The following is a 113026-nucleotide window of genomic DNA, read 5'->3' on the forward strand; positions in this document are numbered from 1 at the left end:
CGATTTAACTCACTTGTGGCTCGATGAATTTGTTCAGCATATCGTTGCGCTGACTGACTCGCTTCACCTTCTTCTGTTTTTGCACGATTATAGGCTTGTTGAAGTTCCCTAATTTTTTCTTTTTGCTTATCTACCGTACGAGTGAGAACATCAATTTTCGCTCGTGTCTGTTCAGTTGCATGAGAAAAACCGCCCATGCCTGTTGTAATAGACTGAAATTCAGCCTGTAGGGATTGTAAAGAATGATTTAATTTATCCATCCCTTTTTGTTCAGCTTGCTTATTTACTTGCTTTAATTCATTTTCAAATCTATTTAAATCAGCAACAGCTTTATTAACTTGTGAAGCGTATCGCTGAGTTGCTGCATCATTCTCACCTAATTTAGCCTTATTTTGATCATATGCTTGCCGTAACGCTTTAACTTTCTCTTTTTGCGCGTCAATGAGCCTACTTAGAGTATCCATTTTCGCTTGTGTTTGTTGACTAGCACTAGCGAAACCACCCATACCTGTACTTACAGATTTCAATTCATTCTGTAATGTCCTTACCGCACGTCCTGAATTTGCTATACCTTGACGGAAATTCACATTATCAAGGGAAAGCTTAACTACTAAATGATTCATTTCATTTGCCAATGTCTCACCCCCTCGTTAGATAATGTTTTCAGCTGGAACTTCTATTTCATTTGAATTTTGATTTTCACTATTTGAATTACCTTGTTCACGATGCTTTCGATTTATCCTTAAATAATGCCAAATATCCATTTCGTTATCGATATGATGATGTTTATATCCTTGACGTAATAAAGAGAGGTAGAGCTCGTCCATAAACTCACTGAACGGTATCCCTCCCCCCTCTACGCGTTTGGGTTTTCTTCTTCTCCAGTTCCAGGTGTACCACTAGCCGCTTCCACAGTTTCATTGATAACAGTGTTAATTACCTCTGAAGTTGTCGATAAAAACTTACGAGCATCCACACCGTCCCAATATTGATCTAATGTAAATTGTTCATCGAAAACATTCACTACAAATTGAACCATTTTATCCATATCCTCTGGACCAGGATTATTTGGAATATCAGCAAGCTCAGGTGCTTGACGGATTAAACGAGCTGGAATGAACCCCGGTAAATGAAAAGTTTTCTTTTCCTTATTGATTCGTAATGTTAGTTTCATAGTTTATTCCTCCTACTTGCCTGTTGGTGGTGTTACGGCTTTTTCATATACCTTACTAAACCAATTATCTCCTACAACTTTTGTAAACGTAGGTTCATCGGCATCAGCTGTAAATTTTGGTCTATCATCAAAATCACGCTCAATGAATGATCCTTTCAGTTTTGTTGTTTGGAAGTTCGGTTTGTCTTTTTTCGTTTCAGCTTCTTCTTCCTCTTGTGAAAGTTTTCCTTTAAGTAACCAAACATAACGATACTTACCGTTAGCCTTTAAAAAACGGTATCCAATCGCTACATATGGTTTTTCCCCCTCTCGTTTCTCGTCTAATACACCATCCTTAACTTCTGGATATCCTTCAATATCTGCTTTCGTGGATAGTGAAAGTCCTCGAACTTCAATTTCAACCTCGACTTCACCGTCAGACTCAGCGATTTCTGATTTCTTGTTATCGCTCCACATAATCTCAGAAGCTACCTTTTTAGATGTTTTAACCTTTACTGCACCTTCCAATTTCTTTACCGTTGCATACGCAACACCTGTTATATCATCTTTTGTTAATTTTGCATAAACAAGACTATCGACACCAACAGTCGAACTAATTGTAATAACCTCTCCAGCCATCTATAACTCCACTCCTTTCGCGAATCGCATCGCGTAATGAAAAATTTGTGTATCCTCTTCATATAGATCAGCAACCGCATAACGCGAGAAACCAATACTTTTCATAATTGCATTCACTTTTTGATGAATTGCTGTTGTACTGACCTTTGACCAAATATCGATTTGAAATGTGATTTCACTTTCACCTTCCTCATTATCCGCAAATCCACTTGGCCTATTGTCTAATTCGAAGAATGTAATACGTGGAAATTCTTCTGCATGCTTGGCTTTACGATAATAGACTCGCTTTCCCCCTAACAAAGAAACAAGCTCCTGATTATTTTCAAGAGCTTGCAAAATTTCAGGGCGTAGATTTATCATAAATTCAGCCTCATTTCGTTCTTCAAAATGTCTGTCATAGCACGAACCGCAGCTTCTTTTGAAGAATTAAATCCTGGTTCTATAAATGGTTGAGCTGGCATTTTAGATGTTCCCCATTCTACGAACTTCCCATAGAAATATGGAGAACGATCCGCTTTGTCTATTCCAATCTTAATAGTTTTTATGCCGCCTTCCATTTTCGCTTTTGTAACTCGTATATTATCAGCCAAATGTTGTCCTGTACGCCACGATTCGCTTTTCGTTGATTTTTTAGGGCTATCACTCCTTGGAGCTATTTCTGAAATAGCTTTTCGAATCAGTTCCCCACCCGCTGCAAGGGCTTTATCTTCAATCTTTTCTCCACGTAGACCCATTTGCTCTAATTCAGAAATGAGACGGTCAAATCCTAAAAAATCAACACCATTACCCATTCATACCACCACGCTTCCACATAATTGATAACATGTGTCTTTCAGTTGAAATCACTGAAACAATGTCATAAATCGTGTTCTTATACTTAATTTTCATATCAGCATTCACATCAGCACGGAATCGGATTTCTGTTTCACCCTGTACTTCACTGTTGGCTGAGGCTGCTTCAAAGTACTTTCTTCCCTTTAAAAAAATGAAAGAACCCCATACAGCGAAAGAATCTTTATAACCATCTATTGGCTCACCATCCGGGCTCTTTGCATCTTCATCTTTTATTTGAAATACAAGACGTTTATCTAAATCACCCGGATTCATTTGAATCACCACCGCAATATTGCAATTGAACTAATATTGACTGCAAACTGAATGCTAATTGTTCAGCTTTTCCAACCACTTCACGGTTTTCATACCAATGAGAAATTAAGATACGAGCCGCTAGTTTAGCAAGCTCACTCTTTACATCTACAGTTTTACCTGTTGCATTCTTAATATATATTTCAGCTGCTGTTATAAAGGATGAAATGAGGGAGTCCTCCTCATCGCCATCCACACGAAGATACTCTTTAGCTTCCTCTAATTTCAGTACCAAGAAGGACACCTCCTATATCATTAAGCTCCTGTTTTCGCCACAACTGTAATTTGCCCATACACAACCGCTTCTGCATCCCATAATGTAACGTCTTCACGTTCAATTGCTCGGAATTCAGTTGTATTGCTTCTCCAAGCGTTTCCGCCTTCTTTCGTCATATCGATAGATAATTGTTGTCTATCCCATAACACAACTGCTTCTTTCAAATCACCAACGATAAATGGTGCTTTACCATCTTTATCTGTAGCAATTGTTTTGTTTGATAAGACAATTACTGGCTTACCAGCGAAAAGTTTTCGCGTTGGATTTGTTGGGTCTGGTTGAAGTAGCGGACGACCATTTTTATCCTCTAATTGATCTAAGTAGTTAAATCCATCTTGGTTTGTGATAATATTTGCTACTACTGCAAAAGCTGGATCTAAAGTTACATTCAATGTTTTCTTTAGTCCGTTATAGTCCTTTAAATCAACTTTTGTAAGCTTATTAATCTCTTGTAAAATCAAATAATTTCGAGTCGCAATTGATTTCTTCGCAATCCAACTACGTAAATAATTTTCTAAAGCTTGATCTGTATCACTTAATAAATCATTTGGTACTGGTAAGAAACCTGCATAATCATCAATTGCGTAAGGTATACGGTCAAATTTCGGAGAAGTAATCTCTTGCATTGCATTTGGATTTCCATACTCAGATAGTGGTGCAAATGGTGTAGATGCTGCACGTTTTTCTAATGTACGAGATCCTTTGTTTGTTGAAACAGGTTGTACATTTACATATTGTTCTAAGCTATCTGTTGTTTGTTTTAACTGATTAATTGTAGTTGTGATATCTTCTGGAACAATGTATCCACCATCTTCACCTTTATTCTCAGATAGTGCTGCCTTATATTCTTGCATGATGATTGCTTCTTCAGAGCTTAAACTTTGACCACGAATAGCTTTCATAAATACTTCTTTGTACGATGAATCTTCATTTTTAACTGGTGCTGGAGGTAAAGCCCCTGTTTGTGAATTTACAGGTTCAGGAACTTCAATGCCCTTCATAGCCAAATAATTATCGAATTCATTTTTTGCATCTTTTAATTCTTCAATTTTAGCTCTTGCATCTTCTACTTTCCCGCTATTGTTTAACTCTTCAGCCTTAGCTTTTAAATCAGCAACCCTCTGACGTAATTCTTGTTCCTGTTTATCCATTCGGTATTTCCTCCTTGTTTTGGCACAAAAAATAGACCTATATTTCTAAAAGGTCTAGTGCATTTTGTATTTTTAATTGTTCATTATTATCCTTCTTTGGAATAGAAGGAGCCTTTGCTACTACTTTATTAGGTGTTTTTTGATATTTATCAAAATAATCACTCATACATGCTGCGACTTCTTTTGCTTCCACAACTTCGATGTTGAAGTATTTTTCAGCTTGTTCACCACTTAACCAGGTCTCAGCATCTACTAATTGTTGAATTTCTTCAATTCCAATGCCTTCTTTTAAGTTTTCCTTGTATACATTCATGATTCCAGACTCAATGTTATCCAAATCTTCTGCTGCCTTTCGGAAATCAATTGCATTTCCAGCTGCATAGGTCCAAGGCCTATGAATCATTAAAAATGCGTTAGAAGGGACAACAACACGATCACCAGCTAGGGCGATTACAGAAGCGATGGAAGCTGCAACACCATCCACATAAACAGTTTTTTGGGCTTTATTGCGCTTTAACATATTATAAATAGCTAAGCCAGCGAATACTGAACCCCCACCGCTATTTACATAGATGTTCAGGTTACTTTTATCATCCAATTGCCCCAAAATGTTTTTTACATCATCGGGCATAATGTCAGAGTCATCCCATTTCCAACCTGTATTATTTATGATGTCACCATAGATAAATAGGTCCGTTGAAGAATCCGTTTGATTTTTAATAGTAAACACGTCTTTAATTGCCCTCACCTCTTTTCAGCGACGAACCTCCACTAGCTTTCGCTAATTGGTATTCATCTGCAATTTCAATAGATACATGATTTAAATCGACTCGGCTCTTATCACCTAATTCACCAATACCATCCATATCTTCAAGTTCTAAAACTTTATTAATAGAAAATACACCTCTATCTAACATAATGTTATAGAACTCCGCTCTAGATTTCTGGTCCGCTCGTAAAAGACTGGTTAAGTTAAACTTGAGATAATATCGTTTTTGTTCACCAAAAGAAAAGACTTTATAAGAAAATTCCTCTTCATACTGAATGAGAATCGGGCTAAGTGTATTTTGAATAAAATCCAGTGCTTGTTGTTCAATATTGGAGAATGTCGCACGATCTAATTCATTAATCATGTGCAAGGGAATGTTAAAAATATTTGCGATTTCACCTTTATCAAATTTCATACCTTCAATAAACTGGGCATCTTTTAACGGCATACCCACTTTTTCAAATTCGAGACCTGCATCTAATATCGCAATACGCTGCGCATTACTCAGACCTGTATTGGCTTCTTCCCACGCATCACGAAGCTTGTCTTTTGCCTCTTTATTCAGGGGTTGCGCTGTTTTTAGCAACCCACTATGGGTCGCACCTTTCCTATAGAATTTCCCCTTGAACTTTTGCGCTGCCTGTGAGCTTCCAATCGATTCTCTTGCGACTTGAATCGGTGGTTTCCCCTTCAGACCATCAGTCGATAATGTCGTGAGATGAATGACATCATCAGCTGCTAGTTTCACAGGTGTCCCATCTGGTAAACTCGTGAAATACCACAGTTGATTTGTTTTCACATCGATAACGGGGTTTGTGACAGCTGGATTCAACACCCACAATTCTTTTGGTCTTCCATCCACTCCCCAGTGGATGTTGATATACGCATTGCCCCACGTGTTCCGATGCGTTTCAATTAAATGTTTAAATTTAAACGGACTTTGGTACGGATTCGGACGCCTTTCCAGCACAAATGAGACTTGATGCGCCTTATCCCGTTCTCTTCCCTTCGCTGTCTTTTTAAACGTTTGAAACGGAAGCATCGCAACACTATTCGCTAAAATGTTCACGCACCGGTATACCGTTGGTACACCTAACGAAGATTCTACGGTAACCCGTTCTCCGCTCGTTGCTTCATAACTAAATAAACTCCGAAACCAAGGTGCTGGATTTCTTAGATCGGTCGTATCCTGATTGCGAAACAAATTCCGGAATATCATATTTTCACCTCCCCTCTATTTCCTCGCGATCACCACCCCGATCAGTATAAGAATGATTCCCAGCAGATACCATCCGTAAATTGGATGAATAAAAAAAGTCGTCCCAACAATAATGGACAACCCCGAAATCAATAGAATATCTTCTAAAATACTGATGAAAAATAATAAAAAGCGCATGTCATTCCTCCTAAAACGAGAAATCTTGACTTAAAATATAGGAATTTAAGTCCACTTCACCAGAATTGAGCATACAGCGAACGTGTGAGTTGATGACAGCCGCAATTGGATCAATCCTTTCGGTTGCCTTTGACTTGTCCAACATGATGTTTTCGTTCGCATCCTGTTTTGTTATCGCGTTACTAGTGGCCCAATTTAATACAGGATTGTTATTGTGGATGACTTTCTTTAGATACACTTGTTCTCTAAAATCTTTTGTAGGACCTGATAGAGTTGCCATCCCTTGGCGTATTTCTATCATCGTATACCCTTCCGCTTCCATGTCTTGCATGAATTGCGTTGCATTCCAAGGATCCGCACATATTTCTTTAATCTTAAACTTATGATCTTTTTCCATATTTCTAATATGTGTTTTGATAAATTCATAATCAACTACCGCACCAGGTGTTGTCGTAATCCATTTTTGTTGTACCCACAAATCATATGGCACTTTATCCGTTTGTCTCTTTTCAGCTAACGTATCTTCCGGCATAAAACTATGACTTAACACGATATATTTATCATCCTTTTTAAACTCGAATGAAATACTGGTTAAATCAATTTTGGCTGATAAATCGACACCTACAGTACATTCCAACCCTTTTAATTCGGATAATTCCACCGTTTCCTTGCAATCTTTCCATTTTTGCATGTCCATGTACCCATTTTCTTTCCTATCCACCCAACGATTCATGTTTTTCGTCAGGAAATTCCGCATTTTTTCTGGAACATCTAATGCTGATTGCAATTCTCCTTTTAAGAAAGATTGCCCTTCTTCATAACTACATAAAATGGGATTCGCTTTCTCCCAGACTTCAGGATTCGTAATTTCATCATCCTTATCTAATTCATTGACCATCACAAAATATTCTTCATTTTCAATATCAATATTCGGGTCTAAAATCTTAGAAACATATTGATATTCCACACGGTAACAAGGTTGGCTCAAGTTGAAACCAGCTGTTGTAATAATCATCATGAGTGGATTCGGACGAGCACCTGAACCTGACACCAGAACATCATAAATTTCAGAAGTAGGATGGGCATGGTATTCATCAATAATACCGCACTGAACATTCAATCCATCACCAGATTTACCAGCATCTTTTGAAAGTGCGGAAATAAAAGAATTTGTCTTTAAGTGTTCAATTTTCCCATAAGCAATATTAAATTTATCTTTTAGATCGTCACACCCATTCATTTGGGCCTTAATCTCATTCCAAACAATTTTACTTTGCTCTGTTTTTGTGGCACCAACATATACTTCAGACATATTCTCACCAAAGGCCATTGCTTCATATGAACCGACGCACGCTAAAGATTGTGACTTTGCATTTTTGCGACCTACTTGCCAATAAGCTTTTTTAAATCGACGTAATCCCGTATTTCTATGAACCCATCCATAAATATTGCTAAACACAAAAATTTGTATCGAATGTGGTTCCATTCTCTGACCTGCTAACTTTCCTTTTGTATGTTTAAAAAGAGACATCCACTTTAGGAAACGAAGTGCTTTTTCTTCCTTAAAAACATATGGAAAATCTTCAGATCCTTCACGCTCAATATCTCTTACAAATCGTTTACAAGCTTGTTTATGCTTCTGACAAGCAACGACTTCATCATTTCGTACATCCTCACAGTAGTCCAACATCCATTGTCTGATCATGTTATACGCCAAACTCCTTTTCTACAGTTGTTTGCGCCCCTTTTTTCGCACGCGGCATCACAATTCTCGCCCTTGCGCTTGGAGTAAATCCGAAATCTACACCTATCGCCTTCATTTGTTCATGGAGTTGCTTTTTCTTGGTTAAGAGTGGATGAGGGACTTTATTTGTTTCCGCTGCTTTGTTGGTGTATTCCACAAGTAATCCCTCTTCTTGGATAATCTTCGTGCATGCCATATAGTCCGCATACGCATCACAATACAGTGCTAATGCATTCACATCTATATTTGTCATCACTTCTAATTCTAGTAACTCCCCTGCAATTCGTCTAAATTCTTTCTTCGCAACTGCATCTAACCATGTTGGTGATTTAACCTTGTCGCTTTTGGCTTTCCATCGCTTTTCAGATTCTAAGCGTTTCTTGATTTCTTCTCTTGTTAATCGATTCGTATTCCCTTCTAAAATATGCAGATGAATCGGCTTCGCTTTCCGTCCCATTTTCCCCATCTCCTCCTTTCATTCTGTTTTACCAAATAAAACGAATTTTTTACGCAGAAAGCTTGTCACCGGTCTCAAGAGGTGCCCTGACCACCCCTCGAAGGTGGGGTATCCTTCCGTATCTCTTCTCCACATCAACGCTTGTAGACCTTCTCATCTTCTTTTGTTTTCTTGTTATGGCAAGCATGGCAAAGCGTTTGTAAATTAGATGCTTCTAATCGTTTCGACCAATCAACACGAATAGGAATGATATGATCGACTACATCACCTATCTGAATGATGTCTTTGCTTCTACACTGAACACATAAGCCATGATCTCTACGATAAATAAGTCCACGCATACCCTTCCACAGTCTTGAGTTGTAGAATGAACGTGAGCTTTTGTTTCGAATATGTTTGTCGTAATATCTTACGATTTCTTTTTCTTTTTCTAAATGTTTAGCACAATACTTATCTCTTGTTAGTTCGTTGCAACCTAACGACTTACAGGGTTTGAATGGTTTACTTGGCATCGGAATCGCTATCCTTATTCGACTCTTCAATAACCCAAGTTCGTTTTGGATAAGTAACTGGTGGTAAAGGAACATGCTTAGTGGTTTTAATTATCGTATAATCCTTCCCAAGTTCATCTAACGCACCCATAACACGTAACAATTCTTCTTTATCTTCAATACGTTTCTTATACATTACCGTCGCACTCCTTTACTTAGTTACTCCCATCCTCTTCCTTACCCGTTTCATTTCATCCTCAATAGCAAGATTCTTTTTATTAATCCGTTCATGACACTTCGCTATATCAGTTTGATGCTTACGAATTTTATCGTTCACATATGCAGCAACATGTTCATGATTGCAATGAGGGCATGTGAAGTAACACTTCTCAATACGATTAGGAATCTTTACGACTTGTGGTTGCATATCGTATTCTTTATTGCAGTTAGAACAGTAGACTTGCATTATTCTCACTCCTATTCTTTCTTGAATAAACAATGATTGTATTTATCGTTTTCTAATAACTCTTCCATTGAAGTCCGTTCAAGATATCCTACAGAATAAAGCATGTGTTCCTGACCATACAGTTTATAATACTTGAAGTGATTGATATCTAACTTAGCTTGTTTGTATGCTTCTTCATGAGGTTTTAGGTATTTGTTATATGATGTTTCATCCACGGTAAGAAGACCCAGCGCATCAATCTTCTTTTGCAAATTGTTCTCCATCTATCCTCATTCCTTTCGAAAGAATATTCTGATTATCTATTCACAAATAAATACAAGTTGTTATAATGAAAGTACATTTCCACCGGAAGAAACTTGAAAGCCAACAAGTTTCTTCCGTTTTTTTATGTCTAAGCCTTCAGAAATTCATCCATTGTTTTATCGAGCAAACTAACCATCGCTTCTCTTTTTTGCTTTGGTGTGGTGTTATCTTCCATCTCATTAAATAATGGAATAGCACTTTCTAATTTCTGTTTATCGATACGCTCATTTACAAGGTCTTGTCCTAACATTGAAAAGAATGTAGCAATTACAACCGCTTGTTCTTGTTTAGTTAGTTTCATTTATTCTGGCTCCTTTGATATCAGTTACAGTCATCTTGATACCATCCGTTTTATGTTCAACTACAGATTTCGCTATAACTTTCCCGTCTAATGAAACCCCAACTTTACAATCCATTCCAATTGATTTTCTATCATTAATCTTTGTAATTAATTCAGATCGTTTAACTACTTGTTTAATTTCAGTTACATCCACTTTCTTGGATAACTTTTTTTCTAAATCGCTAACATATTTCCTTAATGTATCTACAGTTTCACTCAAATGATTAATTGCTCCTTTCATTACCATTTTCTCCGTATACATTTGTTTTGTTGTTGATTCTAAGGTTTCAAGTCTATGCTTTATAACATCTATATCTTCCATCCTTCATCCTCCTCCAAAATAAAAACTTCTATTTAAACGCTTTCATTACCATTTTTTTCCTGCGATTTAATTTGTAGGACTACCTTCTTTTTTGTCGAATTTATAGAATATAAGAAGGTGATAACATGAAATTAAATCAAGATTGTATTCGTTCTGTTCTTTTAGAACTTGAAGAAAAATTAAACCTAGGTCAACACATTCATCTTCATCAATTAAAAGAATTTAATACTTTTAACAAATACGGCGAAAACGAATCTATATACGCCATTTTAAAACTTATAGAAGCTGGATACATAAACGGATCTCACCAGTTTGATGGAGATGAAATTTATGCTCTAGGAATAGGATCGATTACTTTTTCAGGACATGAACTCCTAGATACTATTAGAGACTCCAAAGTTTGGGCTAAAACAAAAGAACTTACTAAAAAGTTGTCTAGTGTTCCTTTAAGTGTAATCTCAGCAACAGCTGTAAAAGTTACAACTGGTTTTATAGGATTACCTTAACGATGTTCACCATTTAAGTACCCATGTTCACTTAGAAACCGTTCAAATTCTTCTAAAAACACCTTGTACTTATTTGGCGAATAATCATTACTCATAAAAGTCAGTTCGAGATTGAGCTGACTTTTTGCTTCGGTTCCTGCAGTCGGATTGTCAATCGAATACCCTTTCACCCAAACTGCTGTATTTGTATCCACTTTTTCTGTCCAAACCGGCCTATGGTATGCCGTCATATAAACCATCCTCCTCCAAAATAAAAAAAGCAGCTATTCAGCTAATTAATCAATCACAACTTGACGAACTATCAAATGAACTTCCTGAATCATACGATGGATGCGACGAACATGAAGATGAATGACTACTACTATCATAGCCATCATAATCTAAACTAGAGTTGATTGCACTTGATGTTGTCGTATGGTGAATCAACCAATCATTTGTTGTACCATCGCTATTTCTGTTTCCATATTCTTGCTTCAATTTCTTATTGTGTTCCTTCTTTTTCTTTCTTTTGAAAAACATATCTCTTCGCCTCCTCATAAAATAGGAAAAGCACCCATTATGGATGCTTTTTCAAAATTCCCTATATAGTTCGACTCGATCTACGCGCTCGTACAGAAGTTACTTGTTATACAGAAACGATATGTTCTGGATTCATTACAATATCATCAAAACGTATCAACCCTACCCTAAAACTTCCATCTGGAGCAATCACTTTATCTAAAAAACTCTCCAACTTCATATGTAAGATATGCGTTTTTCCATTTACCAAGCTCACATGTGTGGCAAATATTTTTTCCATACGATCACCATCCTCTCCCTATTGATATTGTGTTCCAACAGATATTATCACTACTTGCTATAAATAAACAAGACCACGATACCATCTAGAACCGTGGTCGTATATATAATTCCCCTTGGTCTTTTCGTCCTATCGCGGGTTCCTACCGCCCATGCCCGTTCTTCGGTAACGTTTTGATAATGGGGCCCACTCACATCACTTCACATGATGGTGGATACGCTATCCCCACGGCCTTCTGTCTTCCAAACAGTTGCTGTAGAAATATCGTACCTCCGATTCCACATAAAAAAGGTACCCGATTTAGTGCCCCAAACAGTACCCCAAAAGTTCCATTATTTTTTATATCATCTCTAATGCAGTTGCAAAATTCAAAATTCCTGACTTTCGTTTCCGATAAAACTTGCCTCTCTTCATCCCTAATACTGTATAAATATAATCATCGTTTAACTCTGTCGCACTCATATACTTCATTTCCAATATTCGTTGTTCGTCTTGATCTAACGCATGTTCAAACGCACGATGTAATTGTCTATACTTCAGTTCATGGATATCTATTTTTCGTAATTCCGGAAATAAGAGTTCTGCACCTATCTCCATTCGTTCTCGCTGATTCTGAAACCGAACACGTAACACCTTATATTTTTTCAGTTCTTCTATCACAAAAGGACGGATTTCTTTCTCATCAACATAGGTAAAAAAAGATAATTGATTCATGTGTCATCCTCCTGCATAAAATCTTATTTTTCTTGCACGCTGTAACTAAGCCTTGGCGCGGCTTTCTTCCTTAATTGAATTGTTAACTAAACGCTTCTAGTCCTTGGAACGGAAAAACAGCTAGTTTTGGCTAGCTGTTTTTTATTTTGCATACATTTGCTTTATTAGGTTATACTACACATACATTATTATTTCTTTTCTTGTTAACTTGTCAGCTACCTTAGGAACTCTTACAAAAGAGTTCCTCTTTTTGTTACAATCCCTACCCCTAATTTAAACATCCTATTCTTCTTTTTAACACGTTATTTCTCATCCAATACCTATGACATTCAAAAAAGATTCTAAAGCGAATTTACCCAGTTCTATGAGGTCGTTTTTCTGCAGTATAAAATTTAAACCGCCTCCTTATCCATTTCAGGAATAATTCCACGTTTCGTTAACATGTCATGGATAAACAACCTACCTTTTTGTGTCCAGCGTGTATTCATCTTTATAGATTTACTTCCATCCGAATGTTTGACATCAATTGTCTGCGATTTGGTATAACCTTTATTCTGATGTTTCACATATAACAACCATTGATGATTTACTTTATACTGTACTTTTTCATCTTTTAGAATTTTATTTAATCGAACTGCAGATAATCCATAATCAGCTGCAATTTGTGAGACTGTCACCGTATCTTTTGACTGAAGAATTTGATCGAGGTATGTAATCTTAGATGCGTTCTCTGCGACTTGTTGTGTTAACATGAGATTCTTTTGCTCGGCCACTTGCCTTGCCTGTTGCTCATGTTTGAGTTGAGACGCCAAACCGATGAGTAAATCTGGGTCTTGTAGTAAGGCGTTTATCGTAGGTGGTGTCATGTAAACCCCGTGTTTTCGAATGCTGGGGAGTACTTCTTCAAACACCCATTTTTCAAATTGTTCTGCTTGTGGGAGTTTGGATTTCACAATTAATCTATATAAATTTCCTTCGTTAATGAACTTCTTCTCTTGTGCTCTTCCTAGTGAATCGATGACTGGGCAAATCGCCCACCCATCCTCTTTTGTATGTTGCTTCACGGCTTTATGCGGATCTGAATATCCAAGTACTTTCGCCACATCTGTTGCCGGAAAATACTCTTTTCCATCCTGAATGAAGACCTCTAAATTACCGAACATGTTATGTGAAAATGTTTGCATTTGCGTCATTTCTCATTTCCCCTTTTCTATACAATTTTTGAATGAAACAATCTTCATTTATCCTTTATTTTTTTACAAAGGTACTTAATTTAAAATAACCACCGAACGATTCACCCAGTCATATTCATGTCGCTAGCCCCTGCTCTTTTCCAAACTCATTCGCTCTTTTCTGAATTCGTTTCAATATTCTACCGACTTGCACCTGACATCTCCCCACTCTCCTCCCAATTTCTTGCTGCGTTTTATGTTTCGAATGCATATCCCACACGATCAATTCTGGGTGCTCAAGTGTTTGGTAAAATGATTGAAGGACCATATGATTCTCCACTTCTCCCACCTCATTTATTGCTTGTGTATCTTCCAGTATGTCTTCTAACAGAATTTCTTCATTACCACCACTCGCTGATGTATACATGACATCCTGTAAAGACTTTGTATTGGGTTGATATTGTAATGCCTCTTTCACTTCTGGAAGAGGCACACCCAGTTGTTTACAAAGCGTCTCTGTATCTTCCTCCATCAATCCTTGGCTCATCATTTTCCCTCTCAGTTGATATAAAGCTCTTGGCACCTTTATCTTGTGACTATTCATCATAAGCTTTCCAACTTCTCCGTGAGTTTTCGGTATCGCATACGTGGAGAACTGATAACCCAGATTAGGATTAAAATCCCTTCTCGCTTTTATGAGACCCATCATCCCGCACTGCACCAAATCCTCCATCTCCAAACCTGTATTTCCTTTTATGATATCTAACTTTCCTGTATATCTCTTCCAGATAAAGTGATGCACCAAATTTTCATATTTACTCATAAATTCCTCATCTGACATCGCTCTCACATCTTCAATTGCTTTCGCCATTTCCGCTTCCTCTTTTCCGTTTCTTCGATTTCTTTGGTGCCCGATTTGGCCCTTCCCATAATCCTTTCTTTCTCCATTTATTTTTCAATTTACTCACGTAAGATGGACTTCGCTCAAAAATGAGACTGATTTCTTTGTCTGGGATTCCTTGCCCATTGAGTTTTCTTACATGCACTGGCGTCAATCCATCCGGCATATTTCCAGGTCTCCCTGCACGCTGTCTCGGCTCTGTATCAAAATACCTACCCAACTGGCGTAACTCCTGACCAGTTGGGCAATTGGTACATATGTTGATACTGAAACTCGCCTCATCTGAACGGTTGTAATAACACCGTCTACATTTCTGTTCGATGATATCGCCAATCTGATAGGTAAGCTGGATTCGTTCTTCTTTGTTGAGTTTCATATCATTCACCTACAATACGGCTTTTAATGCCATTCCGAGTGCTTGCGCTCTTGCTTGTAATTCCAAGCGATGTTTCCGTTCCATTTCTGCTGTTTCTTCTGCCGTGCTGCTTCTGATTTGTACTTTACGTAATTCAGCTTCCAGTTCCCATTTCTTCTCGCTCAACTGGTTGCGTTCATTAAGTAAAGTTGTATATTCTTCCTTACGATTTTGAAATTGTTCTTTTAACTTTTCAAGTTCCGCTTTTAATTCTGTTTGATGCATTCCATTATCTCTTTCTTCAGAACGTTCATTTTCCTCCCTAATAACTTTTGCACCCTCGACCAATGGTTTTATACTCTTTTTCGTTCCCGACCTCTTAACGCGATTCCTAATGCCCTCTTTTTTCTCTCGTCGTTTTGCGACGTTGTGATACAGTGTACTTTCACTCACACCAAGACGATCTGCAATTTTTGCCCAAGATAATTTCTGTTCCCGTAACTTCTCCGCCTTCTCACATAATACATCCCAATTTCTCTCTTCAGCCATCTGCTCTGCCATGGTTTCATTTCTCCCTTCCAGTAAAGTGTCGCCTAATTGTTTCAATTTCTTCCCAATCCTACAGTTATCCGCACACCAGGAAGTCTTGCGATTCCCTGACTTCCTGTATACCGGTACTTTTTCACATCCCCCGCAGTTCTCATCTTGTAGATCTAATACTTGAATCCGAACGGATTTCTTATCAAGCTTCATCGAAATGCTTGTCCTCATCCGCTATTTCGAACTCTTCCGAGACTTGATTCTCAGTTTCCTGATTCCCTTCTTGTTGCACTTCAAGGGCTTCCTCCGGTTTCTCTTCCCCCTTTGTCTCCTCTGTTGGTTCTGGCTGCTGTTCTTTCCACTCATTCCACTTGATAGCTAATAGCGCGATACGCTTACGATATTCATCGATTACTTCGATAATTTGTCCTGAGGACATGCTCAGTTCATTTGCCAATTTCAAGTACGATTCACCCTCTAGACGACGTTTCACCATATCCGGAAGTTTATTCGGCATGCCCTCGAAGTTTGGGGCTAACCCACTAATGATAAAAGCATCGATAATCTCCCGGTCCGCTTGTTCTTTTTCTTCACGAGTCTGAATCTTTTCTTCCGACATATCTAGATCCGCTTCTATTTGCTCAAATGTTGGTTTTACCTCTTGTACAATTCCTTTCTCATCGACTTCGTACTGCGTAACCGGTTCATTTGTTTTCGCATTAATTGTGATATTAAAGTTGACTTGCATAGACTCTAGCGAAACAAACACTTTCGCATCAATCATTTCAGACAGAGAATCCAACTTCCCCTGTAGCGAAGAATCTGTTACTTCTAGCACGATTTCCTTCTTCCCGTCTGGTTTTAAGTTCACTTTCTTTAACACTGGTTTGAATTCGATATATGACATTACAATCAGCTCCCTTTATTTTACTTGGTTTCGCTTTTTCACTTTCTTCTCCGCTCGTTGCAACTTGTTGTATTCATCCAATGTGATAAATCCGCCGTATTTCTTCACATACTTCAGCAAAATCAGCTGTAAGTGCGGGTATTTATATTCAAATAACTTTCTTTTCACGTTGAATGTTTCGGTAATCATACCTTTTATGTCTATAACCTCTACCTCGCCATTGGGCAAATACACCAAGAAGTCCGCTATGTATGTAATCGCTTGAAATCTCTTGTTATGTTTCTTGAATGCTGGTTGTAACTTAAATACGGGCTGCCGTTCAAATCCTTGTATTTCGCCTCTTGCATTACGAATTTTCAAATTTTCGTAATAATTCGCTTCGGCTTTTGAATCGAAAACATGACCGTCCAAATCAACTTTTTTGTTTTTGTATTTACTCAATTCCGCTCACACTTTCTCCCGATAATCTTCGCCTTCAACAGCAACCATATAATCTTTACTCATACCCTTTAACCGGCTATTTGCTGCAAAACCTACCTTTTCACCTAATGTCTCATCATCTTCGTTCGAACTATACAAAATCGGAAAATTATGGCGATATCGATAATCAATGATCTGGTAGTACAAATTTTCTTTTGCTTCTGACCATTTGGATTTTCCTAAGTCATCCCACACTAGAACTTCTACTTGCTTTGCGGAATGTAATAAGCGATTAAATTCTTTTTTATCATCATTCATCATCTTTGCTGCAATGAGGTCATCCACGAACGTCCCGTCCGAAATCAGTAATACGCTATATCCTTGCTTCATGAGATATTTTGCTGCAGCCACTTGCAAATGTGTTTTTCCAAGACCAAAACTGTTATGTTCCCGCTTTGCCTGTGCTCGTTTAGATGGTTCTAACTGTTTAATGCGGAGCTCACCAAACGTTGCGATAAAGCCTAAGCTATTTTGTTTCGTTCCCTTGATTTCTTCAAAATTACGCAAATATTTTACGATGGTTTCATACAACACTTTTTGGTTTTCTGTCTTTTGTTTGTAAGAGTCAAATCTCGCTTGCGCAAACTCTTCTGGGATCATTGCGTTTTTCAACCTTCGTTCTATCACTCGTTGCATTTTACATGAACAATCCTTCTGCACAGATACTTTCATTCCAAATTCATTGACTTCCTCGTAAAACAGCACTTCTGTATCCTGGCATTTTGAGCACCTATACTCGTTTGATGTAACTTGGCATATTTCGTTCTCGGCTTGCAACTTCTTCCTCATAGCTTCTGCCCGCTTGATAATTTCCGCCATTGCGTCTCCGATGCGCTGCATGTTCCCCACCGCCTTTTTGATTTTTATACGCTTCATCCAGTTGCATTACATCCGACATTGTTTTGACATTGCTTTTCTGCCAATTGGATAAAATACCACTAATATATTTCCAACGCTTTACATTTTGATCAATCGCTCGATCCACAGCTTCTAACACCATTTCGCTTCCTAGCGCATCGCAAAACTCTCCCAAATCATGCAAGGCTGTTTCACTTAGCGGAATATTGTTCTGCAGTACGTACTGATAACTCTTCTGAAATGCTTCATCAATCAAGGGGTGCTTATCTACATCATCATCTTTAGTTAGATTCGTACTTGGTATATTAGTACTTAGTAAATCATTAGTATTTAGTAGTCCCCCTTTTTCCACTGTGTGGTTTTCCATACGTGTGGTTTCCCACTCGATGGTTTTACCACTAGGTGGATTTTCCAGGGGGTGGTTTTCGGTATCTATGGTTGGGACTTCATACACCACTGTTTCCCAATGTGAGATTTTCCCCGTTTCGGTATTTTGAACGGGATAACGCTTCAAGTAACCCGCTTCCTTCAGCTCTTTTACAATACTTGCAGTTATTTTTTCGCTATCTTTGGTATGTTCACTCAGTTCGGAGACATGGAACGTCCAATCATCTGGCAAAGAAAGCATATAAGCAAGCAATCCTCTGGCTCTCCAACTGAGATTAGAATCATGTAAAGGTATATTGTGTATGATTGAATAATTTGTATCTTTAGCTACTCGAAATATTCCCATCCCTTTTTTACCCCCTCCTGCAAACCGCAATGTACGATTGATTTTCTAAAATAACTTTTTCTATGTGATAGTTTGGATACCCAGTCTGTATATATCTTGCAATAGAACGCTTTAGTTCTTCTTTAGATTGTGCTCTCTCCCATAATTTACGGGAGAGGAGCACCTTTGATTTACTCATCCTTCAATCGGGAATTCTTGTTGTCCGGCCTCTTCTGTTGTTGACTGTTCTATATCAATTGGATCCACTTCAATAAACTCCGGCTCTTCCGTAATATCTTTTCGCACCACTTCGTCTTGCTGCGCTTGTGTTTGTACTTCAATGCTAATCGGTAAATATTTAAACATGTAACGAACCACTGTTTTTTTCGCCATTTCTTCATAGTCGCTACTCCAAGGGCTATAGCTAGAATTAGCGGATGCAGAACGTTCTCGGCGTTTCTCAATTTCACTTTTCGGCATAAACTCCATTTGATACCCACCATCTTTAAAATGAGCAACTGCATACGCTCCAATAAACGCGCCACGATCCCCATGTGACGGCTTATGCTCCAATTTTGGATGCAACCCCAACTCATATTCGAATTCGTCATTTTCATGTACAGCATGGGCATAAATACTTTGAATATGACCAGACCGTCTTGCGAGGTCAATCATCCCCTTATAACCAATGATAAATGTTGCTTCACGCTTATACGGTAAGATGTAACAGTGTCCTAGTAATCCTGGCTCCAATCCTAGCTGTACGGCTTGCATGACAGCCCCCATAAGAGAAGGAACCGCGCATTCGAGAAGCTTTGGATTTGTACGAATTGTTGTTAAGGCAATGCGACTCATACGGTTCATATCCATATGTTTCGGTAATACTTCCGCCATTCTGGGTGCCATTTTCTTCATGTAAGCTTCTACGGTTTGTTCCGGTGTAACTGGCGCACTTTCTTTTCGATTTGTTAACTGGTTTTTCAACTTTTCATTTGTAGCCATATTTAACCCACTCCTTATTTTTTATTTCACTAAAAACTTTCTTGATATAGTTTCATTTGCATATTCTTTATATAAATCAGGATGTTCTGTTTTAAATCGTTTGCTATCAAAACGATTACTTGTATAAGACTTCCAATGAATGGTATAATTCTCCGTTGTCCCTTTCTCATGAGAGCCTAGTTTCGCTTTCAGCTTGTTCTCATACTCTGCCTTTTGTTCTTGTAGTACCTTCATTTCTCTATCTACTTGGTCTCTCGCTTCAATGAGTAGCTCTTCTTGCTTTTCTAGACTGATAGAACTATCCTCAATAGATTCTGGATACATTTGCTTCAGTAGCTGCGTAGATGCCTCTGAACCATCGAACATAGGCGGTTCATCCTTTTCAACGTGACCCAGCCAAAAATCTCGTTCCATATTGATGAGATATTGAATAATGTCCTCATCACGTTCAATCTTCTTATAGACAAACTTATTACCACCAATTAATACGGCAATCCACCATGCTTCATAGCCTGTCACAGCCATATAGTGCTGACACTGAAGAAGGTAAGCGACCGGTATTTCTTCACCTTCCCAGTCCTTTTTCAAGTATTCTGAAGCTGTTTTACATTCAAGACCCACTCGTTCTCCTACAATGAGCCTGTCCACGTTTGCTAGCATCCAAGGATTCTCTGGGTGCTGTAGAATAGCATTTCGACGCTGTACCTTTAAACCTGTTCGTTTGACAAATTCCTGGGCAACTACTTCTTCTAATACATTCCCAAAATAAGCGGCTTCACTTTGTATATCTTCTGGCTCGATGGCTTGTGTTTTCTCAAGAAACACCTGTACTTGCGACTTCCATTTACTTAAGCCAGCGATGGCTGCCACATCTGAACCACCTAGTCCTTGCTTACGTGCTTCTAACCATGCCTTACGATCCATATGTAATGTATTTACCAACACTTTCGCCTGCATGTTCCTTTCACTCACCTTCTGTGTTATACTGACTTCGCCTTAAATTTTATTGAGAACTCATTCCCGTGAGTTCTTTTTTTATTCTCCTGCCACAAACCGTGTGCCATGTCGTTCTAGAAATTTCCCATTGCATTCCTCGCAAATGAAGTTTCCTTCAAATTCGTAATATGTCATACCAAAATACAATTCACCATCACAATCGCTACAATAGTACTCGAAATCTTCTCGCGGGGAATCGTGTGGGTTTCCTGTAACGTTTGGGTTTTCTAACATACAAATCACCTCCTCCAACACATGTAGGATTTTTCTCCTTTTTGTCGAAGGTAGTAGACAGAAGGAGGTGCTAATGTGAATACATCCAAAATCATTACTTACGATTTAGTAAGTCCAGGAAGAGATTATGAAAGTTTAATTAAAGAAATTAAAAATTATCAGAGTTGGGATCAAATAACAGAGTCAACTTGGTTCATTTCAACTCCCGACTCTTGTTCTGCAGTCATGGATAATTTATCCAAACACTTAGATTCTAATGATCGGATATTTGTAGCTACACTCTCAAAGAACGCCGTATGGAAAAATATTAATTGGAACAATGAATTCTTAGTAAAAAAACATTTAACTATTTCTTATTAAGATTTCCGCAGGTCCTGTTGCATTAATTCCTCTCGTCTCATTGACGTTTAAGGAAAATTTCTCATTCTCATGAACCTGCAGCAAAATACTTTTTCCCTCTTCTAGCATATTTTTTAGGGAAGAGGGGTTTTCTTGTGGACTATTTTCTTCAATATTCTCAGGTACAGATGCTCCCGCTATTAACTTTTGTTCAAGCGATTCTACACGTTTGTTCAATTCCCTTAGTGCCTCTTTCATGTTATCCATCTCACTCATCCACCTTTTCATTTTGTTTTCCACACACTAATTATGGCTAGGCTTGCTCTAGCTGTTGCATAATTATCGCTCCTCCCTGATGCATATGCTTGTCTTTTATTCGTAGGATTTAAAATTTTTGTACAATTCAGATGTTGCTGTAACAATACTTGAAAGCTTGTCTAATTCGTTAACAGAAACTTGATCCTTCATAACATCAATTAATTCTGTTAACCCTAAAATCGTTTTCTCTACAGCCTCTGTTACCGCAGGGGCTGTTACTTGATTCTCTTGATTATTCTTCATTTTCATTCTCCTTTTCCATTTCCAATTTGATATCATTCACACATCCATCCCAAACGCCTTCCTCTAGGTATTCACTATGCTGTTTTAAAAACTCATGGCATTCCTTATGGAGATAATAATCATAAAACTCATATTCAGATTTTCCTTTATTTTGAATCGCATCAGAGCCACAAGGTATGTTTTTCAAACACCCTAAACATGTTTGATCCTTATGAATTTTCAAGCTTTTGCACGCATGAAATTCTGACATTACCATCATCCTTTTGCTCATTAATTTGCCAGCGTAATATAATGCACCCTCTCCACAACATCTGCGTTCACACCGATACTTTTCAAGCGGTGAACAATCCCACGAATACGTGCACGTTCCTCATCATGCTTTTCTTTGGCACGGTAGAGTGCCGCCAATTCCCTTCGGGCTAATCGAGCTTCTTTAATCCAGATACAAAACTGATAGGGATCATTCTTTTTTAGTGCTTCAACTTGCTTCTTTTCACAATACTGTAAGAATTCATCGAGTATTTGTTTCTTTTGCAAGTCTTTTGTTAGAACTGGTTTAGTCATGATGGTTTCTCCTCTTCTTTACATGCAATAGCAATCATTTGGACACATTTACCAGTGTTTTTCATAACTAATTCGTGTTATGTTACAAATTAATAAAATACTTTGACACCCAATCAATCTGTATTTTATTGATTTACGTTGACACCACCATTCTTATTACCCATAACCATTTGGTGTCAGAGAGCCCTTTTATAGGGCTTTTTCTTTTCCACACACCTATGCACTCGGAATGGCTCGTATTGAGTTTGCATCGCGATGAATCAAATGTAGTCTTCCATCTGCTTTCTTATAAATCAACCAATTATCTGAATTTAAGTTATACGAGTTAATATGTATCTTCGCTCTTCGTTGGCTTCTTACCGTTTTGCATCCCGCATTCCCTCCCTCTATTTCTCAAACAGCTCGTCCACTGTTGTTTTGAAATATGTCGCTAGTTTTTGTGCTTCTTTTAGGGTGAAGTCACTTTTACGGTGTTCCTTAGCAAAATATGTTCTCGGTGCAATATGAATCAAATTTGCTGCTTTCTCTTGTGTCATGCGTTGCTCTTTTCTGGCAATGTATAAGTTTTTGTGCATGGTATCGCTCCTTTATTAATGTTTCATAAATCACACCAATTCCCTTAGGGAATTAAAATTCTAAAAAATAAATTACTAATCGAATAAATTAGCAATATCTTTCTTAAAAACACAAGCTATGCGGGAAGCAAGATTATAATAAATTTTTTTTTGATACTTATCATTATTAATAATTTTATAGCAGTAACTATTCGAAATCCCTAAAATTCTAGCCAATTCTTGATACGTATACCCTGAATCTTTAAATGCTTGTTTTAACTGCGTGATTTCTCTATTAGAAGCATTCATGTTAGAACCCCTTTCTATATTTGTATAAAAAGAATTTCATTCCCTCAGGGAAAATTAAAGTTGTTTCCATAAATATTTTCAAAAGGTTGTTTTTCCCTAGAGGAAATATTATAATGAATTAAAATAAAACTATTTATGAGGTGATTATATGGAATTAAAAGAACGGATTCGTTTCCTAAGAAAAGAACGTAATCTAAAACAAGACGAACTCGGAAAAGCTATAGGTGTAAATGCTGCTAGTGTATCAAAATTTGAGACTGGTTTAAAATCACCTTCTCGCGAAACCCTTCAACGCATGGCAGATTTTTTTAACGTTTCTGCTGATTATTTACTGGGAAGGTCAGATGATCGCCAATTAAACCAGATGCTTAATACAAAATACAACGCTTTAAAAATACGACTTGACCAACTACCTCAGGAACATCAAGAAATTTTATTACAAAATATGTTAACAATGATGGAAAGTTTCAAAAAAATATCTAATTATAAAAAGGAATAAAACGCTCATACAAACTTCTCATCTTCCACTAATTTAATCGATTCAAACATGCAATCAATATACTCATCTATTTGTTGTTCATTATTTGTAATCTCGTCTAGAAATTTGATGAATTCTCTCAAAATTTCATATTTAGTCATTAACATGCTCACCTCAAAAAGAATTATTATGTTAATAATAACATTTCCTTTAGAGAACGTTATTAAAGTATCTAAACTTGTATTTTTTTATTTTTAGATACTAAAAAAGGAACGAGATAAACTCATTCCTTCATAGCGGTATTTCAACCACCTGGTTTAATTGTATCTTGTGCTTGAACTTTATTATAAATCGGCTGTTTGAGGTTTTCCTGATTTATTCCCCACACTCCACTCACCATTGTGAATACCATTGATGCCATAAATACCATATGAACTAATTTCTTCATCACTCAACACTTCCTTTCCTACATCCCCATTAATCTGAATCATTGTTTCTATCAATTCATATTCTTCTCCGCGAGCATATAACTCTTTAGCTGTCAAACTGGCAAACAAATAATTTGACTGAGAAAGAAATTTCGTAAAGATATTATGTAAATCTCTATGTTGCTGACTTGCTACTCCTATAAAGTATACCAAAAAGTCTCCTTCTCTCCCATCATATAATACTTCTTTCAGCTTAGAAATATTCTCAATGCACGGATTGTTTTGAAATTCAATTAGATCTAAATCTGAATCATTTTCCAATTTCACACCAAAATAAACCTTGGCTAAATCCAAATTATACCGGGATTCGGTTTGTAACTCTATGTCATTTATAGTTTTCATTAAATCATAGCTCGTCTGAAAATATTGTAAGCTTTTTGTTTGATCTTTGGCTAAATGAGACATACCCAAAATATAGTACGCATCAGAAATTGTTTTTTTACTAACGTTTGCTTCTATGATTGCTTTCGCAAATTTCTCAGCGTAACCTAAACAATTGTAATGTAAATATACTGGTGCGAAAACTTCAATAACCCTATATACATAACATGCTTTAATATAGAATTTCCTTTCGCTCTCTATGGCTATTACCTGGTTCTCAATTTCTTGTGCCAATTCTAACATTACATGATATTTCTTTAAATGAAAATAATTATAACATTTCATGATATCAACCAAAATGCTCAAAACTTTATCCTTTGGTTGTCCTACTTTATTTAATTCATCGATAATTTTTGTCCCATGTAGTTCACTAGTAATATATCTGTACAAAATATTGTAAAAAACTGCATATTCCCGTACCGTTCCATTATCTTCTTTATATTTTAAAATTAACTGCTTTAACAACTCCACATTTCTCGTTAAGGCTGCATATTCAAAACTCTGCTTAATCGCCTCCGCTGTATCCAACTGTAAACACCAATCCGCCATCGTTTCTGCTGGGCTTTTCTCAGAATCATTTAGTACATATGATAACTTCACCAAATGACAAAAACTAATTGCTCCCTGATTTTTAAATTTTGACATATACTGTAAAGGAACACCGATTTTTTCCGCCACAATTGTTAAAGTTAAGTCCTCTTTGTCTTCAATCAAATCACATATTTTTTGATGAAAGCGCATAAAAATATTTCCTCCCCCCTAAAACATAAAAATCCACCATCCTATTTTCTCAACCCAGAAACTGCACTACGAATGATGAATGTCTGTTAAACTAAGGAGGAACTCGTATGATGCAAGTGTTTGTCCTAAGGTAGCTAGGATGAACGGTGTTAGCGGTTTTGTCACGATCACCTCTAACACACGCTCTGCGAGTTTTTATGTTTAGTTTTTTATTATTCTGCAAATTAATTTTGTAGCCATTTCGACACGATTATATCACGAGTAGTTATTCCCGAACACCCATTCTAAATATTTCTCAAGTTCAAATGCGATAAAATACACGAAATTTATTGAATAATCGTTTATCTTTATATTTTATTTGAATTGGTTGATTACAAGACCATCCGATTTTATAGTTTTTTACCCAGCCAATCTGAAATCTACAAAAAAGGTTTCTCAAAAATTATTGTAAATTGTATGCTATATCTTTATACAAGTATGGAACTTCCCCATACAGGATAGTATGTTACGAAAATTACAGTGGTTCAAGTCAAAGAGAGACGTTCAATTTATATTGAGCGTCTTTTCTTTTGGTAACAAACAAGTTATAATCTACTCAATAAATTGAATTATCAATCTTTATATACGCAGGAGGGATTCCCGATGGTGGTCTACAAAGATAAAGAACGAGGAACATATTTTTTCGTTGTCAGAGTACGTCAGTTTGATGGTACTCAAAAACAAGTAAAACGTCGTGGATTTAAGACTAAAAAGGAAGCACGTGAAGCCGAAGCGAAAATGTTAGTTGAAAAAGAAACAAACTCGAACTTAACATTTGCTCAAGTTGCTGATAGCTATTTTGATTGGTATTCGCAAAGACGCAAACCAACATCTATAAGCATAATTAAAAATGTTATTTATAATCATCTACAAAAAGAATTTGGCAGAATGAAAATTGATAAAATAACTGCTAAACACATAATGAATTATCAAAATCAAATTATAAATAAGTACTCTGCGGACTCTCTAAAAAAAATTCATACTGTGCTCTCTTCTATATTCAATTTTGCAATAAAATTCCATGGTTTAACTAGTAATCCAGCACGTATTGCAGGGAATTTTGAAAAAGAATCGAATAAAAGGATAAACTTTTGGGAATTTGAAGAATTCCAACAGTTTATTGAAGTTGTTGACACCCCTTTGTACAAAACGTTCTTCTCCACACTATATTATAGCGGGGCTAGAAAAGGCGAATTATTAGCTTTAACTTGGGAAGATGTTAATTTTGAGGAAAAAACAATTAACATTAATAAAACAGATTATAATAGGCAGATTACACAACCAAAAACCAAGGCTTCTAATAGAATTATTATGTTGCCTTCCCTTGTTATAGACTTATTGAAAAAATTAAAAGAACATGCTACATTAACAGCACCAGTAAAAGATGATTATGTCGTTTTTGGAGAGTTTCGCAGCAGTATTTCTACAAGCACACTACAATTAAATTATAAAAAATATATAAAGATAGCCCAAGTTAAAAACATTGTGCTTCATGAATTCCGACATTCTCATGCATCCTATCTAATTAATAAAGGCGTAAGCCCTCTTATGGTAGCCCAACGCCTTGGTCATTCAGATGTAGCAACGACTCTGAACACTTACAGTCATTTGTACCCGTCAAAGCAAGCAGAAGTAGTTGCGTTTATGGAGGATGATTTGGCAAAAAAGTTACCAAATCGTTACCAAGATAGTCCCAAACCTTAATATACATGACTTTGCATACACTTCTTCCATATATACAGCCATCACATATAAAGTAATAACTGCAATAACTGTTAATCCGATAAACAATTGCAATCTATAGTTCTCAAATAGTAATCCGCCAAATATTGCTCCAATCGCAATTGATAAGTTAATAGCCCAGTAGTTAATACTGTACATCACTTTTCGATTTTCAGGTGTACTCACATCTATCAACATCGCTTCCGTCGCTGGATTCATAAGTCCAGATCCTAAACTATTCGCTAACATAAACACAAATGTTAGCCACGGTGAATCTACATAATCTGAGTTTGCAATTCCCATACAAGCAATGGAAACGACTTGTATACTTTGGCCGATAATCATTACTTTTTTACGACCGAGCCGATCTCCAACATACCCACCATATAAACCGATAATTAATGCAGCTAGCACATTGATGAGTAATAAAGCACCAGCAATCGCACTACCTAATTTTATTGAAAAGTAAATTGCCATAAATGGAAAAATCATTGTGGATACAGTGCGTGTTAAAAACGAAGTTATAATTCTAATTTTTATATTTCGGTGCATACTCCAAAATCCCATTGTTTCCCCCTCCTTATGCTTATTCATTTTACTTTGAAAAAGAGGAAGAAAAAGGTTAGAATATTCTAAAGAGTTTCCCCTTTTATCAAACATTAACGGGCAGTAAGACCCCCACCTCAAAATTCAGCGAAAGCAAAGAAGTTAGGCGGGGATCAACTGCCCGTAAAAGCCCGATTGGTGAAGGCTAATAATCAGTGGGGGATGCCCCACTGATTAAAGTTTCACTTTATTATAGAAGGAAGTGTACATATGAAAATTATGGACTATTACATTAGACTAAGGCTACATGCACAAGATCAACAACATATACGAAATAGCTTACAAGAATTAGCGGATGTTTTATATTGCAGTACGAAAAACGTAAAAATTTTATTAAAGAAAATGAGCGAGGAACAATTCATTAAGTGGACGCCGGGGCGTGGCCGCGGAAATAAAACAGAAATTGTATTTGTACATAATTTCCTAGAAGCAATTGAATCCTATACGGATGAACTGTTAGCGCAAGAAAAGTTAAAGGATGTTTTTCTTCTTTTAAAGGAACCCCTACCCCTTGCACTTCAAAAAAAGATAGAAAATAAACTACATCATCATTTTGGATACAAACCTTCAAATGATATGTATGACATATTGAAGATCCCTATATCAAGAAAGATATTACCATTGGATCCCGCTTTTACGGCTGTAACAACAGAGGGGCATCTTATTAACCAAATTTTTGATACATTAGTCATTTATAACGATATTACAGAAAAAATGGAACCACACATTGCACATACGTGGGAATTAAGCGAAGACGGGCTTACGTGGACGTTTCATTTACGAAAAGATATATATTTTCATAACGAAACTGTTCTAACTTCTAAAGATGTACAATTTTCATTTGAAAGATTGCAGCAAGCTCAATCTCCTTACGCATGGTTAACACAGGAAATTGTTCAAATTGAAACACCATCACCACTGCAAATACGATTTCATTTAGCAAAACCTAACGTTTTTTTCTTACGTTATGTGAGTTCCATGCAACTCGCAATTTTACCGCATGATGCAGTTATTCAAAATCATCACTACATAGGTACTGGACCTTTTAAACTTACTCATTACTCTGAAGATAATATCGTACTCGAAGCGTTCACCCATTATTTTAAAGAGCGTGCGTTATTAGACCGTATTGAATTTTGGGGTATTCCTGATCATTTGCAAATAGATGCTGATTATGAACTACCAAATGAAGAGGAAAATGAAAGGCATGATATACAAATAGAAGAAATAGGTTGTATTTATGCTAGCTTCAACTTTACAAAACCTGGTCCTCATCACGACATTCACTTTCGAAAAGCTTGGAGAGAACTATATGACGTTGAAACGATACTTCGTAACATAGAGGGCAGACGAACAATTGCTGCATCAAGCTTTTTTCCTGAAAGAAGCCGCCAAGTTCCTAACAGGTCCTACTCTTTAGAAAAAGCGAAAGATTATTTAAAAAAGAGCACCTATAATGGCGAAACGATACATATTTATTTCTTCGCATTTAAAGATAGTGCAAATGATGCACATTTCCTAAAAGAACGCTGCGAACAATTAGGAGTACACGTAGAACTTCACCCATTTCTCGTTTCAGATTATATGGATCGTTCTATTGATAAACATGCGGATATTATTTTCATGGGGGAAGTATTTGCTACCGATCATGAAATTGCATTTTTAAATGTATTTAAAAATAAAAGTTGCTTCGTAAATCGATTCATGGACCCACACTATGCAAAACAAATTAATTGTTTACTTGATACCTTTTTATTAGAAGACAATAAAGAAAAACGGTATAAGCTCATGTATGAGATTGAAGAGTTTTTACAAGCTGAAAACATCATTTTATTTAACTATCACGTTTTAAAAAGAAAAACATACCCTTCTTCTTTAAAAAACGTAACAATTGATTCATTCGGTTGGGCGAATTTTGCGAAGTTATGGATACAGCCATCCCCGCATTAAATACGGGGATGACTGTAATTATTGAATGACTTCTTCTAAATGGTTCTTCAAGTTCTCTAAATAATTCTCAACAGTAGGATTTTTCACCACATCATAACAAGCAAAACTCTTTAACGGACTCATGCCAAGAAACTTCTGCACACGATGTAAATGACTAAGTGCTGATTCTAAACTTTCTCCTTCAAAGAACTTCGTCTTATCTCCAAATGCTTTTTCAGGTGCGTTCCAAGTTGTAGAGAACATATACTGCTTCTCTTTTAATAAACCACCTGTTCCATATTCATCTGCACCTTTAAAGAACAAACCGTATTCATACACTTCATCCATATATGTTTTAAATAATCCCGGTACACTAAACCAGTAAATAGGTGTTTGATAAATTACAACATCAGCCCATAAAAACCTCTCTTGTTCGTCCTTAATACTATAGCCATCTTGAATCGTTGTTGTTTTCACATGATGATTCTCGCTTAATACAGTTACCATATAATCTACTAACGTTCTATTTAATCGTCCTTCTTTCGTACCATATTTTTCATGTCCATTTATAATCAATATATTTCCCATCACTTTTCTCTCCCCTATATGATCTACTCTTCAGCTATTAACCCAAGTTGTTGTTTCAGCGTAAGATTATCTTCTAAATGCCAATCTTCCGTTACCTTTCCGTCTTTCACATGCAAAATATCAATTGCAAAAAAATTGATTTTCTTATCATTATGAGTTCCTGTAAAAGAAAGACGAGCTGTTACTTTATCACCAACCACTAATAAATCTTCAATCTCGCAATGTATATTTGGAACTACTTTACGAAAGTTTTGCGCCGCAAGCTTTAATCCTTCAGTGCCTTGTGGTCGACCTTTCGGCAGTGTGTTATCGAAAAAATTTTCAGTAACCGTCTGCGGAATAAGCTCCTCTTTACCTGTATCCCAAAATGCATAAAAACGCTGAGCTGCATGCACGATTTCTGTCGCTTCCTTTTTACTTAATGAAGAATCAATTGTCATTGCTTTTGGCTTCGGCATTTCCTTTACTAACTGAATTTCAGTTTTTTGCTCACCACTACATGCTACAAGCACAATACAAATGACAAAAAAACTAAGAAACATAAACAACTTTTTCATACCTATGGAAATCACCTCCTTTTCATACAAACCCTTTGTATTTCTTATTGCTATTATATATGCACTAACTTCCCTTAAGGAAGTAGTGATATTTTTTTCATATAGTTACCAAAAGTATAGTTTTGTGATACTATAAAGCAAATTCATTCAAAAAATTTTTATGGAGGCTAGTTCCATGAACAATATAGATCCGGTTGTATTAACGAAAGGCTTACCTGGAATCCCATGTCCTATCGCTAAAACGCTTGACGTAATTAGTACAAAATGGACATTTTTAATTATTCGGGACCTTCTTATCGAAGGAACGTTACGATTTAGTGATTTACAAAAATCAATGGACGGGATTAGTCCGAAAACATTATCGCTTCGACTAAAAGAATTAGAAGCACAAGGGATTATAACGAGAAAAGTATATCCAGAAGTTCCGCCTCGTGTAGAGTACACATTAACGGATAAAGGAAAGCAATTAGAGGGGATATTTATTGAATTAAAGCGGTTTGGATTAAGTTTATAAATGAAAAGCCCCTTACCATAAAAATAGTAAGAGGCTTTTCGTTATTCACTACATTACTTCGCAAAACTTTGAGCTAGCTGTTTCTCTCTCCACATAAATGTAATGCCGAGACCAACGATTAAAACAACACCTGAAAATGCATATGGATAATTAATGTTTATATCAAATAATATTCCGCCCATCGCTGGTCCTGCGATATTTCCTAAACTCGTATACGTTGAGTTCATACCAGCAACGAATCCTTGCTCTTTTCCAGCTGCTTTTGATAAAAACGTCGTTAAAGCTGGACGAAGTAAATCAAATGCTAAGAAAATAAAACAAGTAACGAGAAGTACAATCCAATAATTAAAGACTACAGTTGAGACGAATGCTAATACAGCACCTACAATTAAACATATTTGAATTAATACTTTCTCACCGAACATGTCAACCAATTTGCCAAACATAAATACTTGCACAACTACCCCAAAGATGGAGCTAATCGTAATAATTGCAGCAATATCTTTCGGTGTAAAACCAAATTTATGATCAGAAAACAAACTAAAAACAGTTTCATATGCTGATAAACCGAATGCGAGTACAAATACAATAATAAATGCGATTGCATACATTGGATTTAATGATTTCTTTAAATCTCCGATAAAGCTTGATTCCTTCGTATTAGCAGAAATCTCTGCAAGCTCTTCTTTCGTTAACGGCTCTTTCAAAATAAATATAGAAATCACGCATGCGACAAAAGCAATCACTGCTGCCACAAAGAACGGCACACGTATACCGTATTCTGCAATAAACCCGCCGATTCCAGGCCCTATAATAAATCCGGTACTAATAGCCGCTGAAAGATATCCCATCGCCTTTGGACGTTCTTGAATAGAAGTAATATCAGCAACATATGCCGTAACACCCGGCATAATAAACGCGGCGCTAATTCCGCCTAACACCCTCGCTGCATAAAGCATCCACACATCTGTACCTAATCCAAAAAGAAGCTCTGAAACACCAAAAATAAATAATCCAATGATTATCATTTTCTTCCTACCGTAAATGTCGACCCAACGACCCGTAATAGGTGAAGTAATAAGCTGAGCCATTGCAAACACTGCAACGAGATAACCCATCGTCTTTCCTGTTAAATTCATATCGTTCATAAAGGATGGCATAACCGGAATGATTAATCCAATCCCTAAAAAAGCGATAAATATATTACTCAAAAGAATGATCAATACCATCTTTTGTTCTTTTATCGGTTTCTTCAATTTTTAACACCTCTTCCCGTAGTTCCTCTCAAAAATAATGCCCAAGAAGCTTTTTCTTTATCCTGCTATTTGTGGGCTCATACTGAGTAAAGATGTCCCCACTCATTAGAATTTCACTCTATCCTTCCACACATACATACACACAGGGTGAATGACTATCATTCAGTTTCCCGCAGAAATGAACCTACCTTTTCAGACAGGTTCATCTTACTACTTCTTTATATGTAGTGCATGTGTTAAAAAATCTAGTACTTCTGCCTTTTGTAGCTCGACTTGCTCATCATCTTTATGATCATATAAATAAACTTGTTCCGCTGCTGATTCAACAAGAGCGATAAATAACTTCGCTGTTCGCTCAGCGTGAACCGAATCACGAATTTCACCTGATTCTTTTGCCTCACTTAAAAAGTCACTTAGCCATATATAAAGAGGCTCATATACAGCTTCCCATTCTTTTATATGTTCAGTTGATGCAAGGCCCGCATACATTAATGCTTGTATTTCACGATATTCAGCTATAAAGGTAAATACTGCATCTATTACTTGCTCAACTTTACTTGAAAAAGGTGAATCGTTCTGTACTTTTTCTTTCACTGCAAGTATCATCTTCTCAACCATCACTTCTGCTATTGCAGGCATAACAGATAACTTAGAAGGAAAATATAAATAGAAAGTTCCTTGTGCAATGCCAGCCAATTTCACGATATCAGAAATCTTCGTTTTTTCAACGCCCTTTTCCTGAAACACTTCAATAGCTGCATAGACAATTTTTTCTTTTTTATTCATCATCTAAACCCTTTCACACGCGTATTGAATGACTGTCACTCATTTTATAAAATAACTAGCTGTACTGTCAATCATCGTGCACTTTTCATAATAAAAATCTCCCAACAAATCGTTAGGAGATTTAACTTTAATATCCTTTTCTTATGAAAGAGCCTTTAATCCCGTAACTCCACATACGATAAGAGCTACACTAATCAAACGTGCCTTACTTTTCGATTCACCAAACAGAAACATATTTAATAAAACAGCTCCTGCTGTTCCAATGCCAATCCAAACCGCATAAGCTACACTTACTTGTAAGAACAAGAAAGATGTGTATAAGAATGCAAAGGAAGTTGCAAATCCACCTATATAAATCGCTCCATTTGCTAACGTCTTATCTTTACTATACATTTTAAGGCCTATCACACCGACTATTTCACTAATTGCAGCACAAAGTACGAAAAACCAACCCATTTTTAAGCAGCTCCTTTCACAATTTCTTCCGCGGTTTCTTCTTTATTATCAGCCAGTTTTAAACCGATAACGCCCGCTACAACCATTACGATAAAGAATAGTTTTCCTACACTGAAACTGCCGCCGAAAAGGAATACATCCATTAGGAAAGTACCTACCGTACCAGCTCCGGCAAACACAGCATATACAGTCCCTGTTGCAAGATGTTCGCACGCTTTCGATAGGAAGTAAAAATCAACAGCGATAACTCCTACAATAATGCCCCAATGCCACCAAGTATGAGCTGTATTAAAACCAAACACCCAAAAAATTTCAAAGATACATGTTAATATGACATATAACCAAGCTTTATTTTTCATATCTCTCACCTTCTATTATCCACTGACTGACCGTCAGTCATTTTTAATTTAAAAAATATAATCTCACTCTAACTACTATTTAAAAAACCAATATCATCCTCATTTATCCTTATATTTGTTCCGTTATTAAGCTAACTACATATAAAAGTTGCTTATCTACACCCTTTCATAGAAAAAATGACTGAATGTCATTCATAAATATTCTACATGACCAATTGATAAAGTGTCAACACCCGGATTCTATTAACCAAAAAATATTTTAAATTTCTTAAATCCACATGTATATTTCTTAATAATCTGTCAATAATGGTAGTAACATAATATTTTCTCCATTCCCCCCTTGGAGATCCCTTTGAATCGAGCAGTTGCTTTTAGCTAACTGCTCTTTTTTAATTTATCTGCACATTATAATTAAATACTCATAGATAAATTCCAAAACAAAGACCTGTACTCCCTTTTCAACATGCAACAAAGAACGAAATATTTTGTACGCTATTTACTTTTCAACGAGTCTTTGTATGCAATAATTTTATTTTCGAGCATCTTCTCTGTAACTTCTAAATTTTCTCTTTGAATCTGAATAGATTTCCTATGATCTTCTAAGAGCTGTAAACGAGCTTCGGTTGTATGCTCCCCTTCTAAATATAATCTAGCATATTCTCTTATTTTCGCTATCGGCATTTGTGTTTGTTTTAATTTCATTACAAACTGCAACCACTTTATATGTGACTCTTCATACAATCTATTCCCATTTGCATCGCGATTTGCAATTAATATGTTCTCCTTTTCATAATAACGTAATGTATGTGTGCTCACTCCTAATAATTTAGCTACCTCGCTAATTGTGTACATAACCATTCTCCCTCCGCACGCCATTTACTCTCATATATTTTACTGCCTTATCCAAATTATAAAAAACATTTGACTTAGAGTATACTCTAACAAATACAATCTAACCATGATAAATTAATTTGAATTTAGGAGGCTTTTATATGAAATATACTGTTATTACTGGTGCTAGTTCAGGAATTGGCTATGAATCCGCTTTAGCCTTTGCATCTCGCGGAAAAAATTTAATACTTGTAGCTCGAAGACAAGAAGAATTAGACGGATTAAAATTAAAAATTAACGAAATGCATCCAGAGTTGGATGTTGTCATTCGAAGAACTGATTTATCCGTCACTGAAAATGTTTATAAACTTTATGAAAGCCTACAAACTTTTCAAATTGAAACGTGGATTAACAACGCAGGTTTTGGTAATTTCGCCTCAATTGCTGAACAAAATTTAAACAAGATAGAAACGATGTTGCATGTAAATATAGAAGCACTAACAATACTATCTTCCCTTTTCGTTCGAGATTATTCAATGACCGAAGGAACACAGCTTATTAACGTTTCATCAGGCGGTGGATACACGATTGTTGCCAATGCTGTTACGTATTGCGCTACGAAATTTTATGTAAGTGCATTTACAGAAGGACTATCTCACGAACTGAAAGAACAAGGTGCAAAATTACAAGCAAAAGTTTTAGCTCCTGGTGCAACTGAAACAGAATTTGCGAAACGTTCATTTAATATTGATGAATTCCAATACGATAATGTTGTACCAAAATTCCACACTGCAAAACAAATGGCACAATTTATGCTCGACCTTTATGATAGTGATAAAGTTGTAGGGCTTGTCGATGGTTCTACGTATAACTATGAACTTAGAGATCCACTTTATAATTTTGCCGTGAGACAAACGAATTCAAATTCTTAACAACATCTCATTTCTGATCAAAATATAGATACCCACTATTTCTTAAATAATAGTGGGCCTTTTTTCTCTCTAAAAATTTCACCCCACATACCGTATCATCGCCACCTCATCACAATAATCAACTTTTGGACAATGTCTACAATCAATCCACACTTTTTCTGGCAATGCTTCTCTATTCATAAAATCAAACCCGCACTTTTGAAAAAATTCTGTTTCATATGTTAAAGAAATTACCCTGTTCACTTTTATCTTCGCCGCCTCATTCATTACATGATTCACTAACTTACGCCCTATCCCTTTTCCTGCATATGTATGCGAAACTACTAACGATCGTACTTCTGCGATATCCTCTCCTAACACATGCAAACCAGCAACTCCAACGACTTCCTCCCCTTCTTTCATAACATATAAACATTGTAAATATTGATAGAGAGACAAAAGAGAACGCGGCAAAACAACTCCTTCTTTTGCATACATTTCAATGAGATTATAAATTTCTTTCACATCACTTGTAACCGCATTAAAGATTTTCATATTATATCCCCTTGCCCCCAGCATTAATATTTATAACAATGAATGAATTTTAATTCATAATTTTATATAATAATACATCTCTCTTTTCTCTCCGTCAATCACTTTTCTGAATTTTATATATAAAAAAAACCAAGCAACTTAATTGATGCTCGGTTCCTCATTTCGTATCGGCAATACCGTCGAATATTTAATTTCACGAAGTGCTAAACTCGTTTGTATCCTTGTAATACCAAGCTTATTCAGCTTTCTAATAAAATGCTCCAGTTCCTTACGATCACGATTTGCAACCTTCAATAAATAATCATACTCTCCTGTTAAACAATGACATTCTAACACTTCTGGCATAGATTCTAATTCTCGTTCTAACACTTCAAGCTTTTCATACTGATGAATATTCGTACTCATAAAAATGAAACATAATAAATCAAATCCAAGCTTTTCTTGATTTAAAATTGCTACTTGCTTATCAATAAAACCTTCCCCATCTAACCTTTTTATTCGTGCATGCATCGCAGCTGGTGATAAATTAACGCGGCGTGCTAGTTCTGCATTACTTACTTGTGACTCCTTCTGCAATATATCTAAAATTTGTACATCTAAATCATCTAACACTTTAATAACAGATGACTCCATCAAAATTCCCCCTTTTTTCTTACCGACGATTATTCGAAGAAACATCTCATAACTTATATAAAACTGAATGTTTTTCTGTAAATAAGATTTCTAACGAAACATTTTATCGAGTTTTTACCATTATACAAAAGAATATATTAGATAATAAAGAAAAATGCTAAAATTATTTACAGTTCATTCTTATTTCAACAAAGGGGTTTTTAGTATGCCTTATTTTTACGTCTTTTTACTATTATTAACAAGCTTATTATGGGGAGGAAATTTCGTCGTTGGGAAATCACTCGTCGATCATGCATCTCCGATGACACTGACAAGTTTAAGATGGCTAATTGCGATCATTTGTTTATTACCAATGGTATGGTTTAAAGAGAAGAAAATCATTCCACCACGCTCTGCAATACTTCCGTTAATACTTATGGGAATTTCAGGAGTCGTTCTTTTTAACATTTTTCAATTTTTAGCACTAGAAAAAACATCCGCAACGAATGTAGGTCTTATTTCTACATTGAACGCTATTTCAATTGCATTATTTTCTGTGCTATTTCTAAAAGAAAAAGTAAATACACTTCAAATTCTTTCTATGATTCTTTCATTTTTCGGGGTTATGCTCGTCCTTTTAAAAGGAAATTTTGCTCTTTTATTTTCACTACATTTTAATAGCGGAGATTTATGGATGATTGCGGCTGTTTGTATTTGGGGAATCTATTCTGTTTGTAGTAAATGGGCTACAAAAACAACTACACCACTCATGGCAACATTATATTCTGGTATTTTCGGCGTTATTTTATTACTACCATTTAACATAGGAAGCTTCACTGTTTCCAATATCAACTCTTCCTTCATAACATCACTTTTATATACAGGACTCATTTCAACAGTACTTTGTATGGTGTTTTGGAATATTGGTGTACAGAAATTAGGCGCTGCTACATCGGGGATTTTTCTAAATTTCAATCCAATTTTCACAGCTATTTTAGCATTTATTTTCCTTGGAGAAGAATTAACATGGATTCAAATTTTCGGGACAATTATCGTCGTTACAGGGTGCTATTTATTCTCTCATTTTAAAACTGTTTCTCCTCAGACGACTAGAGCTTTAGTACGAAAGCATTCTTAATGAAAAAGCATCGCCACCAGAGTGGCGATGTTTTTATTTACCTTTCATTTCTTTCACATACTGTTTTTCTTCTTCTGGCGATAAACGTTCTGTTGCCTTTCCGGTATCACCACCTTGAATTTCCCACAAAAAGTTATGCTCCTCAACCGTCTGTGAAAAATCCCCTTTCTCCCAGCGCTCTAAAGTAGAAAGTAGCTTTGATTTATATTTAAAATTAGTACTGCTTTCTACTGCGTTCTTCGCACTACGAATTTCCTTATTTGTCATTTCAATAAATCCCCATTTTTCAGAGGATTTCACTTTTTGATGTACCATCCTATGCATTGTAGAAATAATTTCATCTTCACTAGCTTGTTGCTTTTCTTCCTTTGCTTTCTTCCCTTGTTGCCCCATTACATTTTGTGCTTTCAGACTCTTCTCCTCTTCTTCTATATAATTAAGAAGTTTCGTAACACCGAATACAGCTCCTATCGCAATTACAATCATTGTAATTGTCCCTATAATCCATTTTTTCATATTATGTATTCCCCATTCCCCTAATAATCACATAAACAAATGGAATCGCCTGCGCACAGCCGATTCCATTTGTTTCCTTATTTCATTTTAAACCTTCATCGCTTCTCGTACAATGTAACTGTCCACATATTGCTTAAATTTCACGATTTTTCCATTTTCAAGCTGCCATACATGAACAAATTCCGCCTCAAATGATTTTCCCGTCTCTTTATAAACTCCTGAGTAAACACCTTCAGCAATAATTACATCTTTTCCGCTTACTTCATGGTACGTATTTACACTCGCTTTATAATTATCCCACTCTGACCCTAAACGACTAAATACATTTTCCATTATAGCCTCTACACCTATATACGTTCCGCCGTACGGGAAACCTTCTGCCTCTGTCCATTCCACTTTTTCAGAAAATGCTTCTGCTAAATGTTTTGCATTCGAAGAAGCTGATCCTTCATACGTGCTTTGAATAATTTCTAAATTTGATTTAGGCATGGTACTTCCTCCCCCGTTTATTTATTCTTTACACAAGATGTAACAACTATAGTTACATCTTGTGTAAAAAAATATTCTAATTAATTTTATTCTTAACTTAGTTATTGTAACAGTTATAGTTACACCAACTCTTTAAGTCAACAATTTATAAATAAATTTACTTCGCTTTCATTACTTTCTCTTTTACGAAGCGATCTACATATCCTTCTGCTTTTACGACGAATAAATACGCACCCATTGCTAATAATGCAAGATCTAATTCATATCCCGGATTCTTTCCATCTCCTAATAAACCTGCTGCTCCATTTACCTTTACGATAGCTCCAGCTAAAATAAGAGCGAATAACAATCCTACATATCTTACGCCTAAACCGATAATTAATAATATACCACCTACTAATTCAACTGTCGCTACGCCATATGCAAGACCACCTGGTAAACCGATGCTTGTAAACCATCCTGCTACGTTATCTATACCTGATTGAAACTTTGCTAAACCGTGTGCAAAGAACGTAACTCCTAACACGATACGAATAATTAAATTCCCAATATATTGATTCATTTTGAACTCTCCTTTTTTGTTTTGTTATGGTGAACATTTATTCACAAGACAAAACAATACTGTATTTCTTTTCATTCGTCAAATGCTTTTTTTAAAGAAAACAAAAAACATTATCCGTTTTACGAATAATGTCTTTTATAAAATAGCGCTAATTCAAGCTTTTACTCTATCACACAGAAAAAGTTGAAACATTTTTCCAGCGCCAATATAAGGCAGTAAAGACACGTCCTCTTCCACAACCATTCCCACAACATTCACTTTCTCATCTACAGGTAAATCATGTATGGCAACTTGCATCTCCCCTGCATATCTACCGTACAATTCATTATCAATTGTAATACTGCCTTTCTTTCTTACAATTGTATGCATCGGCTGTAACACCACTCTATTTCCTTCCCTTGATTCTACAGAACGAATTACATCACGAGCCGGATCTAACCTATTTGTATGCACTTGCTCTACCACTTTTAATACTTCACTTGCATTTATAAATGACTCATATCGCACTGGAATAATCCCACCACTCGCACTCGAGATTTCTTGTACACTCTCTAGGCTCCCGCTTATATCTCCAATTAGCACTTTATCAACATCGCACTCTTGCACAAGCTCTAAATATGCTTCAAGCGGGCGCATATAGCGGTGCTTTTCTAAAGTTGGTAAACCTTCATATAACGGACCGCGTTTTTCACCATCTCCCGGAATAAACGCCATCGTTTTTATTCCGCACTCATGTAAATATTTATTTTGTTTTTGCAAGAATGATTTGGCTAGTCCTGTTTCTGGACGCGGATAAAAATTATGCCACGCTTCTACTCGATCTACTCGTATATTTTCCGCAAGTAACTCTTTCCAAAATGATTCTGTAATCGTACTCGCGTTTAACGCTACCTTCATCTTATGAGATACACGTGCGATTTCTTTTGGCGTAATACCGTAATCCATTCGTAAACCAGTAATGCCAAATTCTAATAACTCTTCCACATTTTCATACGTCATCCCTAAATGGTTTAACGATTTTGGAGAGACATCAACCATTAATTCCATTTCATTTTCGAGAGCTTGTTTCCCAAGTATTTGAATTAACTCCTTATACGTATTCGGATCATCTTCTGGAATGTGAAGAGATGTAAAAATAGATGAAAATCCGTTTTCTTTCGCTAGTTTTAACCATGCTTCTTGTTTCTCTACTCGCTCTTTTGAAAGATAAATTGAAACTCCTATCATATGAATCTCTCCTTCTATTAATATAAAAAAAAGAGAAAGGAATCCCTTTCTCTATATGTTTTCTGCCATTTCTTCTTTAAAGCCGAAGAAGTACGTAAAGATGAATCCGAACGTATATGCAACTACTAATCCAAGGAAATATAATAAATATTTATTATCAGCAATTAACGGAATTAATGATAATCCTGATACACCTATTCCGAGTGAAGCCGTTTTCATAACAGCTTGGAATGCACCACCGACAGCCGCTCCTAAACAAGCAGTAATAAACGGTTTCCCAAGTGGCAATGTAACCCCGTATAATAGCGGTTCGCCAATTCCTAAAAATCCTACTGGTAATCCACCTTTAATCACATTACGAAGGCGTTTATTTTTTGTTTTCACATAAATCGCAATTGCTGCTCCTACTTGCCCAGCGCCAGCCATTGCGAGTACTGGTAATAAAGGCGTTACGTGCGTTTGATTAATAAATTCCATATGAATCGGTGTTAAACCGTGATGTAATCCGACCATTACGAGAGGTAAAAATGTTCCGGCAAGCACAGCTCCAGCAAATGCCCCACCAACATTTAAAATTGCGTTAATACCGCTCGTAATACCATCAGATAAGAACCCCGCTGCTGGCTGAATCGCTAACATCGTTACTATACTTACAGCTAATACAGTAATAAGCGGTGTTACAATAATATCAACTGCATTCGGCACTGCTTTTCGTACTTTTTTCTCAACTACAACCATAAGCCATGCTGCAAAAATAACTGCAAATAATCCGCCCCGTCCGGGTACGAGCGCTTCACCAAATAATTTTACATTCGCCATCGCTGGGTTGAAAATTAAAATACCTGCAATTGCCCCAAGAACTGGTGTCCCGCCAAATTCTTTCGCTGTATTCCAACCGACTAAAATTCCTAAGAATGTAAAGATACCGCCGCCAATAAGTAGTAGCATTTGTAGCCATGTTGCATTCGGATCAGCACCTGCGTTTTTCGCAAAGTTAGCAACCCCATTTATAATTCCTGACGCAACAAGCCCCGGAATTAACGGAATGAAAATACTTCCTATTTTTCTTAAAAAGTTTTTCATTGGTGTATTGTTTTTCTTCTTAATCCCTGACTTTATCTCCCGGCCGATATCTTCAAGGTGATGATCTGCCACTTCACCAATTCGTAATCCTGTTAAAACTTCCATTTCAGCTGCTACTTTATTTACTGTCCCTGGTCCAACAACAACTTGAAGCGTCTCATCTTCAATAACGCCCATAACGCCTTCAACCTTTTTCAAAAGGTCCATGTTCACTTTACTTTCATCATGAAGCGTTAATCGCAGCCTCGTCATACAATGAGCAATGCCACGAATATTTTTTACTCCCCCAAGTTGCTCCGTAATCTCACTTGCCATTCTCACTTCTTTCTTCATAACAGATTTCCCCTCCCTATATGTTATAGTGCCTTCTTCACAAATCCTTTCGCTTCTTTTAATTTCTCCAGTGCTTCCCCATACTCACACTGTAGCAATACCATAACAATCGCAGCTTTCACATTACGATCTGCTTTCTCATAACACTCTGTAGCTACTTCATAACTAGCGCCTGTCGCTTCAACAATAATTCGTTTTGAGCGTTCTACCAATTTTTCATTTGTAGATTGAACATCTACCATTAAGTTTTTATATACTTTCCCTACACCAATCATAGACGCTGTAGAAATCATATTGAGTACTAATTTTTGCGCTGTGCCAGCCTTCAACCGTGTTGAGCCTGTTAATATTTCTGCGCCTGTTTCCACTTCCACATTTAGTTTTGCATATTTACTTATTTCAGCATTTTTATTACAAGAGATACTAGCTGTACTCGCTCCCACGCTGCCTGCGTACTTCAAGCCGCCAATTACATAAGGAGTTCTGCCACTTGCTGCAATTCCGATAACTGTATCTTTCTCATTTAATCCAATACTTTTTAAATCTTCTTCTGCTAACTCTTCACGATCTTCGGCACCTTCCACTGCCTTGGTAAACGCTTTCAATCCACCTGCTATAAATCCTTGCACCATTTTATCATCTGTTCCAAATGTCGGTGGACATTCAACCGCATCTAAAATGCCTAAACGGCCACTCGTACCAGCCCCAATATAAATTAAACGGCCTTCTTCTTCAAAAGACTTAGTAACAATTTGTACAACCTTTTCAATTTCTTCTATTTCATTTTCAACTGCTAACGCAACAGTTCGATCTTCTTCATTCATACTTTGTAACACTTCTTTTATACTCATCTCATCTAGATTCATCGTTTTCTCATTACGGTGTTCTGTCGATAAATTCTCTAACATATTGCCACCCTCTTCGAAATTATATTTCACACTTTTATTATAACTTTAAGAAACTAAAAATCAATAACTATTTCTTATTTTATGAAATAAAATTTCACAACATGACATATTTGTGTCAAAGATAATAAAAAAGATGAGTCTCCCCATCTTTTCTTCTACTTCAATTTCCGTAACCGTAATGCTTCTTCTCTCGTCTCCATAAATTGATCTAATACTTTATTACCAATTCGATTGAAAGTAATCACATATAAAGCATCAATCATATTCAGTTGCGTCATTCTCGAAGCAATACTCGCAATGCGATGGTCTTGCTCTACATCTGGCATACAAAGGCGAATATCTGCCGCTTTATATAAAGGAGATGATTGATCTAGCTTTGTAATCGCAATAACTGTAGCTCCTCGTTTCTTCGCATATTGCGCCATTTCGAGCACATCTTTCGTCCGCCCAGAAGTTGAAATCGCCACAAATATATCTCCCTCTTTTAAATTCGTGACGAGTGGCAACATCATATGAAAATCAGATAGCATCATCGCTGTAAATCCGAGCCGCGTAAATTTATACGCTCCGTCCATCGCCGGAGTAGCTGATCCGCCTACTCCATAAAATATAATTTTATCTGCATTTACAATAAGATCTGCAGCTTTCTCAAGTTCCTTTTTATCTATCGCAGTAACGCTCGCCTCAATTGCAGCTTTATTCACATATGTAACTTTATTAAACAAGTCGTACGGTCCATCTTCCGTATTCATCACTGAAAAATCATTAATATTATAATCAGCAATCGTTAATTCACGAACGAGCGCGATTTTAAATGATTTAAAGCTCCCAATCCCAATCGACTTACAAAAGCGAACAACACTTGCCTCACTTGCGCCTGCATTCGTTGACACTTCTTTCGTCGTTAAGTTCGGAACAATCTCTGCATTCTCCATTATGTACATGGCAACCTTCTTTTCGGCTGGTGAAAATTGATCCATATTACTTTCAATTTTAAATAGTAATGTTGAAGCTTTCACTATTTAACCTCCACTTCTTATGGTTGCTTTCACTTATTTTCTCTTGCTTCAAAAAGATAAAAACCATCATCGCCAGGAGGATGGTGAACAATTACAGTTCGATCCCCTTTTTTATATGACGTTATTTCACCTTCAGATCGCTGTTTTTCCCATCCATGTATCCAAATTGCAAAGTCAGGTACAAAAGCAGTGTACTTATAGTCTTTCGGGTTTTCGTCTTCTACATAGGAAGAAAAAATAGAAACTGGAAAATCTTTCACTTTTGATTCTTTCCATGCGGTAAATGGCATACATAGTGCAATAAGTATGATTACACCGATAACCTTCCCCTTCGTAATCCTCACACTTCCCACTCCTTGTCATATCACATACATAGATTTTATCATAATTACAATCCATTCATGCTACATGACCACTGCATTTTGTAATAAAAAAGAGCTTATCTACGTCAGATAAGCTCTTTCCCTCTATACAAAATACTTCTTTAAAAGTGGCGGCGTAATAATTGTCGTCAATATAACAACAATGACAATCGCTGTGAAATTTTCTTTCGCTAACAAATTCGCCGCAAGTCCATTTGCTGCAATGATAAGCGCTACTTCCCCGCGCGACACCATTCCCGCACCAATACTAATAGAAGATTGTAAGTTAAACCCTGTTAATCTTGCTCCTAAACCTGATCCGATTAACTTTGTGAAAATTGCGATGAGCGTCATAATTATAATGAACCAAAGTTGGCTTCCGATACCTTGAAATGTAATTTCCATTCCAATACTTACGAAGAAAACCGGTACGAATATCGCGTAAGCAATCGGTTCAATTCTATGTTCCACTTCATGCTTATACTCTGTTTGCGAAATCGCAATTCCTGCTGCAAATGCCCCAATAATACCTGCGATTCCCATCATTTCACTGTAATACGAAAAAGAGAAACAAATAATAAGTGCAGCACTAATTAACGCTTCTGTTACGCGAAGTGGTACGAGCATTTTCATAATCCACGGAACAACTTTCCAAGAGATGAAAACAATACTTACAAAAAAGATGATTTTCTTTGCAATGACTAGCGTTACATTTACATCTTGTGTACCTAAAAAACTCATCACAAATGCTAATAAAATAACGACAATTACATCATCAAATACAGCTGCACCTAAAATCGTCGTACTTTCTCGCGTATTCATTTTCCCTAAATCTCTTAGTGTTTGAACAGAAATACTAACCGAAGTGGCACAAAGTAATAATCCTAAAAAGATTGCATGCGACTGTAACATTCCAAACGCAAGTCCTGCTAAATACCCACCAAGGAATGGGAAAATAATTCCTCCCATCGCTACTGCGAATGCAGATTTTAAATTCCGATTTAACTCTTCTAAATCTGTCTCAAGTCCCGCCATAAACATAAGTAGCAAAACACCAATTTCGCTAAGCTCATCAATAAGTTCTGAACTATTAATAATACCTAGCAAAGCCGGACCGATAATAATACCAACGATTAATTTACCGAGTACAGAAGGCTGGCCGAGCCTAACGCTAATATCACCAGCTAATTTCGTACAAAGTAAAATGACGACAAGTTCAAAATAAAATAACATAGCATCTTCTCCTACTATATGAAGTAAATCTTTTTGTTCCTACATCTATTTCTGCACATAGTTTCTCCTTAAAACCAGCATTTTATTTGTTAAAGTTTTATTCGACGTAATATTCAGAATTCAAATGAAATCAATCTAGAAATTTCAAAAAAACTACATGCCATAACTGTATCTTCATTCACTTACATACTCTTTTCCAATGGGTTCACACTATTCGGTTCCCTTCTTAGTCATTTAGCTACTGAAAAAACAAATGATGAGAAAAAGAAGCATAACAAAATAGCTCGCCTATAATAAAGGCGAGCTATTTTCATGTTCTATTATGTTTTTTCGTTAACGTTTGTAAAATGATAAATATACCGATGCAAGTGAGTACATAACCTGCAACTTTTGCATACTTATCTCCCCTTACTTCGTCTCTTTCTTTTTCTTTCTCCACGCGTTTACACTATCAAAGAAAAAGTTAATAAATAGCGTTCCTAACCCCGCTAATAAAAACGTCATTAAAAATAGAACCCATATACTTTTCTCTTTTAAGAAATAATATCCTACAAGGAGCACAACCGCGATCCATACATATTCAAGAATTCTTTTTAGCTTTTTCTCTTCCAAATTATTCGCTCCGATACGATAAACTTAACTAAATCTATACAATTCAATCAAATTTACACAAGTTAGTGCTTCATCGTGTTCTCGCAGCCCCAAAGGGACGAGGGGTATAACACTCCACACGAGGCAGTATCGTTACCTCCTATTATCAAGCATTTATTTTACCCATCTTGATAAATTTATCGACGCATTTACATCCCTATCGTGATGGCTATTGCATGAAGCACAACACCACTCACGTATTTTTAAACTCCACTGTCCTTCTGGTTGAACTGAATGGTCGTATTTAACTCCGCAACATGAACAAATCTTGCTTGAGGCGAACCATTTATCAGCTTTTACATACTCAATGCCATACTTCTCGCACTTGTATGACAAACATTGAAAGAAGAAGTTTAATTTTTGAAATGAAAATGCTTTCGATAATTTTTTGTTTTTTAACAGGTTTGAGATAAATAAGTCTTCCACAACAATTCTCATTGGTTTGGTTTTCACCAATTTAGCTGTTGCTTGGTGGATATGGTTATTTCGGATATTCGTAATTTTCCTAGATAACCGCAGGTGCTCAGTTTTAGCTTTTTCATATCCGGCAGATTGAATTTTTACACCTTTTTTAAATCTCCTAGACATATCTCTTTGAGCTGACTTTTTCCTTTTCAAAAGTTTTTTAACCTTGGCATCTTCTTTGTTTATATTTCGTTCTTTCGTACCATTAGAAGCTACAAAAAGCTCTTTTAAACCAACATCCACACCAATCGACTCATTGGTTAGTTCTTGTGGTTCGAATTCTTTTTTGAACCCTACACTAATCCACCAGTGACGACCATCAAATGTAACTCTTGGATTGGATGTTTTTTTGTTTCTTGGTAGTTGTTGGCTTGTTTTCACTTCTCCAATGGACTGAATATGAACTACTTTCTTTCCTATAACCAGTCTTTCATAATTGGCATAAAATCCTTGGATTAAATCTTTTTTGGATTTATAAGAAGTGTGATAACCATTTTGGTACTTTTCGAACGAATTTTTTCGCGCCTTGTCAAAATCTTTTGAAGCCTGTTTGGGAACTTGTGCGTTGATATTTTTTAACCACTCATATTGCTTTCGCTTCTTGATCTTTGTAAATCGTTTCTGTAAAGCTAACTGTGAAACAGATTTTCCAAATAGCTTATAGTATCTATCACTCATTCTTTTACAATAGTTATAAGCAAATCTTGCAGCTCCAGCATGGTTTCTAAGCACTTTTTCTTGTTCAGGCGTTGGAATCAGTCTGACTTTCTTCGCTAATATCATCAGAATTTAACTTCTTTAATGAAAGATTTGTTCTTCTGAATAGTAGCGTGTTCCACCAGCATTCTCCTGAGACTACCAGGATACAAACCTGTTAATTCCGATACTTGACTAACTCGTGAAAATTTCATTATTATTCTCACCTCATTGAACCAAACATAGCACGTACGTTCGATAAATTCAATGAAGTTTGATAGATTCAATAAAATTTATCTTGTTCAACTAAGGGCGCAATTCCTTAGCCAGTTCTCTTATGAACTTCTCATGTTTTCACATGAGCGCAGACTATATGTTTATCTACTAGAGATAGAGGATTTTTCCACCACCATAGGCTTGTGGTGTACTCTCGTCAGTTATACGAGATAGTCGTTGAACGTTCATCTTATCCATTTTGACTTAGATGATTCGAGGCGGAAGACCCATTGTTCTAGTGTTTAGGATTTAACCTTGCACGATCTGATTGATTTTTTCTGCTTTCGCGACATTCACGCTCGCTATTTCTAGCCACGCTGTAGTTCAATCAGCTTTAGGGATTGCCCGCATTTAACCCTCACTACTAGCCAATCACTTGACTAACAGGGCTTACTGATATATTTAATTAACTTTAGTTATAGTTGGTTAAATAAATCGTAACAGTTAATTACCCTTTTTCTATGCTACTTTTAGTATAACAAAAAAGAAGCCTATCATGATAAGCTTCTTTTTCTTATACCTTATTTGTTGATGCTTTTTTCAACAAGTGAAATAGCGTGCTCTAGCGTACGATTCATTGATTCCACATACTCATCTTTTACATTTTTATCTTTTAACACAGCTTCTGCAACTGTGATTTTTTGACTTAATGATTTAACAGAACCGTCTGTTACATTTCCATCTTGCGCTTTCTTTACTAAAGCTTTTGCAAACTCAACATTCACTTTTAATTTTTCTTTCGGTGTTTTTGGCTGCTCTTCTGCTACCTTTGATTGTACAAATGTTTGGTTTGCTGTTTTTAATTCATTATACGTTTGAACAATTTGTTCTCCTGTACTTGCTATATTCTCAAACACTTTCTTTGCATTGTCATAACTTCTTTGTAATTCGTTAAAAGCTGCTTGTGAATACTGACCTGGTTTTTCACCAAATTCATAAGTACCAGCTAACACTTCTTTCACTTTTCCACTCTCTTCATATAACGCATTTACTTGCTCTAATTTTGTACGATTAGAAAACTCGTTATATGCTGCTAATACTTCTGAAGAGCTCAACGCTTTACTATATAATTTTGCAAGTGCAATTTGTCCATTTAACGGAATACCACCATTTCCGTTACTATCTGGGTCTGCACCAAGTGCAAATGGCACGTTCGGGTGATATACTTTCCCTTGAGCTGGTTGACTATTTACTTTTTTACCATCTACATAAATTGCTACTTCACTACCGTTATACGTTCCTGTTAAATGATACGTTTTGTTTGCTGCTAATTGAACGCCTACACGTTTATAACTGCCACCAATATGAGCCCATAGTTCTACATATCCATTTCCTGTAGATTCAAAACCAATTCCGCCACTCTCTGTATTTTGTAAAATTCCTTGTCCACGAATTTCATTCATCGAAAATACAGTTTCTAACGTAAACGTATTCGCTACTTTTTCTTTTTGTGCTGCTGAAAATGGAAGGTACCCAAATGTATTTGCTTTTCCATTTAATTTCATTACATTTGTTTTCAGAGCTTTATCATATTCAATAAATACATTCCCTTTCACATCACCTTTCGTCCCAAACGGTGAGTTATCTTTAAATGTACCATCTAAGAAATTCACATCAAAAACGTCTGCCTTTGGTACTTTCACATTCGGATCAATATTATCTTTTTTCGTTGTGATTTCTGCAGTTAATGGTTGCTCACTTTCATTGCCAAACGAATCAATTGCAACCACTTCAAGTGTATATGATTTCCCGCCATCTAATCCAGCAAGCGTAAATGTAAGTTCTTTTGGCACTGGATCACGATAAAATTCAGAGAACGCTAATAGCTTATTTTTAATCTCACCTGTTTGTTTATCCTTTGCTTGCAAGCGATAAGAATGAACAAGAAGGTTGTCCAATGCTTGCGGGAATGTTACTGTTGCCGCATTTTCCGTTACATTTGATACAGCAAGCTTTGCATCCTTCGCAAAGTATGGCTTTTCTTTATCACGATCTTCTACATAGTTGAATCCTTCTTTTTTCGTTGGTAATTTAATTTTCCAAGGCTCACCTGTCCAAGAGTTTGTATGGAAATCACGGCGATTAATCGTTACCTCTTTGTCATCTACCTCTACTAATAAACCTTGGCTTAATGTACTAGCTCCTGGCGGGATATTCCCTTGTACTTTACCACCTTCAACTTCCATATAGCTTACAGAAGATGTTCCAACAGACGTAAAGTCTTTTTGATGAATCGATCTTGGATCATCTAACGGATAATGTGAATGACCTGAAAACGTAATTACTTGTGGGAATTCTTTTAATACCGCATTAATTTTTGCACTATCTTTCGTTCCCCATTCTTGGCTACCGTACACTGTATCTTTAATATGTTGATGTAAAAACACAAAAATCGGTTTTTCTGGATCATCTTTTTGTGCCTTTGCCATTTCTTCTTTTAACCAATTAATTTGCTTGTCCGAATAATAGCCATGCGTTGTTCCATCCTCTGGTGACATTACGATAAAGTGATACCCTTTTACTACATTATGATAATAAATCGATTCCATTCCTGTCTTTTCTAAGAAACGCTTCTGTGCTCCCTCTACAGATAAGCCGTTCCAATAATCATGATTACCTAGAGAATTCATTCGTACCGCATCTTTATTTGCATTTTCGTTATACACTTGCATAAAACGATCATATTGCTTTACTGAACCCGAATCAGTAAAATCACCTACAATGACAAACGCATCTTGCTTTGGTGCAAGCGTATTAAATTGCTCAATCGCTCTTTTCCAGCGGAACGTATCATCTGTTCCACTATCTTTAATATGCACATCACTTACAACTGGAAAAACAAGCTTCTTCTCACTTGGTGCCTTTTCTTGCTTTTTCTCTTCCGCTTTAACCGACGCACTCCACGGAAATGACACGAATGCTAATACAAAAACCATCAATAATCCAATAAGTCCTTTTACTTTTCTTAAAGCAGTTCTTTCCACGTAAATCCTCCTCATATAATAAACTATTTACAATGGTTATTGTATCGAATGCATATTAACTTAGTTTGAATTAAGAATGAAATTTATTTAAGTTTTGTAAATATACAGTCAATTTTGTGTAACATCCCACATTACTTGTATTATCTTATACAACCACCTTTTGTCTTACAGAATTTATGATGCGGGAAAGCCCACGAACCTATATGGTCTGTTGTGGGAGTGGTGATGGCACACCGCAATCTTGCACGTCAGCGATACCAGAAATGGACTTCGCCTTTGGTAGCTAGAATCCCACTGACGTTAGTCAGCTTGCCCCTTTAGGGGTGGGAGTGTCAAAGACTCTCATAACTTATTATGGGCTGTAAGCCTATTAAACATCTTTCGTGAAATTTTTCGCTCCTTTATTAACACAACCTATCGCTTTACAACATTTAATAGTAATAAATAGTAGCTATGAAGGGAGGAACTATTAATGGCTTGTAAAAAAAATATCGGCTGCTATGCCCCTTTATCTATCATCTGCCCTCCCTACGATCCACCTAACCCACCTAAACCACCAAGCTGTGAACTAGTCACGAATGAATTCGCTGGTAATTTTTTTATAACAAAAGAAATCCCTCCACCTTCTGAAAATTCCACATTAGTTTTATGGGAAGGAGATGGTTTACTTAAAATATCAGGTACCATTTCTGTGTATAATAGCACTAGTAGTACTGGAGGGATTACCGTTCAAATTATTGGGCAGGTGACAAATACTTTTACTGTCTATCCTGGCAACACAATGTCATATACAGGTCAATCATTACAATCTGTGACAATCGTTAATATTCCAAATAACCCAATTCAATATATAGAGGGAAAATATTGTTGCCAATTCTCATTTTGCTTATAAAATTCTTTACCACCCTAACTTACAAACTATACAAAAAAGCATACCATTACGGTATGCTTTTCCTTATGAAATCGGATAACGCACTGTAAGGCATAATTGCCCTTGGCTCGTTGCCGTCCCTGTTGTTACAATTTGAATTGTAGTAAAATACCTTACTGTAAACGATCCACTACTTTGTGGTTGTACAGTAATTGTATTAACTACTGTCGCTCCTACTAGAAAGTTTACTGTAACTGGATTTACACCCACATCATATTTTACATATCCAGATGCGTACAAGTCTTGTGTAATATTATTCGTATATACCGTTTCAGTGACCGCACCAGTAGCAGCCCAATCTATACACACCTGATCTTGAACAAGTGTTTTACTGGAACAGCATGATAAGTTAGAATTGCACATCTTAGTCCTCTCCTTTTCTATTATGAAAGTGGATAACGTGTTGTTATACAAAACTCTCCTTGATATGTTCCAGCTGTTCCAGCAGGTAAAGTTACTTCAATTGTCTGGAAACGACGGTACGTAAAAGCTATACTCGTTCCAGGATTTAATGTTTGTGTATCAAGTGTAGCTCCTGTTGCATCCAAAACTGTCAGCGTGATTGGACCTGGCCCGACGTCATACCTAACGAACCCTGTTCCAATCATATTTTGATTAATATTGTTGTTATACAGCACATTTGTAATTGCAGTAGCAACTACAGTTCCTGACCATGGACTACACACTTTATCTTGTACAAAATTTTTATCTGGGCAACAAGTTAACGCCGCCCCTGAGCATTCACAAGCCATAGAAAATTCCCCTCTCTCTTACTTATTCCTTATATGTGTATGTCCTTAAGAGTCCTTTGCCTGTATTATTCATCTATATTCACCAAAAATTATGCGCCTTTATCTTTAAATAGATTCCGTTTTGTCCCTCTTTTTCATATATTTATAGATTAAGATACAAGCCACAATTACAAGGACAACGACTAATATAGGTAACATGTACTCCCCAACAATAGCCCCTGCTTTTTCCCAATGCGGACCTAATTTCATTCCAAAATAAATATACAAAGTCGTTAATGGGAACATTGCTACAAATGTATATATGCTAAATTTCCATATGTTCATTTTTGCCATACCACATGGAACGGAAATAAGCGTTCGAACTCCCGGGATGAAGCGTCCTAAAAATGCTACAACCGGCCCATATTTCTCAAAGAAATCATCTGCTTTTTGAATTTGTTCTTCTTTAATGAAGAAGTATTTCCCATACTTCACTAATATAGGGCGCCCTCCGTAATAACCGAGCGCGTATAAAGTTAAAGGCCCTGTCGTCCCACCAAGTGTTCCAGCTAATACAGCTAACCAAAAATTCATATCCCCCTCGTATACCCAATATCCAACCATGGGCAAAACTACTTCTGCTGGAATAAATTCAAACGTTAATGCTAACACAACTCCAAAATAAGAAAACTGCTTTAAAAACTCGATTATATCTAAAATAATTTGCTCCATATTTTCAACTCCTATCCTACGTTTACGTTATGCTTTTCTTGCAATTGCACTGGCGCCATTTTTACAATTCGATTTAAAATAAATAACACAATTCCAATATCATCTAAAATACCGATAAACGGTAAGAAGTCTGGAATTAAATCGAGCGGCATCGCAACATACCCTACTAAAAAAGCAATGGATAAGATTTTCTTCTTTATGGAAACCTCTTTTGAAGTAAAAAAGTCAAATAGGAATGGAACAAACTTGCGGACATGAAATACAACTCTTAATCTACTAAAAAGTTTTTTCATTTTTATATCTCCTCTCTTTGTATACAAAAAGGACCCTACCAAATATGGTAAGGGTCCTAAAAAGACAATAAGGGGCCTTTACCATTGCTGGTAAAGGTCTCACTAACAACGAAATCGTTGCCAATAAAGCCGAGGGTTTCTCCCTGTAATGACGACTTTATTGTAATAAGTTACTCCCCTTTATATACACAATTTTATACAATCACATTAAAATATTTGGAGGAGCTTGTCAATATTTTTTTCATCGCCATTAAGATTATTACATTACAAAACAAGCTATTCTGTATTCTCTTTTGATACAAATTGGAGTTTAAAACGATCTGGGTCATAGAAAGTTATTCTTACTTCTTCACCACAGCAATCTTCCACAAATGATATATGATAAAACTCTAACTTTTTCTTTATCCGCTCGATATCTGAGGTTCTTAAAAATATCTCCGTAGCTGATGATGTGACAGTCTCTCTATACTCTCCCAATCCCCTGTTTACAACAAAACAAATTCTCGTCGAACCAATATCATACCAAACACCTGTTACACGTATTTGTGGCCTCTCCTTGCTCGGTTTAAACCCTAGAATTCCTTCATAAAAATATAATGTTTCCTTTAAGTTTTTAGATTCTAATACAATACATGTTGTAACACTTTCCATCCGCACTCCCCCTGCCCCTTTTAGTTTTCTATATGAGTCATAATTTGCAATTATGTACGAATACAATACGTAGTGATGAATATTTCATTTATAAAGGAGGCGTGTAACATGGATGAATTTATGAAATCCTACATACCTTTTCATGGCCCAAACGATCCTTGCCCTCCAATTGGAAAGAAATATTACTCAACTCCCCCACACCTATTTATAGGCTTTCAACCACCTAACTTACCCCAATTCCCACCAAAAGAAGCTTTAAGAAAAGGGACTTTATGGCCTGCATTTTATGATTTTTATGAAAATCCTTACAAAAAAGGACGGTGAATAAAAACGTGACACAAACATTGCCTGATGAATATTACAAATGGATTGAAGAGCTGCAAGAATTAGACTTTGTATTAGTTGAACTTACTCTCTATTTAGATACGCATCCCGACGATACTGCAGCTATAAATCAATTCAATGATTTCTCCTATAAACGAAGAGTATTACAACAAAAAATTGAAGAAAAATACGGGCCACTTCAGCAGTTCGGAAATAGTTATTCTAACGCTCCATGGCAATGGAGCCAAGGACCGTGGCCATGGCAAATATAAAATGAAACTTTAATCAAGTGGAGTTTACGGGCAGCAAATAGCGGGATAAAGGAGAGAAACTATGTGGATTTATGAAAAAAAATTACAATATCCAGTTAAAGTAAGTACTTGTAATCCAGCACTCGCCAAATTATTAGTTGAACAATATGGCGGTGCGGACGGCGAACTGGCTGCTGCTCTTCGCTACTTAAATCAACGTTATACAATTCCTGACAAAGTCGTTGGCTTACTAACCGATATCGGTACAGAAGAGTTCGCCCATTTAGAAATGATTGCTACAATGATTTATAAATTAACAAAAGATGCAACACCTGAACAAATGAAAGCTGCCGGATTAGACGCGCATTATGCGAATCATGACAGCGCCTTGTTTTATCATAATGCAGGTGGCGTTCCTTTTACTGCCACTTACATTCAAGCGAAAGGAGATCCTATCGCAGATTTATACGAGGATATTGCAGCTGAAGAAAAAGCACGAGCGACTTATCAATGGCTAATTGATTTATCAGACGACCCCGATATAAATGATAGCTTACGCTTTTTACGCGAACGAGAAATTGTCCATTCTCAACGTTTCCGAGAGGCTGTAGAAATTTTAAAAGAAGAACGTGATAGGCAAATTTATTTTTAATACACATATCCTAGCGATATGTGTTTTTTTTACGTTAAAAGTGAAATTCTTCCTGTATTAACATATAAATAGTATATTTATTCAATTTTACGCATTTTTTTAAAATATTTTTAAAATTCCCTCTTGCTTTCTAGTCATCAGACCTTTAAAATAATAACAGTCAATCGACAAATTATTTGAATTTTCGACAAAAAAACGCTCATTAGGAGGCTTTTCTTTATATGCGTACAACTTTAAAACCAGCGCAAATACTTTCGATTAGTTTATTACTATTCGCAGTTTTCTTCGGTGCTGGTAATATGATTTTCCCGCCTCTTCTCGGTCTTTCTTCCGGAGAAAATATGTGGGTTTCCATTACAGGATTTATTATTACAGATGTCGGTTTATCTTTACTAGCTATCGTCGCTGTTGCCCTTGCTGGTGGTAGTTTTAATACTTTAGCGAGCCGTGTTCACCCAAAATTCGCAGCAGTATTCGCTATCATTATTTATCTTTCCATCGGCCCACTATTTGTTATTCCACGAACTGGAACTGTATCTTATGAAATTGGGATTGCACCACTTTTCCCAGATCAATGGTACTCTATGTTAGTTTTTAGTGCGATTTTCTTTATAGTCGTCTACTTCTTATCGTTAAATCCATCCAAATTAGTAGATCATATCGGAAAAATATTAACGCCAATTTTGCTTGGAATTATTGCAATTATGGCAACAAAAGCGATTCTTTCACCAGGAACGCTTGCAGAACCTGTTGGTGACTATAAAGAAATTCCATTTTTCAAAGGATTTCTTGAAGGCTTTTTAACATTAGATGCAATCGGAGCACTCGTATTATCAACGATTGTTGTAAATGCAATTCGCCAAAACGGTATACAAGATAAGAAATCCATTGCGAAATATACAATTATTTGCGGAAGCATTGCGGCTCTTTTCTTAACAATTGTTTACTTCTTACTAGGTTATATCGGCGCTTCAAACGGAAACTTAGGACAATTTGAAAATGGCGGTCAACTATTAGCAACTATTATGTATCAATTTTTTGGGACAAGCGGTAATGTTTTATTAAGTATCGCAATTATAGCTGCTTGTTTAACGACTGCAATCGGTGTTGTGAGTGCATTCGCCAACTATTTCACAACAGTATTAACAAATGTTTCATATAAGAAGCTTGTACTATACGTTTGTATTTTTAGCTTCGTTATTTCAAACTTAGGATTAAGTTTATTAATCAAAATTACATTACCCGTATTAATTATTTTATATCCAATTACAATCATTTTAATTTTCGTATCATTTATCGATAAATATACGAAACGTAAACCTTCTGTCTATATCGGAGCGATGATCGCAGCATTCATTATTAGCTGTATTCATGCACTTGATAATGTGGGAATGATACCAAGTTTTATCGCTAATATCGTACACACAATTCCTTTTTATAACTTAGGAATCGGCTGGATCGTTCCAGCAATAATTGGTGGTATAATCGGATACTTTATTCCGCAAACAGAAGCTGAAGGTGAAGTTTCTGTAAAATAAAAAGAAGAAAGCATGTATTTCATGCTTTCTTCTTTTTATTTTCTATCGCTGAATACAGTATTTGTATATGAGCGAACAGTTAACATATAGTAGCCTAAGTAAATTATGATATACACTCCTATACTACCTAGTATAGGAAGACTATATTCAAACATTCCTGTAAAGCCCATCAAACTTAAAAATGCAAAGAACGTATGACAAATCGCAAGCAGTAATGGTACTACGAAAATCGCTCCTACTTGTTTTCTTACAGACTCTGTTACTTCTCTTTTCGTTAGTCCGATTTTCTTTAACATTCCGTATGCTGGTCGCTCTGCCATCGCTTCTGTTATTTGTTTAAAGTATAAAATACAGCCAGTAGCAAGAATAAAAACAATCCCTAAAAATACACTTGCAAATAACAACACTGCACCATCTTGCAATTCAGATTGGCTCGCCTGCTCAAATGATTGTAATCTCGCTTCCTTTGAAAGGATAGTCCCTAAACTTTTCGTTAGCTCTCTACTACCGTTTCCTTCAACGATAAATCCACTTACCTTTGAAACAGCATTTCCTTGCTGCAACTTATTAAATAACGAGTCTTGAACAACAAGTCCAACCGGTGCCAGTTTCGCACTAACAATTGTTTCCTCACGATGATCAACAATTGTTATACCATTCTTCATCCCTTCAAAAGACACGTTGTTTCCTTCAAGCGAATTCTTTTCAATGTTATATGATTTATACGGATCTAATAAAATTGCTTCCTTTTCCGAATGAAGCACAGCTTTTTTATTACCTAACATAGAAGCTGATTTATTAAAATCCGACTCTTTTATAACTTGTACATTACCATTACCTATTAAATACCCAGTTAATATTTGTTCTCCATCTATCTTCCCTTGCATAGAGAGCATAGCTACAGACGTTTCATGTTTGATTGCTAACTCATGCTTTTGAATTTCTTCTCTAACTTTCTTATCTAATCCTTTTCCAGTTGTTACATACTCATAACTAACTGGATTCATTAATGCCGCTGTCTTCTGCGCTCCATAATACATACTAGAACTAATTCCAATCGTACATAGCGTCACTGCACTTAATAAAGATAATAGCGCAAGCATCTTTACGTTCCCTTTTATTCTAAAGAACAATGAAGAAATGGATAAAATGTTCGTTCCATTCCAATATTTCGTTTTATCTCCCTTTATTTTATGGAGTGATTTCACTGTATATTGCTCAAATAGTAAAAACGTACCTTTTACAATACACCCAAAAATAAGTAGACCTGTAATAAAAATTGCTCCAAACCCAAAAACTTGTGTGAGTAACGCAATTATATAACCTGTCATTAATAAAACAATCGCTCGTTTTGCCTTCTTACTTGAATACGTAGGTGCCTCTTCTTTCTGATTTTCACCATATAGTAATTCAACTAAACGATGCTCATAAATTAACTTTTTACTTTTCCATGATGCAATAAAGAAAATCGCACCTATCGTTATAAGAACTTCTACTATAGATAAAAATGAAATCGTAAATGTGAACGTAAACGCACTTCCCATTAACTTCACAAGAAGCCCTGCACATATATTCGCTATAAATAAACCAGAAATAATACCTAATACACTTGCCGCAGCACCAACTAATAACGTTTCATAAAAGAGTAACTTCGCAATTTCTTCTTTACGGATACCTAATAAACTATATAGCGCAATTTCTTTTTTCTTCTTTCTCAAAAAGAAGCTATTACAATAAAAAACAAATATCGTTAAAAAGATAATCAACAATATTTGTGCAAACGTAAATGTCGTTTCCACTTTATCCGACTCTTTTAAAAGAGCTACTACACTTTCATTTCGTTTAATCGATACGAATGTAAAATAAATAATAATGCTGCCTACTAATGAAATAAAGTATAGAAAATAATCTTTCATATTTCGTTTTATACTACGTTTTGATACTTCTAAAAAATCCATCGTACACCTTCACCTGCTCTCACATTTCTCTATACATGAAGTGTACACAAAATTGTATTTCTCCCCTATCGATTTTCATTACATCTCTCTTACGATATTGTAATATAACAAAATAAAAGAACCTAGTTTCCTAGGTTCTTCACATCGTATGTTTAAAAGTAAATAACTCTTCTTTTGACTGCACAGCAGATTGTTCCTCTTCTGCAACGTCCTTCTTTATCTCTCCTCCTAACCTTACTTTCATCATCGCCTCTTCTATACTTTTTACAATCATATTTCCTGAAAAAATAGTAAGTCCAAAAAATGTGATGGGAACGAGCGGAATCCACGGATTCACTGTTAATGATCTAAAATAGACTCCAATTAAACCTGACCATTCATGCGTGTAAGATTCTATTTCTTCTATCGGTCCTAAAAACTGAACTGTTCCGCCAAAGAATATTTCCAGTAATCCTAAGTGCAGTAAAATAGTAAGAGTTTGCGTAAACTGCTGAAGAAATACGAGTATAAACGTCATATAGAGATGCGGGAAAATATGCTTTATAACAATGTGCCTTCTCGATCCACCTAATATGCACGCAGCTTCAATAAATTCTTCGGTTCTCAATTTACGTACTTCCTTCGCAACATACAGTGCAATAACTGGCATCACAAGCATTACAAGTAATAAAACTTGAAACGAAGCTCTTTCAAAAAAGGTTGTTGTTTCCTCCCCACTCCCAAATGCATTTGCAAGGTGAAGAAAAAAATACGCAATCATAACTGTTGGAATAACTGTAAAACTATCAAAAAAAGCCTCGATTTTTGAAAACCCTCTTTTTACATATGTTCCAAGTACAACACCAAAAAACACACCTATCACCATTCTAAGTGCCGCAATTAAAATAGATATACCAATCGTCCACTTCGCACCTTCAATGACTAAATGTAACAGGTCGTATCCTTTCCGGTCTGTCCCAAGTAAAAATTGTAATGAAGGTGAAAACGGTGGCACTTGTGGATTTTCATCCGCATCATATTGCAATGTAACTTGTCTAATATGTCCATCATTCCATATCGTATTTCCGATGCTCAAAAGAACTAATATGAGAAGAAACCCAATGCTTATCCAAAATCTTTTATCGCGTTTTATATACGTCCACATATTATAGTCTCTCCTTCATCGCAGCTGGAATGAGATAATGAAACAATTTAAACAAAATAAAAATCGGAATATAAATAAGCAGCACACTAACGATGAAAACCTCAACCCTAATACTCTCATACGATTTCAAAAACATAAAAATACCACCCGTATTAAAAATCCATTCTATAATATATAAATTAGATAACATAAAAAAGATATTCGTTTTCGCAAAGTAAAGTGTACTAAGCAACACATTTCGTAAAACATGACGATTTAAAATATGAAAACGATTCAGCCCTTTCGCCTTAGCAAATAGTACATAATCTTTTTCTAGCTCATTTTCAAAACGAAGCACTAACATTTTTACAAACAGAATCGTAGTCGGTATACTCAAACAAAATATCGGCAATCCTCTAATCGACTCGCCTCCAATTGACGCAATTTGAAAAGGTAAAAAGCCTGTTCTTTTAAAAAACCATATAACCAAAATTTGTGATGCTAAAATAAGTAGAATGTCTGGAATAGATTCTAGGAAGATGAGAAATGATTTAATGCGATGCTGTATACGCGGTGAACTATTCATAATGACATAAACAATACAAAATGCTACAAATAATGAAATGAAAAAAGCCGCCAAAAAAATCACAATCGTTTCTTTATAATGGACGAACAACTGCGGAAATAAAAATTTACCTCTCACATATTGAAAATTGGAGATATCCATTAAGTTCACAAACACTTCTTTTAAACTCTGTATGTACTTTGATGCATGCAACTCAAATCCATAAAATAATTTTGGCAGTGCCCCTAAAAAAATAATACCCAAAATCGAAATAATAAATTGAACCGTCACTTCCATCCCATTCAGAAAAACTTTTTTGACCACGTTTTCCCTTCTCTCTCTATATAATTTCCCCTTTAATTTTATTCTTAATTTTCTGAATTGTAAATATTTATACATAAAAAAATCACTAGGTTATGATTCTAGTGATTCTTTATGCGCATGCCCTTCTCTTTTCGCAAACGGCATATACAAAATAAAACATCCAATAAGTGCAGCTATTTCTAATGAAATAATATAGTAAGGGTGTGGCCCTAACATATCGAGTAATGAAGCAGTTTCTGGCTTACGAGCTAAAAACATATAATTGCCACCTGTTTTGTAGTTCACAAAAGAAACGATTTGAATTATTATGTTTAAAAATATCATCGTACGCTTAATTGATTGCAAGGTCGGTCTATATCCTTCTACCCACGTCATAAAGAGTGGTGCCCAAATGAGTAATACATGTGCAACGAAGAATTCTATAAAGCGAAAATGCGGAAAAGCATATTGCACGTTCGGCGTTAAAATAGCTTGTGATGCACCGATAATTCCTGTAAAAAATACAATCTCATATATGCGATAACTTTTCGTTACAATCATAATCGATGCTAACAATAAACTAATCGTACATAACTCGAATGGTAATGAAGTGCCTAGTTCAAAAATCCTCGCTTTCCATTCCCACATATGGAGCCCAATTTCACTCCCAATAAATAAAAATGCAATCGCATATCGAACCGCTATATTCCACTCACTTTGCCGTAATATATCTTGGTATTGATACAGAAAAAATATCCCCACCAACATAATAAATAATATAAGGACGTGTTGCCTTGAGTATGGAATAAATGGTTTTAATGGATGCGCACTAAAATAAGCTTCCATCTTCCTTCCTCCTCTCCTTCATACAATATTATTGTTAGAAAGAAACAACGAGTCAATTCATCTGCTTAAACCATGTACAACCTCTACATTACATTTACATATCGATACCTTACAAAACTGTAAGGTTATTGTAAGCTAAAACGATTTGTCAGATTCTTCACCTCTTCTATACTTAATGTAGATACTAAAACGAACGAAAAGGTGATAAATAGATGAAGAAGAAAAATAAAGTGTTAATTACTAGTGTAGTAGCGATCGGAATTGCAGCTGGATCATATTTTGCATTTGCTGGCGGTGGTTCAGAAGTAGCAATGGCATATAGCGGTTATAAAATTACGGAAAAACAAATTGAAAATGCACAAAAATTTGGCGGCGAAGTTATTCCAAATGGTATTGAAACAATTTCATTCGATCCAACAAAAGGTACGTATGAATTAGCTGTTAAAAAAGGTGATGAAGTGAAAAAAGGTCAGCTTCTGTTTAAATATAATGACCCTACTGCTAAACAAGGTGTAACAGAAGCAGAAATGCAAAAGAAAATCGCACAAAAAGAAGTAACATTGTTCCAAAAACAAATTGATGCAGCGAAACAAAAATTACAAAAAGATAAAAATGCAGGCCTTCCCGCTGAAGCATTAAAAGCATCAGAAATTGAAGTTGGGCAATTAGAATCACAACTTGAAATGAAGAAGTTTGAAGTAGAAAAAGCTGATGAAATGATTAAAGTAGCAAAAGAGAAAGTAAACACACTTTCTGTAACGAGTCCAGCCGACGGTGTAATTGATGATATCGTAAAAACTGCTGATGAAAAAACTGGTATGAGTGGCATTACACTTCGTCACGCTGGTCAATTTAAAGTAAAAGGTCAACTTTCTGAATATGAACTTGCTAGTATGAAAGTTGGGCAAGAAGTAACTGTTTCATCAAAAACTGTCGCTGGTAAGACTTGGACAGGAAAAGTAACAGAAATCGGTTCTACACCATTAAAGAGCATGGACGAAAACAAAACTGTTTCTAATTATCAATTCACTGTCACATTAGATAATAGTGAAGAATTACAAAACGGCTTCCATGTTTACGTAACGAGTAAATCTGGCGAAGCAACTGGTACGATTGTTCCGAAAAGCAGCATTGTGAAAAAAGGTGACAAAAATGTTGTCTTCGTTGTAAAAGACGGTAAAGCGAAAGAACAAGCAGTTACTGTTGAATTCGAGACAGATAGCGAAGCAAAAGTTTCTGGAGTGAAAAAAGGAGAGGAAATTATCTCTAAACCTGAAAAAGACTTAAAAGACGGTATGGAGGTTGTCACTCAATGATTAACTTAAAAGGCATCACGAAATCTTTCCAAAATGGTGCAGAGTCCGTTCAAATATTACACGGAATTGATGTAACACTAAACCAAGGAGAATTCACTTCTATTATGGGACCATCTGGTTCTGGTAAATCAACATTAATGAACATTATCGGTTGCTTAGATAAGCCAACGACAGGTGCGTACGAACTAGCTGGTCAAAACATTTCAGACATGTCTGAAACAGAACTTGCACATGTTCGTAATAAAGAGATCGGATTCATATTCCAAAACTTTATGTTATTACCGAGACTTACAGCACTTCAAAATGTAGAACTACCTCTTATTTACGCTGGAGTCGATAAAAAAGAAAGACGTGAGCGCTCATTAGCAGCTTTAACAAAAGTCAGTTTAGCTGATCGTGCTACTCACTTACCAAATGAATTGTCAGGTGGACAAAAGCAGCGTGTCGCAGTCGCACGTGCAATCGTAAATAACCCGAAATTTCTCTTAGCAGATGAACCGACGGGTGCACTTGATACGAAAACAAGTACACAAATTATGGATCTCTTTTACGAATTAAACAAACAAGGCTCAACAATCATTATGATTACCCACGATCGTGAAATTGGGGAAGCGGCAGCACGTCAAATTGTAATTCGTGACGGAAATATCGTCCAAGATTGGAGAGGTTAATTTTGAACACGAGTGAAAATATACGCATGGCCCTTTCCTCTATCTTTGCTCATAAAATGCGTTCTATATTAACAATGCTAGGTATTATTATCGGTATTAGCGCCATTATTACTATCATTTCAATGGGTGATGGTACAAATGCAAAGTTTAAAAAAGAGTTAGGCCAAGGAAAAGATACTGAAGTAACGATTTACTACAACAACCCTGATTATGGAACTGATAGTGCCAAAATCACACCTGATATGCTAAAACGTCTTCAAACTGTACCAGGCGTTAAAGATGTTTATCCAGATGTAAGTATGAAAGTAAAAGCATCTTCTGGTTCAAAAGATGTCTCTCTTGATTTAAAAGGTGGAACAGGCGCCTTTATGACAGATTCGAAAATAAAATTAGTTCACGGTCGTGAATTAAACGACAGCGAATTAAACCAAGCAATTCCTGCTGTTATATTAAATGAAGAAGCTTTCAACAAATTATTTAGTGGTTGGGAATCAAATCTATACACAGATGTAAAAGGAAAGCCGTATAAAATAGTCGGTGTATACGAAACGAAAAACGAATTTGGAATGGCTATGCCTGAAGGTTATACATCTCTTGAAAACGCGCCTGTCATTTCAGGAGTAAATGAGTATGACTCTGTAAAATTAACAATGACCTCTCCGGCCGAACGTAAAAGTGTAGAAAAACAAGCTGTTTCTGTTTTAAACGACATGAAAGCTCCTAAATTCGAGCACAAATTCGAAGCACAGGACTTAGGTGAATTTACGAAGCAATTAGACGAATCCATCGGTATGATGAAAATGGTATTCGGTGGCATTGCCGCTATCTCCCTACTTGTTGGTGGTATCGGTGTAATGAACATCATGCTTGTATCTGTAACAGAACGTACACGTGAGATCGGTATTCGTAAAGCACTTGGTGCAACGCGCGGTAAAGTATTAACACAATTCTTAATTGAATCTTGTATTTTAACAGGACTCGGTGGTTTCATCGGATTCATGCTTGGTATTTTCTTCGCTTGGATCGTCTCAATCTTTGCCGGATGGCCACTCGTTATCTCAAAAGAACTTGGACTTCTTTCAGTAGGTATCTCAATGCTAATCGGTATTGCATTCGGTTTACTACCAGCAAACAAAGCTGCTAAACTTGATCCAATTGAATGTTTACGATATGAGTAAATAAAAAAACGTAGGAGTTTACACTCCTACGTTTTTTATTTTGTTGAAGGCAAATGTAATTTCATCGACGTTTTGACAAAAATAAGAACCTCTAACTTCTATTATATAAAGTGAAACTATAATCAGTGGGGATTTTACTGCCCACAAATAGCGGGATAATTCTACTGCAATTCGTGAACCAATTCATAACGATATCGTCCCTCTAAATCATGTTTCTTCTATTATATATGTTTCATGTTACGAATATCTTTTTATCATTTAAACTTTCATTTCTCGCGAAAGCTATCAAGCAATCCTATTATTGCAAAAATAATATGTAATAACACAAATTCAAGGCGTAATTTTTTCCATACTACAATTTACTTTGTAACAATTATATCTCTATTTCATTAAAATCCCCCCTATATATACGACTTCACACACAAGAAGATTATATTTTCATAACTACATTACGATTCAAATAGTTAAATATCCCTTTTTTGTAACGTTACAGAAACATTTACGTAACATCACTGATACATTATTAATCTATTAGCAATTAAAATTGTATTGATTTTATGATTCTTATGTTCTAATCCCCTAGAAAACGCTATCAAGATATTAATGGAATTATTACAGAATATTAATGCCTCGTTACGAATGCTTTGTAGTTTTGTGTTTTCCGCAAATAAGAAAATAATGGTTGCTATAATGAGGTCAACGAAAACAAATGCAATGGAGGCTATTATGAAAAAATTTATGGGTATAGCAACAGCAGCGGTTTTTGGTCTTGGGATTTTCACAACATCTGCTAAAGCAGAAACAATCGTAACGACTGATGTACTAAATGTACGAGAAAACCCAACTACTGAATCACAAGTTGTCGGAAAGTTATTAGATGGATATAAAGTTAACGTTTTACATACAGAAAACGGCTGGTCAAAAGTTAAATTAAATAGTGGTAAAGAGGCTTTCATAAGCGCTGACTACACAAAAGATACTTACTACGTAACAGCAAACGTATTAAACGTACGTGCTGGAGCGAATACAGATTCAGCGATTCTTGGTAAATTGAAAAAAGATGATGTAATCGAAACAACACACCAAGTACAAAATGATTGGATCCAATTTGAATATAACGGCCAAACAGCTTATGTACACATTCCTTACTTAACAGGAAAAGCACCAGTTAAAGTTCAGCCAGTAGTTAAAGCTGAAAAAGTAACTAACGTTCAAGATACAGCTAAAGTTCGTGAAGCAGTTAAAGCCGGGGAAGTAGCTGAAACTCAAGCAAAAGCTAAGGCTCAAGAAGCAACTAAAGCTCGTGAAGCAGCTGAAGCTCAAGCAGAAGCTAAGGCCGGGGAAGCTGCTAAAGCTCGTGAAGCAGCTAAAGCTCAAGAAGCAACTGAAGCAGCTAAAGCTCAAGCAGAAGCTAAGGCTCAAGAAGCAGCTAAAGCTCGTGAAGCAGCTAAAGCTCAAGAAGCAGCTGAAGCTCAAGCAGAAGCTAAGGCTCAAGAGGCAGCTAAAGCTCGTGAAGCGGCTAAAGCTCAAGAAGCGGCTAAAGCTCAAGAAGCAGCTGAAGCTCGTGAAGCGGCGGCTAAAGCTCAAGAGGCAGCTGAAGCTCGTGAAGCAGCTAAAGTTCGTGAAGCGGCTAAAGCTCAAAAACCAGCTACACAACAACCTGTTGCGAAAGAAACTGAAACAAGTGCACCATCTTCTTCTCGTGAATTAAGAGTTGTAGCAACAGCTTACACAGCAGATCCACTTGAAAATGGTTACAAAGCCGGAGATCAAGTAAAATCAGCTATGGGCCATAACTTAACAGCTAATCCAAACATGAAACTAATTGCAGTTGATCCAAGTGTAATTCCATTAGGTTCAAAAGTATGGGTTGAAGGTTACGGAGTAGCAATCGCTGGTGATACTGGTGGAGCTATTAAAGGAAATAAAATTGACGTTTTAATGCCAGATAAAGGTACATCAAGTAACTGGGGACGCCAAACAGTTACAGTGAAAATTTTAAACTAATTATAAAAAAAGAGTTAGTCTCATTATTGAGGCTAACTCTTTTTTTATGATTCTTACATTCTTTCTTTCTCTTGAAAGTAACTAATATGATCCCGAAGCCACTTTCGCTCTGACATAAATAAGTTCCCTCGTTTTTTATATACTTTATCAAACGTCTTTAAAACTTCTTCATGATCAGCAAACTTATGTAAGAAACGAAGAGCAATAACAATCTCTGATTCATCGGTAGGTACTACTTCATTTTTACGCCTTCTAGAAACAATCTTATTCACACGTTCACAAATTGGCTTAATCGCCATCTCATCTCCATATGCATAAATAGCTCGAATGGCCTCGTATTTCACCATAATATTTCTATCCTTTAAAGCTTCAATATAAACTATTTGTAAGTCCACTCCCCCTATTTTTGCTAACACTTCAATAACGGTTGAACGAACATAAGCACTATCCCTATATAAAAGCTTTGTTAATGGAAGAATCGATTGATTTGTTCCAATCTCAAGCAAAGTATAACAAATATTTGTAATCTCACCCTTATTTTCTTCAGTAGCTAGTAACTTTAGTAAAGCACTTTCCGCTTCTAATGATTTATATAACTTTAAGGAAGAAATAGCCCAAGAACGAGCTCCATCGTTTTTATGATAAATATAAGGAATAATTTTATTGGTATTACTTACTTCTGGTAACTGATAAATATTACTAAGCATTTCACTTAACAGAGTCGGACTTTCTTCACATTCCAAACGATCTATAAGGTAATCAGCAATACAGATTTCTTTCGTATTTATAGCGAGTTTCGTCATTAAATAATAAATATTTTTCCTCATAGATACCTTCTTGGTTTTGATTATCTTCTGCTGTAAATAAGGAAAAGCTAATAGGTCAGTTAGCTCTTTTGCTTCATCATACGCACGATGCCAAATCTCTGTTTCTTCATCCGCCATCCTCCTTAATAAATCATCTATATACTCTTCCATCTCCTTCTCTCCCGTCCAAATTAAATCTATCTCTTTGCATTCTATATACGATAGATTACTATTTCAACAGAAAAAAGAGGATGCCATAGCATCCTCTCCTCTCCTGCCCTATTCCACACAAGTAAACTGTGTCCAAGCTCCTACATAATCTAGTAAGAATAACTCTTCTTCTGCAATTGTACCGACAATATTTTTCCGTTCATCTATCGGCATTTCTTTCAGAATAATTTGTAGTTCACCTTTATACTTTCCGAATAGGTTATTACCAATTACAACTTGCCCTCTTTCCTGTCGTACACTTTCGCGCACTGGGAAATCATAGTCTTTGTACTTTTTACGTACTTCTGTAGAACGTACCATATATTCTGTTATGTCGCCGCGTCTTACGTGTAATTCTTGCAGTGTCGCTCTCTTCTCTACTTCAGTCGCTTCGTCTACAAATTGTACTTTCAGCTGTAACATGTAACGATTTAAGTTTCCGAGTCTCTCTAACTCTTCTTCACTTGCATAAGCATTTCCGATAATAACATCATCAATAAGCCCTGTTGCCCATAAATGTTTCGCTTGTACTTCAATCGATAAGTTACGATGTTGTTCTAACGTACATAATCCGTCATTAATATCCCATGGACCGATTTCAGCTGCATGTGACGTAATAAAGGCTGCCGTGCGAATACCTTGCTTTTTAAAGCGTTCACTACAGCGAATGAAATAATCATACGGAAGACCAGTAAATTTTTGCGGATAGAAGTTATGACAACCAATTAAAGCTGATTTATTCGCCTGATGTGAAAGAATATTTTCTAAGTATGCAATATCATTACTTACGTTTAGCTCAATTTTTAAGTCGTACGGATTATTCGTCATTTTCGCTTCTGTTAATCCGTCAAAACCTACATCTAAACGAATACCATCTGCACCTAACTCTGCAAAGAATGATAGATCACTATAACTAATATCAAGTTGATCGAATACAGCCGGAGCTACATCTAAAATAACTTCCATATTGTTATCTTTTGCATGATTAATAATTTCTTTAAATTCAGCTACAATTTCCTCTTTTGGACGATTAACAGACAGCAAACATGTGAATATTCTTGAAAAACCGTGGCGTGCCGCTGCCGAAATGTATGCCATATCTTGTTCTTTCGTTGAATGCTCTGGATAAAGTGAAATTCCTAATTTACGCTCCATGCTTTTGCATCTCCTTCACACGTTGTATTAATGCCATGCTCGTAAATCTATATTTTGCAGATAAACATGTTGCACATAAAATCGTTGGTACGATGATAAAGTACGGTGATTCTAAACTAAATGCCACATAAGCTCCCATTGAACATCCAATAAATAATATCGACACAAGTAGTAAAACTAATAGCGATTTACTTTGTACCCACTTTGAATAATGTGCAATACACTGCCCCGCCACGAATGTAATTAAGATGATAATTGCTCCGAGCATTCTGTTTTCTCCTCTCCTGCTAATTGTTGTTTCTCATACATTTTGAAGAATGGATAGTAAATAACGAATGAGATAACAAAGTTAACAAGTACAAGTACACCGGCCATAATTGTCCAGTCCGTACTAATAATCGCTGCAATTGGCGCTAACATCGTAAATGGCAGCTTCGCCATCATGAGCGGAATCATACCTGAAACAACTGCGAAATATGATACCGTCGTTGTAACTAACGGTGTAATAACGAACGGAATAATTAAGATTGGATTCATTACAATTGGTGCCCCGAAAATAATTGGTTCGTTAATATTGAATAATCCTGGTACGAATGATAATCTACCTAACTCTTTTAAGAACTTAGATTTAGAGAACATAAACATAATAACTAAAGCTAACGTTGAGCCTGATCCACCGATCCATACGAACCATTGAATAAATTGCTCTGTAAATAAGTTTGGTAACTGATGCGCATTTCCTGTAGCCGTAAATACTTCCATATTTTCAAGAATTGCTGAATCCCACATCGGACGAATGATTGGTCCTAAAATCGCTGGGCCATGTATACCGAACGACCAGAAGAACACGATTAAGAATACTGTTAATAAACCGCCGAATAAATTATTTCCTACTAATACTGATTTTAATGGTGCGATTAAATATGTGATTGTTGTGTTTACATCAAATTTTAAACCGTAACGAATCCCCCAGAATAAAAGAATAACTACTAAAGTTGGAATTAATGCTGCAAACGAGTTTGCAACTGCTGGTGGTACACTATCTGGTAATTTAATCGAAATATTATGCTTAATCATAAAGTGATAAATTTCTACTGCAATTAGTGCTGTAACAATTGCTCCGAATAAAGAAGTTGCACTTAATGTTCCTACTGAAATATATCTACCTGCATCAATAACACCTGGTACAGCTTTTGTTATTTGAATTGGTTCAACTGATGCTAGTAAAAAGGCGAGTACAGATAATAATCCTGCACTTAATTGATTGAGCTGATAAAAGTTCGCGAGTGAAGCCCCTACCCCAAACGCTGCGTATAATGCCATTAATCCTACTGTAAATCGGAATGGAATATCTAAAATATGGCGAAACGGTGCAATCCACTCCATATATGCATCAATTGGTAAGTTTAAAAAGATAACGAAAAATGACCCGACAATCGTTAACGGTAATGTAGAAATAACTCCATTTCGAATTGCTAATAAATGTCGTTGCCCCGCAATCTTTTGCGTTGTCGGCATAATCTTCTGTTCCATAAAACTCATAAAACCATTCATCGATAACCCTCCCTATATTCAATGTGGCGAAATTCAAAAGTTATAACATTATAATGTTTATATTTAAAAAAATATAATTACGCTAAAACTAATTGTTCAGCTTGCTTAAGTACTTTCAAACCATCACACATGCCATAATCTCGTTGTTCTATAATTGCAACTGGTATATCGTATGATTTCGCAAGAAACTCTACTGCTGGAAACAAATACTTCACCTGTGGTCCAATTAAAACAACATCAGCATTTTTTATTTCCAGTTTCACAAGTTCTGAATCAACTGCTTTAATTTTATAATCCTTCCCTTGTTTCTTTGCCTCTTCTTGCATTTTTCTTACAACCATACTCGTTGACATACCTGCCGCGCAACATAATAAAATGTACATCTTATACTGTCACTTTCTCTTCCACTCGTTTATGAAGAGTAATAAATTCTTCAGCAAGTTCTTTCACTGTAATGGCATTCATTAAATGATCTTGTGCATGCACTAATAATAAACTTATTTCTGCATGATTTCCTCTTGCTTCTTCTTGAATTAAATCCGTTTGAATACGATGAGCGGATGATATTTCCTCACTAGCAAGTGTCATCTTTTCACTCGCATTCTCAAAATCTCCTTGTCTTGCAAAAGCAATTGCTTCAAGCGCTGCGCTTCTCGCGTTGCCACCATGTAAAATTAACGCAAATGGAGTTTGCATATCAGTCATTTAAAATTCCCCCAAGTTATGTTTTTTCTATATTTTTATCTTATTATGAAAACGCATACAATTAAACATAAAAAACTTCCGTTGTGTAACGGAAGTTTTAATATACTTTTTCATAATGATAGTAAGATTTCTTGAAAATCATCAACAGCTTGAGCCTGATGCAATTTTTCTATTATAGTTTGATTAGACATAATATCATATAAAAAATCATAAAGCTTTTGTAAATCTTCATTATTATTGCGCTTCACACTAAATAAAATAATAACTTGTACTTTTTTATCTCCCCAGTCAATCGCCTTATCGAGTGTACAAAACATCAAAAATGTTTTCTCACTTAATAACTGCATCGGATGCGGAATTGCCACTAAATTTCCAACCGCTGTAGGAGATGTGTTCTCTCTCTCCATAACAGAAGCATAAAAGTTTGCGGGTACATAGTTTTTCTCAGCAGCTTTCTCACATAAAAACTGGATAACCTCTTCTTTTGTAGAAGCACTACGATTTAAGAAGATCAAATCTTCCTTAATATATTGCTGCACACTACTATTTACATGCGTAAATAACTGCTGACCAATCGATTTAATCTCTTTATCATCAAATATTGAGTTTACCTTTATAACTGGCACAGGCAAACCACTCGGTATATGAATCGTACTAATAATACAATCTATTTTATCCTTATAAAGTTCTTCTATCTTCAATTGATAATAGCCTGTAATCCCTACAATCTCTAATTTATCTCGAAACTGTGATAGAATTTTATATTTCAGTAGCTGTGCACTCCCTTGACCAGTCGCACAAACTAATAAACATCTTTTCTTTTGATTCTTTTCTTGCAAACGACTCATCGCTCCGCCGAAGTGAATGGCAATATAACCAATCTCACTCTCTGGAATGGATTCACCCGTATATTCACCAATTATATCTCCAACGAGAACTGCAATTTCAAAAGCATATGGATAATTTTTTTTCACTTCTGCCAAAAGAGGATTTCTCGTATTTAACTTATATCTCAAACGATTTAATAACGTTTTTAAATGAACACCAAAACCAAATAATAATTCTTCATCATAATAAAAAGTAAGATTCCGTTCTTCCGCTACTTTGAAAAGAATATGCTGCATGAATGCATATACGTCTTTCCCTAATAGCTCTTCCACATTTTCATAGCGATCTCTTGCTGTAACAGCAGTACTTAATAAATGCATCGTCACATATAAAATTTCTTCTTCTGGAAATTGAAGTTTTAGCTCTTCCCCTAAATTCCCTAAAATCTGTTTCGCAATTTTATATTCTTTCTTTATTATAAGTTCAGATTCCTCTACATGCAGTGCTTGAATGTAATGATCATCCCTGCATCTCTTTAAAGCAATCGCAATATGAATTGATAAATTATCAATTTCTATATCTGATAAATATATCGTTCCTCCCTCGATATACTTTAATATAACTGAGCGGATGAGAGAAATATGGGGTAACGATAAATATGTGTCCGTCTGCTCATAGTTCTCATGAAACGGAGTATGGTCATAACGCGGCAAACCATATTGTGATAAACAAGAACGAATATTAAATTCTTCTCCTACAATACGTATACCATAATATGGTCTTTTTTCAATTTGTAACTCATAGCGACTACAAATATCTGTAACATCTTTCATAATTAAGTTTACAGTAGATTTACTCACATAAATCTCTTCCGCTAGCTGTGAAAGCTTCACATACCCATCTGTCGTTAAAATACGGTGTAAAATATAAGCTACTCTTTCTTCATAAGAAGTTGGAATCTTTTCTGTCTGTTTTTGAAATACATTTACGCAAAAATCTTCAAACTTCTTAGTTTGTATAATTTCTAGTTCGTACCCATTCCCTCTTTGTGATTCAATTTTCGCTCCGTGTTCTTCCAATATATCATTTAATAATTTTATATCCTTTTGAATCGTCTTCGTTGATACGTGTAAACGGCTCGCTAAAAAAGCTCGATTTAGCATCGATTTCTCTTCTAAAAACTCCTCTAAAATGGAAATTAATCGCTGATGCACTTTTGTCATAGCTCTTCCTCTCGCTCTTTATATAAAAGGGAAAAAGCCACTGAAATCAGTAGTTTTTTCCCTTTTATCCCGCGTTCATTATTTCTTTAGCGTAAATCCAAACTTATCCCAAGCTTGTAAATAATCTAATAAGAAGATTTCTTCCTCTATAATTCGGCCAACTACATTTGTTTTTCCTGTATTCACCATATCTTTTAAAGCAATTTGCAATTCACCTTTATATTGGCCATATTGCTCATTATCAATTAAAAGATCGCCACGCTTAATTTCACGCGTATTATGCGGTTTAAACTCTTCCTTTTTATATTTCACACGACTTTGTGTAGAACGAATCATATATTCAGATACATCCCCGCGATAAAAATGAGGTTCTTCTAATACGATAATTCTTTCTAAATCTGTTGTTGTATCGTATAGTTCTATATCAAATGTTTGTTTCTCTTTATTTAACGCACCTAGTGCTTGTAATTCTTCTTCTGAAGCATAAGCATTCGCAATAATAACATCATCAATTAATTCTGTTGCAAACAAATGCTTCGCCTGTGTTGTCATCGGTAATTCGCGATGCTGCTCTAACGTACATAACCCTTCTGTTACTGGCCAAGGTCCGTATGTTGCATCAAATGATGAAATAAAAGCAGCCGTTCTCATACCGTAATCTTTAAATTGTTTCGAGCATTTAATGAAATGATCGTATGATAATCCTGAATAACGATGTGGATAAAAATTATGGCAACCAATTAAATTTTCACGATTTGGTCTATGGCTCATAATGTTATCTACATATTTCGTACCGTTACTCATATTAATTTCAATTTTTAAGCCGTATGGATTGTAAGTCATAATCGATTCTTCTAAACCAGAGAATCCAACATCTAAACGGATACCGTACGCTCCTAACTCATGGAAGAACGATAAATCATTATATGAAATACCTAATTGTGTAAAGACAGACGGACTAATATCAACTAATACTTGGAACCCTAATGCATTTGCATGAGAGATCGTTTCTTTAAACTCTTCTATAATTGTCTCTTTCTCGCCATCTACAGATAATAAACATGTGAATACACGTGTAAATCCGTATTTACTCGCTAATGTTACATACTCTTTATCTTTCTCTACTGTCGAATGCTCTGGATAAATAGAAATACCTAATCGTCTCATATGTACACGCCTCTTTCTTCATCATATTGTAAACCTTTTCAAATATATGTAGCGAAAAAGTATGTATCCCCTTTTCTTCCACTACAATTTGAATCCGCTTTCTTTAAAGAAAAAACAATTTCTATCATTCATAACAACTACAAGTCTATACATCTATACTTTACATCTTTTTTTCATAGTTGTGTAGCATTTACACAAATTTGTCAGTTTTCCAACTTAAAATTGTTATCCGCTTTCAAGACACCTTCCTTGACTGTTACATTGACCAATACATATACTCGAAAGAACAGAGATAAAGTGAAACTTTAATCAGTGGGGGTTTTGTTCATCCCCCACTGATTATTAGCCTTCACCAATCGGGCGTTTACGGGCAGCAGGGCTCCCGCCTAACTTCTTTGCTCCAGCCGGATTTTGAGGTGGGAGTTTTACTGCCCACAAATAGCAGGAAAAAATTTATATAGGGGATGAATATATGGGAGAGGCAGTACTCGTAAAACGAGAACCGTTATGGACAAAAGAGTTTATTGCGCTAATTCTAGCAAACTTATGTATGTTTTTAGGATTTCAAATGTTAATTCCAACTTTACCTGTTTATGTGAAAGAAATTGGGGGCACAAGTTCAAATATCGGATTCGTTGTCGGCATGTTTACCGTTGCAGCACTTTTTATTAGGCCGCTAACTGGAAATGCCTTGCAGAAATTCAACAAAAAAATCATTTTAATGATTGGTACCGCTATTTGTTTACTCGCTATGGGCAGTTATCTTTTCGCTTCAACCGTTTTTCTATTGCTTGCCGTTCGAATTTTACACGGAGCTGGTTTTGGTATTACAACGACTACATACGGAACTGTCGTTTCAGATTTAATTCCGCAAGCTCGCCGCGGAGAAGGCATGGGATACTTCGGTCTTTCTGGAACTATCGCCATGGCGCTCGGTCCGCTTATCGGACTTTGGCTTATGCAAGCATATAACTTCACGATTCTTTTTTTATGCGCACTTTCATGCACAATAGTTTCATTAATATTAACGAAACTACTTCAAATCAAAAAATCGCCGCAACCACCACAGCAAACATCTGGTACCTTTCTCGATGGATTTATTGAGCGTAAAGCTTTACTTCCTTCACTATTAATATTATGTATTACATTAATGTACGGGGGAATTGGGAGCTTTATCACATTATTTGCTACAGAAGTCGGGATTGCTGATATTAGTCTCTTCTTTTTATTTAACGCACTTGCAATCGCTGTAACTCGTCCGTTTTCTGGAAGATTATATGATACGAAAGGCCATACATTCGTCATCATTCCAGGAGTTATTATTACGTTTACAGGTATTATCTTGCTGTCATATACAACTACAATTCCGAGCTTAATTATTGCCGCAGCGTGCTACGGAAGTGGTTTCGGAGCAATTCAACCAGCACTACAAGCATGGATGATTGACCGAGTAGCACCGCACCGGAGAGGAGTAGCAACAGCAACATTCTTCTCAGCATTTGATCTTGGAATTGGTGCTGGAGCGATTATTTTTGGATTCATTGCACACTTTACCAACTATGCAACTGTATATCGATATTCCTCTCTATTACTTATCGCTTTTCTTTTCATTTACATCACAAGCTTACGGAAGCAAAAACAGGGGGATAAAACAAAAGAAAAAGCCGTTGGGTAATGCTAATTGGTTCTTTTTCGAAGTACTTAGACCAAAAAATCATGTATACACATTGAAAAAAGTAGTGGATTCCTAAAAAAATCACACTGCTTTTTTCATTTAATATATTCATTTCAAACCTCCCCATTTCCCCTACATATTTTTCTAACTTTAATCAAAAAATATACAAAGAACCATTATTATAAATAAGGTGACACTTTACTTAGCGCATCCAATTTGGATAGTTTACCTCTCCTATTTTTACTATCCGCAAATAGTGTGATAAATGTGACTTCTTTACAAACCGATCAGATATATCATCTAAAAAACCAATTAAATCCAGGTGTTTCTTTAAAGATTTGTAAACTTTTTATCCCTTTGTAAATTTAGTGTAAATTTTACTGATAAACCGTTTACAGTGCCTCAAGGTTTAGTTAATAATTACATCGTACATGAAATTTAAGGAGTGGAATGCGTGGAATACAATATTCAAGATATGATCTTCCAGTTCATTGGTGGATTAGGTATTTTCTTATTCGGGATTAAATACATGGGCGATGGACTGCAACAAGCAGCTGGAGATCGTCTTCGCGATATTCTAGATCGTTTTACAACAAACCCTCTCATGGGCGTACTAGCAGGTATGTTAGTTACAGTATTAATTCAATCAAGCTCAGGAACAACCGCTTTAACAGTCGGACTTGTAAGTGCTGGATTTATGACATTAAGACAAGCAATTGGTGTTATTATGGGTGCGAACATCGGTACGACAGTTACTGCATTTATTATCGGGATTAAAATCGGAGAATACGCTCTCCCAATTATGGCAGTTGGAGCGATTTTACTATTCTTCTTTAAAAATAAAAAAGTACATTCTGTAGGTCAAGTTGTATTCGGTTTTGGTATGTTATTCTTCGGTTTAGAATTAATGAGCGCAGGTATGAAACCTCTTCGTTCTTTAGAGTCATTCCAAGAGTTAATGGTTAGCATGAGTGATAATCCAATTTTAGGAATTATTGTCGGTACAGTGTTCACTTTAATTGTACAAAGCTCAAGCGCAACAATCGGTATTTTACAAGAACTATTCGGCCAGGGTGCTATTGATTTACAAGCTGCTCTTCCTGTATTATTCGGTGATAACATCGGTACAACGATTACAGCCGTATTAGCAGCAATCGGTACTTCAATTGCAGCAAGACGTGCAGCATTAGTTCACGTTATCTTTAATATTATCGGTACCATTATCTTTACGATTATATTAATACCATTTACAAGTTTAATTCAATATTTCCAAACGTCATTAAATTTAAATCCAGAAATGACAATTGCATTTGCACATGGAACATTTAACGTAACGAATACAATCATTCAGTTCCCATTCATTGCATTATTAGCCTGGATTGTAACAAAAATTATTCGTGGTGAAGATGCATCTATTAACTTCAAACCGCAACATTTAAATCCAATCTTTATTGAGCAATCTCCAGCTATCGCTTTAACAGAAGCTCAAAAAGAAATCATTCGTATGGCTGAGTTTTCATTACATGGATTAAAAGAAGCAAACCAATTTTTAAATACACAAGATAAAAAACATGCTGACATGGCTACTCAATTAGAAGGAGCTATTAATAATTTAGATAAAAAAATTATTGAGTATTTAGTTTTACTATCAGAAAAACCACTTTCACCAACAGACTCTGAGAAACATTCAGTTTTAGCAGGTGTTGTTGGAGATATTGAACGTGTCGGTGATCATGTAGAAAACCTGGTAGAACTTGTAGATTTCCAAATTTCAAACCGCGTTTCACTATCAGATGAAGCACTAGCTGAATTAAATGAAATGCTTGAATTAACAATTTCAACATTACAAGATGCAATCAATGCTTTAACAAACTTTGACACTGAACTAGCTCAAACTGTTATTGCAAAAGAACGTAAAATTGACCAAATGGAACGTGTTTTACGTAAACGCCATGTGTTACGTCTGAACGAACGTAGCTGTTCAGGTGATGCAAGCATCATCTACGTTGATATGGTAAGTAACTTAGAGCGTATCGGTGATCACGCTGTAAATATCGCTGATGGTGTTTTAGGTGAACAAGGAAAAGTAAATTTAAAACAATCATTATAATAGGAAAGAGACGCTAATTTAAGCGTCTCTTTTTTCATTTCATCTTTACAACCGTCCTTCCTTTTAACTTTCCTTGCAGTATAAGTGCAAACTTCTCATCTAATTCTTTTAATGTACATTCTTCTGTATAAGATAATAGCTCTGAATTTTTCCACTCACCTGCTAGCAATGCCCACACGTCTCTTCTCACATCTACTGGACATTGAACTGAATCTATTCCTAAAAGGCTAATCCCTCGTAATATGAATGGGTATACAGTTGTATTTAATTCATGCCCTGCTACATTACCACACGTTGTTACACAGCCTCCATACTTAACTACCTTTAAAGAACTTTCTAACATGTTCCCGCCTACAGTATCGACAACCCCAGCGTATATTCCTTTAAGCATCGGTCTTCCTGATTCATCACTCAACTCCGCGCGATGAATCATCTTTTTTGCACCTAAACGTAGCAGCATCTGTTCCTCTTCCTTTTTCCCAGTTGATCCTACTACGTTATATCCTAGCTTCGCTAAAATGCTCACTGCTACACTGCCTACTCCGCCCGTAGCACCCGTTACTAAAACATCTCCCATACTAGGCGTAATTCCCGCTCTAATGAGCTTATATACCGATAAGGCAGCTGTAAAACCGGCTGTCCCGTACATCATACTTTCCTTCAAAGACATTTCTTTTGGTAAAGGCACAACCCAAGATGATGGCACGCGAATATATTCTCCGAAACCACCAGAAGTATTCATACCTAAATCATATCCAGTTACAATAACTTGATCGCCTTCCTGAAAGGCGTTATTTTCACTACTAACTACCTCTCCCGCTGCATCGATACCTGGTGTATGAGGGTATGTTCTCGTTACACCTTTATTACCAGTAGCTGAAAGGGCATCTTTATAATTTAATGAAGAATAATGAACACGTATTACTACGTCTCCTTCAGGTAAACTATTTACTTCTCTCTCAACAAAGGTTCTTTCAAATTGATTATTTTCCTTTTCTTTCACGACCATTGCTCGGAATGATGTATGATTCATTACGCTCTCTCCTTCATCCGTAAAATCTTTCTTTATTATATAAGAAGTACATATACAGCTAATCACATCTTCTTGGCTATATTTCAACAAATCTTACTTCTCTATCACTTTCTCACATTACATATTTTCATTTCTACTAAAACACATTATACTTGTTCTACATCTTTAAAATAAAATATAGAAAATCTAACTTTTTATAAATAAATTGAATTTTTACGAAATGTAAATGATTTGTAATGTTTTTTTTCGCTAAATTTCATTATAATAAGTGGATATGAGTGTCGTATTTCAATCCAAATGAAGGAGTACAAGAAATGGAGCAAAACCCATCTTTACAAGAAAATACACGAAGTAAACCGAAAAATAGTAAGAAAAAAGCAAAAATTATTATAAGCGTTATTCTATTAGTTTTAATAATAGGTGGCGGTTATACATGGTTTTTAGTAAATAAAGCATCTTCTGCTGTTCGAAACGCCGCTCACGATTTAGCACGCGGTGATAAGTCTGATTTACGCGCTAAAGCTGTAAAACCTATTACAAATAACGTCTCTGTCTTAATAATGGGCGTTGATGAAAGCGATGTCCGCGGAAAAGAATATGGTGAAGCTATAAGAACGGATGCACTATTACTTGCAACGTTTAATAAAGATAGCAAAACTGTAAAGCTATTAAGTATTCCACGTGACACATATACTTATATTCCAGTAGAAAAGAAAAAAGATAAAATTACACACGCTCATGCATTCGGTGCTACCAAAAACGGAAAAGATGGTGGACCACAAGCTAGTATTGATGCAGTTGAAAAATTAATGAATGTTCCCGTCGATTACTTTGTAAAATTCAACTTTAAATCATTCATGAAAATCGTTGATGATTTAGGCGGCATTGAAGTTGACGTACCAGTTGAGTTTACTGAACAAGATAGTAATGATAACGCCGATGCAATTCACCTAAAAAAAGGTGTTCAAAAATTAAATAGTGAAGAAGCTCTTGCTCTTGCCAGAACAAGGCACATTGATAGTGATGCAATGCGTGGACAACGTCAGCAACTTGTTATTGAAGCAATTTTAAAGAAACTAACAAGCGCTGGGTCTGTAACAAAAGTCGGAAACATCATTGATGATATTAACGGACAATTCGTTACAAACTTAACATTCGATGACATGCTTTCATTCTATAAATATGGATCGGATTCGGAAATTGAGAAATTACAACTTCAAGGTGAAGATTGTTACATGGCAAAAGGTGATGATACATGTAGTAAGTCAGCTGGTGGTGGCCGAACTTACTACTACAATCCAGATAAAAAAGAATTAGCTAATGTTACAAACGAACTTCGTAGTCACCTTGGACTACCTGCCTATACAAAATCTGATTCTGATTCGAAAAAAACAAGCTCAGAGAAAACAAAAGAATCTACGTCTGAAAATACGAGTGAACGCGAATCAAGTAACGATAAAACTCAAAATAAGAATAACAGTGAAGATACAGAAACATCGTCTAATAACAATGAATAAAGTGAAGCAGTGCTCTATGGAGGTAGAGCACTGCTTCTTTTTAATGCTCTCAAAACAAAAAAATCAGAACTTTCCAACTATCTTTTTTAATATTTTTAAATTATAATAAATAATAGTAATCTATTCCAATTATCAGGGGGCTCACACATATGAAAGCTGCAGTAAAACATAACATTTCAGATTTTAAAGAGTACTTAAAATCAAACGATATATACATGGAAGAAAATATAGATGAAAATGATGGTTCGGTACATTTTTCAGTAGGATTAGAAACAGAAGCTGGCGCAAAAATTCAACTTATCGCTGCTTTCCAAAGCGAACATCCTGCTGTGGATATATACTGCTTCAATGTTGCTCTTGTACCTGATTCAACATCAACAAATGATATTTTACATGTCATCAATGAATTAAACACATCTTATCGATTTGCAAAATTCACGCTAAACAAACAAAATGCAATTGATATTTCAACATCTCTTGCATTCTCAGAACCAAACTTTAATCCCGCACTTGTCTTTGAACATACGAGAATGCTATATAAACTGGCAAACGATGAATATAAGAACTTAATGAAAGTTATTTGGGCATAAAATAAAAGGATGGGCTGCAAGCAGCACCATCCTTTTACTTCAATATCATATCGATCCACATCTTTATCGCAGTTCCTACAATTAAAATAGACAATACGTATTGCAAAACTTTTTGATTCACTCTCTTCCCTACTCTCACTCCAAGAGGAGCGGCAAATAAACTTGCTATCGCAACGATAAGAGCCGGAATAACAACTATTTGTCCAGTAATCACTTTCCCAGTAGTAATTCCTATCGAGGAAATAAAAGTAATAGCGATAGATGTTGCTATTGTTGTACGTATCGGTAGTTTTAAAACAACTAGCATAATCGGTACTAAAAGAAATGCACCACCAGCCCCAATAATGCCGGAAACACTTCCTACAATAAACGCTAGTAAACTAGCGAGCCACTTATTGTACATAATTCCCTCTGATCCCTTACGATCGCTTCGCTTCGGTATAAACATCATAATAGCCGCGATAGTAGCTAATATTGTATAAACAACATTTACAGCATGCTCATTTAATAGATTCGCACTAAAGCTACCTACAAAGCTTCCTATTAATATACTAGCTCCCATATACACAACTAAAGTTTTATCCATATCGTTACTTTTCCTATACGCCCACGCGCCTGCAAAAGTTGCAAAGAATACTTGAATCGCTGTAATACCACTCACTTCATGTGATGTATATCCAGCAAATCCTAGCAATACCGGAATGTATAAGATCATCGGATAATTAATAATTGCACCGCCAATTCCAACCATTCCTGATATAAACGATCCTATAAACCCAATTATAAAAAGTAATACGACTAAGCTCATCTTACATCCCCTCCCTTCTAAAAAGAAGGTGAATTAAATGAATAAGTTTACATTCCCATCCGAAGCATCTGCTAAATAAGCTCCTACTCCTGCAAACTCTATCCCATCCATAATCTCTTCCTCTTTTAACCCTAATAAATCTACTGTCATTTGACAAGCTACAAGTTTAATTCCCTGTCCTTTCGCCAAATCGATTAAATCTGGTAAAGGCATCGCATTATGTTTTTTCATAATACCTTTAATCATTTTTGGCCCCATACCAGCAAAATTCATTTTTGATAATCCCATCTTATCAGCGCCGCGCGGCATCATTTTTCCAAACACTTTCTCTATAAATGTTTTCTTTACTTTCACATGCTCATCTTTCCTAAGAGCATTTAAACCCCAGAAAGTATGAAAAATAGTCACTTCATGATCGTACGCCGCTGAACCATTTGCAATAATATAAGCAGCCATTGCTTTATCATAATCTCCGCTAAATAAAACGATTGTTGTTTTCTTCTGTTGTTCCATGTTGTTCTCCTCCTAATTACCTATAGGGGTATTTTAAAATTTGTAAAAAGGCTCAAATTATCTAGCTACACCTAATGCTACTTTTCCCCTTACAAAACGTTCATACCGCCTGAAACATTTATAATGCGCTGAAATCCTAATTTCTTTAATACTTTTGCTGCTTGCTTACTTCTCATCCCACTCTGACAAATAACAATTACTTCCTTATTTTTATCTAACTGATTTACTTTACTAGCTAACTCATTTAGTGGGATATTCTGAAATCCTTTCATATGATTTCCTCTATATTCTCCAACTGTACGAACATCGATAAATTGTTTTCCCTTTTTCCCCAATATACTCTTTAATTCTTTTCCATTTATATTTTGAACACCTTTCACCGGTAAAAAACGTGAAATAACAAGCCATGCAGCAATTACAATGAAGAGCGTACTTAATATTGTATTCATATAAACAACCTCTCCGCCTTTACAAAACTAGTTCTTCACTACGCCTTCTTAATCCAAAACTTCAGCACATCGTCTTCTATATTATGCTTTACTATTTCATGACCGCCTGTTTTTGACCATGCTGGAATATCTTTTACTGATCCTTTATCCGTTACATGTACTTCTAACACTTCTCCAGATTGTAAAGCATCCATCGCTCTCTTCGTTCTTACAATCGGCATTGGACATGCTAAACCTTTCGCATCTAATACTTGTTTTACATTCATCATCTATTCCTCCAGTTTGTTATTTTATAATGAATCATGAACTGCACAACGATTTGGGCCAATCTCCATTTCACGCTCTTCTTCCACACTCGGATAAATCTTACCCATATTCGTTTGACGAATTTCTTCATAAGCATTCGGCTGAGGCGGTAAGTTCTCTGTCACAGTTTTACGAAACTCTCCCTCATCAACAATATTTAACCCTACATTCTCCTTAAATAAATCTTGTAAATGCGCACTCACAATGCCTCTGTCGTCCATTTCACTTATTTTTGAATAATGAGCTGGTAAAACAATTAAATCTTGAGACAGTTCCTTATAACGTGTATATAAAGTATTTCGTAAATCGCCCACCCAGTCTTCCGCCTTCCCAGCAAGATCTGGACGCCCGATTGAATCTACAAATAAAATATCACCTGATAATAAATAAGTCTCATCGATAATAAATGATGTACTTCCAATCGTATGCCCTGGTGAGTATAGTGCATCAATATTAATTAGGGTACCCCCTACCGTAATAACAGTACCTTCTATTAGCGGTTCGTAAGAGAAAACAACTTCCCCCGCATCTTTTGGAGGTAACCAATACGTACCGCCTACTTTTTCAGCTAATTTACGGCCACCTGAAATATGATCTGCATGTAGATGTGTATCCATTACGTTAGTAATAGTAGCTCCGTGCTCTTTTGCAAAATCTACGTACGCCTCAATCGTTCTCACCGCATCAATGACTGCTGCTTCACCATTTGAAACAACCATATAAGATAAGCAGCCTTTTCCAAGACGGTTAAATTGATATATACTTCCTCCGCCCTGTACATCTCCTACTTTTAACGGCTTTACATATTCACTCCAAGCTTTCATCCCACCAGCTAAATAATAAACATCATTGAATCCGGCATCTAACAATTGCTCTGCGACAAACTGAGAAGAGCCCTCTTTCGCACATACGACTAAAATTTCTTTCTCCCTCGGCAATTCATCTACAATATGATCTACACCATCTAATAAGTCAAAATACGGTTTATTTATAGAAGTGATTTGTTTCCCTTCAATTTTCCAATCTTCATAATCCGTCTCGTTACGAACATCTAAAATAAACAACTCTCCTAATAAAACTTTCTCGGCGACATCTTTTACTTGTAACATCTTAACGTTCATTTAAGTACCCCCGTAGGTATATTTTTGTTTAAAAAAATTATTTCTCCACATTTCCTTGCCACTCTAACATACCTGGAATGACATTTTTCACATTTGAATAACCTTTCTCTTTCAACATTTGGCACGCTATATCACTACGGTTACCAGTTCGGCAAACAACATAAATTGGTTTCGCACTGTCTAACATAGCACTATCTAATTCACCTAATGGAACCGAAATAGCAGATGGAATATGACCAAAGGAAAATTCCGCTTCTTCACGAACATCTAATACAGTACACTCTTCACCACTTAATAATAGATCTTGCAATTCCGCATTCGTAATTGTATGAGGATACTTCACAACTTCATTTACTTCATGTTCGTGTGCTTTTCTTACATAATGCTTTAATATATCTCCCTCTTGTTTCGTTCCAATATATTGATGCCCTACTTTATTTGACCAACTTTGAATATCTAGCGTAGAACCTTTATCTGTCGCCTCTATTTCAATAACTTGCCCTGATGCCAACCCTTCCATCTCCTTTTTTGTCTTCACAATTGGCATCGGGCAAGCCAAGCCTTTACAGTCTAAATTCATATCAACTTTTATACTCATAATCATTTCCTCCCTAGTTATTATACATATACCTGTAGGGGTATAATAAAATGTTTTTGAAAATCTGTCAACACATACGTTTGACAGATTATCTGCTTTTTACAAGTAATTGAACAGCTTCTTTAATTAACTCTTCATTTGAGCCATTACCTGTCTCAAACTGCTCACGTAAACATTGCTCTAAATTTGTTCCAACAACGAGTCCAATTGTACGATCAAGTGCAGAACGGGATGCAGTTAACTGTGTAATAACATCTCGGCAATCTTTTCCCTCTTCCATCATGCGAAGCACACCACGAACTTGACCTTCAATACGTTTCAATCTATTTTTCATATCTTGATTATATTCCACTGTAGACCACCTCCGTAATTATAACTATATTATACATTACTTTGTAACTTTGTATAATATCATATACCCTTAAGGGTATATTGTAAAGCTTTTAATTTTAAGCCTATAATACTTTCTAATCATATAAAATAGACCGAATCAACCATATGATGGGTTTCGGTCTATTCTCATTAATTTACGTTAATCGTTATTAATTCAGCTACATTTCTATCATTAATCACAATCGCTTTTTTCTCATTATTCGGCAGTAAAATTATATACTTCCCTTTTCTTGGAGTCTTCCAAATGAATTTTCCTTCTTGATTAGTTTTCCCTATCGAAATTACGATTTCTTTGCTAGGCCCAGGTGATTCATCTTTTATAAGCATAATTTCAAAATCTTTCATTGGTTGTTTCTCTTTATTGTGAACATAGAAAGTTATAGGATTACCAACCTTGCTAGCATTTCTCTCATCATTTGCTATACAATTAGACATCAAGATTATGACCAATATACAAAACAAAATCCCAATAGACTTACTATATTTATTCAGACCATTTTTTAATATTATTAAAAACATCGTCCAGCTGTAAGCACTGTATCTTTATTAATTAGTGCTCCTGTACACCCATAAATTTCTCCATTAGTATACTGAGTTGCTACATGGACTATAGCGCTATACGGATATGAAGTTGTATCATTGACCCTCATTCGATCATTTATTCCTATAACAGAATAGGTAAGAATATTAGATGAATAATTTAACTTAGTGTTTTCCAATAAATATCCCCCAATCTTCCCTACCATGTTTACGCCCTTCAAACGAAGGCGAAATAAGATCTTCTCCTCTTAGATCATTACTATACAAAGATTGTTCTTGAAAAAGTGCTCTTTCTCCCTCATTCGAAACTGATGTCCAAGGTACATCTTCTGCATATACCTTCTGATTCATCACAAATACTATTCCAAAAAAGACAAGTAGAACACCAAGACCACAAAGAAACAACCTACCTCTTATAGAAATAAAGCTATACAATATAACTTACCTCCTAATATAAAATGATAGTAAATAATTGAGGATCCCTTTATAAATTCTAATTTTTCTTTTCTTAGAAGTCAATGTAATTAATAATGATTATCATTATTAATTACATTGACTTAACAAAACGATAAAATTATTTACATTCTTTACTTTGAGTTAAAGAAACTTAGTTCTTCCAAGGATTCGGCTGTAAAGAAAAGGAGTTAGGTGGGAGATCAACTTCCCGTAAATGCCCAATTGGTGATGGTTAATAATCAGCGGGGATAATATGACTAATGTAATAAATCTACTACAAACAATTCATTTCATCTACGAATGAATTAATCCATCGTTCCATTGTCATACTTCCTATAACCTCTTTGTAAAACTATAATCCATTTCTCCACCTAACGCTTTAGGTGTATCACCAGTTTCTCTAAAATCATGTGTATAAATTTGTTCAAATGAACCGAAATCTACTTGCTTATAAAATTCGAAACAAGGGAATCCATCATGTTCTCCTTGAATATCGATACTACCATCCTTGTTCACACATACAGTTAATAAATAGTCCACAGGAGGGGCATACACATTTAACGGATTACTAGCGCTTGCACTCATTTTGAATTGCACACCATCAGAATTCCATGAAATATCCGTACACACAATATTTTCAGTACTCGCTTTTCCTGTTCTTTTATTCACAGAACCATCTGGATTTGTGACCTTCTCTGTCGTAATACCCGTGTTTGCATATGAAAACACTTCTTCTTTATAAAAGTCCACTACTACCTCTTGCTCAACTCTAGAGCGCATAGTATTTACCGCATGTGGTGTAAATTCACGTGAATCACCTTCAAACTGGATTACTTTCCCTGTTTGTGCATCCTTCCGCGGTTCTGTCCAAGACATTGGAATAAATACACTGGCTCTTATTTTAACGATATTCGTCATAAGAAACACCCCTATAATTCTAATTTTATATACTGCATGCTATTGAATAAAATAGACCACAATTTCAATCCTAGAACCAATAGCTTTCTCTTTTACGTTTGCTACTTCCTTCTAAAAAATAGCGCTATATTTATATCTAGATTTTCGTTTTAAAGCTATATTCCATTTCTCCAGCTAGTGCTGCTGGGGTATCATCCGTTTTTCTGAAATCATGTGTATATATTAATTCAAATGAACCAAAGTCGATTTGTTTATAAAATTCATAGCAAGGAAAACCATCATGTAAACCTTCAACATGCACAGTACCACTTTCATTAACTCGTATAGTCAAAAAATAATCAGCTGCAGGTGCTGCCGCGTTTAACGGATTACTTGCACTTGCTCTCATTTCAAATGAAACTTCATCTTCACTCCATACAATATTTGTACATGCAATGTTTTCTGTACTTGTTTCTCCTTTTTGATACTCAATTGAGTCATCTGGATTTGTAATTTTCACAGTAACGATACAAGCATCTGCATATGTGAAAATTTCTCTTTTATAAAAATCAACAACCACTTCTTGTTCTAATCTTGAACGCTTTGTGTTCACAGCGTATGGTGTAAATTCACGTGCATCTCCGGCATATTCAAACACTCTTCCCGTCGCAGGATCCTGAATAGGTTTCAGCAAAGCATACGGTGCAAATACACTCCCTCTAATTTTAACGATATTAACCATGTGAAACCTCCATAATTCATTGATTTTATTTAGATAAATCATTATTTGTTCTATTACTATTATATAGTCAATTTGATTGACTATATAATAGTAATAGAACAATAGATTCTACTTATAGTCAATTCAATTGACTATAAGCAAGGAGGTTATATACATGACTCATCAAACACTTAACGAACTAGATCTTACTTCACTTTTATCACTATCCTTCAGTACATTAATTACTGAACTACACGACAAATTAAGTGAATTGGGATTTGAAGATATTAGGCCCGCACACGGTTTTATGTTCAAACGTATCCTTCCTAATGGAGCAACCGGTATAGAACTAGCTGAATATTTAGGGGTTTCAAAACAAGCCATAAGTAAAATGGTAGATTCTCTTGAGAACAGTGGTTATGTCACGCGCCAAACGCATCCTACTGATAAAAGAGGTAAAATTATTGTTTTAACCGAGCGTGGTTTAGCAGTAATGAAAGCAAAAGAAGAAATAGTAGCTGAAATAGAACAACGATGGATTGCAAACATAGGTGCAGAACGAATGCAAATGCTTAAAGAGGATTTAACAACATTCGTTACTAAAGAAAATACAGGAAAATTATCATCGAGCATACGACCTGTTTGGTAAACAAAAACTCCATATAAAAAACGAATCCACTTTGATTATTCTTTTTCAAAATGGATTCGTTTTTTACAGCTTTATTAAAATCATTGATTCCTTTAAATTTTGTTTTAAATATATGGGATACCCATATTTTATACATTATATAATTCCGTAACTCTCTGCACGATCAACTCTGCCGTATTCGCCTCTGGCGGCATCAACAAATTTGTAACCGGCCCATACACAACAGGATTTAATTCCACCTCATACCCACCATATGCATACTCCTCTTTTGTCGGTAAGTAACCAATATATCCATTCGTATAGCCACCAAAGAAAGCTAGTTCATTTTGGACACTCTCTTTCATTTCTAAAGCGGTTTCTGAAAAAGGTTCCATCGGTATTCCAGAGAATATCCCATCATTAATTTGAAACAATTGAATTTCTAAATCAATACTTACTTGCTGAATGTTTCTCCTATGCTTTTCTAAAACGATAGTAAGCCATTCTTCAGTATTCACACCCCACTGCTTCTCAGCTAATTGGGCCATTCTTTTTATCTCTTCAATTTCTGGAATATCCTTTAATTTCATTTGCATCGTACTCGAAATAGTTCTTAGATTTACAATTGGGCTATATGTAACTGTTGGCAACATCGTTAATACATGTCCACTAAGTGTGTAAGCCATTTGCTTTACTGCTTCTCTTGAACCGCGATACTTCGCATTCACATTTCCAGTGGCACCTTGAACAATAATAACAGGACAGTTTACTATTTTCTCCAGAATCCCTCTCGTCATTCCAGGATAATCTGCTGATAATACATCGCTATCCCCTTTTAAAACATTCGGATGAGCAGTACAAAATACAATGACCCCAGCTAACTCCTTTGACTCAGCATTTCTCATTGCTAAAACACCAATTCGTTTATCTACAATACCCTCTATATTTATGCCCATCTTTGCTTTTCCATCAGGTGTCCTCTCTCTTCGGTTTACTCCAATATCACCTGTCGTAACATCCCACCCAACTTCACATGGCGTCATGTTGGTATTTGCAATAACAGCACCTTGCACTACATTATTTAGTAAAATCGTTTTATACGACTTTATTAAAGGATGATTACCAACCGTTTCCGGACCAGAGTGTGTATGTGTATAAACAACTGTTATTCGCTCAACTGGTATATGAAGCTCACTCGCTACTCGTTCACGAATAATATTCGTATCTTCTACTAACATCCCGATATTATCAATGCTTATAAACGCAGTCTTCATTTCATCTTTTTCAAACACAAAGACCGTCCCGTAAATACGCTCTTCAATATTATTAATTCCTGTATCTCTATGATATCCGATAAAATCAATACCTAAGGGTGGTGTAATATCCACCTTACATACCCCTACTTTGCTCATTTGAATCGCTCCATTTCTCTATGTAAATCCCTCTCTTCAAGAATAGCATATTTACCATTTTCAAAATAAAAAGAACGGACAAGAAATTCTATGTCCGTTCTTTTCATCACACATACTTCCGATGCACCATCTTCCCATCATAAGAAAATACAACACCCTTACTCTCCACCATCGACTCCATATGCACTGTTCTTCCCCATAGCTGATGAAGATACGGTAATACTTTTTCTAAGTATTTTAAATCTAACTCAATTCCTTCATAGCTATGTTTAATGTACAATTCCCCATTCTTTAAGTAGTCTCCATCTTCTACTACTAAGTACGGGAAACCTCCATTTGTGCGCATATTTACGAGTTGATCGCGTACATGTTCCCACTCTTTATCAATTACTTTATATTCTTTACCTTGGCGCTGGAATAAGTACATATCTTCTCTCATTACGAGTTCTTTATTTAAGTAGTTTCTTAGGAACGATACGTCCCATTCAATTTCTCGTACTTCAAACATTTTCTCACGACCAGAACCTGGCTTCACACCGCGCCGCTTCATTTCTTCTGTCGGGTTGTTATAGCGTTCTTCAATATCTTCAAACATTTTAATACCGAGGTAGTATGGATTAATGCTTGTTTTTGATGGCTGTACGACACCTGCATTTAATTTCGCAAATTCAATTGCTTCACCAGATGTTAAGTCCATTTCACGAAGTATACGTTGATGCCAGTACGAAGCCCAGCCTTCATTCATGATCTTCGTTTCAAGCTGTGGCCAGAAATATAACATTTCCTCGCGCATCATCGTTAATATGTCGCGCTGCCACTCTTCTAGCTCACGGCTGTATTCTTCAATAAAGAGTAGTAAATCTTTTTCTGGTTGCGGAGGGATTTTCTTCTTTTTATGCATATTAGGTCGTTCTCTCTTTTTGTTTCGATCATCTAAATTCCATAAATCATCGTACTGTGATATCTTTTTCTTTTCTACATCCTCTTCTAAATCTTCAATACTCCATGCAAGTTTCGGGCGCATAAGTGACGGGTCAATATGTTCTTGAATGGCAAGTACTGCATCCAAGAACGTTTCTACCTCTTCTTTTCCGTACTTATGCTCATATGCTTTTACACGTTCAGCTGTTGCTGACATGCTCTCCACCATATCACGTTTCGTATTAGAAAAACGAACATTATTTTTGAAGAAGTCACAGTGCGCTAAAACGTGCGCCACGATTAGTTTATTTTGAATTAAAGAATTCGTATCTAATAAAAAGGCGTAACATGGATCAGAGTTAATAACGAGTTCATAAATTTTACTAAGTCCTAAATCGTATTGTAATTTCATTCTGAAAAATTGCTTTCCAAAACTCCAATGTGAAAACCTCGTCGGCATCCCATATGCACCAAATGTATAAATAATTTCCGCTGGACATACTTCATAACGCATCGGATAAAAATCAAGCCCAAATCCAGTCGCAATTTCCGTAATTTCCGCAATCGCATATTGCAGCGCTTTATCTTCACTTGCTCTCATTATTTTCCCTCCTTACACTTTCCCTTAAGAAAGTGTATGATGAGGAACAAGCTTTCATGAGGATTGATTGCATAATAAAAAGACACCCTCTTAAAAAACGAGAATGCCTCTTTCTAATTAACCTTCAATAATCTCCATCTTCTCCGTAATCGGCGTACGAGCTTTTCCTTCTGGTGCTTTATCGAAATAGCCGATATGAAGAATTCCAATGACGCGTTGACCTCTTGTTAAACCGATTCCTTCTATAAATAGTGGATTGTAGTTTAATCCACCTGATTTCCAAACGCACCCTAAGCCGCGTTCCCAAGCAAGTAATTGGAAGTTTTGCATAAATGCACATGTTGCAGCGTAATCTTCGTCACGTTGAATTTGACGCGGATCTTCATTAATGTAAACAACGATTTGTGCAGGTGTGCTTAAGAAACGATCAGATAAAATCTTGCCGCGTTTCGCTCTTTCTTCTTCTGTGAAAGAGTTTAATACTGCGTCTACTAATTTCTGACGGCCTTCTCCAATGTATAATTTACAATTCCATGGTTCACGGTGTTTATGATTCGGTGCCCATGTTGCGTCGTTTAATAGTTCAATTAATAGCTCTTTTTCTACTGCTTTATCTGTAAATGTACGAACAGAACGTCTTTCTTTAATAACGTTTGCGATGGAAGTATATGTAGTCATATTTTTCTCTCCCTTATTTTTATCTATATGTATAAGTTTTTTATTGATATTGATTTTCAATTTCGATTATAACCTAGTTTTTCACTATTAATCAATGTTTTATGTTGGAAAACCATGAAAAACTTCTTTTTATACTGTGAATAAAAAAACTTAACTTGTTCACAAGTTTTTCACATTTTATGGAAATGATATGTGTAAGTTTTCCACATTACCCATCTAGGAGGAGTTTACATGTATAAGAAAATCGTAGTAAGTATGACTATGGCAGCATTATTGTGCGGGATATCTGTCTTTCCTGCTTCTGCTTCCGCTGCCACGCCAAAAGAAGTAACAATGCACCATCATAAGCCTATTTCAGAAGAAGAAATGCAGTCGCTCGAAAAACTCGGCTATAATAAACATGAAATTTGGAAAGCTGCCCACATTGCAAGAATAAGTAAAAAAGAAATTAAGGACGTTTTAGCTTACTATAAGCAAAATAAATCTTGGAAGAAAACAGCCGAGCATTTCGGTGTAGATCCAAGTAAATTGAAAAAGCATCATATGAATAAAGAAACGAAAAAAGCACTACTGCAAGAATTAGCAAACATGCACAAATCTACACCTGATCAGCTAAAACAAAAAATGAAAGAGTATAACATCGGCTTACGTCAGCTCGCGGTATTAACAATCATCGCTCAAAAAAGTAATACCCCTCTCGATGATGTACTAAAAATGAAAAAAGATGGCATGGATATTAAACAAATTGCGGAAAAATTAAATGTTAAAAAAGAAGATATACGAGCAGAGATGATTAAATTAGTACAATCTATTAAAGAAAAGAAAACAAATTAATATGCCAAAAAGGAAGAGATATTCATTACTCTTCCTTTTCTTTATCCCGCTATTTGTGGGCAGTAAAACTCCCACCTCAAAATTCTGCTGGAGCAAAGAGGTTAGGTTGGAGTCGGGCTGCCCGTAAAAGCCCGATTGGTGCGGGCTAATAATCAGTGGGGAATGAACAAAATCCCACTGATTAAAGTTTCACTTTATGAACTTTCAGTTTTCAAGTATAAATTCCCGTCTTTCCCAAAAACTAACACAAGTAAATGGTGCATGTCAGGGGTGAGAAAATGTTTCGTTCAACATCTAAAAAGAATAAAAAAACAATCTGTTCCATTCCCGAGTTTATCCACACGATGAAAGAATCTAGTGATTTCGTTTCTTATAACGTAGTAGACGATGGGACATTATGTTTGTTTTATTATAAATCTACAGTAGAATCACTTATTATTAATCGATTCATTTTAACACCTATCAAAAAAGAATTAGATCACATTCAAAATATAAGTGACATAGCAAATATCGTCACACTTGAGGAGATTATCACCAATCCTTCTATTGATGATATCCGTGAAAAACTGTTAGGTGGATATGTACTTTTGCAGCTAAAAGTTAATTCCAAAGCAGCCGAATATGCACTTCTTCGCGCTGAAAGTTTAGCTTTAGGTACACGATTATATAACGATACAGAAAATGAATATAGTGTAATCGGTCCCAAAGTCGGATTCGTTGAAAATATTGATACAAATACACACTTACTTCGCCGAAGTATTATAACGGAGCAATTAGTTTTTAAAGAAGTTGTAGTTGGCTCTATATCAAAAACAAAGGTCATAGTTGCTTACATCGAAGGCATTACAAATGATCAGCACGTCAATACTGCGATGCAGCGCCTACAGGGCATTGACTTTGATGTTCCTTTCGATGCGACTATGATCGAACAATTTATTAGCGATAATAGTAACTCTCCCTTCCCTGTTTTACTACCTACAGAGCGCTTAGATCGTTCTGTTTATGCACTCATTAATGGCGGTGTTGTCATTTTAACAGATGGTTCACCCTATGCATTAGCTGGACCGGCGACATTACTCGATTTCTTCGTATCTCCAGAAGATTATTATTTACCATGGATAGCAGGCTCATTTCTTAGATTGGTTCGTTTTTTCGGAGCAGCATTCTCCCTATTTTCATCAGCTATTTATACAGCTGTATTAACGTATCACTATCAAATGATTCCCGCAGATTTACTTGGACCAATTATTTATTCCCGAGCCAATGTACCATTCCCACCTGTTTTGGAGGCACTTTTTTTAGAAATTACAATCGAATTACTGCGCGAGGCTGGAGCTCGTTTACCGACTAAAGTTGGTCAAACGATTGGTATTGTTGGGGGGATTGTCATTGGCCAAGCATCTGTTGAGGCTGCTTTAACGAGTACTATTTTATTAATTGCGGTTGCGTTATCTGCGCTTGCTTCTTTTACAACACCAACAGTAAAAATGTCTTCCACTATCCGGATATTACGATTTCCCCTCATCATTTTAGCTGGAGCATTTGGAGGTGTAGGGCTAATCGTCGGATTTGTATTCATATTAGCTCATTTAATTCGCTTAAAATCACTTGGATCACCTTATTTATTACCTTTATATCCATTTCGCGGGTTAGGTACAGCTGAAGGGCTCCTTCGTCTTCCATTTAGTCAAACTGCAGGACGGGCTTCTTTTCTAAGACCAAAGAAGAAATGGCGCTATGATCCAAACCAAGCGAAAGAAAAACGCGACGGTGAGGAAAAATGAAAAATATTTTATTACGCTTTTCCATTATCATTTTAATTTTTCTATCCGGCTGTACACAACCTAACATAGTAGATACACAGCGGATTATTCATGTGGGTGGATTCGATATAACGAAAAAGAAGAAATTTCGTGGGACGATTCTCTATCCAGATTACACAAAAGGAGTGCAATCAAAACCAGAAACTCAATCCACTACCGCTGGTACCATTGAAACAATCTCTTCACTTCTAAACGCAAAATCACCACATACGATTGCTGTAGGTCAAATGCGCGTTGTCCTATTTGGAAAATCATTCGGTGAACGTGGAATCGGAGATATTATTAACAACTTACAACGTGACCCTAACATTGGCCGAGATGTGCAGCTAGCGCTTGTAGACGGTTCAACAGAAGAATTACTTAAACATGTCAAAACAAATGGATCGCTATATCTATCTGATTTATTGGAGCAAAATATAGAAACGGAGACAATCCCTCGGATGGCCTTAAATATTTTTCTATATGATTTTTATTCATCTGGCTGCGATCCATTTCTTCCTTACATTCAAGTTGCAGAAGACAAGTCTGCTTCCATTAAAGGACTCGCTTTTTTAAAAAAGGATAAAGTAGCTATGTATACAGATAAAACAGGATCTTTTTTATTTAAATTACTCATTAATCCAACTAACAATGGACGTTACGAAGTTCCGATACGTCAAGGTAAACATAAAGGCTTAATCGCAACCCAAAACTTATCTGGAAATAGTGTTTGTTCCCTTTCCGAAGCCGGTGACATTCCGAAAGTTCACATTCGACTGAAATTAAATGGACTTATAAAAAATGCCCCTGACTGGCTTGATTTATCAAAGAGCGAAAATGTAACTTACGTAAAAAAACATGTAGAAAAGACACTTGAAAAACATTTAAACGAATTAATAAAACAATTCCAAGAAAAAGAAATCGATCCAATCGGTATACGTGAAGAAATTCGTAGTCACTCAAGAAAATGGAGCATGAAACAAATTCAAGAAATGTATCCTAGCGTAGACGTTGCAGTTAATGTGAAAATTAATGTCGTACAATCTGGTATCGGAGAATAGTGAGGTGCTGTAATGGCTGGACAAGATAAAACACATACTGTTTCCCCTTATTTCACATTTCTTCTATTACACTCCCTTCAAATTGGAGTAGGTGTGTTAGGTTACCAAAGGATTATTGCACAATATGCCGGTTATGATTCTTGGATTTCTCTTATTGTTGCGGGCATTGCAACTCATATCGTGCTATTTTGCATGCTTAAAATGTTAGAAAAAGATAATGATTTAATGAATATTCATACGACATGTTTCGGAAAGTGGACTGGAACATTTTTGTCCGTATGCTTTGCTGCATACCTTCTATTATTTTGCCTTACTGTCCTTCGTACATATATTGAAGTCATTCAAGTTTGGGTCTTCCCTACAATTAAACCGTGGAAATTAACTTTATTATTTTTACTTGTGACTTACTACGTAATTAAAGGTGGTTTTCGCTCTGTAACAGGAATGTGTTTTTGGGGCGTCGTAATACCGATTTTCGTCCTATTTTTCTTAGTTTTCCCAATGAAATACGCGCATGTCCGTAACATTCTCCCAATTCTAACTCATTCACCTTTAGAAATTCTAACTGCAGCGAAATCATCTGCATTAGAATTTCTTGGATTTGAAGCAATTCTTATTTTTTATCCATTTATAAAAAAAGAAAAATCATTAAATAAATGGGCGCATGGTGGTATTGCTTTTACAACAATTCTATACGTAATACTAGCCATCGTTTCCCTTATGTACTATAGCCAAGGACAACTACATCATACAATTTGGCCAACATTAACAATGCTAAAAATCATAAAGATTCCTTTTATCCAAAGGTTTGAGTACATCATTATTTTCATATGGTATCTTATTATTTTACCTAATCTTTGTTTAACAATTTGGTCTTCTTGTTGCATTAGTAAAAGGTCTTTTCATGTACCATTTAAAATTACACTTCCATTTTTTATTGCAGCTATATTTATTTCATCCTTATTTTTCACAAACCGTGAAAGTATTAATACATTAAATACAGTACTGTCTCAAGCTGGTTTATATATTGTATACGCTTATATCCCAATTTTATTTCTATTCCATTCACTACGATGGCGCTTCAAAAATCAGTCGAAAAAATCTTCACCCGACACACCATGATATTTGATACAATTTGGTTAATACATTTGTAAAGGGGACAAGCGAATGAAAAAGTATGTATTTTCTTTACTTGCAGTACTGAGCCTAATTCTTGCTGGATGCGGAAGTACTAGTACAAATGACAAAAAATCTTCTGAATCAAAAAAAGAACATGATCATGCCACGCACACTCAGCAAGCTGATATTCAAGAAAAAACAAAAGGAGTCGACACACTCCCTACCTTTCTAGACAAGCTTGATCCGCAAATGAAAGATATCTACACTGTCGCTGGACAAAATGCAGAGCTATTAGATTGGATTCCATGTTACTGCGGTTGCGGTGAGAGTGTAGGACATAAAAACAATAAAAACTGCTTTATTCGTGAAATTAAAAAGAATGGTGAAGTTGTTTGGGATTCCCACGCAACAACTTGTGTCAACTGCCTAGAAATCGCGGTTGAATCGGCTTCTATGAAACAAAAAGGAAAATCAACGCTCGAAATTCGTAACTATATCGACAATAAATACAAAGAAGGCTATGGCAAGCCAACACCTACGCCAATGCCAAAAGCATAAAAACGAGGAAATCCCTCGTTTTTCTCTTTTCATTCACCTTTTTTCTTAACAAATTCTTTCAAGTGTATTTCTCCTTACTTGTCACACACTATATATAACTCCTCGGTAAGGAGGGTACACAGTGCAAACATATAACGACTATGATAAAGCTCTCTATTACACGTATTGCTGTAATTGGGATAAATTACTCGTTCTCATGGTTCAAACGAACGATCAATTATTTTCTAAGCGTATTGAGCATTTTTTACACGCTTATCAATACAGTAAAGAACTACCAGAAGTTGATAAACAATTGCAGCTCCTATTTCAATATATTGACCACGCATCCCAAAAGTCACATGTAGAAGAAGTAGAGCAAATTCAAATGTAAAATATAGCGCTATTCTCTTTATGAGAATGGCGCTTTTTAAAATGTTCATATCAATAAATGTTTCTCCTCATAAAACTTTTATTGATAAACATATTTTTTCTTTCTTTTCCCTACTACTTCATACTATAATTTAGTATGTAACTATTATAAGTGAGGTATAAAATATGGGACGAGAAAAAAAGCAAGAATATGCTTTACTTACTGCATGGGGAGCTTCGTTTATTGCTACATTAGGAAGTCTATACTTTTCCGAAATTATGAAATTTGAGCCTTGTGTCCTTTGTTGGTATCAACGTATTTTTATGTATCCATTTGTTTTATGGCTCGGTATCGCTGTAGTAAAGAAAGACTATCGCATTGCAAGTTATTCTTTACCAATCGCAAGTATTGGTGCTTGTATTTCTTTATATCACTATGCAATTCAAAAAATCGCAGCATTTTCAGCTGCTGGGGCAGCTTGCGGCCGCGTACCTTGTACGGGAGAATACATAAACTGGTTCGGCTTTGTGACAATCCCGTTTTTAGCACTTATCGGCTTTATCACAATCGCTGTTTGTAGCTTCATCGTAATTAAAAACAAATAAGGAGATGAAAGAATGAAAAAAATGCTTATATTTGGCGGTATTATTATCGCCTTGTTTGCAGCAATTTTCGCTGTAACACAAATGGAAGAAAAAAATGCTTCAACAAGCCAAAAAATTGATAATGCTACTGATAGTAAGACAAATGGCCCTGACTACTATACAAATAAAATCTCTCTTTCAGATCTCCAAAAGAATTTAAAAGAGAAAAAAGAAGAAACAGTATACTTTTATCAAACATCTTGCGTTCATTGTCAAAAGCTATCTCCTATCGTAGTACCAATGGCTAAAGACTTGAATGTTGATATGAAAGTTATGGATATTGAAAAATTAGATGCTCCTTGGGATGAATATAAAATTAAAGGAACTCCAACAATCATTCATTTTAAAGATGGTAAAGAAGTGAGCCGTATTAGCGGCGAACAACCGGAAGACAAATTAAAAGAGTGGCTTGAGCAAACGAAAAAATAATAAGAAAAGGAAACTCCTTCTATACATGAAATGCGTGTAAACTCCCACACTAATGTATAAGGAGGGGGTTTTATGCCAGAAGTGAAATGCTCTGTTTCCAATTGCTCATTTTGGGGACAAGGTAACCTTTGTCAAGCAAGTGCAATCGTTGTTCAACCTGATGCACAAGAAGCAGGTCAAATTGAAAACAGTTCATATACAAACGCTACTTTAACAAACGAGACGCTTGAAAGTTCTGTAACAACGAGTGTAGAAACGTGTTGTCATACATTTAAACCGAAATATTAAACGTAAAAGCATACGATTAGTCGTATGCTTTTTTACATTCCTCTCCAAACATCATGCATCATAAAAAAGTACAAAATAACGAGAAGGACCGTCCCGCATAAAGTAATGCGTCGATATACACTCTTCTCCCCTTCCCTCGCTTTAACAAATGCCCAAATAAATCCGACGAACAATATTAAATCAATATATGGAACATAAAAGGAAAAGACGAGTAACGCATATAAATACACGATAAATAAACAAGTCGTGATTAAGAAAATTTTAAATGCAAATTCACTTTTCATAATGTGACCGCCCCCCAGTCTGTACTGTATTATATTCAGAAAAACATAATAGTTGCTGTTTCAATTTTTTCATCTCACTATTTACAGGCGCTCGATTGGTATGAAATCATTAAAACCAACTAAACTTCATCACAAATAAGCTACCGTCTATTTACGGTAGCTATTACGGGACATTATATTTCCGTTTATATAGGTTACTTAAAATCGAATAAGGTAATTGTTCATAACGAATTTTTTCTCCTGTTTCATCTACAATATACAAATTGTTTCCTATATAATAGGTTCCATCTTTTCGTTTGGAATACACTGTGTATCTTTCATTTGGCAATACTGTTTTTACTTTCGTCAATTGTCCATTTGGTTCTTGCCAATATATATTTACACGATCTACTAACGTAAGCATTCCAATTTGTTCTTCTTCTACTTTACGACCATTCCAGCTCACAACACGATAACCTAGCTTATATGCTTCATATTCGGGACTCGTATGAAAACGAGAAATAATTACTTTCGTCTGTAATTGTACCCGGTCGTATAACCATTGTATGTCCCGATCGTGCATGCGAATACAACCATTCGACTCCCTGCTTCCAATCGTCCATTCCCGATTTGTTCCATGAATTGCATATTCCTTTTTATCTAGACCTAACCACCTCGTACCGAGAGGGTTATTCGGAGCACCCCCAGCTATTTTTTTACGATGGTATTCTTTATTTTTATATTTAGTTATAATACAAAAATTACCCTCAGGCGTCGGGGTCCTGTCTCTTCCTGTCGTTATCGGAAATGTCTTAGTATAGTTTCCATCTTCAAAAAAAGACAGCTGATTCGTCGTAAGGTTAACTAATATTAAATGATCTGTATTAGCAAAAACGCTAGCTGGCAGGCAGAAAAATAGGATTACGATAAACCATACTTTCTTCATCTAAATCCTCCCTAGCACTAACATCATAATAAAGTGAAACTTTACTCGGTGGGAGGGTTTGTCCATCCCCTACTGAATATTAGCCTTCACCAATCGGGCATTTACGGGCAGGTATCTCCCACCTAACTTCCTTGCATTCGCCGAATTTTGAGGTAGGAATCTTACTGCCCGCAAATAGCGGGATAAAGTGAAACTTTAATCAGTGGGGGTTTTGTCCATCCCCCACTGATTATTAGCCTTCACCAATCGGGCATTTACGGGCAGTTAATCTCCCACCTAACTTCTGTGCTCCACCTGAATTTTGAGGTGGAATTTTACTGCCCGTTAATGCGGGATAAATGCAATTAGCTTTACTTTGCTCTTATAAATGAAAACTATCCATTCACAATTACTCCACCATTTACATGCATCATCTGTCCCGTTACATATGCCGAATCACTAGACGCTAAATATACATATGCAGGCGCTAATTCATACGGCTGACCAGGCCTTTGCATAGGAACATTACTCCCAAACTGTGATACTTTTTTCTCATCAAAACTGGATGGAATAAGCGGTGTCCAAACTGGGCCTGGTGCAACACCATTTACACGAATTCCTTTTTGTACTAACGACTGAGATAACGATCTTGTAAAAGCGACAATTGCTCCTTTCGTTGCAGAATAGTCGATCAACGTTTCATTTCCTTCATACGCAACGATAGATGCCGTGTTTATAATTACATCCCCTTTCTTTAAATGAGAGAGGGCTGCTTTTGCAACATGAAAATAAGAAAAAATATTAATACGGAACGTTTTTTCTAGCTGTTCCGCTGTAATATACTCTAGTCCTTGCTGCGGATATTGCTGTGCGACGTTATTCACAAGAACATTTAGCCCCCCTAGCTGCTGGGCGGTCTCTTCTACAATCTCTTTACAATGTTGTTCATTACTCAAATCTCCCGGCAATAATACACAATTCACGCCTTCTTTTTCCACAAGTTGTTTCGTCTCAGTTGCATCTTCGTCCTCATCTAAATAAGCAATCGCAATATTTGCTCCTTCTTTTGCAAAAGCGATAGAAACAGCTCTTCCAATCCCGCTATCTCCTCCTGTAATTAATACATTTTTTCCTTTTAACTTTTCACTTCCTTTATAATTTGGATCTTCAAACTTTGGAAGAGGATTCATTAACGATTCAATACCAGGTTGTTTATTTTGATGTTGTGCTGGCATTGTTAAAAAGTTTTTTTGCTGCGGCATAACTTCCTTCAACTCCTTTCCCCTTATAATGCGCACAATAAAAAAAACTACTTACACATTAAAAAACCGAAATTCACACACAGTTTTACGATTAATATTCGAATTTACGACATAAAATATGAGTTGTTCTAAAGTTTTTATGCAAAACTATTGCAAAATAGTTAAAAAACGAATATTATATATAACTGTTGTGAAAATTATTCGTAAAAAGAAAGGATGTTTATATGTTTAACCTTTCAAAACATAAAACTTCTATTAAAACTGAAATTATGGCAGGTATTATTACCTTTTTAACAATGGCATATATCATTGTCGTAAACCCTGTCATCCTTGGGGATGCAGGTGTTCCGTTTGAACAAGCATTTACAGCTACTATTATCGCCGCTGTTGTCGGAACATTATTTATGGCAATCTTTACAAACTTACCAATCGCAATTGCACCAGGTATGGGATTAAATGCTTACTTCTCTTACTCTGTTGTAAAAGCTCATGAAGGCATGACTTTCGCGATTGCATTCTCTGCTGTATTCGTAGCAGGTATGATTTTAATTTTGTTATCATTCACATCTTTCCGTACGAAATTAATGGAAGTAATTCCTGAGAACCTAAAACATGCACTTACTGCTGGTATCGGTCTTTTTATTGCTTTTATCGGTTTGCGCTTAACGGGAATTGTTACAAAAAATGATGCAAACTTAGTTGGGCTTGGCGATCTTCACTCTGCTCCAGTTCTACTAGCATTAGCTGGCCTTGGAATTACAATTATCCTTATGTCTTTAAATATAAACGGGGCACTATTTATCGGAATGTTATTAACTGGTATTATCGCTTACTTCACAGGTCAATTAACATTTTCAAGCGGCGTTACATCAATGCCTGGATTACCAGAAGGAATTATCGTTTCAAATCCAATTACTGCTGTATCTGATGTAATTAACTACGGATTATACGGCGTTGTGTTCTCATTCTTCCTTGTTACACTATTCGATACAACAGGTACACTACTTGGCGTTGCACAACAAGGTGGATTTATGAAAGATGGAAAGCTTCCAAAAGCAGGACGAGCTCTTCTATCTGACTCATTCTCAGCAACAATTGGAGCTATGTTCGGAACAACACCATCAACAGCTTACATTGAATCATCTGCTGGTGTTGCAGCTGGTGGTCGTACTGGTTTAACAACTGTTACAGTAGCTGTTCTATTTGCATTAGCAGCATTCTTCGGACCGTTAGTGAGCGCTGTTTCTGGCGTTTCAGCTATTACAGCACCATCACTAATTATCGTTGGTAGTCTTATGATGGGCTCAGTTCGCCACATCGATTGGGATACATTCGATGAAGCATTCCCAGCATTTTTAGTAATCTTAAGCATGCCACTTACATCAAGTATCTCAACAGGTATTGCACTTGGATTTATTTCATACCCACTTATGAAAGTGGCAAAAGGACAATTCCGTGCTGTTCACCCACTTGTGTATTTATTCGGGATCTTGTTCGCTTATCAATTAGTTTTCTTACCACATTAAAATCCCTCGTTGTGAGGGATTTTTTATTTACAAAAAAACATTTGACAACAGCATACACTTATGGAATAATTCGAAATAGTTAAATATTCGATGTCTTATCAAGAGCAGGTGGAGGGATGAGCCCTACGAAGCCCGGCAACCGACCCATTTATGGGCACGGTGCTAATTCTTACAACACATTGTGTTGAAAGATAAGAGTAATATGATAAGACGTCTTTTCTATATGAAAAGACGTTTTTATTTTCACTCCCTCCTCTCTTTTCTTAATTTAGGAGGGATTTTTTTATGAAAAAATTATGTTCCACCGTACTCATTATTCTCTTACTCGTATTAACAGCTTGCACAAATGAACAAGATGCTATCTCTTCACAAAAGCAACAAACGGTGAAGAAAGAAGCTACTACAGCAGCAAATCATTTACAAACAGAAATTCCAAGCCAAGTAAAAAACCCATTAAAAATCGCATTAATTATGCAAATGTCCATCGGAACTTTTTCCTCTCAATATATTGAGGGTGTCAAAAAACAAGTCGAGCTATTCGGCGGCAGTGTGCAAGTCTACAATTCTGATAATGATTTAGCAAAAATGGCAGCAAATCTAGATACTGCTATTAATTCAAAAGTTGATGGTATTTTAATTGATCACGGTCGCTCTGAAGCACTAAAACCCGGAGTAGAAAAAGCATTACAAGCGAATATTCCTGTAGTTGCATTTGATAACGACCTACGCTTACCAGGCGTAACGATTATTGATCAAGATGACTATAGTCTTGCATGGAAATCATTAAAAACGTTAGCGGAAGATCTGAATGGACAAGGGAATATCGCCGTCGTATGGGTTGGCGGATTTGCTCCAATGGAACGTCGCAATGTTATCATTGATGCTTTTTATAAACGTTATCCAAATATAAAAGAAGTTGCACGCTTTGGTACCGCTAGTAATAACACACCACTTGATACGCAAACACAAGTAGAGGCTTTACTAAAAAAATATCCGAAAAAAGGTGATTTACAAGCTATTTTCGCTTCGTGGGATGAGTTTGCTAAGGGGGCCGTCAAAGCACTCGAACAAGCTGGTCGTACAGATATAAAAGTATACAGCATTGACTTAAGTAATGAAGATTTACAACTCATGCAAAAAGAAAATTCACCTTGGACTGCTACGGCTGCAACCGATCCAGCTGAAGTCGGTAAAGTTCAAGTGCGTTTCTTATACAAGAAAATCGCTGGTGAACAAACGCCAGATATTTATTCACTAGAACCTTATTTAGTAAAGAAAAATAGTTTGCCACAAGAAAATATAACGATGGATCAATTATCAAAACATATAAACGGTTGGGGAGACTCGAAAGATGCATATTCACCTTGGATGAAAAAATTAGAGAAGGAGAAAAAATGATGACATTCTCTCTTCAAAACATTACACATTCTTATCACATCTCTACCCCTGTACTAGAAAATGTTTCTATTAACATACAAAAAGGAAAAGTTCACGCTTTACTAGGAATGAATGGTGCAGGAAAAAGTACTTTACTAAAAATAGCAACTGGTGAAATTCAACCCGTTGCTGGGAATATAAAAATTGATAATCAGTCTATTTCCTTTACTTCACCACGCGATGCAAAAAAGCATGGTATTTCTTTCGTAACACAAGAAGTGGATCACGGACTTATTCCTGGATTATCTGTATTAGAAAATGTACTAATCGATCATTTAGCAATGCAAAATAAAGTACTATTTTCAAAGTCAAAATTAGTCTCACTCGCTAAACAACATTTGCAAACTGTACAGGCTGATTTAAATGTTTCGGAAGATGTTTCAAACTGCTCATTACATGAAAAACAATTACTTCTTATCGCAAGAGCTTTATCCAACAATACAAATTATCTTTTATTAGATGAGCCTACTTCTTCTCTTGGACCGAAAGAAGTTGAAACCTTCGGGCAACTATTAAAAGATTTAACATCGAAAGGAATTGGCATCATCTTAATTTCTCATCGTTTATCAGAGATTCGAAATTTCGCGGATGATGTAACCATATTACATAACGGTAAAGTTGCAATTTCTGAAGCGATTACAAAGGTTACAGATCAACAAATTGTGGAAGCGATGACTGGAAAACAACTTACACTTCCTATTAATACAGCGCCAAAACGAGGGAACGAAGAATTATTTAAAGTACAAGAACTTCCATTACACAAAGACCATTCTCCTCTTTCTCTCACCGTACGGAAAGGTGAAACTGTTGTGATATACGGATTAATTGGCAGTGGCAAAACAACACTTGCTGAAACGTTATTTGGTACTCATCATACTTATCACGCAGAAATAGATGGTCAAACAATAACAATTAAAACACCGCGAGATGCGATTAAAGCAAAGATCGCACTTGTACCAGAGGAAAGAAGAAAACAAGGCGTATTTCTTTCGGAAGATATTATAAGCCACACTAATTTACACCAATCAGGTTGGAGACGAAAGCAAACCGAATTAAATAATGCTACTACAGCAATTTCTTCTTTCAGCATTTCACCCAATGACCCAAAAGCATTTATTCATTCACTTAGCGGTGGAAACCAGCAAAAAGTCTCCATTGCAAAGTGGCATGGATTCAAACCGAATCTATTTCTTTTGGACGAGCCAACTAAAGGTGTAGACATAGCTGCAAAACAAGACATTTTTCAATTCATTCGCAACATTACAGATGGCGGAAGTTCCGTAATTTACTTCACAGGAGAACAAGATGAAGCACTACATATCGCTGATCGCATTTTTATACTCGCAAACGGAGAATTTGTAGGTGAATACTTACCAGACGAACTATCTCCTGAACAGCTTTTACATTTATCTGAAGGGAGTTATTCCATTGAATCTCGTTCATAAAACAAAAACTAAGAAACTATATTTACCTACTCATCTTTTTTATCAATTTAGTACGATTGCTATCATTATAGGTGTTACAATTTTCTTCTCTATCGTCAACGATTCTTTTTTAACATACAACAATATTAGTGATATTTTACGTTCCATTTCTATCGTAACGTTACTTGCAATTGGTGTTACCTTTACATTAATTGTAGATGGATTTGATTTATCAGTCGGCTCTACCGCTAGTTTAGCAACCATTGCCGCTGCTTCCTGTCTCATTTTATATCGACAAGAACTATTAGTCACACTCCTTGTTCCTATTCTTTGTGGGCTATTAGTTGGATTATTAAATGCACTACTCGTTATCCGCATTAAACTACCAGATTTACTAGCTACATTAAGTATCATGTATATCGTGAATGGACTACACTTAACATTTTCAAAAGGATCTTCTATTTATGAAGGAATGTCTGGTGCCAAAGGACATTTTATTCCATCCTTTTTATTTATCGGTCAAGGTTCTGTGTTAGGAATTCCAGTCCCTGTCATTATCATGCTTATCGTCGTTTTAATTGCATATGTATTTTTAGAAAAAACAACGTACGGTCGTTTCTTTTATATGACAGGTGGGAATCGAGAAGCTGCTAGACTAGCTGGTATTCCTACTGATCGTTACCGTGTATATGCTTATATGATTAGCGGTTTACTTGCCTCTATTGGCGGTATTATTCTATGTAGCCGCGTTGGAACAGGACAAGTTTCAGCTGGCGCCCCATTATTAATGGATGCAGTTGCAGCTGCCTATATCGGTTATGCAATGTTCGGTGCTAAGAAACCAAATGTCATCGGAACATTTCTTGGTTCCGTATTAATTGGAATCATATTAAACGGCCTTACAATGATGAACGTTCCTTATTATGCGCAAGATATCATTAAAGGCAGTATTTTAATTGCAGCTTTAGCCTTTTCATTTATTAAAAAGAAGCGTAAATAAAAAAGTAGCGCATCGAATTCCGATGCGCTACTTTCCTTTTGCAACAATCAAACGAACTACTTTCAATGCAAGAAGTAAAAGACCGTTCACAATCGCTGCAATCCCTAAGAAGACCGCTATCATCAGCTCTCCCATTCCGTTATTCAATACAAACATAACAGAAGAAATGACAGCCAAAATAAACAATATTAACGTTGGTATATATTTAATAACAGGCTTCTTATATGATTTTTTTGAAAGAAGAAACGTAATTAACAACGTCATAATGAAAACAAAAGATTGCCCGTAGTTAACCCTCACTACTAGCCAATCACTTGACTAGCAGGGCTTACTGATATATTTAATTCACTTTGGTTATAATTGGTTAAATAAATCGTAACAGTTAGTTACCCTTTATATACATTTTCCATATGTATCACCTCTCCACATACTTTTATCCATATTACACCATTATATTTATTGAATATTGCCATCAAGTAGTCGTATTGTCCTCTGGCAGTATGCAGCTACCTTTTGATCGTGTGTTACAACTAGTACCGTTTTTCCTTGTTTATTAATTTCTTTTAAAATGCTCATAATTTTTTTCCCGTTTTCTTGATCAAGAGCACCAGTCGGCTCATCTGCTAGGATAATTTTTGTATCTTGCGCTAATGCTCTTGCTATCGCCGTTCTTTGCTGCTCTCCTCCTGATAACTCGTAGGGATATTTGTTAATATGTCTCTCAAGCCCTACCATTTCCAGCATTTCTTTTGATATTTGCATACGTTTCTTATGAGAAATCCTTCTATATACAAGTGGAAGCATTACATTTTCAATAATTGTATAATCATCTAGTAGCGAAAAGTTCTGAAACACAAATCCAACTTCCTTATTTCTATACTTATGATAGTTTGATTTTAATGTACTAGTATCCATGCCATCTAAAAAATACTTCCCAGTAGAAGGGCTATCAATTAAGCCAATAATGTTGAGAAGAGTAGATTTCCCCGAACCAGATGGCCCCATAATAGCTATCATTTCACCTTTCTCTATTGTAAGATTAATATCTTTTAAAGCACTAAAATTACTCTTTCCGAAGTCCTTAACCACATTTGCGAGCTGAATCATCTATAACACCTCTTTCATATATGTATTTTTTATTTTTAATACATTGAAGTAAATAATTGCATATATAATGAGCATCATTATAATTGATAACGCACTTATAGCAATTAATGATTCTTTAGAAACTTTTAACGTTCCAAAAAAAGATACCGTGCTATTCTCGAAATCTTTCTGAATATTAATTATTCCGCTATTATCCCATTGAAAATACATAGTCCCTATACATATTGATAAGATGAATAGCAACATATACTCAATAATAAACGGAAGACATATTTGAAAAGTACTTGCTCCTAATGCTGATTTAATAGAAATATTTTTACGCTCCATATAAAGCGCTGCCATTGATGTTAATAAAATAGATATAAATGAAAAGGATAAGACTGTACCGCTTAATAATAAGGGGTATGACATATTATCAATGCCTTGCTTTTCGTTTTCTAACAATTTATTCGGATTTGTAACATAATACGAATACCCCTTACCTTCTGTTACCTTTAATACTTTCTTTTGAAATTCATTTATATCCATTTTCTCATTTATTTCTATAATTAACCCATTATATAAAAGTTCTACACTGTGGAATTCTATTTCTTCTGTTCCAATGGGTAAAATAGCCATGTTATCTAATAATGTAATACGATTGTCTAATATTTCACCACTCCTAGGATGTGTAAAGGGTGAATTTTTTTCTAAAAAACCAATTACTTTTAGTTTCGTTTTTCCAGATGGTATGACATCACCAATAGATACTTTTTCTTTATAATTAGCACCTAATATAACCGGCCTAATATTGAATACTGATTTATGAAATTCCCATTCCTCAAAATATCTTCCTTGTGAAAGTCGTATATGAAAATATTTATTAATACCTTTATCAACAAGCAAAGTCTTTATCGTTTCATTTTCTTTATTTAAGGTAAATGAATATTCACGAAACAAATAATTTGTTGTATTTGTAATTGGTATCGTATTAGATAAACTTTGAATGAAATGTTGATAGTCATTTTTTGCTTTTTCTTCGCTAAACAACGTTATATCTTGTGTTGCATAAAGTTCATAGAAATTGTCATTAGTCGATAAACCGTTTGCTACTGTCATCATTTTTCGATATCCCGAAAGGTTACTAATAAATTCTATAGCTGAAGAAAATGCAATAACTAAAGAAATTACTATAATCACACTCGGTAACAGCCGTTTTTTCATAAACCGTATAGAATCAAGTATAAAAAACATGAAGACCTCCTATGTTCTTAAATGTTTTCCGGGATATATATTTATAATGTGCTTGATCGGAATTAAAGTAACAAACATTGTAAGAAATATTATAAAACCAACATTACATATCAATACATATAGTGTTAACGGTTTTGATAAGTATGTCTGAAAATACGTATGAATTGTTCCAGAAAATATTTCTAAAGTAAGAAAAACCAACAACATCGCTGCTAGAGAAACCAACAAAATTTGAATATATAGTTCGCAGTAAATAGATCTATTAGACGCACCTACTGCTTTTTTTAACGAAATCTCCCTTTGTTTCTTATAAATCCAAAATAAGACTGCGGAAATGCCAGAAACTATTGCAACAAGAATAAACTTATAATAATACTTATTTGCTGAATCTATATCTGTTACATTTAGTTCCTGAAGATCTCGTTCATTCAGTATTTGAACCTCTCCCGAAAGCACTTCTTTGCTCCTATTTATAAACGTTTTTATTTCGTTATGAATAGATGATGTAGGGTTAACAACTGTTAATTGTAATTGTTTACTAGCGATAATACCTTTTTTAGATATATTAGGTAAGTTTTGAAGTGGAATGTATATGTCTGATACACCGACATCACTGTCTTTCCTCGATACAGTTCCTATTTTTTTATATGTATCATCAAATTCATATAATTCCTCTACATTTGTTTGATCACCAACAACCATATCACTTGAATTTCCACGATAAAAATATTGCCCTTCAGAAATATATGGCTTCCAATAATAATCATCTTTTAAGTTCAAAGCTATAATTTTTATTGCACCTGAACTATTCAATGCTTTTAAATTCTCTACGTAAATATCACTTTTTACAAAAGTATCTTGAATGAAAGGAATGATTGATTCAAGCTCTGTTTCATTATCTATAGGAACTGTTAACATTTGATTCTTTTCTGGAAAGCCGATTTGAAAGGCAGATATAAAGTTTCGTTTAGACTCTGTTAAAAGCGCGGCAACTGATATAGAAAGAAACGAAATAAAAAATGACATAAGAAGAATTATGGAAAACAGTTTGTTGCTTTTTATATTTTTAAAAGCTAAATACATACTTTGGCTCCTTTTAAATAAGAAGGAGATGATATACATCCCCTTCTCCTTATCCAAATATTTATAAAGACAACTGTTTAATGTTTTTTACCACTGTAATCGTAAGTTACCATTACTATCAAAAGTACCTTTGTGTGTATCTTCTTGATAGTCATTATTCTCATTAGCATAATGCTCAGAGTAGATTCCTTTTGCACCAAAGGCGTTATATGCACCATTACTAACAGTAGCATTTAATGCTCTTCCAGATTCATGGGATCCTAACTTATCCGAGGCGCTTTCAATATATGAATAGCTTCCTTTTGAATTAATAAAAGAGATTGCTACTGAACAGCGAGATGCATTTTGATTCGTAGTCGTTTGAGCTCTGTAAGATAGTAGATTACCGCTTTTGTGACCACTTAAAGTTGGATAGAATGCACTTTTTGAGATTGATGTTGCTAATAATACTAAAGTCGTAATTGAAAAAACCTTTCCTTTCATTAACAATCACCTCATAAATTAAATAGTTTAGTAGCGCTACATCGTCATAATACCCTTCAAGCAAATTTTGCTCAATAATAAACCCATATGTTTTACAAACTCTTTAAACACTTAAACATTAATACATTTTTAAAAAGTAACGTATAAGTAGCAATACAAAAAAGGCTGCAGAGAACTCCTTCTCCACAGCCTAATTATTATTTTTGCAAAAACGCCTGTAAATCTGCAAATTGTCTCTTTGCATCTTCATAGCCTTGCTCATATAAACTTTGTAATTTAGCCGTATCCTTTTCCATACGATCTACTTGAAGCGGCACTTCTGGGCGAATAACAAATAAATTACCCGCTTGCTCTTCTTTTTCAATGTAGTGAAGTGTTTCATTATACACTTCATAACGATTCAGCATCGTATTTACAAGGTTTGGATACTTCTTATAAGCCTTTGCTGCAATCCAACCAAATTTTGATTTTTTCTTCGCGTAACCATGATTTCTCGTCAAAATAACGACTGATTTTTTAAATCCATCTTCCTGTGCTTTACGAACTGGAATCGGATCTGAAATCCCGCCATCTAACAATTGCTTACCTCGGTAGTTTACTGCCGGTGCAATGAAAGGTAATGAACTAGATGCTTGCAATAAATTTAGTGCATCATCATTCGTTCCCTCTTTTTCAAAATAAACAGACTGTCCTGTTTCACAATCAGTTGTTCCTACAAGGAAACGCTCTGGACTATTAAAGTATGTTTCAAAATCAAACGGTACATGCTTTTCTGGAATTTCATGAAAAATGAATTCCATATCAAATAGCTGACGTTTTTTCCACAAGTTTTTATACGATAAATACTGCGGATGTGATGCATAATCAATATTTACTGTTTTATTTCTATTTCTTTGTCTGGAAAGATACGACGCTGCATGACAAGCACCAGCTGATACACCAATTACATATGGAAAATATAAATCTTGTTCCATAAAATATTCTAATATCCCGCCCGTATATACACCACGCATACCGCCGCCTTCTAATACTAATCCCGTATTTTCAAGCATGTTATTCTCTCCTCTTTATATATATCGACTCTTTAATTATTCACTATGTTAAGTATCTTTTTCTATTATATATGAGTTCTTTCAGAAATTATATTTAAAAGGCTTGAAATGGAGGGATTTTTTCTTCCAATTATATTTCCAAATGACCAGAGACATCCTTTATAAACCTTTGAATAAAATCTTGCTCTTCTTTCGTATATCCATCTAAAAGTAACAGCCACTTTTCTTCAGCTTGTTTATGCAATTTTTCATGAGCTTTATATATTTCATTTCCTCTTTCCGTTAAGCGGAAGAAAATTTCTTTTTGATTATCTAACATTTGCATTTTCTCAACGAATTGCTTTTGAAACAACTTTGTACAAATTTTAGAGATTGCACCCTTCGTCATTCCCATTTCTGTCGTAATAGCCGTTACATTCATAAGACCCTTTTTTACGATACACTCGATAACATGTAACTCAGATAAAGACATACCGCTTACACCTGTCTCACGAAGAAACTTCTCATTATTTCCTTTCAACTGCTCTTCTTTTTTATGAAAAAGTGTACGAATA

Annotated in this window: 139 protein-coding genes, 4 pseudogenes and 1 riboswitch (1 of these 144 cut by a window edge); of the genes and pseudogenes, 35 read left to right on the forward strand and 108 right to left on the reverse strand. The window is 35.8% G+C overall.

Annotated elements, in window-relative coordinates:
• From I6L50_RS00005 to I6L50_RS00095, 19 genes and pseudogenes are all read right to left on the reverse strand, one after another.
• Window positions 1–635, reverse strand: a pseudogene (locus I6L50_RS00005) (phage tail tape measure protein); the annotation flags it as partial.
• A gap of 15 nt (window positions 636–650) precedes the next feature.
• Window positions 651–827, reverse strand: a complete 177-nt coding sequence (locus I6L50_RS00010) for a hypothetical protein (RefSeq protein ID WP_219299817.1) — start codon at window positions 825–827, stop codon at window positions 651–653.
• 29 nt (window positions 828–856) lie between these two features.
• Window positions 857–1174 carry a phage tail assembly chaperone G gene (gene gpG / locus I6L50_RS00015; RefSeq protein WP_219299819.1) on the reverse strand — a complete coding sequence of 106 codons (318 nt, stop codon included), beginning with the start codon at window positions 1172–1174 and terminating at the stop codon, window positions 857–859.
• A 12-nt stretch (window positions 1175–1186) separates the two neighbouring features.
• Complete coding sequence (locus I6L50_RS00020; protein WP_219299821.1) at window positions 1187–1792, reverse strand: major tail protein; 606 nt, start codon at window positions 1790–1792, stop codon at window positions 1187–1189.
• Window positions 1793–2152, reverse strand: a complete 360-nt coding sequence (gp17, locus tag I6L50_RS00025) for a tail completion protein gp17 (RefSeq protein WP_219299823.1) — start codon at window positions 2150–2152, stop codon at window positions 1793–1795.
• Window positions 2149–2583, reverse strand: coding sequence for an HK97-gp10 family putative phage morphogenesis protein (locus I6L50_RS00030; RefSeq protein WP_219299825.1), 435 nt, complete (start codon window positions 2581–2583; stop codon window positions 2149–2151). Before I6L50_RS00030 ends, gp17 begins: the two co-directional genes overlap by 4 nt.
• Window positions 2576–2899: a phage head closure protein gene (locus I6L50_RS00035; RefSeq protein WP_219299827.1), complete on the reverse strand. Its 324-nt coding sequence runs from the start codon at window positions 2897–2899 to the stop codon at window positions 2576–2578. The genes I6L50_RS00030 and I6L50_RS00035 overlap by 8 nt, the downstream gene beginning before the upstream one ends.
• Window positions 2886–3173, reverse strand: a complete 288-nt coding sequence (locus tag I6L50_RS00040) for a head-tail connector protein (protein ID WP_219299829.1) — start codon at window positions 3171–3173, stop codon at window positions 2886–2888. The genes I6L50_RS00035 and I6L50_RS00040 overlap by 14 nt, the downstream gene beginning before the upstream one ends.
• 20 nt (window positions 3174–3193) lie before the next feature.
• Window positions 3194–4366, reverse strand: a complete 1173-nt coding sequence (locus I6L50_RS00045; RefSeq protein ID WP_219299831.1) for a phage major capsid protein — start codon at window positions 4364–4366, stop codon at window positions 3194–3196.
• 37 nt (window positions 4367–4403) lie between these two features.
• Window positions 4404–5114, reverse strand: coding sequence for a head maturation protease, ClpP-related (locus I6L50_RS00050; protein ID WP_219299833.1), 711 nt, complete (start codon window positions 5112–5114; stop codon window positions 4404–4406).
• Window positions 5101–6354, reverse strand: coding sequence for a phage portal protein (locus tag I6L50_RS00055; protein WP_219299835.1), 1254 nt, complete (start codon window positions 6352–6354; stop codon window positions 5101–5103). The genes I6L50_RS00050 and I6L50_RS00055 overlap by 14 nt, the downstream gene beginning before the upstream one ends.
• A 187-nt stretch (window positions 6355–6541) precedes the next feature.
• Window positions 6542–8236: a terminase large subunit gene (locus I6L50_RS00060; RefSeq protein ID WP_219299837.1), complete on the reverse strand. Its 1695-nt coding sequence runs from the start codon at window positions 8234–8236 to the stop codon at window positions 6542–6544.
• A gap of 1 nt (window position 8237) precedes the next feature.
• Window positions 8238–8741, reverse strand: a complete 504-nt coding sequence (locus I6L50_RS00065) for a phage terminase small subunit P27 family (RefSeq protein WP_219299839.1) — start codon at window positions 8739–8741, stop codon at window positions 8238–8240.
• A 125-nt stretch (window positions 8742–8866) separates the two neighbouring features.
• Window positions 8867–9244 (reverse strand): HNH endonuclease, encoded by a 378-nt coding sequence (locus I6L50_RS00070; protein ID WP_219299841.1) that lies wholly within the window; start codon window positions 9242–9244, stop codon window positions 8867–8869.
• Window positions 9234–9419: a hypothetical protein gene (locus tag I6L50_RS00075; protein WP_085308802.1), complete on the reverse strand. Its 186-nt coding sequence runs from the start codon at window positions 9417–9419 to the stop codon at window positions 9234–9236. The genes I6L50_RS00070 and I6L50_RS00075 overlap by 11 nt, the downstream gene beginning before the upstream one ends.
• Before the next feature lie 15 nt (window positions 9420–9434).
• Complete coding sequence (locus I6L50_RS00080) at window positions 9435–9689, reverse strand: hypothetical protein (RefSeq protein ID WP_219299843.1); 255 nt, start codon at window positions 9687–9689, stop codon at window positions 9435–9437.
• Window positions 9690–9700: 11 nt separating this feature from the next.
• A complete protein-coding gene (locus I6L50_RS00085) occupies window positions 9701–9952 on the reverse strand; it encodes a hydrolase (RefSeq protein ID WP_219299845.1) in 252 nt (83 codons plus the stop codon).
• 128 nt (window positions 9953–10080) lie between these two features.
• On the reverse strand, window positions 10081–10293 hold the full coding sequence (locus tag I6L50_RS00090) for a hypothetical protein (RefSeq protein WP_219299847.1): 213 nt from the start codon (window positions 10291–10293) through the stop codon (window positions 10081–10083).
• The gene (locus I6L50_RS00095; protein WP_257475341.1) at window positions 10280–10654 is read right to left on the reverse strand and encodes a hypothetical protein; all 375 of its coding nucleotides are present in this window, start codon (window positions 10652–10654) and stop codon (window positions 10280–10282) included. The genes I6L50_RS00090 and I6L50_RS00095 overlap by 14 nt, the downstream gene beginning before the upstream one ends.
• A 125-nt stretch (window positions 10655–10779) precedes the next feature.
• Here I6L50_RS00095 and I6L50_RS00100 point away from each other — a divergent pair, with 125 nt between their 5' ends.
• Window positions 10780–11160 (forward strand): DUF2513 domain-containing protein, encoded by a 381-nt coding sequence (locus I6L50_RS00100; RefSeq protein WP_219299849.1) that lies wholly within the window; start codon window positions 10780–10782, stop codon window positions 11158–11160.
• Here I6L50_RS00100 and I6L50_RS00105 read toward each other — a convergent pair.
• From I6L50_RS00105 to I6L50_RS00175, 15 genes are all read right to left on the reverse strand, one after another.
• Window positions 11157–11390 (reverse strand): hypothetical protein, encoded by a 234-nt coding sequence (locus tag I6L50_RS00105; protein WP_219299851.1) that lies wholly within the window; start codon window positions 11388–11390, stop codon window positions 11157–11159. The genes I6L50_RS00100 and I6L50_RS00105 overlap by 4 nt on opposite strands.
• Window positions 11391–11439: 49 nt before the next feature.
• The gene (locus I6L50_RS00110; protein ID WP_219299853.1) at window positions 11440–11679 is read right to left on the reverse strand and encodes a hypothetical protein; all 240 of its coding nucleotides are present in this window, start codon (window positions 11677–11679) and stop codon (window positions 11440–11442) included.
• A gap of 106 nt (window positions 11680–11785) precedes the next feature.
• Window positions 11786–11959 (reverse strand): hypothetical protein, encoded by a 174-nt coding sequence (locus tag I6L50_RS00115; RefSeq protein WP_219299855.1) that lies wholly within the window; start codon window positions 11957–11959, stop codon window positions 11786–11788.
• 339 nt (window positions 11960–12298) lie between these two features.
• On the reverse strand, window positions 12299–12673 hold the full coding sequence (locus I6L50_RS00120; RefSeq protein ID WP_219299857.1) for an ArpU family phage packaging/lysis transcriptional regulator: 375 nt from the start codon (window positions 12671–12673) through the stop codon (window positions 12299–12301).
• Between the two features lie 392 nt (window positions 12674–13065).
• On the reverse strand, window positions 13066–13866 hold the full coding sequence (locus I6L50_RS00125; protein ID WP_219299859.1) for a phage antirepressor KilAC domain-containing protein: 801 nt from the start codon (window positions 13864–13866) through the stop codon (window positions 13066–13068).
• 115 nt (window positions 13867–13981) lie between these two features.
• The gene (locus tag I6L50_RS00130; RefSeq protein WP_219299861.1) at window positions 13982–14716 is read right to left on the reverse strand and encodes a sigma-70 family RNA polymerase sigma factor; all 735 of its coding nucleotides are present in this window, start codon (window positions 14714–14716) and stop codon (window positions 13982–13984) included.
• The gene (locus I6L50_RS00135) at window positions 14700–15122 is read right to left on the reverse strand and encodes a hypothetical protein (RefSeq protein ID WP_219299863.1); all 423 of its coding nucleotides are present in this window, start codon (window positions 15120–15122) and stop codon (window positions 14700–14702) included. Before I6L50_RS00135 ends, I6L50_RS00130 begins: the two co-directional genes overlap by 17 nt.
• Window positions 15123–15131: 9 nt before the next feature.
• Window positions 15132–15854 carry a zinc-finger domain-containing protein gene (locus tag I6L50_RS00140; RefSeq protein WP_219299867.1) on the reverse strand — a complete coding sequence of 241 codons (723 nt, stop codon included), beginning with the start codon at window positions 15852–15854 and terminating at the stop codon, window positions 15132–15134.
• Window positions 15844–16548 carry a 2-methylcitrate dehydratase gene (locus I6L50_RS00145; protein WP_219299869.1) on the reverse strand — a complete coding sequence of 235 codons (705 nt, stop codon included), beginning with the start codon at window positions 16546–16548 and terminating at the stop codon, window positions 15844–15846. Before I6L50_RS00145 ends, I6L50_RS00140 begins: the two co-directional genes overlap by 11 nt.
• A gap of 15 nt (window positions 16549–16563) precedes the next feature.
• The gene (locus I6L50_RS00150) at window positions 16564–16989 is read right to left on the reverse strand and encodes a DUF1064 domain-containing protein (RefSeq protein ID WP_219299872.1); all 426 of its coding nucleotides are present in this window, start codon (window positions 16987–16989) and stop codon (window positions 16564–16566) included.
• 6 nt (window positions 16990–16995) lie between these two features.
• Window positions 16996–17805: an ATP-binding protein gene (locus tag I6L50_RS00155; RefSeq protein WP_257475368.1), complete on the reverse strand. Its 810-nt coding sequence runs from the start codon at window positions 17803–17805 to the stop codon at window positions 16996–16998.
• Window positions 17759–18619 carry a DnaD domain protein gene (locus I6L50_RS00160; protein WP_219299874.1) on the reverse strand — a complete coding sequence of 287 codons (861 nt, stop codon included), beginning with the start codon at window positions 18617–18619 and terminating at the stop codon, window positions 17759–17761. Before I6L50_RS00160 ends, I6L50_RS00155 begins: the two co-directional genes overlap by 47 nt.
• 174 nt (window positions 18620–18793) lie before the next feature.
• Window positions 18794–19600 (reverse strand): recombination protein RecT, encoded by an 807-nt coding sequence (recT, locus tag I6L50_RS00165; protein ID WP_219299876.1) that lies wholly within the window; start codon window positions 19598–19600, stop codon window positions 18794–18796.
• Between the two features lie 21 nt (window positions 19601–19621).
• Entirely contained in the window at window positions 19622–20557 is a 936-nt protein-coding gene (locus I6L50_RS00170; protein ID WP_219299878.1) for a YqaJ viral recombinase family nuclease, read from the reverse strand.
• Between the two features lie 78 nt (window positions 20558–20635).
• Window positions 20636–20830 (reverse strand): hypothetical protein, encoded by a 195-nt coding sequence (locus I6L50_RS00175; RefSeq protein WP_219299880.1) that lies wholly within the window; start codon window positions 20828–20830, stop codon window positions 20636–20638.
• Between the two features lie 75 nt (window positions 20831–20905).
• Here I6L50_RS00175 and I6L50_RS00180 point away from each other — a divergent pair, with 75 nt between their 5' ends.
• Entirely contained in the window at window positions 20906–21190 is a 285-nt protein-coding gene (locus I6L50_RS00180; RefSeq protein WP_219299882.1) for a CRISPR-associated protein Cas2, read from the forward strand.
• Here I6L50_RS00180 and I6L50_RS00185 read toward each other — a convergent pair.
• From I6L50_RS00185 to I6L50_RS00210, 7 genes and pseudogenes are all read right to left on the reverse strand, one after another.
• Window positions 21173–21436 carry a hypothetical protein gene (locus I6L50_RS00185; protein WP_257475342.1) on the reverse strand — a complete coding sequence of 88 codons (264 nt, stop codon included), beginning with the start codon at window positions 21434–21436 and terminating at the stop codon, window positions 21173–21175. The two genes, I6L50_RS00180 and I6L50_RS00185, sit on opposite strands and share 18 nt — an antisense overlap.
• Window positions 21437–21541: 105 nt before the next feature.
• On the reverse strand, window positions 21542–21730 hold the full coding sequence (locus tag I6L50_RS00190) for a hypothetical protein (protein ID WP_219299884.1): 189 nt from the start codon (window positions 21728–21730) through the stop codon (window positions 21542–21544).
• The gene (locus I6L50_RS00195) at window positions 21720–21980 is read right to left on the reverse strand and encodes a hypothetical protein (protein WP_257475343.1); all 261 of its coding nucleotides are present in this window, start codon (window positions 21978–21980) and stop codon (window positions 21720–21722) included. Before I6L50_RS00195 ends, I6L50_RS00190 begins: the two co-directional genes overlap by 11 nt.
• A 20-nt stretch (window positions 21981–22000) precedes the next feature.
• Window positions 22001–22294, reverse strand: a complete 294-nt coding sequence (locus I6L50_RS00200) for a hypothetical protein (RefSeq protein WP_219299886.1) — start codon at window positions 22292–22294, stop codon at window positions 22001–22003.
• A 216-nt stretch (window positions 22295–22510) separates the two neighbouring features.
• A pseudogene (locus tag I6L50_RS35775) lies at window positions 22511–22664 on the reverse strand (DUF6906 family protein).
• Window positions 22665–22680: 16 nt separating this feature from the next.
• Window positions 22681–22869, reverse strand: a complete 189-nt coding sequence (locus I6L50_RS00205) for a helix-turn-helix transcriptional regulator (protein WP_219299888.1) — start codon at window positions 22867–22869, stop codon at window positions 22681–22683.
• A gap of 75 nt (window positions 22870–22944) precedes the next feature.
• The gene (locus I6L50_RS00210) at window positions 22945–23157 is read right to left on the reverse strand and encodes a helix-turn-helix domain-containing protein (RefSeq protein WP_219299891.1); all 213 of its coding nucleotides are present in this window, start codon (window positions 23155–23157) and stop codon (window positions 22945–22947) included.
• Window positions 23158–23305: 148 nt separating this feature from the next.
• Between I6L50_RS00210 and I6L50_RS00215 the strand changes: the two genes are divergently transcribed.
• On the forward strand, window positions 23306–23656 hold the full coding sequence (locus I6L50_RS00215; protein ID WP_219299893.1) for a helix-turn-helix domain-containing protein: 351 nt from the start codon (window positions 23306–23308) through the stop codon (window positions 23654–23656).
• A 5-nt stretch (window positions 23657–23661) separates the two neighbouring features.
• Here the strand turns inward: I6L50_RS00215 and I6L50_RS34660 are convergent, their stop codons facing one another.
• Window positions 23662–23796 (reverse strand): hypothetical protein, encoded by a 135-nt coding sequence (locus I6L50_RS34660; protein WP_257475344.1) that lies wholly within the window; start codon window positions 23794–23796, stop codon window positions 23662–23664.
• Between the two features lie 183 nt (window positions 23797–23979).
• Window positions 23980–25245 carry an AimR family lysis-lysogeny pheromone receptor gene (locus I6L50_RS00220; protein ID WP_219299895.1) on the reverse strand — a complete coding sequence of 422 codons (1266 nt, stop codon included), beginning with the start codon at window positions 25243–25245 and terminating at the stop codon, window positions 23980–23982.
• Window positions 25246–25887: 642 nt separating this feature from the next.
• On the opposite strand from I6L50_RS00220, the gene I6L50_RS00225 reads away from it, so the two are divergent.
• On the forward strand, window positions 25888–26988 hold the full coding sequence (locus I6L50_RS00225) for a tyrosine-type recombinase/integrase (protein ID WP_219299897.1): 1101 nt from the start codon (window positions 25888–25890) through the stop codon (window positions 26986–26988).
• A 15-nt stretch (window positions 26989–27003) separates the two neighbouring features.
• Here the strand turns inward: I6L50_RS00225 and I6L50_RS00230 are convergent.
• A pseudogene (locus tag I6L50_RS00230) lies at window positions 27004–27573 on the reverse strand (MFS transporter); the annotation flags it as partial.
• Between the two features lie 249 nt (window positions 27574–27822).
• Between I6L50_RS00230 and I6L50_RS00235 the strand changes: the two are divergent.
• Complete coding sequence (locus I6L50_RS00235) at window positions 27823–29562, forward strand: SgrR family transcriptional regulator (RefSeq protein WP_219299899.1); 1740 nt, start codon at window positions 27823–27825, stop codon at window positions 29560–29562.
• Window positions 29563–29580: 18 nt separating this feature from the next.
• Here the strand turns inward: I6L50_RS00235 and I6L50_RS00240 are convergent, their stop codons facing one another.
• Together I6L50_RS00240 and I6L50_RS00245 are read right to left on the reverse strand one after the other, a co-directional pair.
• A complete protein-coding gene (locus I6L50_RS00240; RefSeq protein WP_219299901.1) occupies window positions 29581–30129 on the reverse strand; it encodes an NAD(P)H-dependent oxidoreductase in 549 nt (182 codons plus the stop codon).
• A gap of 23 nt (window positions 30130–30152) precedes the next feature.
• Window positions 30153–30692: an ester cyclase gene (locus I6L50_RS00245; RefSeq protein ID WP_219301276.1), complete on the reverse strand. Its 540-nt coding sequence runs from the start codon at window positions 30690–30692 to the stop codon at window positions 30153–30155.
• A gap of 169 nt (window positions 30693–30861) precedes the next feature.
• Between I6L50_RS00245 and I6L50_RS00250 the strand changes: the two genes are divergently transcribed.
• A complete protein-coding gene (locus I6L50_RS00250) occupies window positions 30862–31200 on the forward strand; it encodes a winged helix-turn-helix transcriptional regulator (RefSeq protein WP_001059473.1) in 339 nt (112 codons plus the stop codon).
• A gap of 53 nt (window positions 31201–31253) precedes the next feature.
• On the opposite strand, the gene I6L50_RS00255 is transcribed toward I6L50_RS00250, so the two are convergent.
• The 5 genes from I6L50_RS00255 to I6L50_RS00275 form a co-directional block, all read right to left on the reverse strand.
• A complete protein-coding gene (locus I6L50_RS00255) occupies window positions 31254–32456 on the reverse strand; it encodes an MFS transporter (protein WP_002125479.1) in 1203 nt (400 codons plus the stop codon).
• Window positions 32457–32666: 210 nt separating this feature from the next.
• Entirely contained in the window at window positions 32667–33245 is a 579-nt protein-coding gene (locus tag I6L50_RS00260) for a TetR/AcrR family transcriptional regulator (RefSeq protein WP_002063960.1), read from the reverse strand.
• A 138-nt stretch (window positions 33246–33383) separates the two neighbouring features.
• Entirely contained in the window at window positions 33384–33698 is a 315-nt protein-coding gene (locus tag I6L50_RS00265) for a DMT family transporter (protein WP_219299903.1), read from the reverse strand.
• 2 nt (window positions 33699–33700) lie between these two features.
• Window positions 33701–34057, reverse strand: coding sequence for a DMT family transporter (locus I6L50_RS00270; RefSeq protein WP_000790620.1), 357 nt, complete (start codon window positions 34055–34057; stop codon window positions 33701–33703).
• Window positions 34058–34549: 492 nt separating this feature from the next.
• Window positions 34550–34909, reverse strand: coding sequence for a MerR family transcriptional regulator (locus tag I6L50_RS00275; RefSeq protein ID WP_002188427.1), 360 nt, complete (start codon window positions 34907–34909; stop codon window positions 34550–34552).
• A 140-nt stretch (window positions 34910–35049) separates the two neighbouring features.
• Here I6L50_RS00275 and I6L50_RS00280 point away from each other — a divergent pair, with 140 nt between their 5' ends.
• Entirely contained in the window at window positions 35050–35820 is a 771-nt protein-coding gene (locus tag I6L50_RS00280) for an SDR family NAD(P)-dependent oxidoreductase (RefSeq protein WP_219299905.1), read from the forward strand.
• 78 nt (window positions 35821–35898) lie between these two features.
• Here the strand turns inward: I6L50_RS00280 and I6L50_RS00285 are convergent, their stop codons facing one another.
• On the reverse strand, window positions 35899–36354 hold the full coding sequence (locus I6L50_RS00285) for an N-acetyltransferase (protein WP_219299907.1): 456 nt from the start codon (window positions 36352–36354) through the stop codon (window positions 35899–35901).
• Window positions 36355–36492: 138 nt separating this feature from the next.
• On the reverse strand, window positions 36493–36987 hold the full coding sequence (locus I6L50_RS00290; RefSeq protein WP_219299909.1) for an Lrp/AsnC family transcriptional regulator: 495 nt from the start codon (window positions 36985–36987) through the stop codon (window positions 36493–36495).
• A gap of 205 nt (window positions 36988–37192) precedes the next feature.
• On the opposite strand from I6L50_RS00290, the gene I6L50_RS00295 reads away from it, so the two are divergent.
• A complete protein-coding gene (locus tag I6L50_RS00295; protein ID WP_219299911.1) occupies window positions 37193–38104 on the forward strand; it encodes a DMT family transporter in 912 nt (303 codons plus the stop codon).
• 33 nt (window positions 38105–38137) lie between these two features.
• Here I6L50_RS00295 and I6L50_RS00300 read toward each other — a convergent pair whose 3' ends face one another.
• The 13 genes from I6L50_RS00300 to I6L50_RS00355 all read right to left on the reverse strand — a co-directional run bounded on the left by I6L50_RS00300 (window position 38138) and on the right by I6L50_RS00355 (window position 50908).
• Complete coding sequence (locus I6L50_RS00300; protein WP_219299913.1) at window positions 38138–38620, reverse strand: PRK06770 family protein; 483 nt, start codon at window positions 38618–38620, stop codon at window positions 38138–38140.
• 87 nt (window positions 38621–38707) lie between these two features.
• Window positions 38708–39109 (reverse strand): nuclear transport factor 2 family protein, encoded by a 402-nt coding sequence (locus I6L50_RS00305; protein ID WP_219299915.1) that lies wholly within the window; start codon window positions 39107–39109, stop codon window positions 38708–38710.
• Between the two features lie 157 nt (window positions 39110–39266).
• The gene (locus tag I6L50_RS00310; RefSeq protein ID WP_001077749.1) at window positions 39267–39671 is read right to left on the reverse strand and encodes a DoxX family protein; all 405 of its coding nucleotides are present in this window, start codon (window positions 39669–39671) and stop codon (window positions 39267–39269) included.
• A 153-nt stretch (window positions 39672–39824) separates the two neighbouring features.
• Window positions 39825–40898, reverse strand: a complete 1074-nt coding sequence (locus I6L50_RS00315; protein WP_219299916.1) for a DUF871 domain-containing protein — start codon at window positions 40896–40898, stop codon at window positions 39825–39827.
• 51 nt (window positions 40899–40949) lie between these two features.
• Entirely contained in the window at window positions 40950–42314 is a 1365-nt protein-coding gene (locus I6L50_RS00320; RefSeq protein ID WP_219299918.1) for a PTS transporter subunit EIIC, read from the reverse strand.
• 23 nt (window positions 42315–42337) lie between these two features.
• Window positions 42338–43222: an N-acetylmuramic acid 6-phosphate etherase gene (gene murQ, locus I6L50_RS00325; RefSeq protein WP_113936723.1), complete on the reverse strand. Its 885-nt coding sequence runs from the start codon at window positions 43220–43222 to the stop codon at window positions 42338–42340.
• Between the two features lie 155 nt (window positions 43223–43377).
• Window positions 43378–44241, reverse strand: coding sequence for a MurR/RpiR family transcriptional regulator (locus I6L50_RS00330; protein WP_219299920.1), 864 nt, complete (start codon window positions 44239–44241; stop codon window positions 43378–43380).
• A 29-nt stretch (window positions 44242–44270) separates the two neighbouring features.
• Window positions 44271–44585, reverse strand: coding sequence for an outer surface protein (locus tag I6L50_RS00335; protein WP_113936724.1), 315 nt, complete (start codon window positions 44583–44585; stop codon window positions 44271–44273).
• Between the two features lie 123 nt (window positions 44586–44708).
• Complete coding sequence (locus tag I6L50_RS00340) at window positions 44709–45836, reverse strand: cation:proton antiporter (RefSeq protein ID WP_219299922.1); 1128 nt, start codon at window positions 45834–45836, stop codon at window positions 44709–44711.
• 408 nt (window positions 45837–46244) lie between these two features.
• On the reverse strand, window positions 46245–46448 hold the full coding sequence (locus tag I6L50_RS00345) for a hypothetical protein (protein ID WP_061674975.1): 204 nt from the start codon (window positions 46446–46448) through the stop codon (window positions 46245–46247).
• Window positions 46449–46601: 153 nt separating this feature from the next.
• A complete protein-coding gene (locus I6L50_RS00350) occupies window positions 46602–47735 on the reverse strand; it encodes an RNA-guided endonuclease InsQ/TnpB family protein (protein ID WP_219299923.1) in 1134 nt (377 codons plus the stop codon).
• A complete protein-coding gene (locus I6L50_RS34665) occupies window positions 47735–47863 on the reverse strand; it encodes a hypothetical protein (protein ID WP_257475345.1) in 129 nt (42 codons plus the stop codon). The genes I6L50_RS00350 and I6L50_RS34665 overlap by 1 nt, the downstream gene beginning before the upstream one ends.
• 582 nt (window positions 47864–48445) lie before the next feature.
• Window positions 48446–50908 carry a LamG-like jellyroll fold domain-containing protein gene (locus I6L50_RS00355; protein WP_219299924.1) on the reverse strand — a complete coding sequence of 821 codons (2463 nt, stop codon included), beginning with the start codon at window positions 50906–50908 and terminating at the stop codon, window positions 48446–48448.
• 472 nt (window positions 50909–51380) lie between these two features.
• Here I6L50_RS00355 and I6L50_RS00360 point away from each other — a divergent pair, with 472 nt between their 5' ends.
• Window positions 51381–51800 carry an S-Ena type endospore appendage gene (locus I6L50_RS00360; RefSeq protein WP_219299925.1) on the forward strand — a complete coding sequence of 140 codons (420 nt, stop codon included), beginning with the start codon at window positions 51381–51383 and terminating at the stop codon, window positions 51798–51800.
• A 63-nt stretch (window positions 51801–51863) separates the two neighbouring features.
• Here the strand turns inward: I6L50_RS00360 and I6L50_RS00365 are convergent, their stop codons facing one another.
• The 5 genes from I6L50_RS00365 to I6L50_RS00385 form a co-directional block, all read right to left on the reverse strand.
• Complete coding sequence (locus I6L50_RS00365) at window positions 51864–52202, reverse strand: DUF3992 domain-containing protein (protein ID WP_016093263.1); 339 nt, start codon at window positions 52200–52202, stop codon at window positions 51864–51866.
• A gap of 20 nt (window positions 52203–52222) precedes the next feature.
• Window positions 52223–52591 carry a DUF3992 domain-containing protein gene (locus I6L50_RS00370; RefSeq protein ID WP_016093264.1) on the reverse strand — a complete coding sequence of 123 codons (369 nt, stop codon included), beginning with the start codon at window positions 52589–52591 and terminating at the stop codon, window positions 52223–52225.
• 105 nt (window positions 52592–52696) lie between these two features.
• Window positions 52697–53302 carry a DedA family protein gene (locus I6L50_RS00375; protein ID WP_219299927.1) on the reverse strand — a complete coding sequence of 202 codons (606 nt, stop codon included), beginning with the start codon at window positions 53300–53302 and terminating at the stop codon, window positions 52697–52699.
• A gap of 11 nt (window positions 53303–53313) precedes the next feature.
• Window positions 53314–53595, reverse strand: coding sequence for a YkvA family protein (locus tag I6L50_RS00380; RefSeq protein ID WP_002134573.1), 282 nt, complete (start codon window positions 53593–53595; stop codon window positions 53314–53316).
• A gap of 276 nt (window positions 53596–53871) precedes the next feature.
• Window positions 53872–54246: a VOC family protein gene (locus I6L50_RS00385; RefSeq protein WP_219299929.1), complete on the reverse strand. Its 375-nt coding sequence runs from the start codon at window positions 54244–54246 to the stop codon at window positions 53872–53874.
• Window positions 54247–54354: 108 nt separating this feature from the next.
• Here I6L50_RS00385 and I6L50_RS00390 point away from each other — a divergent pair, with 108 nt between their 5' ends.
• The 4 genes from I6L50_RS00390 (at window position 54355) to brnQ2 (ending at window position 57011) form a co-directional block, all read left to right on the forward strand.
• On the forward strand, window positions 54355–54570 hold the full coding sequence (locus I6L50_RS00390; RefSeq protein WP_219299931.1) for a spore coat associated protein CotJA: 216 nt from the start codon (window positions 54355–54357) through the stop codon (window positions 54568–54570).
• An 8-nt stretch (window positions 54571–54578) separates the two neighbouring features.
• Entirely contained in the window at window positions 54579–54842 is a 264-nt protein-coding gene (locus tag I6L50_RS00395) for a spore coat protein CotJB (RefSeq protein ID WP_000194953.1), read from the forward strand.
• Between the two features lie 61 nt (window positions 54843–54903).
• A complete protein-coding gene (cotJC, locus tag I6L50_RS00400) occupies window positions 54904–55473 on the forward strand; it encodes a spore coat protein CotJC (RefSeq protein ID WP_002010774.1) in 570 nt (189 codons plus the stop codon).
• A gap of 221 nt (window positions 55474–55694) precedes the next feature.
• Window positions 55695–57011, forward strand: a complete 1317-nt coding sequence (gene brnQ2, locus I6L50_RS00405) for a branched-chain amino acid transport system II carrier protein BrnQ2 (RefSeq protein ID WP_219299933.1) — start codon at window positions 55695–55697, stop codon at window positions 57009–57011.
• A 35-nt stretch (window positions 57012–57046) separates the two neighbouring features.
• On the opposite strand, the gene I6L50_RS00410 is transcribed toward brnQ2, so the two are convergent.
• The 4 genes from I6L50_RS00410 to I6L50_RS00425 form a co-directional block, all read right to left on the reverse strand.
• Window positions 57047–58969, reverse strand: coding sequence for an FtsX-like permease family protein (locus I6L50_RS00410; RefSeq protein ID WP_219299935.1), 1923 nt, complete (start codon window positions 58967–58969; stop codon window positions 57047–57049).
• Window positions 58970–59108: 139 nt separating this feature from the next.
• On the reverse strand, window positions 59109–60113 hold the full coding sequence (locus I6L50_RS00415) for an ABC transporter permease (RefSeq protein ID WP_219299937.1): 1005 nt from the start codon (window positions 60111–60113) through the stop codon (window positions 59109–59111).
• Between the two features lies 1 nt (window position 60114).
• Window positions 60115–60981 carry an ABC transporter permease subunit gene (locus I6L50_RS00420; RefSeq protein ID WP_219299939.1) on the reverse strand — a complete coding sequence of 289 codons (867 nt, stop codon included), beginning with the start codon at window positions 60979–60981 and terminating at the stop codon, window positions 60115–60117.
• Between the two features lie 90 nt (window positions 60982–61071).
• Window positions 61072–61806 (reverse strand): YwaF family protein, encoded by a 735-nt coding sequence (locus tag I6L50_RS00425; protein ID WP_219299941.1) that lies wholly within the window; start codon window positions 61804–61806, stop codon window positions 61072–61074.
• A gap of 212 nt (window positions 61807–62018) precedes the next feature.
• Here I6L50_RS00425 and I6L50_RS00430 point away from each other — a divergent pair, with 212 nt between their 5' ends.
• The 4 genes from I6L50_RS00430 (at window position 62019) to entC (ending at window position 66978) form a co-directional block, all read left to right on the forward strand.
• Window positions 62019–63122: an efflux RND transporter periplasmic adaptor subunit gene (locus tag I6L50_RS00430; protein ID WP_088038535.1), complete on the forward strand. Its 1104-nt coding sequence runs from the start codon at window positions 62019–62021 to the stop codon at window positions 63120–63122.
• On the forward strand, window positions 63119–63793 hold the full coding sequence (locus I6L50_RS00435) for an ABC transporter ATP-binding protein (protein ID WP_016101751.1): 675 nt from the start codon (window positions 63119–63121) through the stop codon (window positions 63791–63793). Before I6L50_RS00430 ends, I6L50_RS00435 begins: the two co-directional genes overlap by 4 nt.
• 26 nt (window positions 63794–63819) lie before the next feature.
• Complete coding sequence (locus I6L50_RS00440; protein ID WP_444992544.1) at window positions 63820–64971, forward strand: ABC transporter permease; 1152 nt, start codon at window positions 63820–63822, stop codon at window positions 64969–64971.
• Between the two features lie 603 nt (window positions 64972–65574).
• Window positions 65575–66978, forward strand: a complete 1404-nt coding sequence (gene entC / locus I6L50_RS00445) for a cell wall-binding protein EntC (RefSeq protein WP_219299945.1) — start codon at window positions 65575–65577, stop codon at window positions 66976–66978.
• Between the two features lie 53 nt (window positions 66979–67031).
• Here entC and I6L50_RS00450 read toward each other — a convergent pair whose 3' ends face one another.
• The 8 genes from I6L50_RS00450 to I6L50_RS00485 form a co-directional block, all read right to left on the reverse strand.
• Window positions 67032–67955 (reverse strand): HEAT repeat domain-containing protein, encoded by a 924-nt coding sequence (locus tag I6L50_RS00450; protein ID WP_219299947.1) that lies wholly within the window; start codon window positions 67953–67955, stop codon window positions 67032–67034.
• Window positions 67956–68063: 108 nt separating this feature from the next.
• On the reverse strand, window positions 68064–69149 hold the full coding sequence (locus tag I6L50_RS00455; protein ID WP_219299949.1) for a DUF871 domain-containing protein: 1086 nt from the start codon (window positions 69147–69149) through the stop codon (window positions 68064–68066).
• A complete protein-coding gene (locus I6L50_RS00460) occupies window positions 69139–69417 on the reverse strand; it encodes a hypothetical protein (RefSeq protein WP_002087437.1) in 279 nt (92 codons plus the stop codon). Before I6L50_RS00460 ends, I6L50_RS00455 begins: the two co-directional genes overlap by 11 nt.
• Window positions 69393–70703: a PTS sugar transporter subunit IIC gene (locus I6L50_RS00465; RefSeq protein WP_001013048.1), complete on the reverse strand. Its 1311-nt coding sequence runs from the start codon at window positions 70701–70703 to the stop codon at window positions 69393–69395. The genes I6L50_RS00460 and I6L50_RS00465 overlap by 25 nt, the downstream gene beginning before the upstream one ends.
• 77 nt (window positions 70704–70780) lie before the next feature.
• Complete coding sequence (locus I6L50_RS00470; RefSeq protein ID WP_002087440.1) at window positions 70781–71086, reverse strand: PTS sugar transporter subunit IIB; 306 nt, start codon at window positions 71084–71086, stop codon at window positions 70781–70783.
• A 1-nt stretch (window position 71087) separates the two neighbouring features.
• Window positions 71088–71408, reverse strand: a complete 321-nt coding sequence (locus I6L50_RS00475) for a PTS lactose/cellobiose transporter subunit IIA (RefSeq protein ID WP_002087442.1) — start codon at window positions 71406–71408, stop codon at window positions 71088–71090.
• A gap of 110 nt (window positions 71409–71518) precedes the next feature.
• The gene (locus tag I6L50_RS00480; RefSeq protein WP_219299951.1) at window positions 71519–73459 is read right to left on the reverse strand and encodes a BglG family transcription antiterminator; all 1941 of its coding nucleotides are present in this window, start codon (window positions 73457–73459) and stop codon (window positions 71519–71521) included.
• A gap of 78 nt (window positions 73460–73537) precedes the next feature.
• Complete coding sequence (locus I6L50_RS00485) at window positions 73538–74626, reverse strand: DUF871 domain-containing protein (RefSeq protein ID WP_113936741.1); 1089 nt, start codon at window positions 74624–74626, stop codon at window positions 73538–73540.
• 472 nt (window positions 74627–75098) lie between these two features.
• Between I6L50_RS00485 and I6L50_RS00490 the strand changes: the two genes are divergently transcribed.
• Both I6L50_RS00490 and I6L50_RS00495 read left to right on the forward strand, forming a co-directional pair.
• The gene (locus tag I6L50_RS00490) at window positions 75099–76301 is read left to right on the forward strand and encodes an MFS transporter (RefSeq protein WP_002029919.1); all 1203 of its coding nucleotides are present in this window, start codon (window positions 75099–75101) and stop codon (window positions 76299–76301) included.
• Between the two features lie 454 nt (window positions 76302–76755).
• The gene (locus I6L50_RS00495) at window positions 76756–78411 is read left to right on the forward strand and encodes a Na/Pi cotransporter family protein (RefSeq protein WP_016093278.1); all 1656 of its coding nucleotides are present in this window, start codon (window positions 76756–76758) and stop codon (window positions 78409–78411) included.
• 34 nt (window positions 78412–78445) lie between these two features.
• Here I6L50_RS00495 and I6L50_RS00500 read toward each other — a convergent pair whose 3' ends face one another.
• Entirely contained in the window at window positions 78446–79444 is a 999-nt protein-coding gene (locus tag I6L50_RS00500; protein ID WP_219299953.1) for a YhdH/YhfP family quinone oxidoreductase, read from the reverse strand.
• A gap of 314 nt (window positions 79445–79758) precedes the next feature.
• Between I6L50_RS00500 and I6L50_RS00505 the strand changes: the two genes are divergently transcribed.
• Complete coding sequence (locus I6L50_RS00505) at window positions 79759–80961, forward strand: LCP family protein (RefSeq protein WP_219299955.1); 1203 nt, start codon at window positions 79759–79761, stop codon at window positions 80959–80961.
• Window positions 80962–81110: 149 nt separating this feature from the next.
• Window positions 81111–81551 carry a hypothetical protein gene (locus I6L50_RS00510; RefSeq protein WP_002029912.1) on the forward strand — a complete coding sequence of 147 codons (441 nt, stop codon included), beginning with the start codon at window positions 81111–81113 and terminating at the stop codon, window positions 81549–81551.
• Between the two features lie 34 nt (window positions 81552–81585).
• On the opposite strand, the gene I6L50_RS00515 is transcribed toward I6L50_RS00510, so the two are convergent.
• From I6L50_RS00515 to I6L50_RS00565, 11 genes and pseudogenes are all read right to left on the reverse strand, one after another.
• Entirely contained in the window at window positions 81586–82359 is a 774-nt protein-coding gene (locus tag I6L50_RS00515) for a sulfite exporter TauE/SafE family protein (protein WP_219299957.1), read from the reverse strand.
• 33 nt (window positions 82360–82392) lie between these two features.
• Window positions 82393–82872, reverse strand: coding sequence for a DsrE/DsrF/DrsH-like family protein (locus I6L50_RS00520; protein WP_219299959.1), 480 nt, complete (start codon window positions 82870–82872; stop codon window positions 82393–82395).
• 89 nt (window positions 82873–82961) lie between these two features.
• Entirely contained in the window at window positions 82962–83321 is a 360-nt protein-coding gene (locus tag I6L50_RS00525; protein ID WP_113936744.1) for a rhodanese-like domain-containing protein, read from the reverse strand.
• 38 nt (window positions 83322–83359) lie between these two features.
• Entirely contained in the window at window positions 83360–83590 is a 231-nt protein-coding gene (locus I6L50_RS00530; RefSeq protein ID WP_002134528.1) for a sulfurtransferase TusA family protein, read from the reverse strand.
• Between the two features lie 21 nt (window positions 83591–83611).
• Entirely contained in the window at window positions 83612–84748 is a 1137-nt protein-coding gene (locus I6L50_RS00535) for an MBL fold metallo-hydrolase (protein ID WP_215587306.1), read from the reverse strand.
• Window positions 84749–84785: 37 nt separating this feature from the next.
• Window positions 84786–85346, reverse strand: coding sequence for a sulfurtransferase TusA family protein (locus tag I6L50_RS00540; protein ID WP_219299962.1), 561 nt, complete (start codon window positions 85344–85346; stop codon window positions 84786–84788).
• Window positions 85347–85434: 88 nt separating this feature from the next.
• A complete protein-coding gene (locus I6L50_RS00545; RefSeq protein WP_000456201.1) occupies window positions 85435–85698 on the reverse strand; it encodes a metal-sensitive transcriptional regulator in 264 nt (87 codons plus the stop codon).
• Between the two features lie 170 nt (window positions 85699–85868).
• Window positions 85869–86258 (reverse strand): DUF2606 family protein, encoded by a 390-nt coding sequence (locus I6L50_RS00550; protein ID WP_242310274.1) that lies wholly within the window; start codon window positions 86256–86258, stop codon window positions 85869–85871.
• Window positions 86255–86717 (reverse strand): annotated as a pseudogene (locus I6L50_RS00555) (DUF2606 family protein); the annotation flags it as partial. The gene I6L50_RS00550 and the pseudogene I6L50_RS00555, both read right to left, overlap by 4 nt.
• 351 nt (window positions 86718–87068) lie before the next feature.
• Window positions 87069–87653 (reverse strand): DUF3238 domain-containing protein, encoded by a 585-nt coding sequence (locus tag I6L50_RS00560; protein WP_219299964.1) that lies wholly within the window; start codon window positions 87651–87653, stop codon window positions 87069–87071.
• A gap of 136 nt (window positions 87654–87789) precedes the next feature.
• On the reverse strand, window positions 87790–88374 hold the full coding sequence (locus tag I6L50_RS00565) for a DUF3238 domain-containing protein (protein WP_219299966.1): 585 nt from the start codon (window positions 88372–88374) through the stop codon (window positions 87790–87792).
• Between the two features lie 154 nt (window positions 88375–88528).
• Between I6L50_RS00565 and I6L50_RS00570 the strand changes: the two genes are divergently transcribed.
• A complete protein-coding gene (locus I6L50_RS00570; protein ID WP_002087475.1) occupies window positions 88529–89002 on the forward strand; it encodes a MarR family winged helix-turn-helix transcriptional regulator in 474 nt (157 codons plus the stop codon).
• A 128-nt stretch (window positions 89003–89130) separates the two neighbouring features.
• Here the strand turns inward: I6L50_RS00570 and I6L50_RS00575 are convergent, their stop codons facing one another.
• From I6L50_RS00575 to I6L50_RS00585, 3 genes are all read right to left on the reverse strand, one after another.
• The gene (locus tag I6L50_RS00575; RefSeq protein WP_219299968.1) at window positions 89131–90393 is read right to left on the reverse strand and encodes a neutral/alkaline non-lysosomal ceramidase N-terminal domain-containing protein; all 1263 of its coding nucleotides are present in this window, start codon (window positions 90391–90393) and stop codon (window positions 89131–89133) included.
• Window positions 90394–90499: 106 nt separating this feature from the next.
• Entirely contained in the window at window positions 90500–91915 is a 1416-nt protein-coding gene (gene spoVR / locus I6L50_RS00580) for a stage V sporulation protein SpoVR (RefSeq protein WP_113936751.1), read from the reverse strand.
• 117 nt (window positions 91916–92032) lie between these two features.
• Window positions 92033–92593: a nitroreductase family protein gene (locus tag I6L50_RS00585; RefSeq protein ID WP_113936752.1), complete on the reverse strand. Its 561-nt coding sequence runs from the start codon at window positions 92591–92593 to the stop codon at window positions 92033–92035.
• Between the two features lie 231 nt (window positions 92594–92824).
• Here I6L50_RS00585 and I6L50_RS00590 point away from each other — a divergent pair, with 231 nt between their 5' ends.
• The 9 genes from I6L50_RS00590 (at window position 92825) to I6L50_RS00630 (ending at window position 99677) form a co-directional block, all read left to right on the forward strand.
• Window positions 92825–93427: a hypothetical protein gene (locus I6L50_RS00590; RefSeq protein ID WP_219299970.1), complete on the forward strand. Its 603-nt coding sequence runs from the start codon at window positions 92825–92827 to the stop codon at window positions 93425–93427.
• A gap of 278 nt (window positions 93428–93705) precedes the next feature.
• Entirely contained in the window at window positions 93706–95211 is a 1506-nt protein-coding gene (locus I6L50_RS00595) for a spore germination protein (protein ID WP_219299972.1), read from the forward strand.
• The gene (gene gerYC, locus I6L50_RS00600) at window positions 95208–96290 is read left to right on the forward strand and encodes a spore germination protein GerYC (protein WP_219299974.1); all 1083 of its coding nucleotides are present in this window, start codon (window positions 95208–95210) and stop codon (window positions 96288–96290) included. Before I6L50_RS00595 ends, gerYC begins: the two co-directional genes overlap by 4 nt.
• Window positions 96291–96302: 12 nt before the next feature.
• Window positions 96303–97412 (forward strand): GerAB/ArcD/ProY family transporter, encoded by a 1110-nt coding sequence (locus tag I6L50_RS00605; protein WP_219299976.1) that lies wholly within the window; start codon window positions 96303–96305, stop codon window positions 97410–97412.
• Window positions 97413–97457: 45 nt separating this feature from the next.
• Window positions 97458–97967: a PCYCGC domain-containing protein gene (locus I6L50_RS00610; protein WP_219299978.1), complete on the forward strand. Its 510-nt coding sequence runs from the start codon at window positions 97458–97460 to the stop codon at window positions 97965–97967.
• Between the two features lie 121 nt (window positions 97968–98088).
• Window positions 98089–98337 (forward strand): YhdB family protein, encoded by a 249-nt coding sequence (locus tag I6L50_RS00615; RefSeq protein ID WP_001195459.1) that lies wholly within the window; start codon window positions 98089–98091, stop codon window positions 98335–98337.
• Between the two features lie 164 nt (window positions 98338–98501).
• Window positions 98502–98921 carry a disulfide formation protein C gene (locus I6L50_RS00620; RefSeq protein WP_000532269.1) on the forward strand — a complete coding sequence of 140 codons (420 nt, stop codon included), beginning with the start codon at window positions 98502–98504 and terminating at the stop codon, window positions 98919–98921.
• 12 nt (window positions 98922–98933) lie between these two features.
• Window positions 98934–99389 (forward strand): thioredoxin family protein, encoded by a 456-nt coding sequence (locus I6L50_RS00625; RefSeq protein ID WP_016093295.1) that lies wholly within the window; start codon window positions 98934–98936, stop codon window positions 99387–99389.
• Window positions 99390–99461: 72 nt separating this feature from the next.
• On the forward strand, window positions 99462–99677 hold the full coding sequence (locus I6L50_RS00630) for a DUF1540 domain-containing protein (protein ID WP_002029883.1): 216 nt from the start codon (window positions 99462–99464) through the stop codon (window positions 99675–99677).
• Window positions 99678–99709: 32 nt separating this feature from the next.
• Here I6L50_RS00630 and I6L50_RS00635 read toward each other — a convergent pair whose 3' ends face one another.
• The 3 genes from I6L50_RS00635 to I6L50_RS00645 all read right to left on the reverse strand — a co-directional run bounded on the left by I6L50_RS00635 (window position 99710) and on the right by I6L50_RS00645 (window position 102127).
• Complete coding sequence (locus I6L50_RS00635; protein WP_002029881.1) at window positions 99710–99961, reverse strand: hypothetical protein; 252 nt, start codon at window positions 99959–99961, stop codon at window positions 99710–99712.
• A 163-nt stretch (window positions 99962–100124) separates the two neighbouring features.
• Window positions 100125–100886, reverse strand: coding sequence for a L,D-transpeptidase (locus I6L50_RS00640; protein WP_219299980.1), 762 nt, complete (start codon window positions 100884–100886; stop codon window positions 100125–100127).
• A gap of 374 nt (window positions 100887–101260) precedes the next feature.
• Window positions 101261–102127 (reverse strand): SDR family oxidoreductase, encoded by an 867-nt coding sequence (locus I6L50_RS00645; protein WP_219301278.1) that lies wholly within the window; start codon window positions 102125–102127, stop codon window positions 101261–101263.
• A 224-nt stretch (window positions 102128–102351) separates the two neighbouring features.
• Here I6L50_RS00645 and I6L50_RS00650 point away from each other — a divergent pair, with 224 nt between their 5' ends.
• The 4 genes from I6L50_RS00650 (at window position 102352) to I6L50_RS00665 (ending at window position 107514) form a co-directional block, all read left to right on the forward strand.
• The gene (locus I6L50_RS00650; RefSeq protein WP_002029878.1) at window positions 102352–103653 is read left to right on the forward strand and encodes an NCS2 family permease; all 1302 of its coding nucleotides are present in this window, start codon (window positions 102352–102354) and stop codon (window positions 103651–103653) included.
• 92 nt (window positions 103654–103745) lie between these two features.
• Window positions 103746–103851: riboswitch (SAM riboswitch) on the forward strand.
• An 87-nt stretch (window positions 103852–103938) separates the two neighbouring features.
• Entirely contained in the window at window positions 103939–105051 is a 1113-nt protein-coding gene (locus tag I6L50_RS00655) for a sugar ABC transporter substrate-binding protein (protein WP_219299982.1), read from the forward strand.
• Complete coding sequence (locus I6L50_RS00660; RefSeq protein ID WP_219299984.1) at window positions 105048–106535, forward strand: sugar ABC transporter ATP-binding protein; 1488 nt, start codon at window positions 105048–105050, stop codon at window positions 106533–106535. The genes I6L50_RS00655 and I6L50_RS00660 overlap by 4 nt, the downstream gene beginning before the upstream one ends.
• Entirely contained in the window at window positions 106519–107514 is a 996-nt protein-coding gene (locus I6L50_RS00665; protein WP_001054974.1) for an ABC transporter permease, read from the forward strand. The genes I6L50_RS00660 and I6L50_RS00665 overlap by 17 nt, the downstream gene beginning before the upstream one ends.
• A 27-nt stretch (window positions 107515–107541) precedes the next feature.
• On the opposite strand, the gene I6L50_RS00670 is transcribed toward I6L50_RS00665, so the two are convergent.
• From I6L50_RS00670 to I6L50_RS00700, 7 genes are all read right to left on the reverse strand, one after another.
• Window positions 107542–107778, reverse strand: a complete 237-nt coding sequence (locus I6L50_RS00670; RefSeq protein ID WP_219301279.1) for a sugar ABC transporter ATPase — start codon at window positions 107776–107778, stop codon at window positions 107542–107544.
• Between the two features lie 192 nt (window positions 107779–107970).
• Window positions 107971–108621 (reverse strand): ABC transporter ATP-binding protein, encoded by a 651-nt coding sequence (locus tag I6L50_RS00675; RefSeq protein ID WP_219299986.1) that lies wholly within the window; start codon window positions 108619–108621, stop codon window positions 107971–107973.
• Complete coding sequence (locus tag I6L50_RS00680) at window positions 108622–109854, reverse strand: ABC transporter permease (protein WP_219299988.1); 1233 nt, start codon at window positions 109852–109854, stop codon at window positions 108622–108624.
• A 9-nt stretch (window positions 109855–109863) separates the two neighbouring features.
• Complete coding sequence (locus I6L50_RS00685) at window positions 109864–110937, reverse strand: ABC transporter permease (protein ID WP_219299990.1); 1074 nt, start codon at window positions 110935–110937, stop codon at window positions 109864–109866.
• An 87-nt stretch (window positions 110938–111024) separates the two neighbouring features.
• The gene (locus tag I6L50_RS00690; RefSeq protein ID WP_219299992.1) at window positions 111025–111420 is read right to left on the reverse strand and encodes a hypothetical protein; all 396 of its coding nucleotides are present in this window, start codon (window positions 111418–111420) and stop codon (window positions 111025–111027) included.
• Window positions 111421–111617: 197 nt separating this feature from the next.
• Entirely contained in the window at window positions 111618–112472 is an 855-nt protein-coding gene (locus I6L50_RS00695; protein WP_002140445.1) for a patatin-like phospholipase family protein, read from the reverse strand.
• A gap of 130 nt (window positions 112473–112602) precedes the next feature.
• Window positions 112603–113026, reverse strand: partial view of a MarR family transcriptional regulator gene (locus I6L50_RS00700; protein WP_374108363.1) — the 3' portion only. It continues 17 nt past the right edge of the window; only the last 424 of its 441 coding nucleotides appear in the window; the start codon falls outside the window, past its right edge; it ends in the stop codon at window positions 112603–112605.

Origin of the sequence: Bacillus sp. FDAARGOS_1420, assembly GCF_019344915.1 — a bacterium.
Lineage (GTDB): Bacteria > Bacillota > Bacilli > Bacillales > Bacillaceae_G > Bacillus_A > Bacillus_A mycoides.

Bases quoted from the DNA above. Each gene is read 5' to 3' on its own strand.
- I6L50_RS00010 (WP_219299817.1), bottom strand. From the start codon at position 827: ATGGACGAGCTCTACCTCTCTTTATTACGTCAAGGATATAAACATCAT.
- gpG (WP_219299819.1), bottom strand. From the start codon at position 1,174: ATGAAACTAACATTACGAATCAATAAGGAAAAGAAAACTTTTCATTTA.
- I6L50_RS00020 (WP_219299821.1), bottom strand. From the start codon at position 1,792: ATGGCTGGAGAGGTTATTACAATTAGTTCGACTGTTGGTGTCGATAGT.
- gp17 (WP_219299823.1), bottom strand. From the start codon at position 2,152: ATGATAAATCTACGCCCTGAAATTTTGCAAGCTCTTGAAAATAATCAG.
- I6L50_RS00030 (WP_219299825.1), bottom strand. From the start codon at position 2,583: ATGGGTAATGGTGTTGATTTTTTAGGATTTGACCGTCTCATTTCTGAA.
- I6L50_RS00035 (WP_219299827.1), bottom strand. From the start codon at position 2,899: ATGAATCCGGGTGATTTAGATAAACGTCTTGTATTTCAAATAAAAGAT.
- I6L50_RS00045 (WP_219299831.1), bottom strand. From the start codon at position 4,366: ATGGATAAACAGGAACAAGAATTACGTCAGAGGGTTGCTGATTTAAAA.
- I6L50_RS00055 (WP_219299835.1), bottom strand. From the start codon at position 6,354: ATGATATTCCGGAATTTGTTTCGCAATCAGGATACGACCGATCTAAGA.
- I6L50_RS00060 (WP_219299837.1), bottom strand. From the start codon at position 8,236: ATGATCAGACAATGGATGTTGGACTACTGTGAGGATGTACGAAATGAT.
- I6L50_RS00065 (WP_219299839.1), bottom strand. From the start codon at position 8,741: ATGGGGAAAATGGGACGGAAAGCGAAGCCGATTCATCTGCATATTTTA.
- I6L50_RS00070 (WP_219299841.1), bottom strand. From the start codon at position 9,244: ATGCCAAGTAAACCATTCAAACCCTGTAAGTCGTTAGGTTGCAACGAA.
- I6L50_RS00075 (WP_085308802.1), bottom strand. From the start codon at position 9,419: ATGTATAAGAAACGTATTGAAGATAAAGAAGAATTGTTACGTGTTATG.
- I6L50_RS00080 (WP_219299843.1), bottom strand. From the start codon at position 9,689: ATGCAAGTCTACTGTTCTAACTGCAATAAAGAATACGATATGCAACCA.
- I6L50_RS00085 (WP_219299845.1), bottom strand. From the start codon at position 9,952: ATGGAGAACAATTTGCAAAAGAAGATTGATGCGCTGGGTCTTCTTACC.
- I6L50_RS00090 (WP_219299847.1), bottom strand. From the start codon at position 10,293: ATGAAACTAACTAAACAAGAACAAGCGGTTGTAATTGCTACATTCTTT.
- I6L50_RS00095 (WP_257475341.1), bottom strand. From the start codon at position 10,654: ATGGAAGATATAGATGTTATAAAGCATAGACTTGAAACCTTAGAATCA.
- I6L50_RS00100 (WP_219299849.1), top strand. From the start codon at position 10,780: ATGAAATTAAATCAAGATTGTATTCGTTCTGTTCTTTTAGAACTTGAA.
- I6L50_RS00105 (WP_219299851.1), bottom strand. From the start codon at position 11,390: ATGACGGCATACCATAGGCCGGTTTGGACAGAAAAAGTGGATACAAAT.
- I6L50_RS00110 (WP_219299853.1), bottom strand. From the start codon at position 11,679: ATGTTTTTCAAAAGAAAGAAAAAGAAGGAACACAATAAGAAATTGAAG.
- I6L50_RS00115 (WP_219299855.1), bottom strand. From the start codon at position 11,959: ATGGAAAAAATATTTGCCACACATGTGAGCTTGGTAAATGGAAAAACG.
- I6L50_RS00120 (WP_219299857.1), bottom strand. From the start codon at position 12,673: ATGAATCAATTATCTTTTTTTACCTATGTTGATGAGAAAGAAATCCGT.
- I6L50_RS00125 (WP_219299859.1), bottom strand. From the start codon at position 13,866: ATGACGCAAATGCAAACATTTTCACATAACATGTTCGGTAATTTAGAG.
- I6L50_RS00130 (WP_219299861.1), bottom strand. From the start codon at position 14,716: ATGGCGAAAGCAATTGAAGATGTGAGAGCGATGTCAGATGAGGAATTT.
- I6L50_RS00135 (WP_219299863.1), bottom strand. From the start codon at position 15,122: ATGAAACTCAACAAAGAAGAACGAATCCAGCTTACCTATCAGATTGGC.
- I6L50_RS00140 (WP_219299867.1), bottom strand. From the start codon at position 15,854: ATGAAGCTTGATAAGAAATCCGTTCGGATTCAAGTATTAGATCTACAA.
- I6L50_RS00145 (WP_219299869.1), bottom strand. From the start codon at position 16,548: ATGTCATATATCGAATTCAAACCAGTGTTAAAGAAAGTGAACTTAAAA.
- I6L50_RS00160 (WP_219299874.1), bottom strand. From the start codon at position 18,619: ATGGGAATATTTCGAGTAGCTAAAGATACAAATTATTCAATCATACAC.
- recT (WP_219299876.1), bottom strand. From the start codon at position 19,600: ATGGCTACAAATGAAAAGTTGAAAAACCAGTTAACAAATCGAAAAGAA.
- I6L50_RS00170 (WP_219299878.1), bottom strand. From the start codon at position 20,557: ATGCAGGCGAAAGTGTTGGTAAATACATTACATATGGATCGTAAGGCA.
- I6L50_RS00175 (WP_219299880.1), bottom strand. From the start codon at position 20,830: ATGTTAGAAAACCCAAACGTTACAGGAAACCCACACGATTCCCCGCGA.
- I6L50_RS00185 (WP_257475342.1), bottom strand. From the start codon at position 21,436: ATGGATAACATGAAAGAGGCACTAAGGGAATTGAACAAACGTGTAGAA.
- I6L50_RS00190 (WP_219299884.1), bottom strand. From the start codon at position 21,730: ATGAAGAATAATCAAGAGAATCAAGTAACAGCCCCTGCGGTAACAGAG.
- I6L50_RS00195 (WP_257475343.1), bottom strand. From the start codon at position 21,980: ATGTCAGAATTTCATGCGTGCAAAAGCTTGAAAATTCATAAGGATCAA.
- I6L50_RS00200 (WP_219299886.1), bottom strand. From the start codon at position 22,294: ATGACTAAACCAGTTCTAACAAAAGACTTGCAAAAGAAACAAATACTC.
- I6L50_RS00205 (WP_219299888.1), bottom strand. From the start codon at position 22,869: ATGCACAAAAACTTATACATTGCCAGAAAAGAGCAACGCATGACACAA.
- I6L50_RS00210 (WP_219299891.1), bottom strand. From the start codon at position 23,157: ATGAATGCTTCTAATAGAGAAATCACGCAGTTAAAACAAGCATTTAAA.
- I6L50_RS00215 (WP_219299893.1), top strand. From the start codon at position 23,306: ATGGAATTAAAAGAACGGATTCGTTTCCTAAGAAAAGAACGTAATCTA.
- I6L50_RS34660 (WP_257475344.1), bottom strand. From the start codon at position 23,796: ATGACTAAATATGAAATTTTGAGAGAATTCATCAAATTTCTAGACGAG.
- I6L50_RS00220 (WP_219299895.1), bottom strand. From the start codon at position 25,245: ATGCGCTTTCATCAAAAAATATGTGATTTGATTGAAGACAAAGAGGAC.
- I6L50_RS00225 (WP_219299897.1), top strand. From the start codon at position 25,888: ATGGTGGTCTACAAAGATAAAGAACGAGGAACATATTTTTTCGTTGTC.
- I6L50_RS00235 (WP_219299899.1), top strand. From the start codon at position 27,823: ATGAAAATTATGGACTATTACATTAGACTAAGGCTACATGCACAAGAT.
- I6L50_RS00240 (WP_219299901.1), bottom strand. From the start codon at position 30,129: ATGGGAAATATATTGATTATAAATGGACATGAAAAATATGGTACGAAA.
- I6L50_RS00250 (WP_001059473.1), top strand. From the start codon at position 30,862: ATGAACAATATAGATCCGGTTGTATTAACGAAAGGCTTACCTGGAATC.
- I6L50_RS00260 (WP_002063960.1), bottom strand. From the start codon at position 33,245: ATGATGAATAAAAAAGAAAAAATTGTCTATGCAGCTATTGAAGTGTTT.
- I6L50_RS00265 (WP_219299903.1), bottom strand. From the start codon at position 33,698: ATGGGTTGGTTTTTCGTACTTTGTGCTGCAATTAGTGAAATAGTCGGT.
- I6L50_RS00270 (WP_000790620.1), bottom strand. From the start codon at position 34,057: ATGAAAAATAAAGCTTGGTTATATGTCATATTAACATGTATCTTTGAA.
- I6L50_RS00275 (WP_002188427.1), bottom strand. From the start codon at position 34,909: ATGTACACAATTAGCGAGGTAGCTAAATTATTAGGAGTGAGCACACAT.
- I6L50_RS00280 (WP_219299905.1), top strand. From the start codon at position 35,050: ATGAAATATACTGTTATTACTGGTGCTAGTTCAGGAATTGGCTATGAA.
- I6L50_RS00285 (WP_219299907.1), bottom strand. From the start codon at position 36,354: ATGAAAATCTTTAATGCGGTTACAAGTGATGTGAAAGAAATTTATAAT.
- I6L50_RS00290 (WP_219299909.1), bottom strand. From the start codon at position 36,987: ATGGAGTCATCTGTTATTAAAGTGTTAGATGATTTAGATGTACAAATT.
- I6L50_RS00295 (WP_219299911.1), top strand. From the start codon at position 37,193: ATGCCTTATTTTTACGTCTTTTTACTATTATTAACAAGCTTATTATGG.
- I6L50_RS00300 (WP_219299913.1), bottom strand. From the start codon at position 38,620: ATGAAAAAATGGATTATAGGGACAATTACAATGATTGTAATTGCGATA.
- I6L50_RS00305 (WP_219299915.1), bottom strand. From the start codon at position 39,109: ATGCCTAAATCAAATTTAGAAATTATTCAAAGCACGTATGAAGGATCA.
- I6L50_RS00310 (WP_001077749.1), bottom strand. From the start codon at position 39,671: ATGAATCAATATATTGGGAATTTAATTATTCGTATCGTGTTAGGAGTT.
- I6L50_RS00315 (WP_219299916.1), bottom strand. From the start codon at position 40,898: ATGATAGGAGTTTCAATTTATCTTTCAAAAGAGCGAGTAGAGAAACAA.
- I6L50_RS00320 (WP_219299918.1), bottom strand. From the start codon at position 42,314: ATGAAGAAAGAAGTGAGAATGGCAAGTGAGATTACGGAGCAACTTGGG.
- murQ (WP_113936723.1), bottom strand. From the start codon at position 43,222: ATGTTAGAGAATTTATCGACAGAACACCGTAATGAGAAAACGATGAAT.
- I6L50_RS00340 (WP_219299922.1), bottom strand. From the start codon at position 45,836: ATGTTATTTTATTTTGAACTTGTCGTCATTTTACTTTGTACGAAATTA.
- I6L50_RS00350 (WP_219299923.1), bottom strand. From the start codon at position 47,735: ATGATATTAGCGAAGAAAGTCAGACTGATTCCAACGCCTGAACAAGAA.
- I6L50_RS34665 (WP_257475345.1), bottom strand. From the start codon at position 47,863: ATGAAATTTTCACGAGTTAGTCAAGTATCGGAATTAACAGGTTTGTAT.
- I6L50_RS00360 (WP_219299925.1), top strand. From the start codon at position 51,381: ATGGCTTGTAAAAAAAATATCGGCTGCTATGCCCCTTTATCTATCATC.
- I6L50_RS00365 (WP_016093263.1), bottom strand. From the start codon at position 52,202: ATGTGCAATTCTAACTTATCATGCTGTTCCAGTAAAACACTTGTTCAA.
- I6L50_RS00370 (WP_016093264.1), bottom strand. From the start codon at position 52,591: ATGGCTTGTGAATGCTCAGGGGCGGCGTTAACTTGTTGCCCAGATAAA.
- I6L50_RS00375 (WP_219299927.1), bottom strand. From the start codon at position 53,302: ATGGAGCAAATTATTTTAGATATAATCGAGTTTTTAAAGCAGTTTTCT.
- I6L50_RS00380 (WP_002134573.1), bottom strand. From the start codon at position 53,595: ATGAAAAAACTTTTTAGTAGATTAAGAGTTGTATTTCATGTCCGCAAG.
- I6L50_RS00385 (WP_219299929.1), bottom strand. From the start codon at position 54,246: ATGGAAAGTGTTACAACATGTATTGTATTAGAATCTAAAAACTTAAAG.
- I6L50_RS00390 (WP_219299931.1), top strand. From the start codon at position 54,355: ATGGATGAATTTATGAAATCCTACATACCTTTTCATGGCCCAAACGAT.
- cotJC (WP_002010774.1), top strand. From the start codon at position 54,904: ATGTGGATTTATGAAAAAAAATTACAATATCCAGTTAAAGTAAGTACT.
- brnQ2 (WP_219299933.1), top strand. From the start codon at position 55,695: ATGCGTACAACTTTAAAACCAGCGCAAATACTTTCGATTAGTTTATTA.
- I6L50_RS00410 (WP_219299935.1), bottom strand. From the start codon at position 58,969: ATGGATTTTTTAGAAGTATCAAAACGTAGTATAAAACGAAATATGAAA.
- I6L50_RS00415 (WP_219299937.1), bottom strand. From the start codon at position 60,113: ATGTGGACGTATATAAAACGCGATAAAAGATTTTGGATAAGCATTGGG.
- I6L50_RS00425 (WP_219299941.1), bottom strand. From the start codon at position 61,806: ATGGAAGCTTATTTTAGTGCGCATCCATTAAAACCATTTATTCCATAC.
- I6L50_RS00430 (WP_088038535.1), top strand. From the start codon at position 62,019: ATGAAGAAGAAAAATAAAGTGTTAATTACTAGTGTAGTAGCGATCGGA.
- I6L50_RS00435 (WP_016101751.1), top strand. From the start codon at position 63,119: ATGATTAACTTAAAAGGCATCACGAAATCTTTCCAAAATGGTGCAGAG.
- I6L50_RS00440 (WP_444992544.1), top strand. From the start codon at position 63,820: ATGGCCCTTTCCTCTATCTTTGCTCATAAAATGCGTTCTATATTAACA.
- entC (WP_219299945.1), top strand. From the start codon at position 65,575: ATGGAATTATTACAGAATATTAATGCCTCGTTACGAATGCTTTGTAGT.
- I6L50_RS00450 (WP_219299947.1), bottom strand. From the start codon at position 67,955: ATGGAAGAGTATATAGATGATTTATTAAGGAGGATGGCGGATGAAGAA.
- I6L50_RS00455 (WP_219299949.1), bottom strand. From the start codon at position 69,149: ATGGAGCGTAAATTAGGAATTTCACTTTATCCAGAGCATTCAACGAAA.
- I6L50_RS00460 (WP_002087437.1), bottom strand. From the start codon at position 69,417: ATGCTCGGAGCAATTATCATCTTAATTACATTCGTGGCGGGGCAGTGT.
- I6L50_RS00465 (WP_001013048.1), bottom strand. From the start codon at position 70,703: ATGAATGGTTTTATGAGTTTTATGGAACAGAAGATTATGCCGACAACG.
- I6L50_RS00470 (WP_002087440.1), bottom strand. From the start codon at position 71,086: ATGTACATTTTATTATGTTGCGCGGCAGGTATGTCAACGAGTATGGTT.
- I6L50_RS00475 (WP_002087442.1), bottom strand. From the start codon at position 71,408: ATGACTGATATGCAAACTCCATTTGCGTTAATTTTACATGGTGGCAAC.
- I6L50_RS00480 (WP_219299951.1), bottom strand. From the start codon at position 73,459: ATGACAAAAGTGCATCAGCGATTAATTTCCATTTTAGAGGAGTTTTTA.
- I6L50_RS00485 (WP_113936741.1), bottom strand. From the start codon at position 74,626: ATGAGACGATTAGGTATTTCTATTTATCCAGAGCATTCGACAGTAGAG.
- I6L50_RS00490 (WP_002029919.1), top strand. From the start codon at position 75,099: ATGGGAGAGGCAGTACTCGTAAAACGAGAACCGTTATGGACAAAAGAG.
- I6L50_RS00500 (WP_219299953.1), bottom strand. From the start codon at position 79,444: ATGAATCATACATCATTCCGAGCAATGGTCGTGAAAGAAAAGGAAAAT.
- I6L50_RS00505 (WP_219299955.1), top strand. From the start codon at position 79,759: ATGGAGCAAAACCCATCTTTACAAGAAAATACACGAAGTAAACCGAAA.
- I6L50_RS00510 (WP_002029912.1), top strand. From the start codon at position 81,111: ATGAAAGCTGCAGTAAAACATAACATTTCAGATTTTAAAGAGTACTTA.
- I6L50_RS00515 (WP_219299957.1), bottom strand. From the start codon at position 82,359: ATGAGCTTAGTCGTATTACTTTTTATAATTGGGTTTATAGGATCGTTT.
- I6L50_RS00520 (WP_219299959.1), bottom strand. From the start codon at position 82,872: ATGGAACAACAGAAGAAAACAACAATCGTTTTATTTAGCGGAGATTAT.
- I6L50_RS00525 (WP_113936744.1), bottom strand. From the start codon at position 83,321: ATGAATACAATATTAAGTACGCTCTTCATTGTAATTGCTGCATGGCTT.
- I6L50_RS00530 (WP_002134528.1), bottom strand. From the start codon at position 83,590: ATGATGAATGTAAAACAAGTATTAGATGCGAAAGGTTTAGCATGTCCA.
- I6L50_RS00535 (WP_215587306.1), bottom strand. From the start codon at position 84,748: ATGAACGTTAAGATGTTACAAGTAAAAGATGTCGCCGAGAAAGTTTTA.
- I6L50_RS00540 (WP_219299962.1), bottom strand. From the start codon at position 85,346: ATGAGTATAAAAGTTGATATGAATTTAGACTGTAAAGGCTTGGCTTGC.
- I6L50_RS00550 (WP_242310274.1), bottom strand. From the start codon at position 86,258: ATGTTTTTAATAATATTAAAAAATGGTCTGAATAAATATAGTAAGTCT.
- I6L50_RS00560 (WP_219299964.1), bottom strand. From the start codon at position 87,653: ATGACGAATATCGTTAAAATAAGAGCCAGTGTATTTATTCCAATGTCT.
- I6L50_RS00565 (WP_219299966.1), bottom strand. From the start codon at position 88,374: ATGGTTAATATCGTTAAAATTAGAGGGAGTGTATTTGCACCGTATGCT.
- I6L50_RS00570 (WP_002087475.1), top strand. From the start codon at position 88,529: ATGACTCATCAAACACTTAACGAACTAGATCTTACTTCACTTTTATCA.
- I6L50_RS00575 (WP_219299968.1), bottom strand. From the start codon at position 90,393: ATGAGCAAAGTAGGGGTATGTAAGGTGGATATTACACCACCCTTAGGT.
- spoVR (WP_113936751.1), bottom strand. From the start codon at position 91,915: ATGAGAGCAAGTGAAGATAAAGCGCTGCAATATGCGATTGCGGAAATT.
- I6L50_RS00585 (WP_113936752.1), bottom strand. From the start codon at position 92,593: ATGACTACATATACTTCCATCGCAAACGTTATTAAAGAAAGACGTTCT.
- I6L50_RS00590 (WP_219299970.1), top strand. From the start codon at position 92,825: ATGTATAAGAAAATCGTAGTAAGTATGACTATGGCAGCATTATTGTGC.
- I6L50_RS00595 (WP_219299972.1), top strand. From the start codon at position 93,706: ATGTTTCGTTCAACATCTAAAAAGAATAAAAAAACAATCTGTTCCATT.
- gerYC (WP_219299974.1), top strand. From the start codon at position 95,208: ATGAAAAATATTTTATTACGCTTTTCCATTATCATTTTAATTTTTCTA.
- I6L50_RS00605 (WP_219299976.1), top strand. From the start codon at position 96,303: ATGGCTGGACAAGATAAAACACATACTGTTTCCCCTTATTTCACATTT.
- I6L50_RS00610 (WP_219299978.1), top strand. From the start codon at position 97,458: ATGAAAAAGTATGTATTTTCTTTACTTGCAGTACTGAGCCTAATTCTT.
- I6L50_RS00620 (WP_000532269.1), top strand. From the start codon at position 98,502: ATGGGACGAGAAAAAAAGCAAGAATATGCTTTACTTACTGCATGGGGA.
- I6L50_RS00625 (WP_016093295.1), top strand. From the start codon at position 98,934: ATGAAAAAAATGCTTATATTTGGCGGTATTATTATCGCCTTGTTTGCA.
- I6L50_RS00630 (WP_002029883.1), top strand. From the start codon at position 99,462: ATGCCAGAAGTGAAATGCTCTGTTTCCAATTGCTCATTTTGGGGACAA.
- I6L50_RS00635 (WP_002029881.1), bottom strand. From the start codon at position 99,961: ATGAAAAGTGAATTTGCATTTAAAATTTTCTTAATCACGACTTGTTTA.
- I6L50_RS00640 (WP_219299980.1), bottom strand. From the start codon at position 100,886: ATGAAGAAAGTATGGTTTATCGTAATCCTATTTTTCTGCCTGCCAGCT.
- I6L50_RS00645 (WP_219301278.1), bottom strand. From the start codon at position 102,127: ATGCCGCAGCAAAAAAACTTTTTAACAATGCCAGCACAACATCAAAAT.
- I6L50_RS00650 (WP_002029878.1), top strand. From the start codon at position 102,352: ATGTTTAACCTTTCAAAACATAAAACTTCTATTAAAACTGAAATTATG.
- I6L50_RS00655 (WP_219299982.1), top strand. From the start codon at position 103,939: ATGAAAAAATTATGTTCCACCGTACTCATTATTCTCTTACTCGTATTA.
- I6L50_RS00660 (WP_219299984.1), top strand. From the start codon at position 105,048: ATGATGACATTCTCTCTTCAAAACATTACACATTCTTATCACATCTCT.
- I6L50_RS00670 (WP_219301279.1), bottom strand. From the start codon at position 107,778: ATGACGTTGTTAATTACGTTTCTTCTTTCAAAAAAATCATATAAGAAG.
- I6L50_RS00675 (WP_219299986.1), bottom strand. From the start codon at position 108,621: ATGATTCAGCTCGCAAATGTGGTTAAGGACTTCGGAAAGAGTAATTTT.
- I6L50_RS00680 (WP_219299988.1), bottom strand. From the start codon at position 109,854: ATGTTTTTTATACTTGATTCTATACGGTTTATGAAAAAACGGCTGTTA.
- I6L50_RS00685 (WP_219299990.1), bottom strand. From the start codon at position 110,937: ATGTATTTAGCTTTTAAAAATATAAAAAGCAACAAACTGTTTTCCATA.
- I6L50_RS00690 (WP_219299992.1), bottom strand. From the start codon at position 111,420: ATGAAAGGAAAGGTTTTTTCAATTACGACTTTAGTATTATTAGCAACA.
- I6L50_RS00695 (WP_002140445.1), bottom strand. From the start codon at position 112,472: ATGCTTGAAAATACGGGATTAGTATTAGAAGGCGGCGGTATGCGTGGT.